Here is a 104233-nt window from a genome sequence, read left to right as displayed (position 1 = left end):
CCGTTGCCGGGCCCGCGGGAAGACCCATACCCAGGCCCTCCTCCGACTCGCTCGCCACCGCATCAGCGTCCTGTTCGCCATGCTCCGCGACGGCACCTTCTACGAGTCACGCGTCCCCGAGGCAGCCGCCGCATGACCACCTCGGGCTTGACGAAGGACATAGAGGCACCCCCCGGGCGCCGAGCGGGCCGTCCGTTCCCCTTGCGCCGAGCGGGCCGTCCGTTGCCCGGGGCGCTCGCCGCGGGGACCATTGGACCCCGCCCAGCGGCCTGTTCGGCCCCTGCCGGGCCCGGTCCGCCGCGGTTGAATTGCCGTGTCGTACGCGCGCGAGGGCCGCGGTACGCACCGGGCTCGCCGCACACCCAGGGCCGAGGTCCGCTCGATCGCCCGGGCCCCGTGGGCGCCGGCTCGACAGGAGTGGCGAACATGAAGCACAGCAAGGTCGGAAGCCTGATGGTGGGGGAGGTCGTCTCGGTCGTGCCGTCGACCCCGTTCAAGGAAGTCGCCAAGCAACTCGCCGAGCACGACATCAGCGGTCTGCCGGTCCTCGACGAGGACGACCGGGTGGTCGGCGTCGTCTCGGAGACCGATCTCCTGGCGCGCCAGGCCGCCGCCGGTCCCGGTGCCGGACCTGCCGTCCACGCGTCGTGGTACGGCGCCGGCGGCTCCCCCGGCGACGATCGGGACGCGCCCACCGCCGGACGGCTGATGTCCGCGCCCGCGGTGACCGTCCACGCCGAGGACACGATCGCCGAGGCGGCCCGCACCATGCTGCGGCGCGGTGTCGAGCGGATGCCCGTCGTCGACGAGGAGGACCGCCTGGTCGGCATCGTCACACGGCGCGACCTCCTCCAGGTGTTTCTCCGGCCCGATCCGGAGATCCGTCTCCAGGTGGTCGAGGAAGTGCTGGTGGGCGCGCTGGGGCTGGCGCCCGACGCGATCGACGTCCATGTCGTCGACGGAAGGGTCACCCTGGAAGGGCGACTCGAGGCGGCCGGGCAGATCCCCCTCCTGGTGAAGCTGACGGAGCAGATGGACGGGGTGGTCGCGGTGAGCCAGCACCTGGCCGCATCCTCCGACGGGGCCGGCCCACGGCATGGTCGTCGGGAGGGCTGACCCGCGCCCGGGAACGGGGTGACGCTTAGGGGCGGGACGGAAGGGGGCCGGATCCCCCGGCAGGGGCGCGGCCGGTGCGCCCCGCGACCGACCCGCAGTCCTGGTCCCCCGCGAGGGGGACGTGGACCGGCGCGTTGCCGGAGTTGCCGCTGCCGTCGACGACGGTCAGCGGATCCCCGTGCCCGCCCGACCTCGTTCGCCGCCCCCGCGGAGGGAGCCGCCCGGACGGCGTGGACGCGTGCGTGCGGGCCGGGACCGCGGGGCAGAGTCGACGTATGAGCGGCGAAGCCGACGACCGGGACCCGGGCCTGTTCGGCCCCGCGTCGGTCACCTGGCAGATGCACGGCGACCCCATGATGTGGATCGCCGGGGTCCGCGCGCTCTACCTCCAGGCCCTGCACCCCCGCGCCGTACGCGGAGTCATGGCCAACAGCGACTTCCGCAAGGACGCCTGGGGCCGGCTGCTGCGCACCGCGGACTTCGTCGGCACCATCTCCTACGGCACCACCGAGGCGGCCGAGCGGGCCGGTGCCCGCGTCCGCAGGATCCACCGACTCCTCGGCGTGGACGATCCCGGCCTGCTGCTCTGGGTGCACTGCGCCGAGGTGGACTCGTACCTGGACGTCCTGCGGCGTTCCGGGTTCCCCCTCACCGACGCCCAGGCGGACCGGTACGTCGACGAGCACCGGACGAGCGCCCGCCTCGTCGGGCTCGACCCGGCCGCCGTCCCGGCCACCACGGCGGCGCTCGCCAAGTACTTCGCCGCCGTACGGCCCGCGCTGGAAGCCGGTGCGGACGCCCGCGTCGTCGACGACTTCCTGCGCCGCCCGCCCGTCCACACCCTGCTCGTCCCGGCGCGTGGACTGATCTGGCGGCGCGTCGCGGCGCTCGCCTACGACGCGCTGCCCCCGTACGCCCACGACCTCTACGGCCGGCCCGCGCCCCCGCCCGGACGCGTCACCCGGCGGCTCTCCGCAACCGGAGCGGCCCTGCGCTGCGTCCCCTCGCGCGTGCGCTGGCAGCTGCCGCCAGGTCACATCTTGAAGGCGATGGCGCGACTCGGGCCCGGGAGCAGGCCCGCACCGTACAAACTGCGCAGACAGGCGGCCATACTGGACGGGCCGGGGAGGGCGTAGCGAAGCGACGGGGGCGACGGCACGGGATGGCGGACACCAGGCTGATCCAGGGCCGGTACCGGCTGCTTGAACTGATCGGTCGGGGCGGCATGGGCGAGGTGTGGCAGGCCCGCGACGAGTCATTGGGCAGGCGGGTCGCGGTCAAGTGCCTCAAACCGCTCGGGCCGCAGCACGACCGGACGTTCATACGGGTCCTGCGGGAGCGCTTCCGCAGGGAGGCCAGGGTCGCCGCCGCCCTGCAGCACCGCGGCGTGACCGTCGTCCATGACTTCGGCGAGCACGAGGGCGTGCTCTACCTGGTGATGGAACTGCTCGAGGGCCGCAACCTCAGCCAGCTGATGGAGGACAACGAGCAGCATCCGCTGCCGGTGTCCGACGTCGTCGACATCGCGGACCAGGTCGCCGACGCCCTCGCCTACACCCATGAACAGAACATCGTCCACCGGGACCTGAAGCCGGCCAACATCATGCGGCTCACCGACGGCACGGTGAAGATCTGCGACTTCGGCATCGCCCGGCTCGGCCACGACATCGGGTTCACGTCCCGGCTCACCGGCACGGGCATCGCCATGGGCACCCCCCACTACATGTCGCCCGAGCAGATCGGCGGGGGCCACGTCGACCACCGCAGCGACCTGTACTCCCTGGGGTGCGTGCTGTACGAGATCGCCACCGGCGCGCCGCCCTTCGACCTCGGCGACTCCTGGTCCATCCTCGTCGGCCACCGCGACACCGCGCCCCGGCCGCTGCGCAGCCACCGGCCGGAACTCCCCGGCTTCATCGAGGAGATCGTCCTCGAACTGCTCGCCAAGACGCCCGAGGAGCGACCCGCCGACGCCAAGGACCTGCGGCGCAGGATCGGCGCCGGGCGCGTGACGGCCACGCCCGCCGCCGGAACCGCGCCGCCGCCCCCGCGTCGGCACGGCGGCGGAGAACCGGGGCTGCCGTCCTGGACGCGCGGAATGACGACCGGTCACAAGGCGATCACGGTCTCGGCGCTGCGGGCCCTGCCGCCCGACTTCACGGCGGGCCTGACCGGCGAATGGACCACCGGCGTGGATCTGCGCGGTCCCGCACCCGTGCGGCTGCCCCGGCCGGAGCGGCCCACCCCGTCGCCGGAACTGCTGGCCGTCCTCACCGGCCGGCACAACGCCGGGCTCAGCCTCGGCAGGCTCGGCCGCTGGGAGGAGGCGGGCGAGGTGCACCGGGCGGTCGCCACCGAGCGCGAGCACGCGCTCGGTCCCGACCACCCGGACACCCTCGCCAGCCGGTACGAGGTCGGCTTCACGCTCAGCAGGACCGGCCGGGCGGCCGACGCGCTCCGCGAGTTCGGCCGCGTCGCCGAGGGCCGCGAGCGAGCCCTGGGCCCCGACCACCCGGAGACCCTGGCCGCCCGCCAGGAGATGGCGTACGTCCTCGGGCGGCTCGGCCGGCACTTCGAGGCGCACCAGGTGTACACGTCGGTGCTCGCCTCCCGGGAACGGACCGTCGGGCCGGAGCACCCCGACACCCTGCGCTGCCGTCACAACCTCGCCTTCAACCTGAGCCGTCTCGGCCGGCTCGAGGACTCGTACCGCATGGCGGAGGAGGTGGCCGCGGCGCGCACCAGGGTGCTGGGCGCCGGGCATCCGGACACGCTCGTCACCCGGTACGAGGTCGCGTACGCCCTCGGTCAGCTGGGCCGCTGGACCGAAGCCCTGCAGAACTACCGGGACGTGGCGGGGGCCCGCGCGCAGGCGCTCGGTCCCGACCACCCGGACACCCTCGCCGCACGCTACGAGATCGGGATCAGCCTCGGCCGTCTGGGACGGAGCGCCGAGGCGCTGGAGCAGTACCGGGCACTGGTGGCCGACCGCACCCGGGTCCACGGCGCAGCCGACCCGGAGACCCTGCGGGCCCGCCACGGGCTCGGCGTCAACCTGGGTCGGCTCGCCCGCTGGGAGGAGGCGCTGGCCGAGGCCCGTGACGTCTGCGCGGTCCGTGAGCGGGTTCTCGGTCCCGACCACCCGGACACCCTCGTCAGTCGCCGTGAAGTCGCGGTCGGCCTGGGCTGGCTGGGCCGCTGGAGCGATGCGCTGGCCGTCTACCAGCAGGTGGCCGAGTCCCGCGAACGCGTCCTCGGCGCCGGCCACCCCGACGCCCTGGCCAGCCGCAACGACCAGGCCCACTGCCTGGAGCAACTCGGCCGCGGCGGCGAGGCGGTCGAGCTCTACCGCCGCGTCGCGGCGCTCCGGCGACAGGGCGGGGCCGGCTGACCGCCCTGCCCCCCGGGGGACTGCGGGCGGGGCCGATCCTCGCCGGTGCGACGCCCGCGCGGGCCCTCGGCAGGCGAGCCCTCCGTGACCGGTGCGCCCGCCGGGAACGCCGCCCCGCGTCGCGGCGTTCCCGCCGCGACCGCACACTGTGACCATGACGGACCTGGCCGAGGAGAGGGAACGCGGCCGCGCCGTGCGCAAGGAGGTGCCGCGGTCCTCCCACGGGCGCTGGATCCCGGCCGCCGACCGGCCGGATCCGCTCGCGGTGCTGGAGGACCAGGCGAAGACCCGTGAGCCGGACCTGGTGCCCGTGCGGTACGGAAGGATGGCCGTCTCGCCGTTCACCTATCTGCGGGGCGCTCCGGCCGTCATGGCCGCAGATCTCGCCGTCCAGCGGAACACCGGTCTCCGGGTCCAGCTCTGCGGCGACGCCCATCTGCTGAACTTCGGGGTCTTCGCCTCGCCCGAACGCACCTTGCTGTTCGACCTCAACGACTTCGACGAGACGCTGCCGGGCCCCTTCGAGTGGGACGTGAAACGCCTCGTCGCCAGCGTCGCCGTCGCCGCACGCGACAACGGTCAGCCGGACGCCGGGGCCCGCCGGGCCGCGCGGGCGGCGTCCGAGTCGTACCGGCTGTCCATGCGGCACCTCGCCGGGCTCGGTGAGCTCGACGTCTGGTACGAGCGCATCGCCGCCGAGGATCTGGTGCCCCTCGTGCGCGACCTGGAGCGGGCGCGCCTCGAGGCCCGGCTGGCCAAGGCGCGGCGCCGGACGAGTCTGCAGGCGCTGGAGAAGCTGACCGAGGTCGTCGGCGGGCGGCGCCGGATCGTGCAGGATCCGCCGCTGCTCGAGGCCGTGGCCGGGCTCGACGCCGCGTCCGTGCGCAAGATCCTCAGCGACTACCGCAGCACTCTGCCCGAGGACCGCAGGGTCCTGCTGGACCGGTACCGGTTCGTCGAGGCGGCCCGCAAGGTCGTCGGTGTCGGCAGTGTCGGGACGCGCTGCTTCGTCGCGCTGATGACCGGACGCGACACGGAGGACCCGCTCTTCCTGCAGATCAAGGAGGCCCAGCGGTCCGTGTTGGAGCCCCATCTGCCGAAGTCCGCCTACCGCCACCAGGGCCAGCGCGTCGTCGCCGGCCAGCGGCTGCTGCAGGCGGCGAGCGACATCTTCCTCGGCTGGGTCAGCGGTCCGGGCGGCCGGCACTTCTACTGGCGCCAGCTACGGGACATGAAGGGCTCGGCGGACGTCGCGACGATGTCACCGACGCTGCTGCGCGACTACGCGGCGCTCTGCGGCAGGGCGCTGGCCCGGGCCCACGCCCGGTCCGGGGAGCGCATCGCGATCGCCGCGTACCTCGGCGCGTCCGACACCTTCGACCGGGCCATGGGCGACTTCGCGGTGGCGTACGCGGACCGGACCGTCGAGGACCACCAGGCCCTCCTCTCGGCCATCGGGTCCGGGTCGGTCGAGGCCGCCCCGGGTGTCTGAGGCCGCCTTCCGAGCCCGGCGCCGCCTCCCGGGTGCGCGGCGCGTCACGCATGCCGGCCTTCCGCCCGGCCCCGAGCCGCCTTCCCGGTCCGGGGCCCCTCCCCGCGCCGCTGGGCACCGGCAGCGTCCGCATCCGGGGCAGCCCCGCGGCGCGGTACCGCCTCCCGTCTCCGGGGAACCTCCGCGGTCCGGGACGGCAAACGCGACGCCGCCCTCTGGCCCGTGCGATCATCGCGTGTTACGAAGAGGCATGTCTGCAGCCTCCGAATCGTTCAGCCGGTCCGTGTACGACGCCGTCATCGTGGGCGGCGGCCACAACGGACTGGTCGCCGCCGCCTACCTGGCCCGTGCGGGACGTACCGTCCTGGTCCTCGAGCGCCTCGGGAACACCGGGGGTGCGGCGGTCTCCACCCGCCCGTTCGCCGGTGTCGACGCGCGGCTGTCCCGCTACTCGTACCTGGTGTCCCTGCTGCCCGGCAGTATCGTCCGCGACCTCGGGCTGGCGTTCTCGGTCCGCAAGCGCACCGTCTCCTCGTACACCCCGGTCGTGCGCGAGGGCCGGGCCACCGGACTGCTCGTCGGCGGCGACCGTACGCGCGAGTCGTTCGCGGCCCTCACCGGTTCCGACCGCGAATACACCGCCTGGGAGGCGTTCTACGACCGGACGAGGCAGGTCGCCGAGAGGGTCTTCCCCACGTTGACCCAGCCGCTGCCGACCCGCCGGGAGCTGCGGGAGCGGGTCGGGGACGAGACGGCTTGGCGGACGCTGTTCGAGGAGCCCATCGGTGCCGCGATCGAGGAGAACTTCACCGACGACCTGGTGCGCGGCGTCGTCCTGACCGATGCCCTCATCGGTACGTTCGCGGACGCCCACGACCCGTCGCTGGTCCAGAACCGCTGCTTCCTCTACCACGTCATCGGCAACGGCACCGGCGACTGGGACGTGCCCGTCGGCGGGATGGGCGCACTGACCGACGCGCTCGCCGGGGCCGCCCGGGCCGCCGGCGCCGAGATCGTCACCGGCCACGAGGCGATCCGGATCGAGACCGACGGGACGGCCGCCGAGGTCGTCTTCCGCACGGACGACCGCGAGGGCACGGTCGCCGCCCGCAAGGTGCTGGTCAACGCCTCCCCGCAGGCCCTGTCCGCCCTTCTCGGCGAGCCCGCCCCGCCCCCGGCGGAGGGCGCCCAGCTCAAGGTCAACATGCTGCTGCGCCGGCTGCCCCGGCTGCGGGACCGCTCGGTCGACCCGCGGGAGGCCTTCTCCGGAACCTTCCACATCTCCGAGGGATACGGCCAGCTGGGGGCGGCGTACGCCCAGGCCGCGGCCGGACGCCTGCCCGAGGCGCCGCCGTCGGAGATCTACTGCCACTCGCTGACCGACCCGTCCATCCTCGGCCCCGGACTGGCCGCCCAGGGCTACCAGACCCTGACCCTGTTCGGGCTCCACACGCCGGCCCGGCTGTTCACCGAGGCACCGGACGCGACCCGTGACGCGCTGCTCAAGGCGACCCTCGCCGAGCTCGACACCCATCTGGACGAGCCGATCACCGACTGCCTGGCGCTCGACGAGGCGGGGCGTCCCTGCATCGAGGCGAAGACCCCGCTGGATCTGGAGCACGATCTGAGGCTCCCCGGCGGGCACATCTTCCACCGCGATCTCGCCTTTCCCTGGGCGGACGGCTCGACCGGCCGATGGGGAGTGGAGACCAGCCATGCCAATGTGCTGCTCTGCGGCGCGGGAGCCGTGCGCGGCGGGGGTGTGAGCGGCATCCCGGGCCACAACGCGGCGATGGCGGCACTGGGCCGCTGACAGTCCGCCGCCGGAGGCGGGCGGCCGGGATCCGGACGCCCGCCTGCCGCCCCGCGATGATCAGAGCCCGGTGGTGGCCCGGCCGGCGGCGGCCGCGGCGTGGTCCGGGATGCCGGCGGCGGGGGAGACGCCGACGAGTTCGCGCATGTGCTGCCGCAGCGAGTCGACGCTGCCGAAGCCGGCGCGGTCGGCCACCAGGCCGATCGACGGGTCGCTGGTCTCCAGCAGTGGCTCGGCCACCTCGACCCGCTGGGCGGTGATCCACTGGCCGGGGGTGACTCCCGCCTCGTCGCGGAACCGCCGGGTGAACGTCCGCACGCTCATCCGCGCGTGCGCGGCCGGCTCGCCCAGCGTCAGCGGGCGGTCCAGCCGCTCCAGGGCCCAGGCCAGGGTGGGGGCGGTGGTGGCCGTCGTGGGCCCGGGCACCCGATTCGGGAATCCCCGTGGATCGGGAACGCGGCCGGGGCCCTGGCCGCGCCCCGGTCCCTCCGCCGACCGCCGTAACCCCCGGGAAGTCCGGCCCGCCCACCGCGCTCGAGCCCGTCCACGGGCCCTCAGTCGGCGGACGGGCTCCAGCCGGCCGCCTCGATCCGCGCCGCGTCGCCTGTCCGGGACTCGTCGAAGAGGGTCCTGCCGCCGTCGTCGATCCGCAGGCCGTCCACGTATGCGCCGCGTCCGACGTACGACCGGTCCGTCGTGTACCGCCAGCGCAGCCGGAGCGGCCGTCCGTGCCAGGCGGACAGTTCCGCCTCGACGCCGTGCCAGACCCGGCCCGACCAGCCGGTGACCCAGCCCTCGGGGCGGGGCACCGCGTGCTCCCCCCGGCGCCGGGTCTCGAACGGCAGCGCCTGCCAGGTCGTCCCGCCGTCGGCGGACGCCTCCAGGAACACCCTGTCGGAGCCCGGTTCGGTGTCCCACCACAGGGAGCACCGCAGCCGGGCGCGCCCGGTGGAGGGCGTGACCTCGGGCAGCGCCAGCGTCGCGGTGGTGGCCGAGGCCATCCCGGAGAACCAGGCGGTGCGCCCGTGTGCGGGACGTACCGGGACGGCGCGGGCGAGGTCGTTCGCGGCGGCGACGCGCGGCGCGCTGCCGGATCGCCATGTGCGCACCGGATGGACGGAGTTGCCGAGGACGATCAGGAAGGAGTCCGTCGACGGGTCGAGTACGAGACTGGTCCCGGTGAAACCCGTGTGCCCGGCGGTGCGTGGCGTGGCCATCGCGCCCATGTACCAGTGCTGGTACAGCTCGAAACCGAGCCCGTGCCCGTCGCCCGGGAACGCGGTGTTGAAGTCGGTGAACAGCAGTTCCACCGACTTCGGGGCGAGAACGCGGGCCCGCCCGTACGCGCCCCCGTTGAGCAGGGTGCGGGCGAGGACCGCCAGGTCCCAGGCACGGGAGAACACCCCGGCGTGCCCGGCGACCCCGCCGAACGCGTGGGCGTTCTCGTCGTGCACCTCGCCCCACACCAGCCCGCGGTCCAGGCCGGACCACGGCAGCCGGGCGTCCTCGGTTGCCGCGATTCCCGGACGCCAGGAGGCGGGCGGGTTGAACCGGGTGCGTTCCATGCCGAGCGGCTCCGTGATGTCCGCCCGCAGCAGGGCGTCCAGGCCCCGGCCGGTGATCTCCTCCAGGATCAGCTGAAGCGTGATCAGATTCAGGTCGGAGTAGAGGTACGCGGTGCCCGGCGTACTGGCGGGTGCCTCGTTCCACAGCAGCCGGAGCCGGCCCGCGTGCGTCGGCTCCCTGAAGAGGGGGATCCACGCCCGGAACCCCGAGGTGTGGGTGAGCAGTTGGCGTACGGTGACGTCCTGCTTGCCCGCCGCCCCGAACTCCGGCAGGTACGACGCGACCTTCGCCTCAGGCTCCAGCGCGCCCCGTTCGATCTGCTGCACGGCGAGGATCGAGGTGAACAGCTTGGACACCGACGCCAGATCGAACACGGTGTCCGCGGCCATGGGGATCTGCCGCTCCGGCGGGAACTCCACGCCGGTGTCCGTCTTCTCGTCGTAGGCCGAGTAGCGCACGGCCCTGCCGATCGGGTGGTGCAGCGCCACCGTGCCGCCGCGGCCGGCGAGCAGGACGGCCCCGGCGTACCAGGGGCGCCGGGGCGAGGGGGACAGGAAAGCCTCCGCGTCCGCGACCAGCCGGTCCAGATGGCCGGCGACGAGCCCGGCCCGCTCGGGCGTACCGTGCCGCAGTGTCGTCCGCCGGCCGCCCGCGGCCGGCACCCCCGCGGCGGCACCCGGGACCGGTCCGATCACCTGGGGTACCTCCCGTGCGCGGTTCTGGGGGGAGACTGCTCCCGGTACCGGCGGCGGCTGATCCCGCTGCCTGCCGAGGCCTCCGTCATACCGCACCCTTCCTGAAAGAATCCTTCGGGTGGCCCTGCAACACGTGGAACTTTCTTACCGGGGTGAGCGGGCGTCAAGACCACCCAAGAATCTGACACTGCATCAGAAATTCTCTTCCCTCGGTCGTTCCGCTGCGGCATCCTGCGCCCATGGAGACGGAGCTGAGCAAGAGACTGGGAATCGAGCACGCCATCTTCGGCTTCACCCCCTTCCCCGCGGTCGCCGCCGCCATCAGCCGGGCCGGGGGCCTCGGCGTCCTGGGCGCGGTCCGCTACACCGCGCCCGGCGACCTCGCCCGGGACCTCGACTGGATGCAGGAGCACACCGGCGGCAGACCGTACGGACTCGATGTCGTGATGCCGGCCAGGAAGGTCGAGGGCGTCACCGAGGCCGACGTCGAGGCAATGATCCCCGAGGGGCACCGCCGCTTCGTCGAGGAACTCCTCACCAAGCACGGTGTACCCCCGCTGCCTGCCGGTGAGGCCTCCGGCTGGCGGATCACCGGCTGGATGGAACACGTCGCCCGCAGCCAGCTCGACGTCGCCTTCGACTATCCCATCAAGCTCCTCGCCAACGCCCTCGGCTCCCCACCGCCCGACGTCGTCGGCCGGGCCCACGACCGCGGAGTGCTCGTCGCGGCCCTCGCCGGCAGCGCCGCACACGCCCGCCGTCATGCCGAGGCGGGCATCGACATCGTCGTCGCCCAGGGTTACGAGGCGGGCGGTCACACCGGCGAGATCGCCTCGATGGTCCTCACCCCCGAAGTCGTCGACGCCGTCGGCCCGCTGCCGGTGCTCGCCGCCGGAGGCATCGGCAGCGGAGAGCAGATCGCCGCCGGACTGGCCCTGGGCGCCCAGGGCGTCTGGCTCGGCTCGGTCTGGCTCACCACCACCGAGGCCGACCTCCACTCCCGCACGCTCACCGCGAAACTGCTCGCCGCGGGATCCGGCGACACCGTCCGCTCCCGCGCCCTCACCGGCAAGCCCGCCCGCCAGCTGCGCACCGAGTGGACCGACGCCTGGGACGACCCGGACGGGCCCGGCACCCTGCCCATGCCCCTGCAGGGCCTCCTCGTCGCCGAAGCCGTCTCCCGCATCCAGAAGTACGGGACCGAACCGCTCCTCGGCACCCCCGTCGGGCAGATCGTCGGCCGGATGAACTCGGAGCGGAGCGTCCGGCAGGTGTTCGACGAGCTCACGCGCGGATTCGAACGCGCCGTGGACCGCATCCAGCGCATCGCCGGAAGGAGCGCATCATGAGTGAGCGGCCGTCGGGAGCACCGCTGACGGAGACCCCGGGAGGCTTCTGGGCCCAGGCCGGTGCCGATCCGGAACGCACCGTGCTGATCGCCCCCGGCGGCGAGGAGTGGACCGCGGGACGGCTGCACGAGGACGTCAACCGCCTCGTGCACGGGCTGCGCGCGGCGGGGATGGAACGGGGCGACGCCTTCGCCGTCGTACTGCCCAACGGCGTCGAGTTCCTCACCGCCTATCTCGCCGCCTCCCAGGCGGGCTTCTACCTCGTCCCCGTCAACCACCATCTCGTCGCCCCGGAGATCGCCTGGATCGTCGCCGACTCCGGCGCCAAGGTCCTCATCGCGCACGCGCGCTTCGGCGCCGCAGCGACCGCCGCCGCGGACGAGGCGGGGCTGCCCGCGGACCGGCGCTACGCAGTCGGCGACGTGGGCGGCTTCCGCCCGTACGCCGAGCTTGTGGACGGACAGCCGGTGACCCCGCCCGGGGACCGCACGCTCGGCTGGGTCATGAACTACACCTCCGGCACCACAGGCAGGCCCCGTGGCATCCGCCGCCCGCTGCCCGGCAGGCCGCCGGAGGAGACGCACCTCGGCGGGTTCCTCGGCATCTTCGGCATCAGGCCCTTCGACGACAACGTCCACCTCGTGTGCTCGCCGCTCTACCACACGGCCGTGCTCCAGTTCGCGGGAGCGTCGCTGCACATCGGCCACCGGCTGGTGCTGATGGACAAGTGGACGCCCGAGGAGATGCTGCGGCTCATCGAGACCCATGCCTGCACCCACACCCACATGGTCCCGACCCAGTTCCACCGGCTGCTCGCGCTGCCCGAGGAGGTCCGTGCCCGGTACGACGTCAGTTCCATGCGGCACGCCATCCACGGCGCCGCGCCCTGCCCCGACCACGTGAAGCGGGCGATGATCGACTGGTGGGGACAGTGCGTCGAGGAGTACTACGCGGCGAGCGAGGGCGGGGGCGCCTTCGCCACCGCCGAGGACTGGCTGAAGAAGCCCGGTACGGTCGGCCGGGCCTGGCCCATCAGCGAACTCGCCGTCTTCGACGACGAAGGAAACCGGCTGCCACCCGGTGAACTCGGCACCGTCTACATGAAGATGTCCACCGGAGGCTTCAGTTACCACAAGGACGAGGCCAAGACCCGGGGGAACCGCATCGGCGACTTCTTCACGGTCGGCGACCTCGGTCTCCTCGACGAGGACGGCTACCTCTTCCTGCGCGACCGCAAGATCGACATGATCATCTCGGGCGGCGTCAACATCTACCCCGCCGAGATCGAGTCCGTGCTCCTCGGCCACCCGGCCGTCGCCGACGCCGCAGCCTTCGGCATCCCGCACGCCGACTGGGGCGAGGAGGTCAAGGCCGTCGTCGAGCCGGCCGAGGGCCACACCCCGGGCCCCGGCCTCGCCGCCGCGCTCCTCGCCCACTGCGAGGAACGCCTCGCGGGCTACAAACGGCCCAGGAGCGTGGACTTCATCGCCGCCATGCCCCGCGACCCCAACGGCAAGCTCTACAAGCGCCGGCTGCGCGAACCGTACTGGGAGGGGCACGAGCGTCCGGTGTGACGGTCTGTGGGATCCCGTTGCCCGGCCCGGTTCCGGACGCAGCTCCGTCCTCCGGGCGGGAGCCGCGTCCCGTACGGGAATGCCGCCCGTGGCGCGCCCGACCGTGTGCGGACCGGGGCCGTCCGGAGCCGCCCCGGACCCCCGTGGTCCCGTTGGCCCACCAGGCCGCGCGAGCCGCCCGGCCTCCTGGCAGCGTGGCGCGCATGAGGACCGGCACGAACGCGCTGAGCGCGCAGTGGACCACCTGGGTGCCGGTGGCCGCCGCGTTGGCGCTCGTCGTCGGCTGGGGCAGACACCTGCCGGGCTTCGCCGTGACCGTCGTGGGACTGTGCCTCGTCGGCGCCGTGCTGGCCGCGGTGCACCACGCCGAGGTCGTCGCGCACCGGGTCGGCGAGCCGTTCGGCTCGATCGTCCTCGCCGTCGCGGTGACCGTCATCGAGGTCGGGCTCATCGTCACCCTGATGGCGGGCGGCGGGGGCAAGGCCTCCACCTACGCCAGGGACACCGTCTTCGCGGCCGTGATGATCACCTGCAACGGGATCGTCGGACTGTCCCTGCTCGTCACCGCCCTGCGCAAGCGGATCGCCGTCTTCCACGCCGAGGGCTCGGGCGGGGCGCTGGCCACCGTGTGCACCCTCGCGACCATGACGCTGGTGCTGCCGGGTTTCACCACGGGCCGCCCGGGCGGCGAGTTCACCACGGCCCAGTTGGCCTTCGCCGCGATCGCCTCGCTCTGCCTCTACGCCATCTTCATCGCCGTACAGACCGTCCGGCACCGTGTCCCCGGCCGGGCCACCCTGCTCCAGGGCTTCGTCCACCTCGTGCTGTTCGCCGCCTTCGTCCTGCTGTCGTTCAGTCCCTGACGACGGGCGGGCGGTCGCTGTCGCCGGCCGGACCGGAGCGGCCGCGTCGCCGGGGTCCCGCGTTCCCCCGGTCGGTGCGTCCGCCGGGAACCACGCCGCCCCCTCTGCCGTTTCCTGACCGTCGGCTGTGACGAGGGAGAGAGGCCGGTTGTGGCGATGTGGGCCGCGTCGTTCCCGGCGTTCGCGTGCCTACTGGTCTTGTTCGCCCTGGTGGAGAGCGCGTGGAGATGGCTCACGGGCCTGGGCATGATCCCATGGCTGCGCAGGCGCACGGGGCGGTCGTTGTCGAACACGGCCTTCGACGAGTTCACGGCGGTCGTGAACGGAAACAAGACGGTGGAGCTGGAGCAGCGGCGAGTGGAACTGCTGCGGCGGGACGACGAGAGCGACGGTGCGCCGCCCCGCTCCTGCATCGACCTGACCAAGGGCACCGCGTACATCGTGCTGCCACGGAAAGCGGACGGCTCGCGCGCTGACAGGCACGACGCCCGTGAGGGCCGACGGTGAAACGCGAACCGGAGGGAACGGGCGCGGAACCGTCCGCGTTGTGGGGGCGCATCGGGTGCTGGTGGTCGGTCGCGTTCGCCGGGCTGCACTTCTACTGGGCAGTCGGCGGTGGTGTGGGGCTGAGCGTCTCCGCCGGTCCGCTGGCCACCGAGCGCCCGCTGTGGTTCGTCGTAGCCGGTTTGTGGGGTGTGGGTGTGCTCTGCCTCCTCGGCGCCCTGCTGGCATGGCTGCTCGCGCGTTCCAGGCTCCGGGGCGTTCCCGCCCTGCTGGCAAGGTGGCTGGGGTGGGGCGTCAGCGCCCTGCTGCTGGCCCGCGGCATCGGTGTCGAGGTGTTGCTGCTGACCGGCACCACACGTCTGGACGCCTCCGTGAGCGAGGGGCAGCGGGCCTGGACGCTCGCCCTCTGGAACCCCTGGTTCGTCGCCGGAGGGCTGGCCTTCGGCCTCGCCGCCCTTGGTTCCCGCAGGCATACCGAAGCCGGGCGGACCCCCGCGTCCGGACGCTGAGCGACGCCGAGCCGGCCCCGGACCGCCGTCGGCACCGGCGAGTCGGCCGACGCAGGACACCGGGGGTGGTGAGTCGGGCGATGGATGCTCAGTCGTGAGTGACCGCTGGGGCGTTGAACGAGATCCAGACGTCAGGAGGCAAGTCGGGCCGACCGGGTGTCGGTCTGCGTTCCTCGGTCCATGCATCGTCGGCGATCGCCGTGGCGGCGCGACGCCAGAAGTGCACCGCCGCTCTGCCGGCATCCTGAACGCGACCTCCCACGAGCCGGGGTGCATGGTCGCGATCTTCCGAACAGCGTGCAGCCCGACCCCTGTCCGCCGTGCCCCGCGCACCACGAAGAAGCTGTTCAGCACGCGCGTCGGGGTGGTCAAACCGCGGACGAACGCGAACCCGGAAGGCTGCCACCGCTGGTGAGGAGGTATGGCGCCCAGTCCGGCTCGGAGAAGGCCATATGGAGCCGGTCGCTGCGGAAGGTTCCCTCAGCGTTGGGCAGCAGGCCGTCGAACTCCGACAGGTCATGGCGGAACAGCAGCCACAACCGCTCCACTGCGGCACGGTCGGCGATGCCTGCGCGGCGAATGGATACGTCTGGCACGAGACTCCTTTGCAGAGGTGGTCAACCGGTGCGCTGCACATGCCCGGACCGGCGACACCGAGGCTCGGGGCTGACGCCCGTTCGATCATCGCTGGTCCCCGGGCAGGCGGCCCAGGGCATGAAAACAGCCTCCCCAGGCGGATGTTGTATCCGGGCCGGGAAGGCCGTGCTGCGGCGGCCGGGGCGGTTGATGCATCGTCCGGCGGTACACCGACACCCGGTCTGGAACTTCCAGGCGATCGCATCGATCACCTCACGGCGGTCTCGTCGCCGCCACCCCGCTTCGGCGTCCGGTCCGGGAGCGACAGCTCTGTCCGCGTCCGCGGCGCGTCAGTCAACGGCATACCCGACCCGACGGTCAGGTGATCCGAACGAGACGGCCTAACTGCCGGGCGGGAACGGCTGAGCCTGCTGTGGGGGCGTACCGGACGGAACCACACCCGACCGGAGCACCTGCTCCAGACCGCGCAGGGTCTGCTCGGCCTCCCGGCGCACCTGAGCGGGCACATCACCGCGTTCGGTGACGAGCCGGTCGTAGATCGGCGCCTCTTGCCACACAGCCAACCAGCCCTCTCCCCAGACAAGTTCCACCCCCGGTTCCGGAGGCGGCTGCCGAGCTTAGCCGGTCCCCGGCACGGTGCCGAAACCGGCCCGTGGAACCGCCGGTCCGACCGTCCGCCGAACCGGCCCGCCCTGCGCGCCGGGGCCGGCGCGGGCACCGGGTCAGCGGTGCCGGACCGCGAACGCCGCGGTCGAGGTGTCGTCCAGGTCCACGCAGCACCCGTAGCCCCAGTAGACGTAGTAGTGCGGCGTGGCGAGCCGCCGGCGGCACTCGACGCACTGCACCTGCTGGTGCGGGTTGGCGCGGATCACGGCGGTGTCCTTGAGTGCGAACACCGCCCGGGTGGCGTCGAGGCCGTGTTCCTCGATGCCCTGCTTGACGAACTCGAACGCCCCGTAGACGTGGCCAGAAGGGCACTTGATCCGGTTGGAGTAGGCGGACCCGCACGCCTCGGCCCCGAGTTCCGCCGTGATCCGCGCCATCTCCTCGTCGGACACCGGCTCCAGACCGAGCTGCTTCATCCGGTTGGGGGTCCAGTACCAGGCGTTCACGGCGTCGAACTGGGGCCGGGTCAGATAGAAGGTCGCCGTACGGCCGCTGCGCACGGTCTCCTTCACCGCGTCCACGACAGCGGTGTCGTCGGCCGCCATCACGGCTCTGCCGCCCTTGACGACCGACTCGATCCCGGCCAGTGAGGATGTGTCCACGGTGCATCCCTCCGCGGGACGGACAGGCCCGGGTGGCCTGTGGCAGGAGGCTTCCGCAGTGATGGTCCGTCCGGCGCGGCTGGACCGCAAAGCGTGGCGGGCGTTCGGGTGGACCGGCGAGGACGGCGGGACGCGGCGCGCGCGGTGCACATGGCGCGGGCGGTGGGGCGCTGGCGACAGCCGGGCGCGCCCTGCCTCGGGGCCGGGTCAGGTCGACCGCAGGTCGACGATCCGCTTGATCTTGCCGACGGATCGCTCCAGCGTCTCCGGATCGACCACCTCGACCGCGACGGACACTCCGACCCCCTCCTTGACCGCCGCCGCGATCCCCAGGGCCGCGGCCTCGCGCTGCTCCGGCGACACGCCCCCGCGCGCCTCGGCCCGGACGGTGAGCGCGTCCATCCGGCCGTCCCGTGTCAGGCGCAGCTGGAAGTGCGGGGCGACACCGGGTGTGCGGAGCACGATCTCCTCGATCTGGGTCGGGAAGAGGTTCACCCCACGCAGGATGATCATGTCGTCGCTGCGCCCGGTGACCTTCTCCATCCGCCGGAACACCCGTGCCGTTCCCGGCAGCAGCCGCGTCAGGTCCCGTGTCCGGTAGCGGATCACGGGCATGGCCTCCTTGGTGAGCGAGGTGAAGACCAGCTCGCCCTCCTCGCCGTCCGGAAGCACCTCGCCCGTGGAGGGGTCCACGACCTCCGGATAGAAGTGGTCCTCCCAGACGTGCAGACCGTCCTTGGTCTCCACGCACTCCTGGGCCACGCCCGGCCCCATCACCTCCGACAGCCCGTAGATGTCGACCGCGTCGATCGCGAACCGCTCCTCGATCTCCCGCCGCATCTCCTCGGTCCACGGCTCCGCGCCGAATATCCCCACCTTCAGCGAGGTTGAGCGCGGATCGACGCCCTGCCGCTCGAACTCGTCCAGCAGCGTCAGCATGTACGACGGGGTCACCATGATGATCTCGGGCCGGAAGTCCTGGATCAGCTGAACCTGCCGGGCCGTCATCCCGCCCGAGGCCGGGACGACCGTACAGCCGAGACGCTCCGCGCCGTAGTGCGCGCCGAGGCCGCCCGTGAACAGGCCGTAGCCGTACGCCACATGGACCTTGTGCCCCGGCCTGCCGCCGGCCGCGCGGATGGAGCGGGCCACCACGTCCGCCCAGGTGTCCAGGTCCCGGTCCGTGTAGCCGACCACCGTGGGCCGCCCGGTCGTGCCGCTGGAGGCGTGGATGCGGCGCACCCGTGACTCCTCCACGGCGAACATCCCGAACGGGTAGCTGTCGCGCAGATCCGCCTTGGTGGTGAAGGGGAAGCGGGCCAGGTCCGCCAGGGAGCGGCAGTCCTCGGGCCGCAGTCCGGCCTTGTCGAACGACTCCCGGTAGAAGCCGACGTTGTCGTACGCGTGGCGCAGGGTCGTCCCCAGCCGCTCGAGCTGCAGGGCCCGCAGCTCCCCGCGGCCGAGGCGCTCACCGGCGTCCAGCAGGTCCGCAGGCTCCGTCGGTTCCGTCCGATCCGTCATACGGATGACTCCCGTGTCACTCGCAAACCGGGCGACCGATCATTCGGTCGAGCTGTCCCGGATCAGTAATCCAGTCACCCGGGCCGGGCGTCAAGACGTCGGTGAGGCCCGGTCGGGTCCGCGGCCGGGCGGCGCACCGTGGGCCGCCCGATCCGTTGGCGGGATCGCCGCCGCCCGGAGAAGATCACCGTATGCCGACCTTCAGCGCCTACGACGGCACGGCGCTCGCCTACCACGCCGACGGCGAGGGCGAGCCGCTGGTCTGCCTGCCCGGCGGCCCGATGCGCGCCTCGGCGTACCTCGGTGACCTCGGCGGCCTGACGGCCCACCGCGGGCTCGTACGCCTCGATCTGCGCGGCACGGGCGACTCCGCGGTCCCCGGCGACGACGCGACGTACCGCTGCGACCGGCTCGTCGACGACGTCGATGCGCTCCGCGAGCACCTCGGACTCGACCGCGCCGATGTCCTCGCCCACTCGGCGGGCGGCAACCTCGCCCTGCTGTACGCGGCGGCGCACCCCGGACGGGTGCGCTCCCTGACCCTCGTCACCCCCGGCACGCGCGCCCTCGGCATCGAGGCCACCGCGGAGGACTGGCGCGGCGCGGTCGCGCTGCGCCGGGGCGAACCGTGGTTCGAGGCCGGCCGCTCGGCCTGGGAGGCGTTCCTCGGCGGGGCGGAGCTCGACGACCTCTGGCCGGACATCGTGCCCTTCATGTACGGCCGCTGGGACGCCGCCGCCCGGGAGCACGCCGCGGACGACGCGCACCAGACGAACCCGCACGCGCGCGGCTGCTACTACGCCCGAGGCGCGTTCGACCCGGGCGCCACACGGCAGGCGATGGCCGCACTGGAGGCGCCCGTCCTGGTACTCGCCGGCGAGTACGACGGCGGTCCCACACCTGCCAGGGCACGCGAGATCGCCGCGGTGTTCCCGCACGGCACGGCGGCCGTGCAGTCCGGCGCCGGCCACTATCCGTGGCTCGACGACCCCCGCGCCTTCCGCCGTACCGTCGCGGCCTTCCTGGAGGCGGACGGACGCCCGCCGTGAAGTTCTGCTGTCGGCCCGCTTAAGAAGATCTCGATGGACTGAACGCCCCGGGCTCGGCAGATTGGTGCGCATCACCGTCGGCCGGGTCGTCATGCCTGGTCAACCCCTCGCCACGCCTGGAGCCGCACCCATGAAGGCACTCGTCAAGCAGCACGCCGAGCCCGGGCTGTGGCTCATGGACGTTCCCGAGCCCGAGTACGGTCCCGGCGACGTGCTGATCAAGGTCCTGCGCACCGGCATCTGCGGAACCGACCTCCACATCCGCTCCTGGGACGGCTGGGCGCAGCAGACGATCTCCACGCCGCTCGTGGCCGGCCACGAGTTCGTCGGGGAGGTCGCCGCCGTCGGCACCGACGTCGAGGACGTGGCCGTCGGCGACCTGGTCAGCGGTGAGGGCCATCTGGTCTGTGGGAAGTGCCGCAACTGCCTCGCCGGCCGCCGCCACCTGTGCCGCAGCACGGTCGGGCTCGGCGTCGGCCGCGACGGCGCGTTCGCCGAGTACGTTTCCCTCCCCGCTTCGAACGTCTGGGTCCACCGCACCCGGGTCGACCTCGACGTCGCCGCGATCTTCGACCCGTTCGGCAACGCGGTGCACACCGCGCTGTCGTTCCCGCTCGTCGGCGAGGACGTCCTCATCACCGGCGCGGGCCCGATCGGCGTCATGGCGGCGGCCGTCGCCCGCCACGCAGGCGCCCGCAACGTCGTGATCACCGATGTCAGCGAGCCCCGCCTCGACCTGGCCCGCAAGGTGGGCGCCACGCTGGCGGTCAACGTCGCCGAGACCGGCATCGCCGAGGCGCAGCGCTCGCTGGGTCTGAAGGAGGGCTTCGACGTCGGTCTGGAGATGTCCGGCCGTCCCGAGGCCGTCCGCGACATGATCGACAACATGACGCACGGCGGCCGGATCGCGATGCTGGGCCTGCCCGCGCAGGAGTTCGCCGTCGACTGGTCGAAGATCGTCACCTCGATGATCACGATCAAGGGCATCTACGGCCGTGAGATGTTCGAGACCTGGTACGCGATGACGGTCCTGCTGGAGGGCGGGCTCGACCTCAGTCCCGTGATCACCGGCAGCTACGGCTACCAGGAGTTCGAGGCCGCCTTCGACGAGGCCGCCACCGCCCGCAGCGGCAAGATCATCCTCGACTGGACCGCCTGATCCCCGCCCCGGCGCCCGCGCCGGGCCGCAGGGCGTCCTCCGCCACTCGCCCGCAGCCACATCCCAAGGGAGCACCCGCATGTACGCCTCCGTGCGCGACGACCTCCGCGCCACCCTCGACGAGATCCGCGCCGCCGGCCTCCACAAGCCCGAGCGGGTCATCGGCACCCCCCAGTCGGCCTCGGTGGCCGTCACCGCCGGTGGTGCCCCCGGCGAGGTGCTGAACTTCTGCGCCAACAACTACCTCGGACTCGCCGACCACCCCGAGATCGTCGCCGCCGGCAAGGAGGCCCTCGACCGCTGGGGCTACGGCATGGCCTCCGTCCGCTTCATCTGCGGCACCCAGGAGGTCCACAAGGAGCTCGAGCGGCGCCTGTCCGCGTTCCTCGGCCAAGAGGACACGATCCTCTACTCCTCCTGCTTCGACGCGAACGGCGGTGTCTTCGAGACCCTCCTCGGCCCGGAGGACGCCGTCATCTCCGACGCCCTCAACCACGCCAGCATCATCGACGGGATCCGCCTGTCGAAGGCCGCCCGCTTCCGCTACGCCAACCGCGACATGGCCGAGCTGGAGGCCCGTCTCAAGGAGGCGGCCGACGGCGGCGCCCGTCGCAAGCTGATCGTCACCGACGGCGTGTTCTCCATGGACGGCTATGTGGCGCCGCTGAACGAGATCTGCGACCTGGCCGACCGGTACGACGCGATGGTCATGGTCGACGACTCGCACGCCGTCGGCTTCGTCGGCCCCGGTGGCCGCGGCACCCCCGAACTGCACGGGGTGATGGACCGTGTCGACATCGTCACCGGCACCCTCGGCAAGGCCCTCGGCGGTGCCTCCGGCGGTTACGTGGCGGCCCGCGCCGAGATCGTCGAACTGCTGCGCCAGCGCTCCCGCCCGTACCTGTTCTCCAACTCCCTCGCCCCGGTCATCGCCGCCGCGTCACTCAAGGTCCTGGACCTGCTGGAGTCCGCCGGCGACCTGCGCGGGAAGCTCGCCGCCAACACCGCGCTCTTCCGCCGCCGGATGACCGAGGAGGGCTTCGAGATCCTGCCCGGCGACCACGCGATCGCCCCCGTCATGATCGGTGACGCGGCCGAGGCCGGGCGCATGGCCGAGCTGCTGCTGGAGCGCGGCGTCTACGTGATCGGCTTCTCGTACCCGGTGGTCCCCATGGGCCAGGCCCGTATCCGGGTGCAGCTCTCCGCCGCGCACTCGACCGAGGACGTGGAGCGGGCGGTGGGGGCGTTCGTCGACGCCCGGGCGACAATGGCGGGGTGATCGACCCTCGCAGGCTGCGCATTCTGCGCGCCGTGGCGGACCACCGTACGGTGACCGCCGCGGCCGCGGCGCTGTATCTGACCCCGTCGGCCGTCTCCCAGCAGCTCGCCGCGCTGGAGCAGGAGACCGGCCACACCCTGCTCATCCGCAGCGGCCGGGGCGTGACGCTGACGGCGGCCGGCGAGATCCTGCTCGGCCACGCCCACGCCGTGCTCTCCCAGCTGGAGCGGGCGGAGGCGGAGCTCGCGGCGTACGCGGGCGGCGCGGCCGGCGAGGTGACCGTCGCCTCCTTCGCCACCGGGATCGCCGAGGTCCTCGCCCCGGCCATCGGACGGCTCGCCCAGGACCACCCCGGGATCCGGGTGCGCGTCCGTGACGCCGAGGGCGACGAGAGCCTGCCCATGGTCCTGGACGGGGAGGCCGACCTCGCCCTGGCCGTGGAGTACCGGGGTGCCCCGCGCGAGGACGACCGCCGCCTCGCGCGGGTTCCGCTCTACGCGGAGCCCTTCGACGCCGTGCTGCACTGCGGCCACCCGCTCGCGGACCGCGGCCGGGTGGAGCTCGCCGCCCTCGCGGACAGCGACTGGATCGGCCAGTACCCCGGCAACCCCTGCCATGACGTGATGCTCCTGGCCTGCGAACTCGCCGGATTCCAGCCGCGCCTCACCCACTCGTCGGACGACTTCCGGGCCGTGGTGGCCCTGGCCGGCGTGGGCGCCGGAGTGGCCCTCGTACCCCGCTCGGCCCTGCGCGGCATGGAGCTGAAGGACACCGTGGTCCTTCCCGTCGCCGGCCCGGCCGCCACCCGGCGCGTCTTCGCGGCGGTCCGGCGCGGCGCCGAGAGCCATCCGCTGCTCAGCCCGGTCCTGGAAGCCCTGGCGCGCGCGGCGGGGGGTCTCTCCACCGGCTGACCACCCGCCGGGCTTCCGCCGGGGCGGCGTCACCCCTGCCGGGCCGGCCCCTGCGGCCGGTACAGGAACGGCGTCGTCGTGCCCAGCGCGGTGAATCCCAGCCGCTCCAGGATCGGCCGGCTCGACGGCAGCGCGTCCACCTGGAGGAAGCGGTGGCCCCGTTCGGCCGCGAGGCGTGCGCGGAAGGCCACCGAGGCGCGGTACAGACCGCGGCCGCGCCACTGAGGCACCGTGCCTCCGCTCCACAGGCCGGCGAAGTCCCGGCCCGGGGCCAGCTCCAGCCGCGAGGTGCCCACCGGCTCCCCGTCCGCGGTCGCCACCACGGCCACCGTCGTCCGCCGCGCGGACGACAGCTGCGCCGGCAGGTGCTCCCGCAGCCAGGAGCCGTCCGCGCCGAACGCCCGCCCGTAACCGCGCACCGCGAGTTCGACCCCGGCCGCGTCCGTCACCTCGCGGAGCGCCACCCCCGCGGGGAGCGCCACCTCGAGACCCCGGAGGGCGCCGACCGGGGCGGCCATCAGCGTCTCGGCGGGCTCCCGCACGAACCCGGCGGCGAGCAGCCGGTCCGCCAGGTCGGCCGGCCGGTCGTGTCCGTACAGCTTCCACTCGAAGTCCCGCCCGAGGGAGCCGAAGTGGTGCACCTGCTCCGCGACGGCTCCGTCCGCCGTCGCTCCGTCCAGGTCCGACCAGAGGACCCCGTTCCAGCCGCCGTCGTCCCCGGCGGTCTGCCGGACGACCCCGCCCACGTGCTCGACCCGTGCACCGGGCCCGTCCGCCACCGCGCCCCGCCGCATCTGCCGGTCGTAGAGCGCGAGTACCGCCTCAGGCTGATCCATCCGGACAGTCGAGCACCGGGGTGCCGCGGCGGCAACGGAGTTTCACCGGGGCGCGGTGACCGTGCGGGCCGGGTTCAGGCGCCCTGCACCAGCCGGTCCACCGCGGCCGTGCCGGAGGCGTACGGCATCGCGTGCGCCGGGGAGGGGTGGGCGGCGTGCGTGGGCATCGGGCCGGGGTGCCGTGCGGCGGGCACCAGGTCCTGGCCCGGCACCAGGTCCTGGCCCGGCACCAGGTCGTGGCCCGGCACCAGGTCCTGGCCGGGCAGCGGGGCCGGGCCGGACGTGTGGGGCGTCCCGTACAGCGTCCGTTCCAGCCCCGCCACCAGCCGCTGGACGTCCGGCTGCGGCCGTACCACGAGCCGCAGGTACCTGCTGGAGCTGCCGATCTTGTTGCCGCACTCCCGCACCAGCACGCCGTGCTCCTCCAGCAGGCGGTCCCGCAGCAGCGCGCCGTCCGCCCCCTCCGGGAGCCGCACGTACACGAAGTTGCCCTGCGACGGGTACACCGTGAGTCCGGGCAGCCGGCTCAGCTGCCAGATCATCTCCTGGCGGTCGCGCTGCACCAGCCGCAGACTGTGCGTGTACTCCAGCCGGTACTCCTTCAGCATGAACACCACGGTCTCCGCGAAGGAGTTGAGGTTCCACTTGGGCAGGGCCGCCCGTACCCGGCCGGCGAGCCCCGGGTTGGCGACGAGATAGCCGAAGCGCACCCCGTGGAGCCCGAAGTTCTTGCCCAGGCTCCTCAGCACGATCGTGTTGGGCCGCAGCACCGCGTCGCCGACGACACTGGCGTCCGCCTCGGCGTCGGCGAACTCCAGGAACGACTCGTCCACGACGACCAGGTCCAGGTCCTGGAGCTGGTCGAGCAGAGCGAGGACGGCGTGCCGCGGCAGCAGACCGCCGTCCGGATTGTTCGGATTGCAGATGACGGCGGTACGGGAGCCGCGCGAGCGTACGAAGTCGACGAACGTCGCCGGATCGAGCACGAAACCGTGGGACTCGGGCAGCGGGAACATGTCCACGCGCTTGCCCGTCTCCATGGGCTGGTCCGTCCAGCGGCCGAACGTCGGCACCGGCACCGCCAGCGACTCGCGCACCAGCAGATGGTCGATCCAGGTGATCAGTTCGGTGGAGCCGTTGCCCATGGCCACGGTCTGCGGATTGAGTCCCAGCACGGAGCACAGCTCCGCGGTGATGGTGTCCGCTCCGCTTGGGTAGTAGGTGAGGATCTCCCGCAACCGGTCACCCAATTCCTCGAACATCTCGGGTGTCGGGAAGTACGGGTTGCAGGGGATGCAGAAGTCGGTGATCGGCTGCTGGTCACGGGTCGCCCGGCTCAGCGCGGCGTACGACGGGCTGTGCGCCGTGGACGTGCGGAAGAGCTCGGTGACGTTGCTGCCGGCTTCGGCCATGGGGGTCCTCCGGAGGTGGCTCGCTGCTCCCTGCCGGGGGAATACGTACGGGCGCGCGAACGTGCTCAACGCGAGTGGCCGATGCTGTTCCCGGGGCGGGCGGACGGGCGCCGCCGCCTCGGGCCGCCGGCGAGCACTCCCGCCCCGGCCACCTGGGCGGCGGGGCCCCTTGACCGTGGGCGGTTCGCCTCGCCGGGCCCGGCGGGGGTGTCCGGGCGGGGGCTCACTCGGTCCCGGTGCCGCCGGCCGCCGCGGCGACCGCCCGTGCCCAGCGGTAGTCCGCCTTGCCGCTCGGAGAGCGCTGGATGGCCGGGGCGAGGACCAGTTGCCGCGGGATCTTGTACCCCGCCAGCATGCTGCGGCAGTGCGCCTGCACGGACCCCAGGTCCAGCGCGGGCGCCCCCTCCCGCAGTTGTACGACCGCGGCCACGTGACTGCCCCACTTCGCGTCGGGAACCCCGGCCACCAGTGCGTCGTAGACGTCCGGATGGGCCTTCAGCGCCTGCTCGACCTCCTCCGGATAGACCTTCTCCCCACCGGTGTTGATGCACTGGGAGCCCCGCCCCAGCACGGTGACCACGCCCTGCTCGTCCACCGTTGCCATGTCGCCGAGCAGCACCCAGCGCTCGCCGCCCCGGCGGAAGAAGGTCTCGGCGGTCTTGGCCGGGTCGTTGTAGTAGCCGAGCGGCACATGGCCGCGCTGGGCGATCCGGCCCGGTTCGCCCACCGCGACCGGCTCGCAGGTCACCGGATCGACCACCTGCGTACGGTGGTTGACCCGCAGCCGGAACCCGTTCCCCGGACCCGAGTCCTCCGTGGCCGTCCCGTTGAAGCCGGACTCCGACGAGCCGAAGTTGTCCAGGAGCATCACATGCGGTGCCAGCGCCTTGAACTGCTTCCGGACCGTCTCGGACATGATCGCGCCGGAGGACGACACGCTGAACAGCGACGAGAGGTCCGTGCCCTGCAACGGGCCGTTCAGCGCGTCGACCAGTGGTCGCAGCATCGCGTCGCCCACCAGCGACACCGACGTCACCCGCTCCCGCTCGATCGTGCGCAGCACCTCCTCCGGCACGTACTTGCGGTGCAGCACCACCCGCTGGCCGAAGCCGAAGCCGATGAACGAGGTGAGCGTCGACGTGCCGTGCATCAGCGGGGGAGTGGGGAAGAAGGTGATGCCGGCGCCGCCCGCCGCGACGCGCTCCGCCAGTTCCTCCGGCCGCGTCACCGGGTCACCGGTCGGCGCCCCACCGCCGAGCCCGGCGAAGAAGAGGTCCTCCTGGCGCCACATCACCCCCTTGGGCATCCCGGTCGTGCCGCCCGTGTAGATGATGAACTGGTCGTCCGCCGAGCGCGCCCCGAAGCCGCGCTCCGGCGAGCCGGACGCCTCGGCGTCCGTGAACACGGCGCAGTCCAGGGCCGGCGCGTCAGGCTCCGGGGCGCCGACGCGCACGAGGTGCCGCAGCTTCTCCGTCCGCGGCAGGGCGGCCGCCACCCGCCCGGTGAACTCGGCGTCGAAGACGAGGGCCGCGAGATCGGCGTCGCGGTAGAGGTAGACGAGTTCCTCCTCGACATAGCGGTAGTTCACGTTGACGGGGACGACGCGCGCCTTGAGGCAGCCGAGGACCGTCTGCAGGTACTCGACGCCGTTGTAGAGGTGCAGGCCGAGGTGCTCCCCGGGCTTCAGTCCCGCGTCGGCGAGGTGGTGGGCGATCCGGTTGGCCGCCGCGTCGAGCTGCGCGTAGGTGAGTCGACGCTCGGCCCCCGTTCCCGGGTGGTCGAGGTAGAGGAGCGCCTCGCGGTCCGGCACCACGTCGACGACCGACTCGAACAGGTCGGCAAGGTTGTACTCCACCGTTCCTCCTGACCCCGGCCCGTACGGCGCAACCGCCTCGGAGCGGTCATTAGAGCGCCGCCGTCCACAACTGGGAAGGGCTACCGCAGAAGAAATCTGACTGACTGTCAGAAAACTATTGAACTGCTCCCCGGGCTCCTGCAACCTGTTCTAGGTCTTGAGACGGGAGGACGGCCATGACGGGTACGGAACACCTCACCGTGCTGCGCGAAGGCGCCACTCTGGTGCTCACGCTGAACAGACCGGAGGCCAGGAACGCACTGTCGCTGCCCATGCTGGTCGGGCTGTACGACGCCTGGCTGGAGGCCGACGCGGACGACGGCGTCCGCTCGGTCGTCCTGACCGGCGCGGGCGGCTCGTTCTGCGCCGGAATGGATCTCAAGGCCCTGGCCGGGAAGGGCATGGAGGGCGAGGAGTACCGCGACCGGCTCAGGGCCGACCCCGACCTCCACTGGAAGGCCATGCTCCGCCACCACCGCCCCCGCAAGCCGGTCGTCGCCGCGGTCGAGGGGCCCTGCGTCGCCGGGGGCACCGAGATCCTCCAGGGCACGGACATCCGGGTTGCCGCGCAGAGCGCCGTGTTCGGGCTGTTCGAAGTCCGTAGAGGACTCTTCCCCATCGGAGGCTCGACCGTGCGGCTCCAGCGTCAGATCCCGCGCACCCACGCCCTCGAGATGCTGCTCACCGGCCGCCCCTACAGCGCCGCCGAGGCGGAGCGCATCGGCCTCGTCGGCAGCGTCGTCCCCGACGGCACGGCGCTGGAGCGGGCCCTCGAGATCGCCGGGAGGATCAACGCCTGCGGTCCGCTCGCCGTGGAGGCGGTGAAGGCGTCCGTCTACGAGACGGCCGAGATGACGGAGGCCGAAGGGCTCGCGGCCGAACTGAGGCGCGGCTGGCCGGTCTTCGACACCGCCGACGCGAAGGAGGGCGCCCGCGCCTTCGCCGAGAAGCGCGACCCCGTGTACCGCCGGGCCTGACCGCCTGACCGCCTGACCGCCTGATTGCCCGTGCGCCTCGCCGCCCGCCCGACGGACCGTTCGGCGGCCCGAGCGCCGGATCCCGCCGCCTCGCGCCCGGGCAGCCGGACTCCGGGGCGGTCCGCACGGGAGCACCACGGCAACCCGGGGACCCGCAGGGCCCTCCGCACGCAACCGGCAGAAGGAGTCCCATGACCGCCACCCCCGCACCCCGGGTGCCCCCCGCACCGGAGGTGCTGCGCGCCCCGCTCACCGTCGAGTTTCCCTTCACCCGCTCCCTCGGCCCCGTGCAGTCCGCGTTCCTCACCGGACTGCGCGAGCGCACCGTGCTCGGTGTCAGGACCACCGGCGGCCGGATCCTCGTCCCGCCGGTGGAGTACGACCCCGAGAACGCCGAGGAGATACGCGAACTCGTCGAGGTCGGCACCGCCGGCACCGTCACCACCTGGGCCTGGAACCCGGAACCGCGCCGGGGTCAGCCCCTCGCCACCCCCTTCGCCTGGGTGCTGGTGAGGCTCGACGGCGCCGACACGGCCCTCCTCCACGCCCTCGACGCCCCCGGCCCCGACGCCGTGCGCACCGGAATGCGGGTCCGCGTCCGCTGGGCCGCCGAGCGTGCGGGAGCCATCACGGACATCGCCTGCTTCGAGCCGTGCGAGGACCGCGGCCAGGGGGTGCCGACCCCGGCGACGCCCGGGACCGAGGGGCGCGCCGCGACCCGACCCCGTCTCCACAGCGGGGAGTTCGACGACCCCGTCACCGGCATCGTCGTCCCGGCCCGGCTCGACTACACCTACACGCCCGGGCGTGCCCAGACCCGCTTCATCAACGCCCTCGCGGAGCGCCGCACCACCGGCGAGCGCTGCCCATCCTGCCGCAAGGTCTACGTACCGCCGAGGGGCGCCTGCCCGACGTGCGGCATCGCGACCTCCGAACAGGTCGAGGTCGGTCCCCGCGGCACCGTCACCACGTTCTGCATCGTCAACATCAAGGCGAAGAACCTCGACATCGACGTCCCGTACGTGTACGCGCACATCGCCCTCGACGGTGCCGGCCTCGCGCTCCACGGCCGCATCGGGGGCATTCCCTACGACCAGGTGCGCATGGGCCTGCGCGTCGAACCGGTGTGGACCGAGGACGGCCGGCACCCCGACCACTACCGGCCCACCGGCGAACCCGACGCGGACTACGACGCCTACAAGGAGCTGCTGTAGCCATGCGAGACGTCGCGATCGTCGCCTTCTCCCAGACCGACCACGTACGCGGCAGCGAGGAGCTCTCCGAGGTCGAGATGCTCATGCCCGTGCTCCACGACGTCCTCGGACGCACCGGGCTGCGCACCGGTGACATCGGCTTCACCTGCTCCGGTTCCTCCGACTACCTCGCCGGCCGGGCGTTCTCCTTCACGATGGCGCTCGACGGCGTGGGCGCCTGGCCGCCCATCGCCGAGTCGCACGTGGAGACGGACGGTGCCTGGGCGCTGTACGAGGCCTGGGTCGAACTCCTCACCGGCGAGGCGGACACGGCCCTCGTCTACTCCTGGGGCAAGTCCTCGCCCGGCTCCGTCCGCGACGTCCTCACCCGTCAGCTCGACCCCTACTACCTCGCCCCGCTCTGGCCCGACTCGGTGGCCCTCGCCGCCCTGCAGGCCCAGGCGCTCGTCGACGCGGGGGAGACGGACGAGCCGGCCCTGGCCGCGATCGCGGCACGCAGCAGGACAGACGCCGCGGACAATCCGCACGCCCAGCTCCGCGGGGCCCGCGGGCAGGGGGACTACGTCGTCCGGCCCCTGCGCACCGGCGACTGCCCACCCGTCGGCGACGGCGCGGCCGCGGTGGTCCTCGCCGCCGGGGACAGGGCACGGGAACTGTGTGACCGCCCCGCCTGGATCCGGGGCATGGACCACCGCATCGAACCGCACTCCCTCGGGGTGCGCGACCTCACCGACTCGCCCTCGACGCGGCTCGCAGCCGAAGGGGCCGGAGCCTTCGAGCGGCCCGTGGACACCGCCGAACTCCACGCCCCGTTCACCTCCCAGGAGGTCGTGCTGCGCAAGGCGCTGCGTCTCGGCGGCTCCGTGCGGATCAACGCCTCGGGCGGCGCCCTCGCGGCCAATCCCGTCATGGCAGCGGGCCTGATCCGCATCGGCGAGGCCGCCGCCGCCGTCCACCGGGGCGCCTCCGACCGCGCCCTCGCCCACGCCACCTCCGGCCCCTGCCTGCAGCAGAACCTGGTCGCCGTCCTCGAAGGAGAGCCGCATGCCCGCTGAGGAACCCGTGGCCGTCGTCGGCGTCGGCCAGACCAAGCACGTCGCGGCCCGCCGCGACGTGTCGATAGCCGGGCTCGTCCGTGAGGCCGCGCGGCGGGCGCTCGACGACGCAGGACTCGGCTGGGCCGACGTCGACGCCGTCGTCATCGGCAAGGCCCCCGACTTCTTCGAGGGCGTGATGATGCCGGAGCTGTACCTGGCCGACGCCCTCGGCGCCGTCGGCAAGCCGATGCTGCGCGTGCACACGGCGGGCTCGGTCGGCGGATCGACGGCGCTGGTCGCCGCCAACCTCGTGGCGGCCCGTGTCCACCGGACGGTCCTCACCCTCGCCTTCGAAAAACAGTCCGAATCGAACGCGATGTGGGGCCTGTCGCTGCCCGTCCCGTTCCAGCAGCCGCTCCTCGCCGGCGCGGGCGGGTTCTTCGCCCCGCACGTACGTGCGTACATGCGCCGCAGCGGCGCACCCCGGACCGTGGGCTCCCTGGTCGCGTACAAGGACCGCCGCAACGCGCTGAAGAACCCGTACGCCCACCTCCACGAGCACGGCATCACTCTGGAGAAGGTGCAGTCCTCGCCGATGCTCTGGGACCCGATCCGGTACTCGGAGACCTGCCCGTCCTCCGACGGCGCCTGTGCGATGGTCCTCACCGACCGGGCCGGAGCCGCCCGTTCGCCGCACCGCCCGGCCTGGGTGCACGGCGGTGCCATGCGCAGCGAACCGACGCTGTTCGCGGGAAAGGACTTCGTGTCCCCGCAGGCCGGCAAGGACTGCGCCGTCGACGTCTACCGGCAGGCGGGCATCACCGACCCTCGCCGCGAGATCGACGCCGTCGAGATGTACGTGCCCTTCTCCTGGTACGAGCCGATGTGGCTGGAGAACCTGGGCTTCGCGGCGGAGGGCGAGGGCTGGAAGCTCACCGAGTCCGGCGTCACGGAACTGGACGGCGACCTGCCGGTGAACCCGTCCGGCGGGGTGCTGTCCGCCAACCCCATCGGTGCTTCCGGGATGATCCGCTTCGCCGAGGCGGCCCTCCAGGTACGGGGCCGGGCGGGTGCGCACCAGGTGGAGGGTGCGCGGAAGGCCCTCGGCCACGCCTACGGCGGGGGCTCGCAGTTCTTCTCCATGTGGCTGGTGGGCGCCGAGCCTCCGGCGACCTGAAGTCCGTGCCCCGGTGGGTCCGGTCGCCCACCGGGGCACGACGACGGGCGGCAACTGCGCACACCGGGGCGGTGGGGCACACGGAGGCGGGCCCTGAGAGCGGCCCCGGCCGGCATTCCGGACGCAGCCGCGAGTCCTCCTGTGGCGGCCTGTCCGCGCCCGGCCCCGATCGCTACGCTGACCCCGGACGACGAACCGGGAGGAGTAGGGACGTGGCCGAGAGCATCACCACGGAGCAGCCGCTTTCGGGTTGGGACAAGCCGGAGCTCGACCTCAGTCGGGCGGACTGGCAGTCGGGGAGCCAGGGGGCGGGAGACGTCCAGATCGCCTTCGTCGAGGGCTTCATCGCGATGAGGAACGGCGGCCGTCCCGGCAGCCCGTCACTGATCTTCAGCCCGGCCGAGTGGCGCGCCTTCGTCATGAACGCCCGGCACGGGGAGTTCGACCTCACCTGACATGCCTCCGGCGGCGGCCCGTGTGCGAGGCGCGCCGGGCCGCCACCCTGGACGCCGACCTTCGAATGAAAGGCAAATGCTTCGAGAACCCTTGGATTCAAGCGCTCGGTTTGCGCTGGTGACGGTCGCATCGACGAGGAAGAGGAGAACCCGCCCGCACGGCCTAGGCTGACGATCATGAGCCCAGAACGTGACCTCGGCCGTCTGCTGACCGGCATGCGTCCCGAACCGAACCCCGGCCGCTATGTCTTCACCACCGTCACCGGTGCGCCGCCGCCCGGCCTCGCCCCCGTGGTCACCGTCGCCGAGGACGAGGGCCTGACCCTCGTCCTGCGCGAGGAGGAGGCCGACGCCGCAGGGCTGGCCCACGACTACGTCGCCGGCTGGATCACCCTGCGCGTGCACTCCGCGCTCGACGCCGTCGGGCTCACCGCCGCCGTCGCCACCGCCCTGGCCGACGCGGGCATCAGCTGCAACGTCGTCGCCGGCCACCACCACGACCACCTGTTCGTGCCGCACGAACGCGTGGACGAGTCGGTCACCCTCCTGCAGGAGCTGGCGGCACGCGCCGGCTGAGCCCGCGGGCCCCGGTGCGACCGGCCGTCCGCCCCGTTCCGGCGTGTCGCGCACGGGAGCGCCCGCTCGGCGGCACGGCCCGCGGGACACGTACCATGTCGGCATGTCCTTCCTCCGCCGCCGCAGCGCCTCCACTCCCGCGGGCCCGGACTTCGACGTCCTGGCCATGGACCCGGGGGACTGGCCCGGCAACCTCGGCGCCGGGCTGCTGCCCGCGCCCGACGGCAGCTGCCAGGGCGTCTTCCTGCGCTACGACCTGTTCGGAGGCCGGGGCCCCGCGATGATCATCGGCAATCTGCCGGAGGGCTCGCCCGCCCGCGAGGTCGCCGAAGGACAGGCCCCCTTCGAGGTCGCCCAGCTTCTCGCGGCACTGGAGAACGACGAGGACGTCACGGTCGTCGGCACCGAGGACGTCCCCGTGATGCAGGGTGACAACCTGCTGATCGTGCGCAGGATCAAGCTCTCCGACGGCCGGATCTCCTGCGTGCAGTTCGACCGCAGTGACAACGTCCTCGTCACCATCGCCAGCTGGGACCGGCCGATCACCGACGATCTGTACGCCCTCCTCAAGCCGCTGCCCGCGGAACTCTTCCAGCAGGGCTGATCCTCCGGGCACCGCCGCCGCGACCCGCGGCGGGGGCGGAGCCCGCCGGCGCCGGTGACGGTCTGGATCAGGTCATGCCCGCGCGCCCTCGTCCCCGCGGCCCACTCCTCCGCGCCGCCCGGCCCCCGTACGGTCCCACGCCCCCTGCCGCGGGACCGTACGACAGCCCGTCCACCCCGGTCCGTGCCGCCGCGCGGGACGTTCCCGAGCGGACACCAGCCTCCCGTCCACCCGGGTCAGAGCCGCACGGCACCCGCCGTCGAGCCGGGGTGCGATCCCGTGCCGGTGCCCACCGACGCCCCCGACCCCGCACCCGCCCGGAGCAGGTCGACGACTCTCGCCGCCGACATCCCCAGTGCCAGGGGACCGTCGAGGCACAACGCCGAGCCCGCGCCCGACCGCACGTCCTCCGCCCCGTAACGGCGCGCCTTCCGGTGCCAGTTCAGGATGCCCGCGAGCCAGTCCTCCAGTTCCCGCACATAGGCATCCAGCGCCGCCCTGCCCCGGGAGTCCAGCGCGAACCGCTCATGCAGCAGCGGGAGTTCGTTCTCCTTGATGTGCAGGAACTGGCTCAGCCGCGACCGCATCAGATCGTCCACGATCGCGACGGCGGCCCGATAGTCGCAGCCGAAGAAGTTCTGCACCACCAGGACGCCGTTGTGCAGCTCGCCCTCGACCTCGATCTCCTTCTGGTACGAGAAGAGGTCGTTGAGCAGGCAGGCGTAGTCCGACGCCGCGTTCTCCAGGCTCCGCATCGTCCCCGTGCCGTGGATCTCCGGCGGCAGCTCCCCCTCGTGCCGCAGCCGGCACAGCATCATCGTGAGGTCCGACCCGAAGGTGCTGCGCCGCATCTCCATGTAGTCCACGGGGTCGGGCACCCGGTGCTGCGCCTGGTTGTGCAGCTCCCACAGCCAGCTCTCCAGCATCACGTCCATCGCACGCCGCAGCCCAGCCCGCGCCTCGGGGCCCATCGGCCCCGCCGTCCGCGCCCAGAGGTCCGCGAGTGACCGCTCCATCGGGCTCTCCGCCACCGCCGCGCCCGACCCCGGGTCGTCAAGCGGCATACAGGCCGTCAGCCGGTCCGTGCACGCCTTCGCGCCGAGGAGATTGCGGGGGCGGCCGAACACCAGCGGGTAGTAGTCGTCCCCGTACGTGCCCCATGTCAGCCACTCCGTGCTGAGCTCCAGCTCCTCCGGTGTGGCGTCCGGGTCGAGGCCGGCCGCGCAGAGGGCGAAGTCGAAGCCGGTGAGCATCTCCTCGTCCCAGACGTCCCCGAGCAGCCCCATCCGCTTCGCCCAGGCGACCGACCTGGTCAGCGCCTCCTCATGGTGCGGGCTGAGCGTCAGGGGGAACGGGCAGTCGAACTCGGGCAGCAGCGACGGCCCCGTCGGCCGGTGCGGTACGTGCGTCAGTCCGCGCAGCCTGGACACCGCCGGCCGGCCGAACAGCGTCCTCACGTCCAGGGCCGACGTCCCGAGCACCCCGTCGAACAGCGAAGGCCCCGCCACCGCGCCCTTGTTCATGTAGCGGCTGGAACGCAGATGCCACTCGTGCCCGCCGGACTGCCAGTCCTGCAGGCCCTTGGTGTACGCGGCGACCGCCGCGCACTCCGCCGGGTCCAGCCCGGTCTCCACGCAGAGCGCCGGGACCTCGGTGAGCGCGGTGTTCTCGAACTGCTGCAGCCGTGACGTCAGCAGGTCGTTGACCGCATCGGCCGCCTCCTGCGTCGAGCAGCCGAGGAACGTCTCCAGCACCAGTACGCCGTTGCTGTTCTCGCCCTCGTCGCCGACCTCCCGCTCGTACGAGAACAGGTCGTTGCGCAGATGAACCGCGTCGGAGAACGCGTCCCTCAGCACCCGCATCGGCCGCGAGCCGGCGACCCGCTCGGGGACCTCGGCGCCCGCCGCGAACTCGACGAGCCCCGCCGACCACGGCGCACCGCCGACCTTGCGCCGCATCTCGACGTACTCGACCGGGTTGGCGATCCGGCCCTGGTTGATGTTGTGCAGCTCCCACAGCGACTCGTTGAGCAGGTGCTCCGTCGCCTCGGCGAACCGGGCCCGCCATGCCGCGGACATGCTCGGCACAGTCCGTGCCCACAGGTCGGCGAGTCCCGCCTCCACCTGGTTGGTCGGCTCCGGGACGCCCTGCTCCGGGTCCAGCGGCATGAACGCGGGGAGCCGGTCCAGATAGTCCTTGCCGCCCGCCGTGTCGCCCGTGCGCTTGTAGACCTCCAGGAAGTGGTCGTCGAAGAAGAACACCCACACGTACCAGTCGGTGACCAGCGAGAGCGCCTCCGCCGAGCAGTCCGGATGGGTGTAGGCGCACAACAGGGCGTAGTCGTGCGCCTCCAGGTCCTCGAGCTCCCAGACCCCCGACCCCTCCAGCATCCCCATGCGGTGCGCCCACTCACGGGTGTGCCGGCGTGCCGCGTCGACGTGCGGGTTGAGTCGGGCCGGATACGGTACGTAGAAATCCGGCAGTTCGAAGGGCTGTGCCATACGTGCCCGGCCTTTCGGTGAGCGTCCGCGCGCGGGCCGCGCGGACCGGTCGGCGTACGGGCGAGCCCTACCCGTCCCCTCTCCGGAGCACGCGGCCCCGATGATCACCCGTCCGGATGAACCGCTCGCGCGCCGCCCCGCCTACCGGCGCACGACCCGCACGTCGGAGGCCTTCACGAAGGCGACCCGATGCCCGAACTGGATCTCGTGGTACCGCTCGTCGCCGCGCACCACGGTGTGGTTCGACGTGTCGAACGTCGTCGCCCGGTAGTACTCGCCCGGAGTGCTGCCACCGGTCACGTACCTCTGTCCCGCGAGCAGTTTGTACGGCAGCGGCGTCACCGCCTGCACCGGTACGCCCGCCGGGTACGCCGACGCCTCCGGATAGGCGCGGCCGTAGACCGGTACCTCCGCCAGGCCCTCGCGTGGGGTGACGAGCACGGCTCGCGCGCCCACCGCGGTCGGCCGGGTACGCGGGTTGTGGAACCAGGCCTTCTGGCCCAGGTACCAGATGCCAGTCCAGTCACCGCGGCGCTCCGCGACCGCGTACTGCTGCCCCGTCGTGGCCCGCGCGCCGGTGTCGTTGACACCCGTCGTCGACTCGCCGCCGCCCGGCCGCAGTCCGATGTCCCTGACCAGCGGCGCCGAGGCGTCCGGCGCGGTGTGCAGCCGGACCGCACCCGAACCGTGCGGAGCGCAGGTGTCGCCCGCCTTCACACAGCCCGTGTACACCGGCTGGTTCCGGTCGTAGTCGGGGCGGATGGTCACCGCGGACGCGCCCGGACCGGCGGTCGGTACGAACGGCCGTCCCAGCAGCGTGAAGTAGTGCGCCCAGTCCCAGAACGGCCCCGGGTCGGTGTGCATGCCCGGGATGGTCGAGGGCAGCGTGCCCGGCACGTTGTCGTGCCCGATGATGTGCTGCCGGTCCAGCGGGATGCCGTACTTCTTGGCGAGATGGCGCACCAGCCGGGCGGAGCTGCGGTACATCGCCTCCGTGTACCAGGCGTCGGGACTGATGAGGAAGCCCTCGTGCTCCAGCCCGACCGACTTGGCGTTGACGTACCAGTTGCCGGCGTGCCAGCCGACGTCCTCCAGCCGCAGATGCTGGGCGACATGACCGTCCGACGACCGCAGCGAGTACTGCCAGGACACGTACTCCGGGTCCTGGACCAGCCGGAGGGTGGTGTCCCAGGTCGCCTCGGTGTCATGGATGACGATGTACTCGACCGACTGCGACGCGGGCCGGTCCGCCTTGTCGTGGTTGCCGTAGTCGCCCTCGCCGAACTGCTCGTAGGGAGCGGGGATCCACTCGCACGCCACGGTCACCGGACACTCGGTGAGCGTCCGGTCCGCGGTGCGCAGCCCCAGGCGGGCCAGGCCCGACCTGTCGGGACGCAGCCCCTCGTCGGCCGGCAGGGACACCCGCTGGCCGCTGTCCGTGGTCCGCCGCAGGCCCGTGCGGATGACGTCGAACACGTCGTCGGCGTACGTCCTCGCGGTGGCCGTGTCGTCGGCGCCCGAGAACCGGGCGACCGCCGCGTACCAGTCCGCCGCACCGCCGCCGGGCGCCCGGCCCAGCCTCCGCTGGGCGTCGGCGAGCAGCGCCGCTCCGCCCCGGACGTTCGCGGCCGTGTTCGTGCGCAGCTGCTCGGCGGGGACACCGGTGAGGTCCGCGGCCCGCTCCAGGGTCCGCAGCCGGGCCGGCAGCGCTGCGCGCTCCGCGAGCGTGGCGCCGTCGCCCGTGCGGGGAGCGCGGGCCGCGTCGCCACGGGCGTCCTCCACGCCGTGCCCATGGTGGGGGGCCTCGGCCAGGGCCGTCGCGGCGTCGGTGAGGTGCATCGGCCCGTAACCGCCCGTGACGCTCGGGGCGCCGCCGTGCCCGTCCCAGCGCGACTGGAGGTAGGAGACGCCGAGCAGCACGCTCTGCGGCACCCGGTACTCGGCGGCGGCGTCGGCGAAGGCCCGCTGGAGTGCGTCGGACGGCGCGGCCGGCTCCGCGACGGCGGACGGAGCGGCCGAGGCCAGGGTCAGCAGCAGCGCCGCGACCACCGCCCCCCGTCTGCGAGCATGTCTCGGTCGTGCCGGGGCGGATGCCTGCAATGCAGCCTCCAGTGACGGATGGTGCGCGAGGGACCCGTACAGGGGTAGCGGCTCCCGGACGATCCGTCAATGAGGCTCAGCGGCGCGGAAGTCCATGTCGCGGACGGGCCGGGCGCGGCCTGCGGCGCGTCAGCGGAGTGGACCAATGATCGCCGGTGAGGGGCCGTCAGGGCACGGGCGACCGGATCGCGGGGCCTGGGCGCGGACCGTCGCAGGGTTCGGGGCACGGCCGGCCGGCCGGTGCGATGCGGAGCCGACGCGGCCGGCCGGTCCGGGGCATCCGGAGCGAGTCGTCAGGCGCGGACCGTCGCAGGTCGCGGAACACGGCCGCGTGGCGTGACAGCATGCCCAACGGCCGCCGCCGGTCCCGGGAACCGGCCTGGCGAACGCCCGCCGCGAACGGGCTGTCCGGTCACCGTGCACGACGCCGGGTCAGCTCGGCGGTACGACCGCCACGGGGCAGGGCGCGTGGTGCAGCGCGGCATGGGCGACCGAACCGACCCGCGCACCGACGGGTGAACGGCGCGCGTGCCGGCCGACGACCAGCAGCAGCGCACGCCCTGTGGCGGACAGCAGCACCTGTCCCGCGCTGCCCATCTCGACGTGCTCCGTCACCGGCACCCCGGGGTACCGCTCCCGCCAGGGCTTCAGCGCGTCCGCCAGCGCCTTCTTCTCGAACGGCTCCAGGCCGCCGGCCTCGTCGGCCAGCCGCATCGAACCCGGGCTGTAGGTGTAGAGGGTCGGCAGGCTCCAGGCCCGCACCGCCCGCACCCCCACGCCATGTGCGGCGGCGGTCTCGAAGGCGAAGCCGAGGACGGCGCCGCAGTCCTCCGGCGTGCCGTGCTGTCCCACCACCACCTCGGCGCCCTCGTGGGGCGCGGGAACCGCCGCCTGGTCCTGCTCCTTCCCGGCCGGCGCACGCACGGCGACGACGGGACAGGCGGCGGAGGCGATCACCTGCTGGCCGTACGAGCCGACGATGAAGCCGACGATCGCGCCATGACCCCGGGATCCGAGCACCAGCATCGACGTGCGCTCCGACTCGTCGAGCAGCGCCGCCACCGCCGTGTCCGCCACCACCTCGGCGGAGACCGCCACATCCGGGTAGCGCCCGGTGATCTCCGACTCCGCCTCACGTACCAGACTCTCCACCGAACGCGCCTGCGCCTCGCGGTCCTGCGCGATCGGCACGTCGAGAGGCTGCCACAGCCATGCGTGCACCATACGGAGCGGAAGCCCGCGGAGCGCCGCTTCGCGGGCCGCCCAGTGCACCGCGGCCCGGCTCTCCGGTGATCCGTCCACTCCGGCTGTGATGCGTCGGGCCATGGGAGCGTGCCTCCGTCCGGGGTCGGGGCTCGACCAAGCGGTCCGCCCTGTGGTGTCAGTATCGCGCGGCGGCCGACACGCGCACGGGGCGAGTGGTCTGTTCTCGGTCACGCACCCGTGTCCCCGTGCCGCCCGGACCGGCCGGGAACCGGCTGCGACCGGTGACGAATTCCCCCGAGCCGGACTCTCTACACCTCCCGCCGCGAGCCGTCCTCCCATGGCGTGGGCCGGTCCGCCGGGCGGCCGTCCTCCGCTCGGCCGTTGGGGGCCTGGCAGCCGGGCTTCGGCATCCCGCGCGGTGCGGTCCGGACACACGCATCATCCCTGGCGCCGTGTCACCTCGACACACGACAGAGCGCTGTGCGTCCAGTGTGTCGGCACTGGACGCACAGCGCTCTTCCCCCTCGTCGCGGTCAGCGGGTGCCGACCGCCGCGCGCACGGCCCGCCGTGCCAGCGCGCAGTCATCGTGCAGCCGCCGCAGCAGCAGCCGCTGCTCCTCTCCGGAGGAGACTCCGACCTGCGCTGACGGGACGGTGCCGGCCGGCGGGGCCTCCCGCATCGTCCGCTGCACGGCCGTCTCGTAGGTCCTGATCTCCCGGGTCAGCACCAGCATCAGGTTCACCAGGAAGGCGTCGCGGGCTGCGGGGCCCGACTGTTGCGCCAGCTGGCTGATCTGGCGCCGGGCCACCGGAGCGTCGCCCAGCACCGTCCAGAGCGTCGCCAGGTCGTACCCCGGCAGGTACCAGCCGGCGTGCTCCCAGTCCACGAGCACCGGGCCCGTCGGCGCGAGGAGGATGTTCGACAGCAGGGCGTCGCCGTGACAGAACTGGCCCAGGCCGCCCTGCCGTCCGCCGGCGTGGGCGAGACCGTGCAGCAGCTTCTGCAGATCGCCCAGGTCGCGGTCGGTGAAGAGCCCCAGCTCGTGGTAGCGGGCGATCCGCGACGCGTACTCCAGCGGTGCGTCGAACATCCCGGCCGGCGGTCGCCATGAGTTCAGCCGGGCGATGGCCCCGAGCGCGGCACGGACGTCCGCGCGCGGCGGCGCCTCGGAGGGGTGCCGGGCGAGGGCGGCCGGACGTCCGGGCATCCGCTCGACGACGAGCGTGCAGTTGTCCGGGTCCGCGGCGATGAGCCGGGGCGCACGCACCGGAGGCCGGTGCCGGACGAACGCACGGTAGACCCCTATCTCGTGCCGGAACCGCTCCGCCCACGCCGGCGACTGGTCCAGTAAGCATTTGGCGACGGCCGTGGTCCGCCCCGTCGTGCCGACGAGCAGCACCGAGCGACCGCTCCTGCGCAGCACCTGCACCGGATTGAACTCCGGGCAGATGCGGTGCACCGAGGCGATCGCCATGCGCAGCTGCGCGCCCTGGGGGCCGGACAAGTCGATTCTCCCGCTGAGCGGTTGGCCGACAGCTCCCGGCCAGCGCCGGGTCCTGCCGGTCGTGGAGGGCTCGAACAACGGCCCGCCGCCTGCCTGCAGGGTGCGGGGGCGGGGCGGGGCGGACACGGAGGACGATGCTGTGTACATGGGCGATACAGATCCCTTCGTGTGCCGACAAGTCGCGTGCGCGGCCCCGCCCCGGAAGCCTTCGGCACCCTGGGGAATGCGTCTCGCTCCCGGGGCGGGGTGGCGCTTTCCTACCTGACACCCGGCCGCGGGTGGCACACCATCTGGCGGACCCTGGCGAACCCTGGCGAATAGTCGCGGTGCATCTGACAGGGGGTTACTGTCAACTCAGCCGAGAACCTGGGGGCTTGACGTGACCGGAGAACCCAACACCCGTCTCGCGGACCTGTTCGGCCTCGCCGGCTGGTCCAAGGGCGAGCTCGCGCGGCTCGTGAACCGGCAGGCGGCGGCCATGGGCCATCCGCAGCTGGCGACCGACACCTCGCGGGTCCGGCGCTGGATCGACACGGGGGAGTCCCCCCGCGATCCGGTGCCGAAGGTGCTGGCAGCTCTGTTCACCGAGCGACTCGGCCGTGTCGTGACCATCGAGGACCTCGGGTTCGTACGGCACGGGCGCACGCGCAAGCGAAGGGAGGCCGGCGGCGCCGGCCATCCCGACGGCCTGCCCTGGGCACCCGAACGTACGGCGGCGGTCCTCACCGAATTCACGGGAATGGACCTCATGCTCAACCGACGCGGCTTGGTGGGCGCGGGCGCCGCGCTCGCCGCAGGCTCCGCACTCAGCAGCGCCATGCACGACTGGCTGCACACCGACCCCGCTCTCGCCACCGACGTTCCACGTCTCCACGATCCCCTGCACGCCGCCGACCCCGCTGGGTTCGACCGCTACGAAGCCGCCCCCATCGGGTCGCAGGAGATCGACGCCCTGGAGCGCTCCGTCGAGGTGTTCCGCGCCTGGGACGCCTCCCGGGGCGGCGGACTGCAGCGCAAGGCGGTGGTCGGCCAGCTCAACGAGGTGGGCGGCATGCTCTCCTACCGCCACCCCGACCACCTCCAGCGCCGCCTGTGGGGCGTCGCGGCCAACCTCGCCGTGCTCGCCGGCTGGATGTCCCACGACGTCGGTCTCGAGCCCACCGCCCAGAAGTACTTCGTCATCGCGGCCCATGCGGCACGCGAAGGGGGCGACCGTCCACGCGCGGGTGAGGCGCTCTCCCGGGCCGCACGCCAGATGGTGCACCTGGGCCGGCCTGACGACGCCCTCGATCTGATGAAGCTCGCCAAGTCCGGTTCCGGGGAGGAGACCCTGCCCCGTACCCGGGCGATGCTGCACACCATCGAGGCATGGGCACAGGCATCCATGGGCAGGGCCCAGGCCATGCGCCGGACCCTGGGCGAGGCCGAGGAACTGTTCGTCTCCGACAAGGGCGACGTTCCGCCGCCGAGTTGGATGCAGATGTTCGACGAGGCGGACATGCACGGCATGCAGGCTCTCGCCTACCGCACCCTCGCCGAGCACGACCCCGCCGCCGCCGGCATCGCCCAGCGCCATGCCAAGCAGGCGCTGGAGCTGAGGGAGGGCGGCCGTCAGCGGTCCAAGATCTTCGACTACCTCTCCATGGCGTCGGCGTGCTTCATCGCCGACGACCCGGAACAGGCCGACAGGTACGCCCGGTTGGCGCTGGTGTCGATGGGGGAGACCTCGTCGCACCGCACCTGGGACCGGCTCCGGGAGATGTACCGGCTCACCGGGCAGTTCGCCGGCTACGCGAAGATCGAGGACCTCCGTGAGGAGATCCAGCACGCGCTGCCCGGCAGCCCGTCCAAGAGCTTGCGGAACGCCCGGATCTGAGCGATGTCGGTACCGGCCACCGTCACCACCCGGAGGTGACCGCAGGCGCAGCCGGCGGTGGTGGACCGAGCGGTGGGCGGAAGGTTCGGAGGCAGCGACGTCACCGATGCCGTTCTTGTGCAGGAGTCCACCGGTCGTGCCCGACGGCCCGCTGCCGGCCCGCCCCACCCCCGCTACGCTATCGACTGACCCTGGCCACCATCACACAGGCGTCGCCCTGACGCTCGACCTCACCGAACTCCTCGACGATCAAACGGGTGCACTCCTGTGCGCTCCGGGCGACGGAGAGCGCGGGGGCGAGGGCCAGCAGACGTTCCCGACCGGAACTGTCGTGGCCGGCACCCGGCCCCCTCGTCAGCCCGTCCGTGTGCAGCACCAGCACATCGCCGGGCAGCAGGCTGACCTCGGCCTGCTCGTACGCCCCTCCGGCCGTCGCGCCGAGCAGCACGCCGTCCGGCTGGGGCAGGGCACGTCCCGTACCGCGACGGAACAGCAACGGGGCGGGATGCCCGGCCTGTGCCCAGGACAGCAGCCGGGCCTCCGGGTCGTAGTGGCAGCACACCGTGCTGCCGAGCGCGGGCTGTGCCGAGGAGTCCAGGAGACCGTTGAGCTGGACCATCAGCGGGCCGGGCCGGATGCCCGCCGCGGCGAGAGCCCGCAGGGCGCCCAGCAGCATCGCCGTGGTCGAGGTCGTGCCGACCCCGTGACCGGTGAGATCGCCCACGCTCAACAGCGCTCGTCCACCCGGCAGTTCGAGGGCGTCGAACCACTGTCCGCCGATGAGCCCGCCGTCCGCCGAGGGGAGGTGATGGCCCGCCAGCTCCAGCGCCTCCGGACCGTGCCGGGGAAGGCTGAGCGGGCCGCGCCAGGGAGGGAGGACCGCTTCGTGCATCTCCCTCGCGACCCGGCGCTCGGTCCGGTCGACGTGCTGCCGCCGGGCGAGCGTGTCCCGGGACTCGCGCACCGCGCGCTGGGACCGCCGCAGTTCGCTGACGTCCCGGAGCACGGCCCACATCGAGGCCGTGCAGCCGTCGGCATCGAGGACCGGCTCTCCCATCATGTGGAGCGTACGGACACGTCCGTCGGCGCGGACGATGCGGAACTCGCCGTCGATCGGCTTGCCGTCGACCAGACAGTCCGTCACCATTTCCGTAAGCAACCCCTGGTCCTCGGCGAAGATCAGGGAAGGCAGCTCGTCCAGCGTCATCGGGTCGCTGCCGGCGGGCAGTCCGAAGATCTGGTGCAGTTCCTCGGACCAGTCGACCTCGTCCGTCAGCAGGTTCCACTCGGCGCTGCCGACCCGGCTCAGCAGGGAACCCGGGTGCGGCGCGAGGTCCTCGTACGGGGCGGGCTCCTCCGGGCCGAGTATGTCCTCGGGCTCCGGCGGGACGGGCAGCCCCTCCTTGAGCTGGCCCAAGTGCGATCCGAGATCGTCGAGCTGATGGACGGCAAGGTCGCACAGAGCCCGCTGCCAGCGTCCCTGGGGGTCGTCCTCGTCCACCACTGCGTCGCGCCGGACCGCGTCCACGTCTCCGCGCAGCCGTCGGGTCTGCGAGATCAGCTCCTCCACCGAGCCGCGCCGAGGTGGCTGGGGGGCGGGGCGGTCCGCGAACAGATGGGACGGCATGTCGTACTCCGATTCAGGCGCGGCATGACCAGGTCTCGGTAAAGAGACCGTTACGACTGTTGCACAGGTAACGAGGGCGCGTAAGGGATTTGGCAACACTCGATACGGTGGTGCACCTGGCATATGTCAATGGCTCGCAGTGCTCCCGACCAGCCATGACCCCGCTCCGTGTTACTCCTGAGTGCTCGTGAGGCGCGGCCCGGAAATGTCCTGTTCGACGTCCCGCAGCCGCGCCGGCATCGGCGAACCGGGCTGAAGCGTCAGTCCCGTACGGGGCGCCACCTCCGCGGGACCGAGATCGACGTGGAACCGTTGGGCCAGGGTCGCCAGTACGAGCACCGCCTCCACCATCGCGAACCGCGCGCCCAGGCAGGCCCGTGCGCCGCCCCCGAAAGGGAACCAGGCGTGGTCCGGGACCGCAGGCTCCGCGCCCGCCTCCCACCGCTCCGGCCGGAAGACCCCGGGCTCCGGGAACCAGCGGGGATCCCGGTGCGCGCTCCACTGGCTGGACCAGACCACCGTTCCCTCGGGCAGCGGCAGTCCGCCCAGCGCCGAGCCCTCCTTCGCGACGCCCGTCATCAGCCACACCGGCGGGTACAGCCGCAAGGTCTCCTTCACCACCTGCTCGGTGTACGGCAGCAGGCGCAGATCGTCGAAGCCGGGTGTTCGGCCGCCCAGGACCTCCGCCAGCTCCCGGCCCATCCGGGCCCGTGCCCCGGGATTGCGCGAGAGCAGGTACCAGGCCCAGGCCAGCGTCGTCCCGGTCGTCTCGTGCCCGCCGATGTAGAGCGTCACCGCCTCGTCGCGCACCTCCTTGTCCGACAGCGGACGGCCCTTCTCGTCACGTGCCGCCAGCAGCCGGCTCAGGAGGTCGTCCCGCTCCACACCGCCGCGCCGCCGCTCCTCGGTCACCCGGCCCACCTCGGCGTCGATCACCTCGACGGCCCGGCGCAGAGCACGGCGGCCGGGCGTCGGGACCCAGGCGGGCAGGAACAGCGTGAGCCCCCGGAACTCGGCGCCGATCGCCCGCTGGGCCACGTCCATGGCCGAGCCGATCACTCCCTCACGGCCTGCGGTCTCCGCGCCGAAGAGCGTGCGCACGGCGATGCGCTGAGTGAGCGCCAGCATCTCGCGGCGTACGTCGACACGCTGCCCCGGACGCCAGGCGTCCGCCAGCCCTTCGGCGCAGTCGGCCATCGTCCGGGCGTACGACCGCACCTGACGGGGACGGACCGCGGGCTGTACCAGCGCCCGTTTCCGGCGCCACTCCGGTCCCTCGGACGTCACCACGCCGTCCCCGAGGAGCAACGTGAACGCCCAGCCGAGCTCCGGGTGGCGGAAGACCGTCTCGACGCCCTTCAGCAGCTCGCCGATGTGCTCGGGACGCGAGACGAACAGTGCCCGCTGCGGACCGAGCCGCCATTCCACCAGGTCTCCGCGGTCGCGCAGCCGTACGAAGAAGCCGAGCGGATCGCGGGCGAACGCCGGCAGATTGCCGAGGCCCGGCAGCCGTCGTGGTCCGGGCACGACCGGACCCGGTCCGGGCAGTGCGCTTTCCGCCGTCATCGCAGACACCTTCCCCGAGCGCTGAACCGCCGGGCACCCGGGGCGTCTCCGACTGCACGACGTGTGCACGACGTGTGCACGACCACACTGCCAGGACCGTCCCGCCCGTGGGCAGGGCGATCCGGCCGGAACGTCCGCGCACGTGGCCGGAACGCACTGCCGGCGGCGCGGCGGAAGAAGAGGGTGCGCCGCGGCGTCCGGACGGTGCGCCGTCGTCAGGCTCCCCCTTGGCCGGTTTCCGGGCCGGGGCCGGAGCCGGGGTTCCGGTCCACGCAGGCGGCGCCACCGGGTCCCTCCGCGGCGGCGGGGTCCAGGATGCGGTTGAGGAAGTTGCGCGTCCGCTCCTGGCGTGGGGAGCCCACCACCTGTTCCGCCGGGCCGTGTTCCACGATCGCCCCGTCGTCCATGAACACGACTCGGTCGGCGACCTCCCGGGCGAAGCTCATCTCGTGGGTGACCACCATCATGGTCATGCCCTCCGCCGCGAGCATCCGCATGACCGCCAGGACTTCGCCGACGAGCTCGGGGTCCAGCGCCGACGTCGGCTCGTCGAAGAGCATCACCTCCGGGCTCATGGCCAGGGCCCGCGCGATCGCCACACGCTGCTGCTGCCCACCGGACAGCTGCGCCGGATACGCGTCCGCCTTGTCCGCGAGACCCACCCGCTCCAGGTTCTCCACGGCCACCGAGGCGGCCCGCGCCTTGTCGCGTTTCAGTACCCGCCGCTGCGGGAGGGTGAGGTTCTCCGCCACGGTCACGTGCGGGAAGAGGTTGAACTGCTGGAACACCATGCCGATCCGGCGCCGTACCGCGTCGATGTCGACGTCGAGGTCAGTGACCTCCGTGCCGCCCACGAACACCTTGCCCGCGCTCGGCTCCTCCAGCAGGTTCACACACCGCAGCAGCGTCGACTTGCCCGAGCCCGACGGGCCGATGACGCACACCACTTCACCGCGGGCCACGTCCAAGTCGATGCCGCGCAGCACCTCGTCGCCCCCGAACGACTTGCGCAGTCCGCGGATCTCGATCTCGTTCTCCGCCATACCGGTCGTCACCTGGCCTTCTCGGTTCGGGCTTCCAGCCGGCGCACGACCAGACTCAGCGGAATGGTGACCAGCAGATAGCACAGCCCGGCGACCAGGATCGGCGTGGAGTTGGCGGTCTGGCTGGCCAGGTCCCGGCCGAACTTGGTCAGTTCCCGCTCGCTCAGCGTCACACCGAGGAACAGCACCAGCGACGAGTCCTTGAACAGCAGCACCAACTCGTTGGTCAACGGCGGGATCACGATCCGGAAGGCCTGCGGGACGATCACCGACACCATGGCCCGCGCATGGGAGAACCCGAGCGAACGCGCCGCCTCCATCTGCCCCCTGGGTACGGCCTGGATCCCGGCCCTGATCGTCTCGGCCATGTACGCGGCCGCCACCAGCCCGAGACCGAGTGCGACCTTGCCGTACACCCCGCCGGGGATCTCCGTCCCGGGGAAGGCCAGAGGCACCGCGACACCCACGAAGATGAAGATCAGCAGAGCGGGCAGCCCGCGGAACAGCTCGATGTAGACGCTCGCCACCCAGCGGTACGGCGCCACCGACGACAACCGCATCAGCGCCACGACCATGCCCAGCACCAGACCGAAGGCGAAGCCCGACAGCGTGTACACGATCGTGTTGCGCAGTGCGACGGTGATGATGTCGGGGAACAGCTCGCTCGCGAGGTCCTTCTGCGCGAACTGGTTCCGCAGCCGGTCCCAGTCGGCCAGCACGGCGACCAGGACCACCGCGGCGACGAACACCGCGTACTGGATTCCCTGCGACACTCGGCGGCGTTGACGCCTGGTCAGCCGCGAGGTCACGACCGGCCCTCCGGCAGCGGCCCGATCCACTGCCGGTAGAGCTTGTCGTACGTGCCGTCGGCCTTGGCGTCCGTGATCGCCTCGTCGATGGCGGCGCGGAGCGCGTCGTTGCCCTTCTTCACCGAGAAGCCGTACTGCTCGCCGGTCTCGATGTCCTGCCCGAGCACGAAGGCGTCCGCGTTGTCCTTGTCCTTGAGCCAGCCCTGCACCACCGGGTAGTCGATCACCACGGCGTCGACCTGGCCGGTGCGCAGCCCGTTGAGCACGGCGTCGGAGCTCTCGAACGCCACCGGGTCGAAGCCCTGCGACTTCGCATGGCTCTCGCCGGTCGTCCCGGCCTGCGCGCCCAGTTTCGCGCCCTTGGCCTCGACGTCGGCCAGCGTGGTGACGCCGCTCTTCCTGGTGGCGAGCAGTGCCTGGGTGGCGTCGAAGTACGGGACGGAGAAGTCGACGTTCTTCTTGCGCTCGTCGGTGATCGTCATACCGGCGGCGGCGAGGTCGCACTCGCCGGAGTTCAGGAACGCGCCCGTCTTGAAGTTCTCGAAGGGCGTGTCGAGGATCTTCTGTTCGACCTCGAGGTCCTCTGCCACCAGGTCGACGAGGGCCACGTCGAAGCCCACGACCTCGCCGCCCTGCTCGAACTGGAACGGAGGATAGGGCAGGTGCGTACAGGTGGTCAGTTTCCCCTTCTCCACCACCGGCACTCCACCCGCCGCCTCGCCGGGCCCCTCCCCGGAGGAGCAGCCGGCGGTGAGCGACAGGCCCGTCGCCGCGGCGCAGAGCAGGGCGAGAACGCGGATCGGGTGGGTACGGCCGCCGGCAGTCCTGGACATGGTGACCTCCATGGGCGCAGGGATCGGTGGATGGCACCGCCACACATGAGCGTAGGCCCTCGGTACCGCCCTGTCCCGGAAGATCGTGGACCTTACCGGCTGGGGCGGTCTGTCCGCAGGTGGGGGACGTGGATACGGTGGGGCGATGACCATGAGGCATGCCCCCGTGCACCTTTCGGCCTCGACCTGGCGGCAACCGCGCCCGGCTCCCGCGTCCCCGGAGCGGGAGGCCCTCGTGGCACTGATCGCGGATCGGGTCCTCGCGCTCGGCGGCGGCCGGTTGCTCGTCGGCATCGACGGGCTCACGGCCTCCGGCAAGACGAGCTTCGGCCATGAGCTCGGTGCCCGGATCGGCGCGGCGGGCCGCCCGGTGCTCCGCGCCACCCTGGACGACTTCAAGCGGCCCTGGAAGGACCGGCACCTCTACGACCGGAAGTCCGGCGAGGGCTACTACCGCAACGCGTACGACTACGAGGCCGCCCGCCGGCTGCTGCTCGACCCGTGCCGTACCGAAGGCGCCGCGTCCTGTGCGCTGTGCAGCATCGACCCGCTGACGCAGCAGGACCACTCGGCGACCAGGACGCCGCTGACCGAGGACAGCGTGCTGATCGTGGACGGAGTCTTCGCCCTCCGCCCCGCGATCGACGCGTACTGGGACTTCCGTATCTGGCTCGACGTCGACGCCGAGGTCTCCGTACGCCGCGGCGCCGCCCGGGACGGGGACTGGGCCGGCTCCGCGGCCGAGGCCATCCACCGCGACCGCTACCTCGCCGCCATGCGTGTCCACGTCGAGGAGGCCGAACCACTGACGCGGACGGACGCGATCATCGACAACACGGACTTCGCCCGGCCACGTCTGCTCTGACCGCCCGCCCTTCGCGGGGGCGGCCATCGGTGACGCGGGCGTCTCCCGGTCCGCGACGGCGCGGGCGAAGTCCGTGCGGTTCTCCCGCTCGAAGGGCCGTCAGAGCCGGGGCGCGGTCCGCCCGGAGCCGCTCGCCACGGCGCACCCCCCGGACATCACACCTGGGGAAATCCGGGGGCCACTCCGAGGGTTCGCGCCACGGCCCCCCAGATCGCCGTCTGGGCCGCGTCCAGGTCGACCCGCGGATCCGACAGCATCAGGCGGATCCCGTAGCCGTCGCAGAGCGCGAGCAGGAGGGTGCTGGTGGCGTCGATGTCGCAGGGGGCGAACTCCCCGGAGTCGACGCCCCGTTTCAGCGCGCCGCCGACCCATTCGTGGAGCTGGTCGTACAGGTCGACGGCGAGACGTTGGGCCGTGTCGTCGCGCAGCGCGCGTACCCACAGCTCCTGCCAGAGCCGCCAGTCCTGCCTCAGCTCGGGGTCGGTGGGGAGCAGGGTGCGCAGGATCCGGGCGAGGATCACCGCGGCGGGCACCGAGCCGGCGTCCTTCTCCAGCTCCGTCCCGGTCTGGGCGAAGGAGTGCGTCATCGCCTCGGCGAAGAGCTTCTCGCGGGTGTCGAAGTGGTAGTGCAGCAGCGCCGTCGACACCCCGGCGCGCTCGGCCACCATCCGCATGCGGATCTTCTCGAAGCCGACCTCGGCGATCACTTCGCACGCGGCGGAGAGGATCCGCTCACGGGTCTCGCGAGTGCGCTCGGCCTTGGTCACGTGTGTGCTCCCCGGTTCGGTGCTGTCGGTGCGGGTCAGTTCTCTGTGCGGGCTGTCGGTGCCGGCCCGGCCCGCCGTCGTCCATCTTGGCGCATCCACGCCGTCCGCGGGTCCCGGCCGCCGGCCGCCGGCGGTCCGGAAGTGCGGAGGACGGCTGGTGGCTGGTGGCCGGTCGTCGGCAGGAGCCGGTCACCGGTCATCGGTAGGAGTGGAAGCCGCGTCCCGACTTCCGCCCCAGCAGCCCGGCGTCCACCATCCGCGCCAGCAGCGGCGGAGGCGCGTACAGCGGTTCCCGGAACTCCTCGTACAGCGACTCGGCGATGGCCCGGGTGGTGTCCAGACCGATCAGGTCCGTGAGCGCGAGCGGCCCGAGCGGATGCGCGCAGCCGAGGACCATCCCCCGGTCGACGTCCTCGACGGAGGCGGCGCCGGACTCGACCATCCGCACGGCCGCCAGCAGATACGGCACCAGCAGCGCGTTCACCACGAATCCTGCCCGGTCGCGAGCGCGGACCACCTCCTTGCCGAGGACCCCGGAAGCGAACGCCTCCGCCCGCCGCGCGGTGCTCTCACCGGTCAGCAGCGACGGCACCAGCTCGACCAGCGGCAGTACCGGCACGGGGTTGAAGAAGTGCAGCCCCACCACCTGCTCGGGGCGCGCGGTCGCCGTCGCGAGCCGGATGACCGGGATGGACGAGGTGTTCGTCGCCAGGACCGCGTCCTCGCGGCCCACGGTCCGGTCGAGATGGGCGAACACCCGGACCTTGGCCTCCTCACGCTCGGCCACGGCCTCCACCACGAGGTCCCGGTCCGCCAGTGCCTCCATGTCAGCCGTGACCACGATCCGCGCCAGGGCGGCGTCACGGTCCTGGCCCGCGAGCCTGCCCGCGGCCACGGCCCGGTCCAGCGACGCCGTGATCCGGCCGCGGCCCTCCTTCACCGCCGCCGCACCGGTCTCGACCACGACGACGTCCCGGCCGGCCCGCGCACACACCTCGGCGATCCCGGAGCCCATCAGACCGCAGCCCACGACCCCGATCAGCGAGCACTCCCGCTCTCCGCCAGCCATCACTTCCTCCGGTTCAGCATGCTCGTCCATCCGGCAACAGTCGTCACGGCACCGAGGGCCCGGGTCCCGGCGCGACCTTGCCGGGACCCGGGCCGCGGGCCTCAGTCCGCGGACGGCATCCGCAGAACGCCCGTCCCCCGCTTGACCAGTTCACCGGCGACGATCAGCCGCTGGATCTCGGAGGTGCCCTCCCAGATGCGGTCCACGCGCAGTTCCCGGTACATGCGTTCGACGGGGTAGGAGCGGTCGTAGCCGCGTCCGCCGAAGATCTGTACGCAGCGGTCGACGACCCGCCCGGCCGCCTCGCTGGCCGACAGCTTGGCGATCGCCGCCTTGGCGTGCAGGGTCTTGCGGTCGGACAGGCCGGCGTCCACCTCCCAGGCGACCTGGTGGGTGTACGCGCGGTTGACGGCGATGTCGACGGCGCAGTCGGCGAGCANTCTCGGAGGTGCCCTCCCAGATGCGGTCCACGCGCAGTTCCCGGTACATGCGTTCGACGGGGTAGGAGCGGTCGTAGCCGCGTCCGCCGAAGATCTGTACGCAGCGGTCGACGACCCGCCCGGCCGCCTCGCTGGCCGCCAGTTTCGCCGTCGACGCCTTGGCGTGCAGCGCCTTGCGGTCGGTGCCCGGCTGATCGGCCTCCCAGGCGACCTGGTGGGTGTACGCGCGGTTGACGGCGATGTCGACGGCGCAGTCGGCGAGCATGCCCTGGACGAGCTGGAAGTCGGCGATGGGGGAGCCGAACTGGCGGCGTTCGACGGCCCAGTCGCGGGCCAGTTCGAGGGCGCGCTCGGCGGCCCCGGTCGTACGGGCCGCGATCATCAACCGCTCGTCCGTGAACCACTCCTTCGTCAGCTCGTATCCGTTGCCGACCCCGCCGAGCACGTCATCGTCGGAGACGAAGACGTCGGTGAACGTGAACTCGGGATGACCGTTCACGGCGGAGTGCATGAAACGCGGCACCCGGGTCATCTCCACCCCCGCCGCCTGCTTGTCGACGAAGAACAGGGTCGGCGCGCGTTCCTCGCCGGCGTCGGCCTGGACGAGCAGGAAGTCGGCGATGTCACCGCAGGTGACGAACCACTTCTCGCCGTTCAGCACCCAGCCGCCGTCCGTGCGGGTCGCGGTGCTCGTCCCCGACGAGGGGTCCGAGCCCGCGCCCGGCTCGGTCACCGCGAAGGCGTCGAACTTCTCGCCCCGGACGACCGGCAGCAGGTACTTCTCCCGCTGTGCCTCCGTGCCGTACGCCAGGACGTTCGCGGGCCGCCACGGAATGTCCCACAGACAGTTGGTGACCTTGCCGAACTCCTCCTCCACGATCACCTGGTCCAGCAGGGACAGCCCGGCGCCACCCCACTCGGCGGGCATGTTGATGGCGTACACGCCGGCCTCGATCGCGGCCCGGGTGAGTTCGCGGACCGTGTCGGCCGGCAGCGGACCGCCCGCCTCCTCGGACCGGTCCTCGTACTCCATGAGCAGGCGGGAGTAGGCGGCGGCCCGGGCCTTGAGGTCCGCCTGTTCGGGGGTGTAGCGGAAGTCCATGGGATGTTCCTCCGGAGATGCGTCAAGGGGAGGGGGATCGGGAGGGGATCCGGCGCGTCGCGCCGGGGGGAGACACGGAAGCGGGGTGCCGGTACGGGCCGGGGCCGGCGAGCGGGAGTGCCGGGGCCCGGTTGCGGGGAGGGGTCAGGCCAGTACCGCCCGGGCGTCGAGGGCCAGGGCGCCGTCCGGCCTCACCAGCAGGGGATTGACCTCCAGTTCGGCGATCTCGGGATGCGCGGCCGCTACGGCGGTGATGCGTTCGACCACCTCCGCCGCGGCGTCGACGTCCACCGCCGGCCGGCCGCGTACACCGGCCAGCAGGGCCGCGGTGCGCAGCCCTCGCAGCAGCCTCGCGGCACGCTCCGCCGGTACCGGTGCCAGCGAGAAGGCGACGTCGTGCAGTGTTTCCGTGAGGACGCCCCCGAGCCCGACCATGGCGACCGGACCGAAGCGCGGATCCCGGTGGACCCCCACGATCAGCTCGACCCCGTCCGAGAGGTCCGCCATCGCCTCGACCGAGTACGAGGAGGATCCGAGCCGGGCGTGCATCTCCCGGTACGCGGCGAGTAGGGCGTCACGGCCGGGCAGCCCCAGCGCCACCCCGCCCGCGTCCGACTTGTGCAGCACGTGCAGTGCCTTGAGGACGTACGGACCCGGGAACTCCTCGGCCGCCGCGAGTAGTTCGGCCTCACCGGTGACCTCCCGGGCGCCGGGGAACGGCACTCCGGCCGCGGCCAGCAGCCCGCGGACCGCGTGGTACCCGGAGTCGCTCAGCGCCGGGGCGGGCGGCGGCAGCGAGGACACCCCGGACCGTTCGTCCGGGTGGGCCGAGGCCATCGCGGCCAGGGCGCGTGAGGCGTCCTCCGTGGACGAGAACACCGGTATGCCCGCGTCGACCAGGGTCCGGCAGCTCGGCGACGCCGGATACATCGACTGGACCACCAGCGGCTTCGGTCGCCTCCGCCAGTGGCCGACGATCTCACCGGCCGCACGGCCCTCGCCCTCCGCGAGCGTCGCGCCACCGCCGCCCAGCCCGCCGCCCGCGGCCGCGTAGCCGCCGAAGTAGCCGGTCACCAGGACAGCGTCGACCTCGTCGGCGGCGAGCAGGGCCCCGACCGTCGCGGAGTACGAGAGGGGGTCCTGCTCCCCCATGCCGGCCAGGTCCACCGGGTTGCCGACCGCGGACTGCTCCCACAGCACCGACCGCAGCTTCTGCCGCGTGGGCTCGCCGAGTTCGGGCACGTCGAGCCCGGCGGCCTCGGCCGCGTCGGCCGCGATGACGCCGTGCCCGCCGCCGTCGGTGAACACCGCCGTACGGCGGCCGCCGGACCGGGCCCGGGCATTCAGCGCCGCGAGGACCACCGTCATCTCCCGCGGTGTGGCGACGAGTTCCACCCCGGCGTCCCGGCACGCGGCCGCGACCACATCGGCCGAGGTGGTCAGCGCCCCGGTGTGGGACTGGGCGCTGCGGGCGGACGCGGTGCCACGGCCCGCGGTGAGGAGGACCACCGGCTTGCCGGCCGCGGCGGCCGCCCGCGCGAAGGCGCGGCCGTCGCCGAAATCCTCCGCGTACACGGCGACGGCCGACGTCGCGGCGTGCCGTGCGCAGTCCTCGACGAGGTCGACGAGAGTGACGTCGGCCTGGTTGCCGAGCGAGACGAACCGCGAGAAGCCCAGCCCGTGCGGAGCCAGCCGCAACTGCAGTTCCAGGGCGAGGTTGCCGCTCTGGCTCAGCAGGGCGATCCCGCCGGGTGCGAAGGTGTCCGAGGCGAGATACAGCTCGGTCGTGTTGTCGGCGACGCCCAGGCAGTTGGGGCCCACCAGCACGGCTCCCGCCTCCCTCACCCGCGCCGCGACGGCCCGCTGCCGCGCGAGCCCGGCGGGGCCCGTCTCGGCGAAGCCGGCGGTGATGCCGACGATCGCGCGGGCACCGCACGCCAGGGCGGAGTCGACGGCCTCCTCGAAACCCTTACCCGGGACGGAGACCACCACGAGCTCCACCGGCTCGCCGATCTCGGCGAGGGTCCTGGCGGCGGGGCGCCCGAGGACCGTGCCACCGCGGCGGTTCACCAGATGCACCGGCCTGCGGTGCGGAGCGCGGAGCGCCTGCGCGGCCACGGCGTGGCCGTACTTCGCGGGGTCGTCACTGGCGCCGACGACGGCGACGGACTTCGGGTCGAACAACGCGCTCAGATCACGGGGCATGTCACTTCTCCAGGCGCAGCGCGGTGTTGGGGCAGCTGTCGACGCACGCGCGTGCCGCGTCCTCCGAACCGGGCGGCACATCGGTGGTCAGCACCGACGCGTAGCCCCATTCGTCGAGGTCGATCAGCCCGGGGGCGTGCTCCTGGCAGAGCCCGTAGCCCTGGCAGCGGGTGGAGTCCAGGAAGAGTTTCACGCGGCGTTCCTTTCGGCGAGGGCGGGACGGAGAGGGTGGGGCGAGGGGCCGGGACCGGGTCAGCGGACGGGGGTGGGGTCCGGGCGGAGGCCGGCGACCTCCGGAACGGGCACGACCAGCCGTTGACCTCCGGTGGCCGGACAGCCGGCACACACCGGGCACGCCGTGCCCAGGTGGTCGCGCACGGTGTCGGGGAACGCGCGCAGCAGACTCCCCGCCGTGCCCGCGGCGGCGTCGAGCAGCCCGCAGGCGCCGCGCCCCGGCAGACCCCGGGCCCAGCGTTCGAGCCGCGCGGCGGCGTCCGGCCCGGCCCCGCCGGTGGCCAGCTGCCGTAGCGTGTCGCGGATCGCGGCCGTGCCCGACACGCACACACCGCACTGCCGAGCGCTCTCGGCGGCGAGATGGTCCACGGCGTCGTGGGCGACGGCGACGGGGCATCCGCCCGGTGCGAGGAAGCGGATCGCCCCGCAGCCGAGGGACGTGCCGGCGTCGGCCAGCACACCGGGGTCCAGCCGCAGCGCCAGCGCACCTGAGCCGACGAGGCCGCCGAACAGCCCGCCCATCAGCACGCCGTAGGCGTCGCCGGAGCCCTGGCCTCCGGCGAGGTCGTGCAGGCGCACACCGTAGGGCGCCTCGACGAGCAGGGGAGCGTCGCGCCGGGACGACAGGGTGAGCAGGGTGGTGCGGGCGATCGTCTCGCTCAGCTCCGGGTGCGCGGCGATCAGCGCCATCCGGGCGAGCGTCTCGACGTTGGCGACCAGCGTCGGCCGGCCGGCGACCCCGCGCTCGTAGGGCCGGGGAGGTTTGGCGGCCGGCAGCGCGGGGCCGCCGTTGATGCGCCGCACCACCGAGGTCTCCTCGCCCGCGACGTAGCCGTGCGCGGTCTCGACCACCTCCACCGGGACCTCGGGCGGGTGCTCCTCGAGGGCCCGGCGGACCTCCGCCGCTGCGCAGGGGTCGGACAGGTACACATAGCCCTGCGTGGCGCCGGTGATCTCCGCGGCGCGGGAGATCCCGTCCAGCACGAGGTGCGGCCTGGCCCGCAGCAGCCAGCGGTCCTTCACGGACCCGGGCTCGCCCTCCTCGCCGTTGGCCACCACGACCGGTACTCCGCCCCCTTCGCGCACGGAGCGCAGCTTCACGGCGGCCGGGAAACCGGCGCCACCGCGGCCGCGGAGGCCGGCGCGGTCGACGGCCTCCAGCAGCCGGGCCGGGGAGGCGGTCTCCCCGTACCCGCCCGAGCGGGTGTACGTCTCGGCGCTCTCGGTCTCGCCCGGCTCCGTGCCGAGTACCGAGACCGCAGGATCGTCCAGGAGCGAGCGCACGGCGGTCGTGCCGGTCATGTCCGGTCTCCGTTCGGAGTGGGGGTGTCTGCCGAGGGGACCTCGGCGGCGGCGCGGACGCGTTGGCGGGCCGGGGTCGCCCTTGGGGGGAGGCCGATGCGCTGTTCGGCCCCGGTCGCCGTCGCGGCGGAGCCGGTGGTGGGGCCTTCCCCCGGTGACCCCGGTGACCCCGGTGCTGCGGCGGCCGCGGAGGAGGCGGTGCCGGGCGTTCCCGCCATGGCGGCCCGCAGGGTGCGGACCGCGGTCTCCAGGGCGGAGCGGTCCCGTGCCGTGCGGTCGTAGCCGGAGCCCGGCAGGCCGATGAGCATGCGGTGGTGGTCCAGGACGACCTCGCCCGCGACGAGCGCGGCCCCCCGGTCGCCGGACGCGGTCCCGTCCGCCACGGAGGTCACGAGTTCGGTGACCTCGGCGAGATAACGCAGCCAGCTGCGTTCGGAGCCGTGCAGGATCAGCCTCTCCACCCGGCGGCGCTCGGCGGCGGCCGGTCCCCGGGCCTCGGCGCCGGCGTCCGGTGCGCCGGTGCGCAGCGCGGCCACGGCGGGGGGCAGTTCCCGCTCGGGTTCGGGCGTGAGCCCGAGCCAGACGAGACTCCGACGACCGCTCATGCGTGCCTCCGGGAGAGGAGAGGGGGACTTCGGGGAGCTGGAGCAGCAGAGGAGGAGCTTGGGGTGGTGAACGGAGCCGGGGGTCTCGCGGTGTATCCGGGGCGGGGCCGGGTGCGGGCGAGCACGAATGGTCGGGCCCGGGACGGCGGCTGACGGACGCCTCGGGCGCATGGTTCGGGTGCGCGGGACCTGATCGGACGCGCCGGGTCCCGACTGCGGGCTCTCGGCCTCCGACCAGGGCCGGGGGCTCTGGAGTACGGATCGCCGGGAGCTGCGATGCCCACTACGCTAACTAATCAGTTAGTCAGTTCACAAGTCTTGACACCACCGGACCATGTCAGCAGTCTGACTGACCAATTAGTCAGCTCGGTTCCGGCCCCTTCGCCGGACCCGGCCGACCGTCCCTGGGCCGCCTCAACACCGATCGCCGCCTCCGGTGGCATGGAGGAGTCAGCCGATGCAGCCCGAAGCCCCCGCAGAAACACCGAGCAAGGCCGGTGCCGCCGGGCGTGGCGGGAGTCCTCCCTCCGCCTCCGAGGGCAGAGCCGGGAACCCACCCGACCCCGCGACCGTTGCCGCGCCCGCGGGATCCCCCCAGGACCACCCCGCAAACCGCCCCGCCGCTCCCGAAGCCCCGGCATCCCCCGCCTCCGAGGACGGTGCCGGCTTCCGGGCCCCCGCTGCCGGACCGGTCGCGGAAGCAGCCGCACCCGCCCGGCCCCCCGCCGGGAACCCCGCCGCCCCGGCCGCCCCCGGCGCTGCGCTCGCCGCCCGCTACTACACCGATCCCGCCGTCGCCGAGGCCGAGACCTCGCACATCTTCGCCAGGGCGTGGCAACTCGTCTGTCACGAGTCCGACCTCCCGGGTCCGGGAGCCCGCCTCGCCGCCGCGATCGCCGGTCAGGAGGTCATCGTCGTACGCACCGAGGACGGCGGCCTCGCCGGCCACCTCAACGTCTGCCGCCATCGCGGCACCCGGCTGGTCACCCGGCCCGAGCCGGCCGGCAAGGCGATCCGCTGCCCGTACCACGGCTGGACGTACAAGCTGGACGGGCGGCTGGTCGGGGCGCCCGAGGCCCGGCAGATCCCCTGCCTGGACAAGCCCCGTCTCGGGCTGTTCCCCGTCCGGGTCGAGTCCTTCCTCGGCTTCGTGTTCGCCAACCTCGACCCGGACGCCACCCCGCTCGCCGAGCAGTGCGCGGGTCTGGCGGAGGCCGTCGGCCACTACGCCGGAGCCGATCTCGTGCCCGTCGGCCGAAGCCGCATCCACGACCTCGGGTCCGCCGAGGTGCAGCACGCCAACTGGAAGGTCGCCGTCGACAACTACCTCGAGGGATACCACGTACCCGTCGCCCACCCGGGCCTGATGCGCCTGCTCGACTACCAGCGCTACAGCTGCGAGGTCGACGAGGCGTACGCCCTCTTCGCCTCTCCGCTGCGCGACAAACCGTCGTCGAACTGGGCCGAGCGCCTCTACCAGCGCCTCGCCGCCCCCATGCCGGGACTGACCGAGGCGGACCGCCGTGTCTGGCGGTACGCCGTGATCTACCCCAACACACTCATCGACTTCTATCCCGACCATGTGCTTGCCTGGACCGCGATCCCAACGGCGGTGGACCGTGTGGCCGTGCCAGGAGCGTTCTACACCCGCCGCGGCACCGGGCTGCGCACCCGGATCGCCCGGCGGCTGAACATCCACATCGGCTGGATCACCAACGACGAGGATGCCGAACTGGTGGCCCGTGTGCAGAAAGGACTGATGACCCCGGGCTTCGAGCCGGGCCCGCTGTCCCGGCGCGAGGAGGCGGTCGGCTGGTTCGCCGAGCGCGTCCGCGCCGACCTCGACGGCGTGGAGCACTGAGCCGCCCGGGCCCCACGGGCGCCGAGCCGTGCCCCTGCCGCCCCACGGCACGGGCGAGTGATCCACGCAAACCCACGGCGACGCGGATCGACGAGCCGCATCCGCCCGCCACGTACCCTGTCGAGCCATACCCGGCGGTGCACCCCAACACCGCGCAGGCTCCCCGGTCCGTGCACGGAGGCCACAGCTCCGTGCACCCACGACCGCTCCCGCAGCAGTGCCCGTCACCGTACGGCCCCATGGAGAGGACCCCGATGTCCCCCGAGGCACCCTCGTCCCCGCCCCAGCTCACCGTCCCCACCGCCCTGTCCCGACGCTCCCTCCTGCGCACCGGCGCCGCCACGGCCGCCGGTCTCGGCCTCGGCCTGACCTCGGCGGGATGCGGATTCCTGTCGTCCGGCCCCACCGCCGACAGCGACGACCAGAAGCCGATCGACGTCAAGGTCGATGGCGACCTGGTCTACTTCAACTGGGCCGACTTCGTCGATCCCGCCGTCCTCGCCGGATTCGAGGGGGAGTACGGCGTCAAGGTCATCCAGTCGAACTTCGACTCGATGGAAGGCATGGTCGCCAAGCTCAACGCCGGCAACCGCTACGACATCATCTTCCCCACGGCCAAATGGGCCCAGCGGCTGGCCACCGGTAACCGGCTGCACCGGATCGACCACGGCAAGCTCAAGAACGCCGAGTCGATCCTCGGGCAGTACGCCTACTTCGCGGACCCCTGGTACGACTCCGGTTCCCGGCACACCCTGCCGTTCACCATGTACAAGACCGGGATCGGCTGGCGGAAGGACAAGATCGGCGACGATCTCGGCGGCTCCTGGGACGACCTGTGGTACGCCCGCGCCAAGGGGCGGGTCTTCGTACTCGACGACCGGGACGAGGTCCTCGGCTTCGCCGCACTCAAGCTCGGCCTCGACGTCTCCACCACGGACGTGGACGAGCTCGGGCGCATCACCGAGACCCTCCTCTCCCTCCGCCCCCATCTGCGCGGCTTCTCCAGTGACAGTTACAACAACCTCCTCAACGGCAACGCGGCCATGACCCAGGCCTGGAGCGGGGACATGGCCGCCATGCTGAGCCAGGCCAAGGACCCCTCGGTCTTCGGCTTCGAGATCGCGAAGGAAGGCGCCCCGGTCAACTCGGACTGCTACGCCATCCCCTCCAACGCCCGCCACCCCGGTACCGCGATGCTCTTCATCGACTACATGCTCCGACCGGAGAACGTGAAGAAGAACATCGAGTACCTCGGCTACCCGATGCCGGTCGCCGGTAGCGAGGACACCTACGCCGCACTCGTGGAGCCCTTCCCCGAGTGCCTGGTCTCCGCGGAGGACCTCAAGGACGACCTCTACTTCCGCAACGGGACCACGAAGGGCGAACAGGCACGCGACAGCGCCTGGACCCGCGTGAAGGCGGGATGAGATGGCACCGCACACCCCCGGCCTGAGAACCCGGACCTCCGGGAGACCGGGCCCCTCCGCGAGGAGCAACCGGCTGTGGGCCTGGCTGATGGTCCCCGGCACCCTCTGGATGGCCACGTTCCTCGTCGCCTCGCTCCTGCTGGTCGCCACCCTCGCGCTCGGCACCACCGATCCGCTCGGCAATCCGCAGTTCGGCCTCAACTTCGAGAACTTCGCGGCCCTGGCCGATCCCGCCTACCGCTCCGTGCTGATCCGCTCGCTCGGCTACGCCCTGCTGACCTGTCTGATCTGCCTGGTCGTGGCCTACCCGGTGGCCTATGTCATCGCCCTGCACGGCGGACGGTTCAAGAACCTCCTGATCGCCGCCATCGTCGTGCCGTTCTTCGCGAACTACCTGGTCCGGATGTACGGCTGGTCCGTCGTCCTCTCCGACGACGGGCCCCTGCTGAAGGCGCTGCGGGGCATCGGGATCGCGGACGGCGGCACCAGGATCCTCCAGACCGGCGCGGGCGTCGTCGCGGGACTCGTCTACGGCTTCATCGTGTTCATGATCATCCCGCTGTACGCGGCGCTCGAACGGATGGACATCTCGCTGATCGAAGCCGGGCGCGATCTCTACGGCGGACCGCTGCGGACCTTCTTCCACGTCACCCTGCCGGCCACCCGGCAGGGCGCGGCGGCCGGCTGCGTCCTCGTCTTCCTGCCCGCCATGGGCGACTTCGTCAGTGCCCAGCTGATGGGAGGTCCCGACCAGATCATGATCGGCAACCTGATCCAGGACAAGTTCTTCCAGGGCCAGAACTGGCCGCTGGGCTCAGCGCTCACCATGCTGATGATGGCCGTGCTGTTCATCGGGATGCTCGGCTATCTGCGGCGGGCCCGCAAGGACGAGATGGACGCGGAGGCAGGCCGATGACACTCCGCCCGGCCCTCAAGCCGAAGCCCCGTCCCGCGGACGAGACGGTGCGTACGCCCGGCCCCCGCAAGCGCGGCACCCGCCCGGGAACCGGCGAGCGTTCCCGCCCGGCCCCGCGCCGGGGCCGCCGCGGCACCGAACGCAGGCCGCGCTTCGCCATCGCCGTGACCGCCGCCTTCTTCGCGCTGCTCTACCTGCCGATCGGCGTCGTCGCCCTCTTCTCCTTCAACTCCCAGAAGTCCCTCACGGTGTTCAAGGACTTCAGCCTCCGGTGGTACGGGGCCTTCCTCCGCGACGACGGTCTGCTCGAGTCCCTCGACATGAGCCTGCGGGTCTCGCTGGTGGCCATGGCCGGCTCGCTGCTGCTGGGGGTGACACTGGCCCTCGGACTGGTGCGCTGCCGAAGCCGGCTCGGCTCCCTCGCCGGACTGATCATGCTCGTCCCCCTGATCACTCCGGAGATCGTCACCGGGGTCGCGGCCATGCTGCTCTTCAAGGGCATGGGCATCACCCTGTCCACCACGACGGTGATGCTCGCCGAGATCACGTTCTCCATCTCCTATGTGACGGTCGTCCTGCGCTCCCGGATCGCCGCACTCAACCCGGAGACCGAGGAAGCGGCGATGGACCTGGGCGCCACCCGCTGGCAGGCCCTGCGGCTGGTCACCCTGCCCGCGCTGCTGCCCAGCATCCTGGCGTCGGGGGTCCTGATCTTCGCCCTGGTCTTCGACGACTTCGTCCTCGCCTACTTCACCACCGGCGTCGACCCGCAGCCGCTGTCCGTGCGGATCTACTCGGCGATCCGCTTCGGGGTCCAGCCCACGATCAACGCGGTGGGCACCCTGATGCTCGTCGGCTCGATCCTCCTCATCGTCCTCGCCCTCTTCATCCCGCGCCTGTTCGGTCGTCGCGGCGGCCTCGATCTGCTCTCCGGGAAGTGACACCGTGACGCCCACCGCCTCCTCGAAGCCCACCACCCCCACCACCCCCACCTCCACCACCGCGCCGACGGGGGACCCCGCACCCGCCGTCCGGCTCGAGGGGATCAGCAAGAGCTACGGCGACTCCTACGCCGTGCACGAGCTCTCCCTGGACATCGCCCCCGGCGAGTTCTTCTCGCTCCTCGGCCCCTCCGGCTGCGGCAAGACCACGACGCTCCGGATGATCGGCGGCTTCACCGACCCCACCGACGGCACCGTCCTGCTCGGCGGAGAGGACGTCACCGCCCTTCCGCCGAACAAGCGCGACGTCAACACCGTCTTCCAGAGCTACGCCCTGTTCGACCATCTCTCGGTCGCGGACAACGTGGCCTTCGGCCTCAAGCGCAAGGGCGTCGCACGCGCCGAGATCCGGGAGCGGGTCGGCACCATGCTGGAGCGGGTCCAGCTCGGCGGTCTCGGCGACCGCAAACCCCGGACGCTCTCCGGCGGCCAGCGCCAGCGCGTCGCACTCGCCCGAGCCCTGGTCAACCGACCGCAGGTGCTGCTCCTCGACGAGCCCCTCGCGGCCCTCGACCTCAAGCTCCGCCGCCGGATGCAGGTCGAACTCAAACAGATCCAGCGCGAGGTCGGCATCACCTTCGTCTTCGTCACCCATGACCAGGACGAGGCGCTGACCATGTCCGACCGGGTCGCGGTGATGAACGAGGGACACGTCGAACAGTGCGGAACCCCCGAGGACGTCTACGAGCGCCCGGCCGGCAGCTTCGTCGCGTCCTTCATGGGCACCTCCAACCTGGTCCCGGGCACCTATCGCGCCGGCGAGATCGTCGTCGACGACGGACCCGCGCTGCCCGTCGGAACCCGGGCCGGCATCGCCGACGGCAGCCGCGTCAACCTCTCCATCCGCCCCGAGAAGATCTGGCTGTCCGACTTCGAACCGGGCATGGCCCTGGCCTCCGGCGTCATCCGCGAGACCGTCTACTCGGGCGCCACCACCACCTACCTCATCGAGCTCGTCCCCGGCATCACGCTCTCCGTACTGGAGCAGAACACCGCCCGCTCCCGCATGGAGGACCGCTGGACCGGCGGAGAACGCGTCGAGTTCGGCTGGAAGCCCGAACACTGCCTCGTCCTGGACTGACCCCAGCCGCCCCTGCCGCGCCCTCCGGCAGCGGCCGGCGCCCCATCCAGCGAAGGAACCAACGCCCATGAACCACGACGTCATCGTGCTCGGCGCCGGACTCGCCGGCCTCGCCGCCGCACGGGACCTGGCGGCCGGCGGCGCCGACGTGCTCGTCCTTGAGGCCCGGGACCGCGTCGGCGGACGCGTCGAGCAGACCACGCTCCCCGACGGCCGGATCGTCCAGCTGGGCGGAGAGGTCGTCGGCCGCGCGCACACCGCCTACCGCGAACTCGCCGCGGAACTCGGACTGACCCTGGTCCCCAGCTATGTCGCCGAACCCGGCCGCATGGCCAGGGCCACCCCGGAGGGCGTCTCCGCGGGAGACCCACCCCACTGGTTCGGGGCCGGCGACGACGCCTGCCACCGGCGGGTCACCGCCGCCTTCACCGCCCTCGCCGAGGGCGTCGATCCGGACGACCCCTGGTCCCACCCCGAGGCCGGCGCCCTCGACGCGCTGTCGGTCGCCGACTGGCTCCGTTCCGAAGGGGCGGGTCCGGCCGTCGTCCGGCTGTGGGAGATCGGGCAACTCGCCCTCGCGAGCGGCTCGTACGAACGGACCTCGCTGCTGTCGGCCCTGCGCAAGCACGCCGCCGTCCCGGGCGGCGACGCAGGCGAACACTACGACTACGAGGACTGGGAAGGACTGCGGATCGCGGAGGGCTCCGCCACCGTCGCCCTCCGCATGGCGCGGGACCTCGGCCCCCGTGTCCGTACCGGGGCCCCCGTGGACCAGCTCGCCGTACGCCCCGGCGGCTGCTCCGTACGGCTCGCCGGCGGCGAGACGCTCACCGCGGGCGCCGTCGTCAGCGCCCTCCCCGTGGGCCCGCTGCGCGCGGTCGCCGTCAGCGGCGTCTCCGACGAACGACTCGCCTCACTGCACCGGCAGCGCCAGGCCGTCGCCGCCAAGTTCATCGCCGCCTACGACAAGCCCTTCTGGCGCGACGGCGACCTCAACGGGCTCTCCGAGTGCGAAGGCGTACTCGGCTCCACCTGGCCGCAGAACGAGGGCGTCCTCTCCGCCCTCGTACCCCCCGAACGGTACGGCGTGCTCCTCGGCATACCCGGCGCCCTGCGCACCCGGGAACTGCTCGCCGACATCGCCCGCCTCTACGGCGAGGAGGCCCACGCCCCGCTGAGCACCCACGTGCGGATGTGGGGCACCGATCCCTGGACCCGGGGATACGTCACCCAGTGGGTCCCCGGTGACGTGATGGCCGTCGGCCCCCGGCACGGCACCCACGAACCGCCCTTCTACGTCTGCGGATCCGACCAGTGGGTCGCCGGCTACATGGAAGGCGCGGTGCGCACCGGCCGCGCAGCGGCGAAGGAGGCACTGCGCCGTGGCTGACGAACCCGTGACCGTCCTCAACCACATCGGGGGAGCGGACGTCCCCGCCGCCTGCGGTGCGACGACGCAACTGGTCGACCCGACCAGCGGTCTGGCCAGGGGCACCGCACCGCTGTCCGGCGCGGCCGACACCGACGCCGCCTGCGCCGCCGCGGCGGCCGCGTTCGACCGCTGGTCCCTGACCACCCCGGCCGAACGGCAGCGCGCCCTGCTGCGCATCGCCGACGCCATGGAGGAACACACGGACGCACTCGTGGCCGCCGAGACCGCGGACACCGGCAAACCCGCGGCCCTCTTCCGAGCCGATGAACTGCCCGCCGCCGTCGACACCGTGCGCTACTTCGCGGGCGCCGCCCGGAACCTGCCGGGAGCCGCCGCCGGCGAGTACACCGAGGGGCGGACCTCCCTGCTCCGGCGCGAACCGGTCGGCGTCTGCGCCCAGATCACACCGTGGAACTACCCGCTGATGATGGCCGTGTGGAAGATCGCCCCCGCGATCGCCGCCGGGAACACCACGGTCCTCAAACCCGCCGACACCACCCCTTCGTCGTCCGCCCTCCTCGCCCGGCTCGCCGCCGAACACCTGCCGCCCGGAGTCCTCAACGTCGTCTGCGGCGACCGCGACACCGGCCGCGCGCTCGTCCAGCAGTCCGCCGTCCGACTGGTCGCCGTCACCGGCAGCGTCCGCGCCGGGCGGGAGATCGCCGCCGTCGCGGCGGCCGACCTCAAACGCGTCCATCTGGAACTCGGCGGCAACGCCCCCGTCATCGTCCACGACGACGCCGACATCGAGACCACCGCCGCCGAACTCGCCGCCGTCGCCTACTACAACGCGGGCCAGGACTGCACGGCCCCCACCCGCGTCCTGGTGCACACCGCCGTCCACGACGCCTTCCTCGCCGCGTTCGCGGCGCAGGCGGAGAAGCAGCGCCCGGCGGCCGACTTCGGCCCCCTCAACAGCGCCGCCCAACTCGCCTCGGTCGAAGGGCTGCTGGAGCGTCTCCCGGCCCGTGCGGAGATCGTCACCGGCGGCTCACGCGCCCTGCGGCCCGGCTACTACCACGAGGCCACCGTCGTCACCGGTGTCCACCAGGACGACGAGATCGTCCAGGAGGAGGTGTTCGGTCCGGTCGTCACGGTGCAGCGCTTCACCGACGAGGCCGAGGCGTTCCGGCTCGCCAACGGTGTGCGGCTGGGGCTCGCCGCCGGTGTCTGGACCACGGACCACGACCGGGCCATGCGCGCGACCCGCGCGCTCCACACCGGGATCGTCTGGGTCAACACCCACGGGACCACCGTGTCGGAGATGCCGCACGGCGGCGTCAAGCACTCGGGCTACGGCAGCGATCTGTCCCTGGCCGGTCTGCTCGACTACACGCAGGTCAAGCACGTGATGCTGTGACCCGTGGGACGGCGCGTGGGCCGGCTGGCCCCGTACGCGGCGCCCCTCGGCCGGACGGCGGGGACGGCCGGGAGGACGCCTCCGGGCACGCGACACGGCCGCCCCCGAGCCGTCCCCCCGCACGACGTGCAGGCCCCCCTCCATGACCGCGACCGACACCACGGCTCTCGCCGTCCTGCCGTGACGCGCCCCGGGCACGGCGGTGTCGCCCGCCGCGACGCGCACGACGATGGCCGCTACGGCGAGGAGGTCGTCCCTCCCGGGGAGACGGGTGAGGACGACCGGATCGACCAGGGCGCCCTCGCGTACGGCGAGACGACCCCGGCCCGTCTGACGGCCAGCGACGCAGGGCCGGACCGGCACTGCCTCGACAGCGGGGCCGGTACGGGAACCGCGGTGCGCGGTCGCCGCACCGGTCGGGAGCGCGGCCGGTACTCGCCGTGGGCCGGGCGTCCGCTTCCTCGCGGCCCGGCCGACCCCGGGGCTCACCGCGCTGGAGGCCGACGTCACCGGCCCGGCGGTCGGCCCCGGCCGGTTCGGCCTCGTCCAGGCGCGGTTCGTCCTGATGCATCGGCGGGAGCACGAGGAGCTCATCGCCGGGCTGAGCGCCTGCGCACCCCCCGGCGGCGCCCTCCGTCCTCGTGCGCCACTCCTGCGGCCCGGGGCCGGATGCCGTCCCCGCACCGACGCGGAACAGTGGTCCGGGTGGGCACCCTCAGGGAACTGACGCCGCAGCAGCGCGCCGCGATGATCGCCACCGTCACCGCGAGCGTGCTGCTGTTCTCCAGCCTGACGAGCGTCATCGTCGCCCTGCCCCGGATCCAGCGGGACTTCGGGCTGGACGGTTCCACCCTGCACTGGGTCGTCGTCGCCGCCCTGCTCCCGCTGTGCGCCGTAGCCCTGATCAGCGGGCGGCTCGGCGATGTGCTGGGGCGGCGCCGAGTGTTCCTGCTGGGCATGGTCTGCTTCGGGATCGGCTCGGCGCTGTGCGCGGCCGCGCCCGGCGGGCTCGTGCTGGTGGCGGCACGCGGTGTGCAGGGACTCGGTGTCGCCCTGGCCGTGCCGCTCGCGCTCGCCAATCTGACCGCCGCGCTGCCCGAGCGGCGGCACGGCTGGGCCATCGGGGTGCAGACGGCCTTCACCAGCTTCTTCGGCGTGGCCGTACCCCTGGGCATCGCGCTGCTCGTGGAGTTCGGCAGCTGGCGTTGGGCGTTCGCCGCCTGCGTCCCACTGAGCGCGATGGTCGTCGTCACGGCCAGCAGGCATCTCGTGGAGAGCCGGGGGCCGGCCGGGACGTCCATGGACGTCCCGGGCGCGGTGCTCATCGCCGCCGGTCTCACCCTCGTCGTCCTCGCCTGCGAGCGTTCCTCCGATCTGGGCTTCGCCGCGCCGGGCACCCTGCTGCCGCTCGTCACGGGCGCCGTGCTGCTCGCCCTCTTCGTGGCGGTGGAGCTGCGGACCGCCGAACCGCTGCTGGACCTGCGCCCGCTGCGTTCGCCGACGGTTTCCGTCCCGATGGCCTCCCTGGCCCTGGTGCAGTGCACCTCGCTCGCCGTCGCCGTCTATGTGACGCTCTATCTGCAGCACGTGCTGGATCTCGGCGCCCTGCGCACGGGTCTGCTCCTCGCGGCGTCCAGCGTCGGCACGGTCGTGCTGTCTCCGCTCGTCGGACGGCTCACCGACCAGGGGTACGGTCGACGGCTCATCCTCACGGGTCTGGCGGTGCTCGGCTGCTGCCTGCTGTGGCTGACCTACGGGGTGGCGAAACGCCACGGCGTCCTGCTCGTCCCGGCCCTGCTGGTGTTCGGTCTCGCGCCGCCGCTGGTCTACCCGGCGGCGACCGCCCTGATCATGGCATCCGTGCCCGGCTCGGCGCGAGGCGTGGCCGCGAGCCTGTCCGTGCAGAGCCGTCAGATCGGCGCGGCTGTCGGACTGGCCCTGGTGAACGCGCTGTTCACCACGGCCGAGTGGGACGAGCGCAACGGCCTGCTGGCCTCAGCCGCCGGTGACGGAGACGACTTCACCCCGCGGGAGCAGCGCGCCCTGGACACCGTCCTCTCGCGCGAGGAGGAGCGGCAGGAACTGCTCGCCCGGCTTCCCGGCGCCGCGCACGAGCGGGTCGGGGCGGCCGCCGACAGGGCGTTCGTGACCGCGCTCGAGGTCAGCCTGCTGACGCTGGGAGGTCTGATTCTGGTCAGCGCAGTCCTGCTCGCCCTGGTGGGCGGCCTCGGCCGAAGCACCGCGCCTCCGGACGGGCCGGCGCCGGCCACTCGCTCCTCCGGGCGAGCGGGCCTCTCCAGCCGTAGCGCAGGGCCGGCAGCCGGAGAACGAAGGCGGCGGGCACGGCGGCGGCGCTGCTGATCGGTCCGAGCAGGCCGAACTGCAGCAGGACGGCCGTCGTCCCTGCGCCGAGCACGGAGGGCAGTGCCCACATCCCGGGGTCGCGGCGCAGCAGCGAGGGGACCTCCACGGCGGGCAGGTCCCTCGGCGCACGCCTCCGCCCGCGGCCGTCGCGACCCCGATGTCGGCGGCGTGGAACGGCTCGATGCCCCACACCGCGGCCTCGACCGTGCCGGAGACGCCGAACGGCCCGAGCCCGGCGGCGTCCGCGACCCGGACCGCTCCGCCGATGCGGTTGACCGGTGGGGCACCGGGCCGTACGCCCCGTCCGTCAGGCGCCGCTCGCGCGGAGCATCCCCTCGCGGTCGACGATCTTCACCCGCTCGCGGCCCTGGGGCTCGCCCAGCGCGCGCTCGGCCTCGTCCAGCCGGTACCAGCCGTCCCACGTGGTGTACCGGACGTTCCGGTCCTCGAGGAAGGCGACGACCGCCTCGGGGTCCGGCGCCGACGGCGTGTGCAGACGGTCGTTGGCGTGGTCGTCGAGGAGGCTCGCGACCGTCTCGTTGGCGTCGCCCTTGGTGTGGCCGATGAGGCCGACGGGCCCGCGCTTGATCCAGCCGGTGACGTACGTCGACCGCCGGTGCTTCCCGGCCTCGACGACCCGGCCCGCCTCGTGCGGCACCGTGCCGCTGCCCAGGTCGAAGGGCAGCTTGGCGACCTCCTCGGAGAGGTAGCCGACCGCGCGGTACACCGCCTGGACGTCCCAGTCGTGGAACTCGCCCGTGCCGGTGACGTTCCCGCTGCCGTCGAGCGCCGTCCGCTCGGTGCGCAGCCCCGTCACCCTGCCGTCCTCGCCCACGACCTCGACCGGGGACTCGAAGAAGTGGAGGAACAGCTTGTGCGGCCGGTCGCCGACGTCCCGGATCGCCCAGTTCTCCAGCGTCTTCGCGACCATGTCCGCCTGCTTGTTGGCGCGGCGCGTGGCGATGGAGCCCTCGTCGTAGTCGATGTCCTCGGGGTTGACGATGACCTCGATGCTGGGGGAGTGGTCGAGTTCGCGCAGTTCCATGGGGCTGAACTTCGCCTGCGCGGGGCCGCGGCGCCCGAACACGTGCACTTCGCGGGCCCTGTTCCCGGCCAACCCGTCGTACACGTTCGGCGGGATCTCCGTGGGCAGCAGTTCGTCGGCGGTCTTGGCGAGGACGCGTGCCACGTCGAGCGCGACGTTGCCGACGCCGAGCACCGCCACCTTCTCCGCCTCCAGCGGCCAGCTGCGCGCCACGTCCGGGTGGCCGTCGTACCAGGACACGAAGTCGGCCGCGCCGTAGGAGCCCTCGAGGCCGATGCCGGGTATGTCGAGCGCCCGGTCGGCGTTGGCACCCGTGGAGAAGACGACCGCGTCGTAGAAGGCGCGGAGGTCGTCGAGGCCGATGTCACCCGGGTAGTCGACGTTGCCGAACACCCGGATCTGCGGCTTGTCGAGCACCTGGTGGAGGGCGGTGATGATGCCCTTGATCCGCGGGTGGTCGGGTGCCACGCCATACCTGATCAGCCCGAAGGGGGCCGGCAGCCGCTCGAAGAGGTCGATGGACACACCGGGGTCCGTGGCGGCCTCGGACTTCAGCAGGGCGTCGGCGGCGTAGATCCCCGCGGGTCCGGCTCCGACGACAGCGACCCGCAGGGGGCGAGGCATGACGGTTTCCCTTCGAACGGCAACGACGGTCTCGCCGATCACTCTCTCACCCGGACGACCAGGTCAGGTAAGGGGGCCCTAATTTATGACCCCATAAGTCGGGCTTATGAGATCCCAAAGTCGATGTTGATGAGTGCGCGCCCTTCCCGGCAGGGATCGCCCGGCCGGTGTCCCGTGCCGTCCCGGCGTTTTGACTGGTCACAGTCACAATGGCCTGGTGACTTCCGACACCGCCCCCACCACGTCACCGGCCGCTCCCCCGCATTCACCCACCGCTGCCCCCGCGCCGCGCCCCGCCCCCACGACATCCCCCGCCTCCTCCCCGGAGCCCGCCCCGCACCGCACCCGTGTCGTCGTCGTGGGGGCGGGCCCCGCCGGGCTCACCGTCGCGAACATCCTTCGAGCCGCCTCCGTCGACTGCCTCGTGCTGGAGACCGAGAGCCGCGCGTTCATCGAGCGACGGCCCCGGGCCGGATTCCTGGAGGAGTGGGCGGTGCGGGCCCTGGAGCGGCGCGGCCTCGCCGACGGCCTGCTGGAACGGGCTCAGGCGCACGGCGAGTTCGAGTTCCGGTTCGCCGGCGAACGCCATCGCTTTCCGTACGGCCGACTGGCGGGAAGCCGTCACTTCGTGTACCCCCAGCAGCTGCTGGTGGCCGACCTCGTGCGCAGATACGCGGACGACACGGGCGGCGACATCCGGTTCGCCGTCCGCGACGTGCAGCTGCACGGTCTCGACACCGACCGGCCCTCCGTGACGTACACCGATCCGGACACCGGCCGGCGGCGGCGCGTCGACTGCGACGCCGTGGCCGGGTGCGACGGTGCGCGAGGGGTGTGCCGCGGAAGCGTGCCGCCGGAGCGCTCGACCGTGGCCAGGCACGACTACGGCATCGGCTGGCTCGCCCTCCTCGCCGAAGCCCCGCCCTCCAGCGACTGCGTCGTCTTCGGCGTCCACCCCGACGGCTTTGCCGCTCACATGGCCCGCAGCCCCCGGATCACCCGCTACTACCTCGAGTGCCCGCCGGGCGACGACCCCGCAAACTGGCCGCACGAACGTGTGTGGTCCGAACTGCGCCGCCGGCTCGCGGCCGCCGGTGCGCCGCCGCTCACCGAGGGCCGGCTCATCGAGAAGCGCGTGCTCGACATGCACAACTACGTCGTGGAACCCATGTCGTACGGTCGGCTCCATCTCGCCGGGGACGCCGCGCATCTCGCCGCGCCGATCGCCGCGAAGGGGTTGAACCTGGCCCTGTACGACGCGCTGCTGCTCGGTGACGCGCTCGTCGCGTACTGCGCCGAGGGGGACACGCGCGGGTTGCGCGCGTACTCGGCGGAGTGCCTGCCGCGGGTGTGGCAGTACCAGGAGTTCTCGCAGTGGCTCTCGGAGGTCCTGCACGGCGCATCCTCGGGCGATCCGTTCCGCGCGGGCACCGCGACCGCCCGCCTCAGGCGCCTCTTCGACTCGCCCGCCGCCGCGGCCGCGTTCGCCGAGCTGTACATCGGCAAGGAGATCGACTGCTGACCGGCCGCCCGGGGCCGGTGCCGACGCCCCTGGGGGACCGGCCGCGTCCGGTCCACGGGCGCCCCGGGCCCGGCCCGACGGCCCCTCCGGCCCGGGTGCCGCTGCTCAGGCGACCAGGGGGCGGTCCCACGGTGCGATCGGCGACGGCAGCACCGTGGAGCCGGTGAGATAGCGGTCCGCCGCCGCCGCGGCCGCCCGTCCCTCCGCGATGGCCCAGACCACCAGTGACTGCCCGCGTCCCGCGTCGCCGGCGATGAACACCCCCTCCGTCCGCGGGCGCCCTCCCGCTCGCCCGGCCCGTCCGGACGAGGCGTCCGCACCGGTCGGGGAGTCCTGTCCACCAGCGGTGTCCCGGTCCGACGGACGTGCCGGCAGGGCGCCGAAGTCACCGCCCCTTGCGAAGTTGCCCCGGCCGTCCACGGTCAGTCCCAGCTGCTCCATCAGGCCCGAGCCCTGCTCGGGCCCGGAGAAGCCCAGGGCGATCAGCACCAGCTCCGCCGGCAGGACCCGTTCGGTCCCCGGCAGCGGACTCCTCGCCGCCGGCTCCACCTCCGTAAGGCACAGCCGGCGCACATGCCCCGCCGTATCGCCTTCGAAGTGAAGGGTCGCCGAGGAGAACAGTCGGGGGTCGATCCCCTCGCGGCCGCGTGCCTCCGCATGGGCATGGGATATCCGGTACACCTTCGGATGCGTCACGGGCCACGGCTGCGCGTGCGGCCTGGACTCCCCGGGCTCCGGATTGATGTCCAACTGAACCGCGGAGAGCGCGCCCTGGCGCAGGACGGTGCCGAGGCAGTCGGAGCCGGTGTCCCCGCCCCCGATGATCACGGCATGCTTGCCCTCGGCGGTCACCGGGGGAGCGGCGTAGTCCCCCTCCTGGACGCGGTTCGCGTACGTCAGATAGTCCATGGCCTGGTGGATGCCGTACAGCTCGCGACCCGGCACGGGCAGCTCGCGCCGCTCCGTGGCGCCCACCGCGACGATCAGTGCGTCATGGCGCCGTCTGAGCTCGGCGGCGTCCAGCTCACCGCCGACGTCCACGCCCGTCCGGAACTTGGTCCCCTCCTCACGCATCTGGTCGATGCGGCGGTCGAGATGGCTCTTCTCCATCTTGAACTCGGGAATGCCGTAGCGGAGCAGGCCGCCCAGCCGGTCGTCGCGCTCGTAGACGACCACGGTGTGGCCCGTGCGGGTCAGCTGCTGCGCCGCCGCCAGTCCCGCCGGACCGGACCCGACGACGGCGACGGTCCGGCCGCTCAGCCGCTGCGGCGGCTGCGGCGGCGCGTACCCGCGCTCCCACGCCTCGTCGGCGATGGTCTGCTCGACGTTCTTGATCGTCACCGGGTCGGCGTTGATCGCGAGGACGCACGCGTCCTCGCACGGCGCCGGGCACAGCCTTCCGGTGAACTCGGGGAAGTTGTTCGTCGCGTGCAGCCGTTCCGCCGCGGCCTGCCAGTCGCCGCGCGAGGCGTACGCGTTCCACTCCGGGATGAGATTGCCCAGCGGGCAGCCGCTGTGGCAGAACGGGATGCCGCAGTCCATGCAGCGAAGGGCCTGCTCGGACACGAGCGGGAGGAGCGCCTGCCCCGCGTAGACCTCCCGCCAGTCGTCCAGACGCTCCTCGACGGGGCGCGGCGGGACGGGCCGCCGGGGGATCCTGAGGAAGCCGCGTGGGTCGGTCATGCGCCGCCTCCGTCGTCCACTCGCACTGCACCGCGACGTTCCGACCAGCCTACGCCTGGTTCGTCCCTGCTTGTCATGGCTTGAGTGGCGCCCGGCGCGGCATGGCGCTGCGCCCCACCGTCCCCACGCGTACCGCACCTCCACGCCGCTCCGCTCGGGCGCCGGCGGTGCTGCCGCTCCCCTTGGAAGTGACCCGCCGGTAGCGCTGCGAGGCGGAAACGGGCCCCGGGGTTCCCCTCACGCCGCGTGCCGTCCTTCACAGTGCCGCCAGGCAACGCCGGGGCCGCGCACACCGTATTGCTCGGAGAGACCGCGTGCCGCGGGGGCGTGCGCGCGGGGCCCGACCGAGGAGCAGCCGCAGATGAGCGAAGAAGCCCAGCAGTCCCGCTCGCGCCTCCGGCGGAGCGTGCCGAGCCGCCGCCGGATCGACTACCCGCGCCGCGGCAGACGGGGTTTCCGGCGCTGGATCCCCTCCTGGAGACTGCTTCTGGGCGCCTTCTCGACCGTGGTCGTCGGGCTGCTGGCGCTCTTCGCCGCCGTCTACGCCTACGTCGACATTCCGAGCGAGAACGCGGCGGCGCGCCAGGAGGCCAACGTCTACTACTGGTCCGACGGCACCCAGATGGTGAGCGTCGGCGCGGTGAACCGGCAGAACCTGCCGCTGTCGCGGATCCCCGTCTCCGTCCGCAACGCCGCCATCGCGGCCGAGAACGCCCGCTTCTACGAGGACTCCGGCGTCTCGGTCTCCGGTCTCGCCCGAGCCGTCGCGAACATGGCACGGGGCCAGGAGACCCAGGGCGGCTCCACCATCACCCAGCAGTACGTGAAGAACACCTACCTCTCGCAGGAGCAGACCCTCTCCCGCAAGGTGCAGGAGTTCTGCATCGCCCTGAAGCTCGACAGCCGCAAGACCAAGGACGACATCCTCCAGGGGTACCTGAACACCAGCTGGTTCGGCCGCGGCGCCTACGGGATCCAGGCCGCCTCCAACGCGTACTACGGCATCAGCGCCGAAAAACTGAATCCAAGTCAGGGAGCTTTCCTCGCCGCCCTGTTGAAAGGCGGCAACGACTACGACCCGGCGCTGGGCGCGAGCCGGCACAAGCGCGCCGTGGAGCGCTGGTCCTGGATCCTGGACCGCCAGGTCGAACTGGGCATGATGAGCGCGGGGGAGCGGGCGCGGTACAAGGTGTTCCCGGCGCCCCGCCCCCAGTCCAAGTCGACCAATCTGAGCGGACAGACCGGCTATCTCGTCGACATCGCCAAGCGCTACGTCAAGAAGCGGACGAACCTCACCGACGCCGACCTGGACCGCGGTGGCTACCGGATCCACACCACGTTCGACCGGGCGGCCGTCAAGCAGCTCGAACGCTCCGTCCAGGGCGTACTCAAGCGGAACATCGACCCGAAGGCCCGTGCGGAGGACCGCCATGTGCAGGTCGGCGCCGCCTCGGTGCGGCCCGACGACGGCGCGATCATTGCCCTCTACGGTGGCCCCGACGCCACCTCGCACTTCACCAACAACGCCGACACCTCCGGGGTGCCCGCGGGCTCGGTCTTCAAGCCGTTCGTCCTCGCCGCCGCGCTCCAGCACGGGGCCGTGGCCGGCGACGGCTCCGTGCAGGCCGTTACCACCGAGAGCGCCTTCGACGAGTCCGGCCGGCTGACCGCGGGTCTCTCGCCGGTACCGCAGGACCGCGCGTTCGTGTCCCCACTGGACGGCTCCCGCGGCCTCCTGACCCTGCGCAAGGCGATGGCTGCCGGCATCAACACCACCTTCGAACGCCTCGGTTCGGCCATCGGACTGGCACGGGTCGAGGACATGGCCGTGGGGGCGGGCATGCTCCGGGGCAGCATGGCGCCCCGCTCCCGCGAGTTCCCGCTCGGCACCTCCTCGCCCAGTGCCATCCGGGTGGCGAGCTCGTACGCGACCTTCGCCGGCGAAGGGGTACGGCACGAGCCGTACTCCGTCACCAGGGTGCTCCGCGGGGACGACCCGGTCGCCGGCCTCGCACGGCCCGCGTCACGCCGCGTCATGAACCCCGAAGTCGCCCTCGACGTCACCTCCGTGCTGGAGGACACCGCGTTCGGCACCCCGGCGGCGCCCGCCACCAGCGTCCTCGGCCGGTTCGCCGGGGCGGCCACGGGGCGCAGCGACACCCAGCGCGCGGCATGGTTCGCCGGATACACCGGGAATCTGTCCACGGCCGTGACGATGTTCCGTTCCCAGCCGGGGAAGGCGCTTCTCACCATGGCCGGCACCGGCGGTGAGGGAACGGTGCGCGGCAGCGTCTTCCCGGCCCGGATCTGGGCGGACTACATGACCTCCGACCCCTTGCGGAAGATCGCGCCGCCCCGGCCCGCCGCCGCCCCGGAGGCGCCCCCCACGACCCCGTCGCCGGAGTAGGGGGCCGCCGTCCGGCCGGGGCCTCAGGTGCAGCGGGTGCCGTCCGCGGGAGGCAGCCCCTCGATCAGGTACCTGTCGACGGCCCGGTCGACGCAGGCGCTGCCGACGTTGTACGCGCTGTGCCCGTCGCCCTCCCGGGTCAGCAGCACGCCGGACTCCAGCTGCCGGGCCAGGGACTCCGCCCAGTCGTACGGTGTCGCCGGGTCCCGGGTGGTGCCCACGACCAGGATCGGCGGAGTGCCCGGCGCGGAGACCGTGCGCGGTGTGCCCACGGAGGCGACAGGCCAGTCCGTGCAGCCGAGCGCGGCCCAGGCGAGCCACTCGCCGAACACGGGGGATGCCCGCCGGAAGGAGGGCAGCGCGGCCTGCAACTCCTCGGCCGACGTGACGGCCGGCGGCAGGTCAAGACACGAGATCGCCTGGAAGGAGTGGCCGTACGCGTCGTCGACGGCGCCCTCGACCATCCCGGAGAACTCCGTGCCGTTGCCCGCGAGTGCCGCGGCGACGGCGGACTCCAGCACGGGCCAGGAGTCCCTGCTGTACAGCGACTGCGCCGTGATCACCACAGCAGTGTCCCGGTCGAGGAGTTCGGTGCCGCTCACCGGGAGCGGGGCACGGTCCAGCCGCGCCAGCAGATCGGTCAGGCGTTTCGCCGCCCTCGCCGGATCGGTGCCGAGGGGGCACTCCGGCCGACTCGCGCAGTCGGCGAGGAACGCGTCCAGGGCCCGCTGGAATCCGGCGGCCTGGCCGCGCAGCGACTCCAGCGCGTCCAGCCGGGGGTCCACCGCGGCGTCCAGTGCCAGCCTGCCGACCCGGTCCGGGAAGAGGTCGGCGTACAGCGTGCCCAGATACGTGCCGTAGGAGACACCCAGGAAGTTCAGCCCGGGATCGCCGAGGACGGCGCGGAGCACGTCCATGTCGCGGGCCGTCTCCACGGTGGACACATGGCCCAGGCGCGGCCCCGTTCCGGAGCGGCAGGCGGCCCCGGTCTCCCGGGTGGACCGGACGAGTCCGTCGACCTCCGCCGGGGTGTCGGGGGTGATGTCGACCGGGTCGGCGTCCCCGGCCGCCCGGACGGGAGCACAGCGCACCGGGGCGCTCTCGCCGACACCGCGCGGGTCGAAGCCCACGAGGTCGTACCTGGCGGCGAGTTCGGGGGTGGCAGGCGGCCCGGCAGTGGATTTCACGGCATCGACGCCCGACACCCCGGGCCCTCCGGGGTTGTAGAGCAGCGAGCCGAGCCGGCGGTCGGGATCGGCCGCGCGTACACGGGCGAGCGACAGCCGGATGGTGCCGGCGGCCGGGTCGGCGTAGTCCAGCGGCACCTCCAGTAGGCCGCACTGGACGTCCGGACCGCAGCTCTCCCAGTCGATCCGCTGCGCGTAGAACGGGCGGATCCCCTCCGGGACGGAGGCGGGGATGCTCGCCGCGGTGCCCTGGGAGCGGGTCGCCGAGGTCCCGTCGTCGGCTGCCGCCGAGGAGGGGAGCCCCGCTCCGGCGGCCAGCGCCAGCGGCACGACCGACAGAAGCGCCGCCGCCCGCCGGCCGCTTGCGCCCGCCGGCCGGTCGCGTCCGGAGCGGGTGAGCGGCGCGCCGGCGGCGATCACGGCCTGGTACAGCACCCCGCGCAGCCCGGCCGCCCGGCGCCGGGCGGTCGGGCGCACACGGGCGGGGACCCCGCGCCCGGGGCCGGCGTTTACGGGCCGGCCGGGGCGGTCGTGGCCGGGCACTGGGGTGTCCATGGTCTGCTCCCGTCTGCGGACGGCCGCGTCAGCGGCCCACTCCCGAGTGAAGCGGCGGAGGGCGCGCGGGAACACGTCCGGGAACACGTGGCTTGACAGTCCGGACACCATCTGGGACGCGATGTATGCGCAGGTCGGAGGCGGGATGCCGCGATCCGTCGGGTCCATCGCGCGGTGGATCGTGTGATGACGTGGTTTTGGCGGCGTACGGGTGATGTGCGGGATGTGCAGGAACCGCTGCGCCGCCCGGGAGCGCCCTCAGTGGTGTCAGTGACGCAACCACTGGAGGCTTCCATGACCGCTGAGCCCCTTCTTTCGCTGTCGTCGGTGCTGTCGGGGACGGGTGCCGACCCGTACCGGGTCCCCGGTGCGCGTGACATCGACGCGCTGTACCCCGCGATGGCGGGTGACGGGGACGAACTCCTGCCGCCCGCCCCGCAGGAGCGGCTGCCCATCCCGCTCGCGGCGCACGACCGGCGGCGACTGGACCTGCACTCGGCCCTGACCGCCAACGGCGTCGCGCCGCTGCCGGGCGACCTGGACGCGATCAACATCCTCAGCGCGCTCGACGACCGGACGGTGGAGACCATCCTGCACTGGATCACCGTCCCCGGCCCGAGGCCGGCTCGCGCCAGTTGACCGCTCGGCGCGACCGGCCGCTCCCGAGTGCCGCGAAGGGCCGGGAACCCGTGCCGGAGCACCGTGGGCGTACGCCCACGACCGCCACGGCGGCCGTGGGCGTACGTCCGTCCCGGGCCACTCGCTGCCCGGGTCCCGGGGCGGTCCGGGCGGCCCGGCGGCGGGAGGGCCGTGTGGTAACTTGCCAAAGGAAAGATTGGGGGCCCTCCGATGGCGCGTCAGTCCTATCACCACGGTGACCTGCGCAGGGCCTTCCTGGACGCGGCGGTCGAGGTGATCGGCGAGTCCGGTCCGGGTGCGATGAGCCTGCGGGAGCTGGCGCGCCGGGCGGGGGTCTCGCACGCCGCGTCGCAGCACCACTTCGGGGACAAGGCCGGCTTGCTGACCGCGGTCGCCTGCCAGGGGTACGAGCTCCTGGCCGACAAGCTGAGCGGGGCCGGGGACGGACTCCTGGACGTGGGCGTGGCCTACGTCCACTTCGCCGCGACCCATCGGGCGCACTTCGAGGTGATGTTCCAGCCGAGCCTCTACCACGCGGACACGCCCGAGGTGAGTGCCGCGCGCGAGCGAGCGGGCGCGGCGCTGGCGGTAGGACTGCGACGGATGCCGGGGCGGCGGGGAGCCGCGTCCGAGCACGCGTCCGTGGCCGCGTGGTCGATCGTGCACGGCTTCGCCTCGCTGTGGCTGGCCGGAGTGCTGCCCGATGGTCTGGGGGACGACCCGGAGGCGGCGGCACGGCCGGTGATCAAGCTCCTCCTCGACCAGGGCGGGTAGTTCGGGTCCGGAACCGGTCGCGCCCAGCCCGGCGGCCGTCGGGGCCGGTGCGGGCAGTGCGTCGGACCCGAGAGCGGTCGGTGGCGACGCCACCGCGGGACGCCTCACCCGGGGCGGGCCGACCCTTCCCGCTCCGGCAGGCTCCCGCCCCTGGTCAGTACCAGATGGCGATCGGGCGGTCCCGGTCACCGAGCTGCGGAGGATCCGGCAGACTGCGGGCCCGACCCCGGGCTATCCGGTCGGCGCTCCATGCGGCGGCGGCCGCGTCGAGCACGTCGTCCGGAGGCACGGATCCCGCGCCGCCGAGCTCGTCGGGGAGTACGACGCCCGCCTCCCGCAGGAGCCCGCGGCGGACCATCTGCCCCGCCCAGCTCTTCTTCCGGTACGACAGCGGACGTCCGCCGGCCAGCGCCCGGAACGACACCTCCGGATGCACCTCGCGGAGACGCTCGCCCCCGGCCTCGGCCAGACAGGCGTTCGCCTCCCGCAGTTTGGCGGCGAGACCCCAGCTCTGCCGGCTCAGTCCGGCTCCGGTCAGCTCCCGGCAGCGGTGGTTCGCGGCCTCGTACCGTTCCTCCTGCCACACCGCACGCGGCGGTACCCGGAACACGCTGCCGCGCCGCCTCCCCAGCAGCGCGGCGGCGGCCGCGTCCGCGCGCCGCCACCCCGTCTCCAGGAGCCCCAGCGGGATGTCCACGGCCACGACCCCCGCCTCGCCGCCGTCCTCCGTCCCACCCTGCGGAGCCCGAGCGCCCAGCAGCGAGCGCAAGTCCGCGGCGAAGCGCGCACCGTCGAACCGCCCGTCCCTCAGCGCGACCGAGACCCATCCGCCCGGGCAGGCGTCGACCCCGAGGACCCTCACAACGTCACCCATGCCGAACGACTTCCCCCCGACGGCGCAGCGCACCCGCGATCCGTCCGGAACGCGGAACGGGCGGCACACGGCGACCGCCGGCCGGGTTCACGAACAGGTACTCCCGTCTACGGTCTCCGCGCCGGGGCGGAGGCGGCCGGCGAGGCCCCGGCCGAGGCGTCCCCGGAACGTCCGCCGGCCTTCCGGGGGCAGCAGAGAGCACGGATGACCGCGCCGTGCGGAGGGCGGCCCCGACCGCGTGCCGGTGCCGCCGTCCGGGTATCCGACGAGGGAGCACGTCCAGGGGAGCGGCCGGCCACGGACCGGGCCGGTCGCGGCGCCCCGGCAACGGACGGCGCGTCCCGCACGGCGCCGACGGTGCGGCGCCGTCCCGCGAACCGCGCGGGTGACGGAACACCCGGCCTCGTCACCTCCGGCCGGCCTGCGGCGACGCCCGCACGTCGTGGCGGGCGGCCCTGACGAGCCTTCGCTCGTAGGGTGCCGGGATGGTCGATCGCACGGGCGGAGCAGGCGGGGCGGACCACGGCGGATTCCGCCGGAGAAGGCGACCGGGATATCCGGCGGCTGCCGCCGTGTTCGCGATCGGCATGGCCGGGACGACCCTTCCCACGCCGCTGTACGGGCTCTACCAGGAACAGATCGGCTTCTCCGAGCTGATGGTGACGGTCGTCTTCGCCGTGTACGCCGTCGCCGTCATCACCGCCCTGCTCGTGGCGGGCAACTACTCCGACGTCGTCGGGCGCCGCCCCGTACTGCTGGCCGCCATGGGCTTCTCGGCGGCCAGCGCCTGCTGCTTCCTGCTCGAGACCGGTCTGCCGCTGCTGTTCGCGGGACGGCTGCTGTCGGGCTTCGCGGCCGGGCTGCTCAGCGGTGCCGCGACGGCCGCCGTCATCGAACTCGCCGCGCCGGGGAAGAAGGCCCGCGCCGCCTTCGCGGCCACCGCCGCGAACATGGGCGGCCTGGGCTGCGGGCCACTGCTGTCCGGGCTGCTCGCGGAGTACGCGCCGTGGCCGCTGAAGCTGGTCTTCTTGGTTCACCTCGGACTGATCGCGGCGGCCTGCGTGTTGACCTGGCTGCTGCCGGAGACGGTCGAGGACCCGCGGCGATGGCCCCGGCTGAGCCCGCAGGGGATCTCCGTGCCGCCCGGGGTGAAGGGCGTCTTCGTGCCCGCGTCCGTCGCGGCGTTCGCCGGCTTCGCCCTGCTCGGACTCTTCACGGCCGTGGCGCCCAGCTTCGTCGCGCGGACCCTGGGCGTGCACAACCTGGCCGTGATGGGTGCCGTCGTGTTCTCCGTGTTCCTGGCCTCGACCTTCGGCCAGTCGATGACACCGAAGGTCGGTGCCGCGCGGGCGCTCCCCGTCGGCTGCGGGGTGCTGGTCGTCGGGCTGCTGTTCGTGGCCTCGTCACTGGTCGTCCGGTCCCTGCCCCTGCTGGTCCTCGGCGCACTCTTCGGCGGCACCGGCCAGGGCCTCGCCTTCCGCGCCGCCCTCACCCTGGTCAGCGGCGCGGCACCGGCGCACCACCGTGGCGGGACCATCTCGGCGTTCTTCGTCGTCGCGTACGCCGGAATCTCCTTGCCCGTGGTCGGCGTCGGTGCCCTGGCCATGGGGCTGGGTCTGCGCACCGCGGGACTCGTCTTCGCCGGCTGTGTCACGGTGGTCGCCGCCTGCGCGGGCGCGTACGCGGCACTCCACCCGCCGGCGCGGGACTGACGGTCCCGCGTCGCGCAGGCCCCGCCTCGTCGGCGTGCGGCGGAGCACCCCACTTCGCGGTGGCGCTCCGCCGCACCGGCCGCCCGCGTTCCCGGCAACGTGCGCGTCGGGTTCGCACACCGCCCGGACGTGCCGCCCCCGTGGCCGTGCGACACCCCGCCGCGCTGTCGCCGCACGGCCGGCCGCCCACCGTGCCCCGCGCGGAGTCGGTCTCCTCGGTCACGCATGCTCCGGTCGGCCCGCCTGCAGTCCGTCCGCATGCCGGGGGCACGTGGCCGCCTGCCGGTGAGACAAGCCGTCCGACTGGGGCTCAAAACAGGCGGAATGGCCGTCAACCACTTTTCCCTCGGCGCCAGTTGGGCGACGGAACGCCTTCCCTTGCGGCGTCGCTGTCTGAGATCTTGCGTCCATTCCGTTCATCACATGCCCGGTGTGCGCCCCGGCGCGGCCGGGCTTTCGGAGGATGCATTGCCTACCCCCCTCATATCCAGCCGACTGAGACGTCCGCTCGTGGCGGCCGCCGTCATCGGCGCGGCCCTGGTCACCGCGGTCCCCGCGAGTGCGGCGCAGGCCGCGCCCGCAGCGGCGAGCGGTTCCACCGCGTCCGCGGCATCCACCGCGCCGCAGGCATCCTGGGCCGCCGGGACCCGCGCGTACCTGGTGATCACCGCTCCCGGTGACACGTCCGCGGTGCGCGGCGCCGTCACTGCCAACGGCGGCACCGTCTTCGCGTCCCACGACGCGATCGGTGTGATCGTGGCGCACTCCACGTCCCCGGCGTTCGCCGGCACCATGCGCGGTGTCGCCGGGGTGCAGCAGGTCGGCGCGACCCGTACCTCGGACGTTCCCGCGGACGCGTACGACCCCGCGCTGCCCGCGGCTCCGTCGCAGTCGCCGACCACCCTCACCGAGTCCAACCGCTGGGACATGACCCAGATCAAGGCGGACAAGGCGTGGGCGGTCAGCACCGGTTCCTCCGCGGTCAAGGTCGGTGTCCTCGACACCGGCGTCGACGACCTGCACCAGGACATCGCGCCGAACTTCAACGCGGCGGACTCGGTCTCCTGCGCCTACGGCCGGCCCGACACCCGTGCCGGTGCCTGGCGCGACATCGGCGACCACGGCACGCATGTCGCCGGCACCATCGCCGCGGCCCGGAACGGCAAGGGCGTCGTCGGTGTCGCCCCCGGGGTGCGGATCTCCTCCGTCCGCATAGCCGAACCCACGACCAGCATGTTCTTCGCCGAGAACACCATCTGCGGATTCATGTGGGCCGGTGACCACGGCTTCAAGGTCACCAACAACAGCTACTACACCGATCCGTGGATGTTCAACTGCCCGGACAACGTCGACCAGGCAGCGATCATCGAGGGCGTGAAGCGCGCCCAGCAGTACGCGGAGGGCAAGGGTTCGCTCCAGGTCGCCGCCGCCGGCAACTCCAACTACGACCTGGCGAACAAGCGGACCGACAGGTCCAGCCCCAACGACTCGACGCCGGTGAACCGCACCATCACCAACGCGTGCATCGACATCCCGACCGAGCTGCCGGGTGTCGTCACGGTCGCGGCCATGGGCAACGGCAACGCGAAGGCGTCGTACTCCAACTTCGGCCGCAACATCATCGACGTCGCCGCACCGGGCGGTGACGGTGCGTCAGGGGTGTACTCCACGCTCCCGGGCGGCAAGTACGGCAACATGAGCGGCACGTCGATGGCCTCCCCGCACGTGGCGGGCGTCGCCGCACTGCTGGCGAGCACCGACCCGGGCGCGACACCGGCGGATCTGCGTGCCCGCCTCGCCGCCCAGGCCAACGACACCGCCTGCCCGTCCGACAGTCGCTGCACGGGCACGACCGCCAACAACGCCTTCTTCGGCGAGGGGCAGGTCGACGCGCTGAAGGCGGTCGCCGGCACGCCGCCCCCGGCCCGCTACTTCGAGAACACCGCCGACGTGGCCGTCAACGACAACGCCACCGCCGAGTCGCCCATCGCCGTGACCGGGGCGGCGGGCAACGCCCCGGCCGCACTCACGGTCGGTGTGGACATCAAGCACACCTACCGCGGTGACCTGGTGCTGTCCCTCGTAGCCCCGGACGGCACGGTGTACCTGCTCGAGGACATCCCGGACGGCGACGGTGCCGACAACGTCGTGAAGACGTACACGGTGAACGCCTCGTCGGAGGTCGCCGCCGGCGTCTGGAAGCTGCGCGTACGGGACACCGCAGCCCAGGACACGGGCCGTATCGACGCCTGGAACCTCACCTTCTAGCGGATCGGGCCGCACACAACACGGGCCCCGAGGAGCGCGTCCGCGCGTTCTCCGGGGCCCGTCCGTTTGCCCCGGTCCGGAAGGGGCGGTGCCCGCGAACGCCGTGAGCCGGGTGGTCGGGAAGGCGTGTCGAACGGCCGGACGGTCTGTGGCTGCACGGGTTCTGCAGCACCGCCGTCCGAATGGTGCGGACTTCGCTCCGCCGCATCGGCACCATTCGTCCAGAAGTGGGCCACCACCTCGGGTTCGCGGTCGCCGGCGTCGGTATGGCGTCGCCTGGACGCTGGTGCGCGTCAGGAGGGGCCCGGAGCTCACCCGGGCGGAACAGCGGCGGATGACCGCCTACGCCTGGCTGTTCGTCGGGGCGGCGGTGTTCCGGATGGCCTGCGACCGGGGCGGCTCGACACTCAACGTCTTCGCCGAGAGGAAGACCGACACCGTCATCGCGGGCATCGACCTCCGGCACAACTGGTTCCAGTCGCCGAAGCCGCTCTTCGTCATGGCCCTGGCTCTGCGCGGACAGATCGGCCGACGATCCTTGCCGTTGCCGTTGCCGTTGCCGTTGCCGTTGCCGTTGCCGACGGCCGACGGCCGACGGCCGACGGGGGCGGGGACACGGACCGGGGGCCCGGCCGCTCGATGCGGCCGAGCCCCGGGTGTGCGGTGCCGCGTCAGCGGCGGTGTCCGAACCGTCCCCAGGACTTGGTGTCGAGGACGCGCCCGCGGTCGTTCCGGAGGGTCGCCGTGTCGCGGTTGTCCCAGACGTAGTTGCGGCGGTCCTGGTAGACGTCGGTGCGGGTGTCGCGGCCGATGCCGGTGTGCACCCGGACACTGGAGCGTCCGCCCAGACGCAGGTTGTCGAAGCGGTACCGGTTGCCGTCCCGGTCGCTGAGGGTGTAACCGCGGAGGTTGACCGCGTGCCGGCCGGTGTTCCTCACCTCGACCCATTCGGCGTTGAGGCTGCGGTTGGAGCGGTCGTCCCTGCCGGGGCTGTCGTACTGGACCTGCCCGATGACGACCGTCGACCGGAAGGAGTGGTGACGGTCGTGGCCGGCCGCCGTCGCCGGCAGCGCGGCGGCCGCGACCAGAGCGCCGGAGGCGAGTGCGGTGGCGACGACGCGGCGGGTGATGCGAGAAGCAGACATGGAATGCCCCTTCGAGGACGTGCCCGACAAGACCCTGCTCAGGGCCTCTGTGTGGCGGTTCTGGTTCCCGGCTTGCTGCCGAGGGCCCTCACTCTGGCCTGGTCGCGGGCCCTAAGAGACGCAAACCGGACGCTATGACGAAATGCGGACATCTCCGTAACTCTCGCTTGCATGGATCACTCTTCCCGTCCCCGCCTCGATCGGAGATGGTTGCAACTTGCATCGATCGGTTGACTGATCAACAACAAGCGGTTTCCGGTGCCCCGTGCACTCCCTGCGCCCACTCGGGTGTGCCGTCGAGAGTGGGGTCCGATTCGTGTAACGGCGCCCGTGCCGTCCGGGGCGAACGAGTGCCCCTGAACCCTTCATTCGTGCGATTTCTGGCGGCTTGGCGGGGTCGGTGACTCGGCGACCCGGCCGGTCGTGCTCGCGGCGCGACGTGGTTCCCTCTCCCGGATCGGCATGAGGGCGGGCGAGCTGAAGGGGTCGGGGGAGTGGCGTGGTGGCCCGCGTCGGGTGAGTCGTGTCTCATCCGTTCGTGGCGCCTTGTCTATGCAACGAGTTGCATAGAAGGATCGGGGGCATGTCGCTCGAACACGCGATCCTCGTCTCCCTGCTGGAGAAACCCGGCTCCGGCTATGAGCTCGCCCGCCGGTTCGAGCGGTCCATCGGGTACTTCTGGACCGCCACCCACCAGCAGATCTACCGCGTCCTCAAGCGCATGGAGGGCGACGGCCTGCTGGCGGCCCGCGAAGTGTCCCAGCAGGGCCGTCCGGACAAGAGGGAGTACTCCGTCGCCGGCCCCGGCCGCACCGCTCTCTCCCGGTGGCTGCACGAGCCGGTCGAACCGGAGAGCATCCGGCACGAACTCGCCGTGAAGATCCGGGGCGCCGCCTTCGACGACCCGGCGGCGCTGATCTCCGAGGTCGAACGGCACCGCAAGGCCCATGGCGACCGGCTCGCGCACTACCTCTCGGGGGAGCGGCGGGACTTCACCGGCCCGGAGGCGCCCGTTCCGCTCGACGCCGGCCAGGAGCTCCAGCACGTCGTGCTGCGCGGCGGCATCGCCTACGAGCGGATGACGATCGCCTGGCTCGACGACGTCCTCGCCACCCTTCACCGGCTCGGGGCCGCGCGCCGGCGCGCCTGAACCGCGCCGACCGCGCGACGGTGCGCCGATCGCGTCGGCGCACCGTGGCCGCCCAGCCGTACCCGTTCCGCACCGAACCGCACCGTCGACGTACCGCCCGACCCTCGACCCCGGAAGGCGTACCCCATGGCCGACCAGCTCCTGTTCAACCCGCGCACCTACGACCCGGCGCACTTCGACCCCGAGACCCGCAGGCTGCTGCGCGCCACGGTGGACTGGTTCGAGGCCCGCGGCAAGCGCAGGCTGATCGAGGACTACCGTTCCCGCGTCTGGCTGGAGGACTTCCTCGCCTTCGCCGCCAAGGAGGGCCTGTTCGCCACCTTCCTCACACCGGCCCCCGACGCCGGACGGCCGGACCAGCGCTGGGACACGGCGCGTATCGCCGCGCTCAACGAGATCTTCGGGTTCTACGGCCTCGACTACTGGTACGCCTGGCAGGTCACCATCCTCGGCCTCGGGCCGGTGTGGCAGAGCGACAACTCCGCCGCCCGTGCGCGCGCGGCCGAACTGCTCTCCCAGGGCGAGGTGTTCGCGTTCGGACTGTCCGAGAAGAGCCACGGCGCCGACATCTACTCCACCGACATGCTGCTGGAGCCCGACGGCGACGGCGGCTTCCTGGCGACCGGTTCGAAGTACTACATCGGCAACGGCAACGCCGCCGGGCTCGTCTCCGTGTTCGGCCGCCGCACCGACGTCGAGGGCCCGGACGGCTACGTCTTCTTCGCGGCCGACAGCCGCCACCCGGCGTACCGCCTGGTGAAGAACGTCGTCGACTCCTCCAAGTACGTCAGCGAGTTCCGCCTCGAGGACTACCCGGTGGCGGCCGAGGACGTCCTCCACACCGGTCGCGCTGCTTTCGACGCAGCCCTCAACACCGTCAACGTCGGCAAGTTCAACCTCTGCACGGCCTCGATCGGCATCTGCGAGCACGCGATGTACGAGGCCGTCACCCACGCCCACAACCGCATCCTGTACGGCCGCCCCGTCACCGCCTTCCCACACGTGCGGCGCGAACTGGCCGATGCGTACGTACGCCTCGTGGGCATGAAGCTGTTCAGCGACCGCGCCGTCGACTACTTCCGCTCCGCCGGCCCGGACGACCGCCGCTACCTGCTCTTCAACCCGATGACCAAGATGAAGGTCACCACGGAGGGCGAGAAGGTCATCGACCTGATGTGGGACGTCATCGCGGCCAAGGGCTTCGAGAAGGACAACTACTTCGCCCAGGCCGCGGTCGAGATCCGGGGCCTGCCGAAGCTCGAGGGCACGGTCCACGTCAACCTCGCGCTGATCCTGAAGTTCATGCGCAACCACCTGCTGGACCCGGTCGCCTACCCGGAGGTGCCGACCCGGCTCGACGCCGCCGACGACGACTTCCTCTTCCGGCAGGGCCCTGCCAGGGGCCTCGGCTCCATCCGCTTCCACGACTGGCGCACCGCCTTCGACGCCTACGCCGGAGTGCCCAACGTCGCTCGCTTCCGCGAACAGGCCGACGCGCTGTGCGAGTTCGTCACCACCGCGGCCCCCGACGAGGCGCAGAGCCGCGACCTGGACCTCCTGCTTGCCGTCGGCCAGCTGTTCGCCCTGGTGGTGCACGGCCAGCTGATCCTCGAGCAGGCCGGGCTGACGGGTCTGGACGAGGACGTGCTCGACGAGCTCTTCTCGGTCCTCGTCCGTGACTTCTCCGGCTACGCCGTGGAGCTCCACGGCAAGGACTCCGCCGACGAGCGGCAGCAGGGCTGGGCACTGGGCGCCATCCGCCGGCCGGTGGTCGACGAAGCCCGTTCCGCGCGCGTCTGGGAGCGCGTCGAGGCACTCTCGGGGGCCTACGAGATGGCTCCGTAAAACCACGGGAGGCCGGCGTCCGCGTGTGTGCGACGGCGGACGCCGGGGCCGGACGCCGCCCCCGGCGCCGGGCCTCGCCGTCCGGTCGGCGGTTCCTGCGGCCGCGGAACCGCCGACCCGTGGAAGACCGCCGTTCCGCGGAACTCCTGTGCATCCGATGGGGAATCGGGGGCAGAAGGAGACGCCAGAGCCCCTGTCCCACACGTCGGCGGGACAGGGGCTCGTCGTTCGGGTGAGTCGGGCGGGCCGCGGGGGAGGGCGGCTCAGCCGAGGACGTGGCGCAGATAGGACCGCGGATCGGCGAGATAGCGGCGCCAGTGGTCCACGAGGGCGAGTTGGTCCCATGCGGCTCGGCGCATGCCGTGCTCGCCGACCTCCACGATGTCGGCGCCCGGGAGTGCGGTCAGCAGCGGGGAGTGGGTGGCGCAGACCACCTGTCCCCCGCTCCTCGCCAACTCGTTGACGTGGCCGAGCAGTTCCAGGCACGAGCTGAACGAGAGGGCGGCTTCCGGCTCGTCCATGACGTAGAGGCCGGGCCGCAGGAACTTGTGCCGGAAGGCCGCCAGGAACCCTTCGCCGTGACTGATGGTGTCCGGTGCGAATCCCTCCCGGTCCAGTGCGTCCAGTGCCGTCTCGGCACGCAGGAAGAACCCCTTGCGCGCCGACCAACTGCCCATCATGCGCCGTCCCCGGGGCGCTGCGTCGAAACGGATCCGCTCGCCCAGGGCGGACTTGGGCCGGTGGCTGGCGTAGCGCCAGTCGTGCGAGCCGCCCCAGGAGTCGAGCCCGAATCCCTCGGCGAGCGCTTCGACGAGGGTCGACTTGCCCGAGCCGTTCTCCCCGACCAGGAACGTCACTGGTGCCGTGAAGCGCAGTCCGTCCGCCAGCAGGGCACGTACGCACGGTACGTCCCACGGCCATGCGTCCTCTCGGTGCGGACCCACGGCTGCGTACACGCGTTCGATGATCACCGCCCGAGTTTCTCATGGCATGTGCCCCCGGGCGCCTCTCGCGTTCCCTAGTGCTGTGACCGGAAGGGTTCACCGGCTCGCGACGCCCGGCACGGTACCTCGCGGCGTTGTCGGAGTCGCCCGAGTACGCCCAGTACGAGGGCGATCCTCCGCCTTGCGATGCACCGCACCGTACGCCGCGAGCCTCCCGGCAAACCCTTCCGGCCACAGCACTAGCTGGCGGAATGACCGGTTCAGTCCCATGGTGACCGGAGGCGGTTGTTTTCGGTCAGGATTTGAACAGTCACGCTATGTGGTGGATCGTCGGGTGGGAAGTTCGGGGGCGACCCGCCCCGTCCCGAGTCTCCGGGTTCGGCGCGGGCGGGGCGGGGGAGGCGTTCATGCGGATGTACCTCGGGTATGGCGAGATTTTTCCTGAAGAGTCCCCAAGATGGCGCAAGAATCGTCCGAAAGTGACTGTGGGTCTTTGACTACTGATCGGCCGTTCAGTGACTGTCGTTCACATGTCCGTCACATCCCGAGTCGCGGCCGGCGGCGGCCCGATGCGCATACGTGACTTCCGGCTGCTGCTCGCGGGAGCGGCCACCGGACAGCTCGGTGCCCACGTCACACTGGTGGCCCTGCCGCTCGTGGCCGTCCTCGAACTCGACGCCTCCGCCTTCCAGGTGGGCCTCCTCACCGCCGCGGAGACAGCGGCCTTCCTGCTCATCGGGCTGCCCGCCGGCGCCCTCGCCGACCGGATGCGCAAGCGGCCCTTGATGATCCGGGCGGACATGGTGCGCGCCGCGGCCATGGCGAGCATTCCCGCGGCCGCCGTGGCCGGCATCCTGACGATGGTTCAGCTCTACGCCGTCGCGCTCGTCGTCGGCGTGGCGACCGTGTTCTTCGACGTCGCCCACCAGAGCTACCTCCCCCAGCTCCTGCCCCGCGAACAGCTCGTCGCGGGCAACGGCGCGCTCGAGACGGTCCGTTCCACCGCCCAGGTGACCGGTCCCGGCATCGGCGGCGGACTCGTCCAGCTCGCCGGAGCCCACCTCGCGGTCATCGCCGACGCCGTCGGCTACGCGCTCTCCGCCCTGTTCCTCCTCGGCATCAAGCGCCCCGAGGAACGGCCCGAGCCCGCCCCCGGCGGTTCCCTGCGCAAGGACATCGGCGAGGGCGTCCGCTTCGTCACCCGTCACCCACTGCTGCGCGTCATCGCCGTCACCACGGGTCTCGCCAACCTCTGCACCGCCGTCCTCATGGCGACGCAGACCGTCCATCTCGTCCGCACCGTGGGGCTGCAGCCGGGGGCCATCGGACTGGTCCTGTCCGCGTCGGCCGTCGGAGGGCTCCTCGGCGCCCTGTGCGCCGCGCGCCTGGCCGCGCGGCTGGGCCAGGCACGGCTCATCCGCCTCTCCGCCCTGGCGACCGGACCGTTCGCCGTGCTGTGGCCCCTGTCCGGCCCCGGCGTTCCCGGCGCGGTCCTCTTCGCCACCGGATCCGCCGCCGTCTCCTTCGGTGCCGTCGTCTACAACGTCGCCCAGGTCAGCTTCCGCCAGGCGCTCTGCCCGCCCCGGCTGCTCGGCCGGATGAACGCCACCCTGCGCTTCCTGATGTGGGGAACCCTGCCGCTCGGCGCCCTCCTCGGCGGCGCCCTGGCCGAGTCCTTCGGTGCGCGCACTGCGCTCGCGTGCTGCGCCCTCGGCTTCCTCGCCGTACCCGTGCCGCTGCTGCTCTCCCCGCTGCGCCGGATGCGCGACCTGCCCGGGCCCGACGGACTCCCCGACGGCGCGCCGCAGGAGCCGGCGGACGGCCCGCCGAACGCCGCCCCGCACGGGACACCGCACGACGGCGGACCCGGGTGCGGGAGACCGGGGGACAGCCGGAGCACGCACGGCGAGGGGCCCGTTCCCGCGTCCGCACGCTGACCCGCCGTCAGTACTCCCCGGCCGCGACACCCCGGCCCGGACCCCGCTCCCGGACCGTGCCCCACCGCCGCACCGTTCCGGACCCGCGCCGGTGCCCGCCCGCATCGCGCGCCCCATCGCCCTCCCGCGGAACCGCGGCGACGACAGAGAGGATCACGTGCTCAGCATCACGAGCCAGTACCTGGCCCGCTACCGGCACCTCACCGCCGGCGACCGGACCGACGCACTGCTGCCCGTCACCGGAGCACAGCGCCGCTTCGTACTGGTGCGTTCGCTGGACCCGACGGGACGCCCCGACGTGGTGCCGATGTTCTTCGCCTTCCCGTCCGGCACCGTCGACGTCGAACGCCTCCGGTCAGCGGCCCGCCGCCTGGCCGCACGGCACACGGCCCTGCGCTCGCGCCCCGCCGTGGTCCGCGGAACGCCCGTGCTCGTCGCCGGCGATCCGGAGGTCCCCGTGACCCGGCCCGCCGCCGTTCCCGGCGAGCTGCCCGCCGACACGCTCCGCCGCGCGCTGGCCAGCTGGGACCCGCACGGGTCACCGCTGAGGCTGTTCCTCGTACGCGACGCCGGCGGCAGGGCGGACGACGTCCTCGCCGTCGTCCTCGACCACGCCGTGTGCGACGGCCGCTCGCTGGCCCGGATCGTCGAGGAACTCGGCGTCGCGTACACCGAGAGCGCCGCCGCCGACCGCCCCGCCCCCGAGGAGTCGGAGGCCGAACTCTCCGCCTACCGTGAGGCCGTCCTGCTGCAACTCGCCGCGGAGGAGCGGGCGGACACGCCCGAAGCCGCCGCGTACTGGGCGGACCGGCTCCGCGCGGTACGCGAACAGGCCCCGCCGCCGCGCCCGGAGCGCGTACCCGACGGCAGGCTCCCGAGTGGCTCGGCCGAGGTCGGGCTGCCGGCCCACGACGACACCGTGCCCTTCCCCGAACTGCTCGACGCCTGCCGCGCCGCCGCACGTGCGCTGTACGGCCCGGGCGGCGTCGTGCCGCTCGGCTACCCCTGGGGCGGCCGTCCCACCGGCGCCGAGCCGGTCGTCGGCTGCTTCCTCAACACCGTCGTCTTCCCGGCCGCCACCGGCCACGGACCGGCACCGGAGGTGACCGCCGACGCCTGGTGGGACGACCTCGACCGCGCCGACGCGCCCTTCGACGCGGTCGTGAGTGCGGCACGGTCCGCCGGCTCCGGCTGGACCGGACGCCTCGACGGACTGCTGACCGTGGACGACGACCGCCGCCGACCGCCGCTGCGGCTGGGCGGTGTCGAAGGGCGGGAGATACACGTCGACGGCAGGGCGGTCCGGGCTCCCTTCGCCGTGTCCGTCACCCAGGGGGCCGAACTCCGCGTGCGGATGGTCTGGGACCGCGCGGTCCTGGACGACCACACGGCGAACGAGGCGTTCGAGGCCCTCACCGGCACGCTGCGCCCACCGGGGTGGGCCATGGACTGACGTTCCCCGCACGGCGTGGCGGCGCGGCCCGGACGAAGGGCCCGGCATGACCAAGCCGGTGCCCCGCGATCCGCCCCGGCGTCCGGACTCCCGCGCACCACCACGTCCCGCGCACCACCACGTCCCGCGCACCACCACGTCCCGCGCACCACCACGTCCCGCGCACCACCACGTCCCGCGCACCACCACGTCCCGCGCACACCACGGCACCGTACGGCGGCACGAGCCAACCCGACCTGCCACCGACGTTCGACTTACCACCCCGCCGCACCACCGACGTACGACGCAACCCCGACGTACCTCCGTCCGAAGCGCCACCGCGCGACCCGCGGAGCGCTCGTACGACCGCCGCCGGCCACGACCGTGACCGGCGCAGGACAACCGACCCGACGACCTCAGGGATCGCCCATGCTTCCGCTCTCCTCCTCGCAGGAGATCGTCTGGCTGCACGAGCAGATGCAGCCGGGCAGCCGTGCCTACAACTTCACCGCCGCACTCGACCTCTGGGGCACGCTCGACACCGAGGCGCTGCGCCGCGGGCTCGCCGCCACCCTGGAGCGCCACCCCGGCCTGCGGCTCGAACTCGTCGCCTCCACCGGTTCCGTACCGGGGCAGCGGGTCGCGCAGGAGTGCCGGCCGAGACTCAGCACGGTCGACATCAGCGGGGAGGAGGACCCCGAGGCGGCGTTCGCGGAGCTGCTGCGGGCCGAGGCCGAGTCACCGCTCGACACCTTCGAGGCCCCGCTGCTCCGCTGGACACTCGTCCGTCTCGCGGAGCGCCACCACCGCCTGGTCCACGTCGAGCACCACCTGATCCACGACGGTCACTCCTTCGCGATCCTGCTCGACGACGTGTTCGGCGTCTACCGCGCGCACGTGCTCGGCGAGCCCGCGGAGCTCCCGCCCGCCGCGTCGTACGCGGACCACGTCCTCACCCGAGCCGAGGCCGCGTTCGCCCCCGAGAGCCTCGACTTCTGGCGGACGGCACTCCGCGACCAGCCCCACGACCTGCCGCTGCCCGGCCTCGCCCGCCCCGGCGCCGGGCGCAGGCACCACGGCGCGCAGCTGCGGCAGTCGATCGGGGCCGACCTCGCCGTTCGGCTGCACGAGCACACCCGCTCCCGCGGCCTCACCCCGTTCGCCACGCTCCTCGGACTCTTCGCCGAACTGCTGCGCCGACACAGCGGACGCTCCCGGATGGTCGTCGGCACGGCCGTCGGCAACCGGCCCCGGGGCTACGAGAACTCCGTCGGCATGTTCGTGAACACCATCCCGCTGCCGCTCGCCCTGGACGCCGGCGCGCCCGCGCAGGACACCATGGACGAGGTCACCGACACCCTCATCCGCGCCCTGCCGCACCAGGACGTGCCCGTCCAGGAGCTGACGCGCGCGCTCGGCATGCACTCCTCGGGCGCCGACAACCCGCTGTTCTCCGTCATGTTCAGCGCCCACGACGCCCCGCTCCCCGAGATCGATGTACCCGGCCTGGACATCACGCTCTTCGAGGGGTTCAACACCGGCACCACCCGGTTCGACCTCGACGTCGTACTGCTGCCGGACGACCGGCGCGGTGTCACCCCGCGCCACGGCGCTGCTGGTATGACGCTGGTCTGGGACTACGACGCCGACCTCTTCGGCGAGGACGTGGCACGCATGCTCGCCGGCCGCTTCCTGGACCTGCTCCGGGCCTACCTCGACGCCCCGGAGACCGCGCTGGCCGACCTGGCGCCCGCGGCCGTGGCGCCGGCCGCCGAAGCCGTCCCCGTGCCGGAGGACCGCGACCCGCTCGATCCCACGGCCGGCCACGACCCGTCCCTGCCCGCCCTGCTGTCCGGCGCACGGCGCCTCACCTACGGCGAACTCGACGCGCGCGTCGACTCGCTCGCGCAGCGGCTGCGTGCCGCGGGGGTGACCCCCGGACAGCCGGTGGCCGTCGTCCTGCCCAGGGGGGCCGACTCCGTCGTCGCGCTGCTGGCCTGCCTGCGCACCGGCGCGGTCCACTGCCCGCTGTCCCCCTCCGACCCGCCCGCCCGGCTCGCACTGCTCCTGGAACGGCTGGGCCCGGCACTCGTGCTCACCGGTGAGGGCGGCCCGGCCGTACCGGACGGACTGCCCGCCGCCCGGGTCGACGCACCCGTGCTTCCCCGCGCACGCGAGGCCGCGGTGCTCCCCGGCACCACGTACGTCATCCACACCTCCGGATCCACCGGGACGCCGAAGCCCGTCGCCGTCGGGCGCGCGGCGCTGGAACACCATGTGACGGCGGTCGCGGGCCGGTTCGGCCTCGCCGCCGGGGACCGGGTCCTGATGTTCGCGCAGCCGTCCTTCGACGTGGCGCTGGAGGAGGTGCTGCCGACCCTGTACGCCGGGGCGTGCCTGGTCGTCCCCGACCACGAGGTGCCCACCGGTGCGGAGCTCGCCGACCTGCTCGCGTCCGCGCACGTCACCGTCGCCAATCTGCCCACCAGCTACTTCCTCGCCACCCGTGACGACCTGCGTCCCGCACTGCGCGACGGGAGCTGGGCACCGCGGCTGCTCGTCCTCGGCGGCGAGCGCCTTCCCGCGGACGCCCTCCGCGACGTCCTCGCCGAGACCGGGGCGACCGTCCTCAACGCGTACGGCGTCACCGAGGCGGCCATCAGCTCCACCGTTCACGAGATCTCCCGCGACGCCCTCGCCGACGGTGCCGAGATCCCCCTCGGCACCGAACTCCCGGGCGAACGCGTCCACGTCCTCGACGCCCACCGCCGCCCGCTGCCGCCCGGCGCCGTCGGTGAACTCGCGATCGCCGGGCCCGGTCTCGCCGAGGGGTACGCGGGGAACCCGGAGGCGACGGCCGCACGCTTCGTCACCGTCGACGCGCTCGGCGGGGAGCGCGTCTATCTGACGGGAGACCTCGGCTACCGCGGACTGGACGGCCTCCTGTACTTCCTGGGCCGGCGGGACAACCAGATCAAGCTCCGAGGGCACCGCATCGAGCTGGAGGAGATCGAGGCTGCGGCGTCCGCCGCACTCGGCGGCCGCTCCTGCGCCGTCGTCCTGGACCGCGAGACCGCCGGAGGCCCCCGGCTCGTCGGTTTCCTCGAGGACGGCGGCGGCCGCACGGCGTTCGACGAGAAGACGCTGCACGCCGAGCTCAGCCGCCGGCTGCCCGGTCCCCTCGTCCCCGCACGCTGGGCCCTGCTCGACACCATGCCGACCCTCGCCGGAGGCAAGCCCGACCGGACGGTGCTCGCCCGTCGAGCGGCGGCACTGGAACCCGTGGCACCCGCCGCGGCCGCGTCCTCGCCCGCCCTCGCGCCGGACGATCCGATGACGGCCCTGCTCGCGGAGGGCTGGCGCGAGGTCCTCGGCCACAGCCGGTTCGACGCGCGCTCCCACTTCTTCCGCATCGGCGGCCACTCGCTGCTCGCCGCCGAGCTCGCGGCCTGGCTGGAGCCCCGGCTGGGCACCCGCCCACCGCTCAGGGCGCTCTTCCGCAACCCCGTGCTCGCCGACCAGGCCGACGCCCTCGCGGCCACCTCCACCCTCTCCACGGAGTCGTGATGACCCAGCCCCTGACCACCCCTGACCCCACGACCGGCGCCGGCGCCCGCGGTGCCGAGGCCGCCGGCACCGGGCCCGCCGTTGCCACCGCCGCCGTCCCCCGCGACCCCGACGGCACCCCGCTGAGCGTCGCCCACGGCCCCGCGGCCCGACCGACCGGCGTGCTCGCCCGCTTCGAGGACTGGGCCCGACGCACCCCGCAGGCCCCCGCCGTGATCGACGGCGACCGCACCTGGACGTACCGGGAACTCGCCACCGCCGCCGCGCGCGTCACCACCGCCCTGCGCGACCGCGTGGGACCGGGGGACCTGGTCGGCGTCTGCCTCGACCGCTCGGCGGCCCTCGTCGTGACCGCCGTCGCGCTCGCTCGCCTCGGTGCCGTCTACCTGCCGCTCGGCCCCCGCCCCGGCGAGCGACGCACCGAGGCCGTGACCGAGGACCTCGACGTCGCCTGCCTCGTCGGCGACCCCGGAGTCCTGCCCGCCCGCCACCGTGCCGGGGACCTGACCGCCCTGCCGCTGCCCGTCGAGGGCAGCAACGCGCCCACCGCCCCCGTGGCCGCCTTCGCCGCCCCGGCGGCCGGCGCGCGACGAGCGCCCGAGGGCGCCCTGTACGCCGTCCTCACCTCCGGTTCCACCGGCCGCCCCAAGGCGGTCGCGGTGGCTGGGCCCGCCCTGTCCGTTGCCCTCGACTGGTACCGGACCGAGACCGGTCTCGCACCCGGCGACCGCCAGTCCCTGCTCATCGGTGTCGCGTTCGACCCCCACCTGCTGGAGCTGTGGGCCGGGCTCACCTCCGGAGCCGCCCTCGTCCCCGCACCCGACGACGTCCGCTGGGACTCGCGCGTCCTCACCGACTGGTGGCGCGACGCCGCCGTGACCGTGTCCGTGGCGGCCACCCCGATGGTGGAACCGCTGCTGGACCGGCCGTGGCCCCAGGACCTGAGCCTGCGTCACCTCGTCGTCGGCGGCGACCGGATGCGCCGCCGGCCCGGTCGCGACGTCAACGCCACCGTCCACAACGCCTACGGACCCGCGGAAGCCACCGTCGTCACCACCACGTACGCCATGCGCGGCACCGACGCGCAGGCGGGCAGTGCGACCCCGCCGCCCATCGGCACCCCCCTGCCCGGCGTCACGGTCGTCGTCACGGGGGAGGACGGCCGGCCCGTCGCCCGCGGGCAGGACGGGGAACTCCGCATCGGCGGCTACTGTCTGGCGCTCGGCTACCTCGACCCCGAGCTGACCGCACGGCGATTCGCCGCCCCGCCGCAGGACCCGCCGCTGCCCGGCGTCGACCGTCTCTACCGCACCGGCGACCGGGTGCGGATGACCGCCGACGGGAGCCTCGAGTTCCTGGGGCGCCTCGACGACCAGGTCAAGATCAGCGGCGTGCGGATCGAACCGGCCGAGGTGGAGGCCGCGTTCGAGCGGGACCCGGACGTCCGAAGCGCCGTCGTGACCGTGCTGCGCGACGAGTCCGGCCACGCACGCCTCGTCGCCCACGTACGACCCGCCGCCGGCACCCGGCCCGCGACCGGTGACCTGCTGGCGGCGGTCCGCGCCTGGCTCCCCGAACAGGCCGTGCCCACCGCCGTGCGCATCGTCGAGGGCTACCCCCTGGACGCCAACGGCAAGGTGGACCGGGCCGCGCTGGCGGCGGAGACATCCGCCCCCGGCGGCTCCGCGGCCCCCTCCGGCGACGCCGGTGGGGCGACACCCGCCGAACGGCTGGTCCTCGCGACCGTACGGGACCTCCTCGGCCGGCCCGGGACCTCCCTCGGCGACAACTTCACCGACGCGGGCGGCACCTCCGTCGTCGCCGCCCGGCTGCTGGAGGCGGTCGAGCGCCGGACGGGCGTCCGCCTGCGCGCACCCGAACTGCTGCGCAGCCCGGACCTGCGCGCTTTCGCCGCCCTCCTCGACGAGCGCCGGACCGCACGGCCGGCAGGAGCCTGAGATGTCACATCGCACCCCGCAGCCCCTCGACACCACGACGGACGTGACCGCGCCGCCGCCCGCCGCCCCGGGCGACCCCGGAGCCCGGCCGTCGGCACCACGGACCGGCCTGCCGGCGCTCGTCGCCCGGCACGCCGAACTCGACCCGAACGCCCTGGCCGTGGTCGACGGCGACACCACCCTCACCTACGGCCTGCTGGTCGCGGCCGGTCGTGCGCTCGCCGCACGCCTGCGCGACCACGGGGTGACCCGCGGCGACCGGGTCGCGTTGCTCACCACCCGCTCCGCCCGTACGGTCGTGGCGCAGCTCGCGCTGTGGTGGGCCGGAGCCGTGTGCGTGCCGCTGGACCCCGCCCAGCCCCGGTCGCGCACCGAGGCGATGACCGCCGACGCGGAGGTGACGCTCACCGTCGGCGACGCCAAGCTGCTGGACGCGTCCGCGTTCGCCGGCCCCGTGCTCGCACTGCCCGAGGAACCGCTGAACGGCACGGGTCTCCAGGAGGAAGCCGACCCGGACAGCCCGGCGTTCATCATGTTCACCTCCGGCTCCACCGGACGTCCCAAGGGCGTCGCCGTTCCGCACGGCGCCATCGCCGAACTGGTCACCGCACCGGAGTACGTCACCGTCACCGCGCGGGACCGGGTCCTCTTCCACTCGCCGATGACCTTCGACGCCTCGACCTTCGAGGTGTGGGCCGCGCTGGCCAACGGCGCCGCGGTCGTCGTGTGCACCGTGGAGCGCCCTTCCCTGGAGGACCTGTCCCGGCACGTCGAACGCCACGGTGTGACGGTGGCGTTCTTCACCACCGCCCTCTTCCACCAGCTCGCCGCCCGCCGCTCCCGCGTCTTCGACCAGTTGCGGTCGGTCGTCGTGGGCGGCGAGGCGCTGGCCGCCGCCCAGGCCCGCGAGGTGCTGGCCGCCTTCCCGTGGCTGGAGCTGGTCAACGGCTACGGACCGACCGAGACGACCACCTTCGCCACCGCCCACCGGGTCACCCGGGCCGACTGCGACGGCCCGATACCGATCGGCCGGCCCATCGCCGGCGCGACCGTGCACGTCCTGGGCGCGGACGGCCACCCGGTCGCGGACGGGGACCGGGGAGAACTGTGGATCGGCGGCAGCAGGCTGGCCCACGGTTACACCGGCCTGCCCGCGCTCACCGCCGAGCGGTTCGTCGACCATCCCGGTGCCGGGCGGCTCTACCGCACCGGCGACATCGTCTCCCGCCGTCCCGACGGCACGCTCGACTTCCACGGGCGCAACGACGACCAGGTCAAGGTCCGCGGATTCCGCATCGAACCCGGCGAGGTCGAACACGCCCTGCGCGAGCGGCCCGACGTCGACGACGCCGCCGTCACCGTCGACCGGGCGGGCACCCCTGAGGCACGCCTCGTCGCCTTCGTCGTACCCGCGCCCGGCCCGGTGCCCCGCCCCGCGGCGCTCCGCGACCGGCTCAGCGACGTCCTGCCCGCCCATCTGGTGCCCGACGCGGTCACCGTGGTGGAGCAGCTGCCGCTCACGCCGTCCGGCAAGGTCGACCGGCGCGCGCTCGGCGGACTCAATGGCACCGGCGAGGGCGGTGCGTCCGGTACGCCCGTGTCGCCGATGACACCGCTGGAGCAGGCGGTCGCCGAGGTGTGGAGCCGGGCACTCGGCAGCGAGGTCACCCGAGCCGACGCCGAATTCCTCGCCCTCGGCGGCCATTCGCTGCTCGCCCTCGCCGTCACCGACGACCTGCGTGAGGAACTCGGTGTGGAGATCGCCCTTGCCGACTTCTTCGCCGCCCCGACCGTCGCCGGCCAGGCCGTTCTGGTCGAGCGTGCCCTGCTGGCCGCGCACGGCGACCTCCACCCCGAGACCCCGGAGCACAGCGATGCCCACTGACGCCGACCCCGTGCCGCCGGCCCGACGGCGGGAACTCCAGCAGGAGTTGCTGCGCCGCGCCCGCGCCGCCCGACGCACCCCGGCCGCACCCGCCCCGTCCGCTCCGGAGACGTCCGGCCGAGGTGCCGTCGCCCCGGGAGCGGCCGGCGACGCGCGGCAGGACGTCGCCGCCCGCACCGACGACACGCGGCCCGACCCGACGCGGCCCGGCTCCGCGTCGCAGGCCGGGGACGGCGGCCGGGCCCCGCTCTCCCGCGCCCAGCGCCGGATGTGGCTGATGGAACGGCTCGGCGGCTCGGGCGACTCCTACCACGTGCCGTTCGCCACCCGGGTGCGCGGTCCGTTCGACCCGGCCGCGCTCGGCACCGCACTGACCGGGCTGGTGCGCCGGCACGGGATCCTGCGCACCCGCTACTCCCAGCACGGCGGTGAGCCGTACCAGGAGGTGCTCCCGGCCCCGCGGGCCGTGCCCGTGCCCGTGGTCGGCAGCACCGAGGCGGACGCCCGGCAGGCTCTGGAGCGGGAGGTCGCGCGCCCGTTCGACCTCGCGGCCGGGGAGGCGGTACGAGCGCTGGTCCTGCGTCACGGGGAGCAGGACCACACCGTCCTGCTGACGTTCCACCACATCGCCCTCGACGGCGGGGCACTGGAGACGGTCGCGGCGGAGCTCGCCGCCCTCTACACCGCGGCCGTCGACGGAACCGGCGGGCACGGTCTCGCCGCACCACCGCAGTATGTCGACCACGCGCGCCGCGAACAGGCCGCGGCCCCGGGCCTCGAGGACGGGCTGCGCCGCTGGAGCAGCCTGCTGGCCGAGGCCGCGCCGCCCCGGCTTCCCCGCCCGGCGGCCGCTCGGGACGGCGCCGCGCGGCGGGCGGCCGTCCGCACCGTGCCGCTCGCCCCACGACTGCCCGGCGCCCTGCGCGCACTGGGTGCCGAGCGGCGCGCCACGCTCTTCGCGGTGGCGCTCACCGCGGCCTTCGCCGCCCTGCACCGACTCACCGGCGACGACGACCTCGTCATCGGAGTGGCCGGCACCCACCGTCGCGGAACCGCCATGCGCGGCCTCGTCGGATTGTGCGTCAACACCCTGCCCGTACGGGTCGACGCCTCCGGCGACCCGTCGTTCGCCGAACTGCTGGACCGGGTGCGCGACGCGCTCCTGGAGGCCCAGCGCCACCTGCACATCCCGTTCGACCTGGTCCTCGAACGCCTCGGCGCCGGCGCGCGCGGCGTCGACGGCACCGCGCTCGTCCGTGTCACCTCGGACGTTCTCGGTGAGCCCACCGTGCTGCGGCTGCCCGGTACGTCGGCGCAGTACGTCGACCTGCCGGCCACCGGGGCGAAGTTCGACCTGTCCTTCGGGCTGGGGCTGGGGCTGGGCGACCCGGCGGAGCCAGCGGCGCTCGTCCAGTACGACAGGACCGCGCTGGACGACGCCGTGGCCGAGGCGACCGCCCGGCACTACGCGGCGCTGCTCGACACGGCGGCCTCCGACCCGGGACTTCCGCTCAGCGGGCTTCCGGCTCCCGGCGCGGCGTTCGGCTCCGGCACCGGGCCGGGAGCCGGCCCGGACACGCCCGGCGACGTACCCTCCGCCGCCGACCCCACGGACGGGCCGTCGACCGACGTGAGCGGGCGGAAGGGGCCGGCCACCGTGAGCTCGCGGGACGGGGCGTCAGCCCACGAGGCCGGTACGGCCGCAGCCGGGACCGGCCCGGACGACCCCGGTGAGCACCCGGCCGCACGGATCCTGCGCGCCCACCCACGAGTCGCCGAAGCCACGGTGGTCCACCCCGCCGAAGGACCGCCACTGGCCTTCGCCGTACTGCGCGACGGCCTCGGCCCCGCGCGCGACGAGCTCCTGGGCCTGCTCCGGCGGACGCTCGCCCCCGAGTCCGTGCCCGCCGCCGTCACCCTGCTCGACGTGCTGCCGCGTGCGGCCGACGGCACGGTCGACCGGACCCGGCTGCCCGGTCTCACCGTGCCGGGTGCCCCGACGGGACCGCGTGCCCTGGCGGTCACCGAGGGTTTCACCGCGCTCCTGGGTCTCGTCCCGTCGCCGGACGACGACTTCTTCGCCCTCGGCGGCCACTCGCTGGTCGCGGTGCAGCTCGCCGAGCGGCTGCGCACCGCCCTCAGGCTGCCGCTGACGGGACTCGACGTGCTCCAGGCACGGACACCCCGGGTGCTCACCGCTCTGCTCGACGGCCGGGCGGCCGAGCAGACCGCCGCCGGCGCCGCGAGGACCGCGAAAGCCACGTCCGGGCACGCCCGGCCGCGCGGCACCCGTGCCGGCACGGTGCTGGTGACCGGGGCGACCGGTGGCGTGGGCGCGTTCGTCCTACGTGAACTGGTCGCCCGGGGACGGCCCGTGCTGGCCCTGGCCCGGCCCGAGTCGGCCCATCTGGCCGCCGCGGAGGGCGTCGACGTCGTGGAGGGCGACCTCGGCGATCCGGAGGGGTTGCGGGACTCCGTCGCGGGCGCGGACGCGGTCGTCCACGCGGCCTGCACCTTCACCCGGCCCGAGGTGGACCTGGCGGCCATGGAGGCCATGACGGCGGCCTGGCGGCGCGGTCCGTTCGTCTTCGTCAGCAGCGTCGACGCCTACGGCCACCCCGAGGGAGACCGGGTCGCCGAGGAGTCGCCGTCGTACGAGCCCCTGAGCCCGTACGGGAGGGCCAAGCTCGACTGCGAGGCCATGCTGCTGAGGGCGGCCGGGACCGAGGGACGCGGGGGAGCCAGCGCCGTGCGCTCACCGATCGTCTGGGGCGCGCACGACAGGCTCCGTGAACAGCTCCGCTGGGGCGCCACCGGCCGCCTCTACCAGGCCGCCCGTGAAGGGGGACCGATCGAGCTGCCCCGCCCCGGCACCGGCGGGCACCCCTGGTACGGGATCGCCTGGGTGCACGCCGCCGCACTGGCCAGGGCGGTGGCCGACTGCCTCGACCGGCCCGTGCACGGCGTCGCCAACGCCTGCAGCGGTCACGTCTCCTGGCGGGACCTGGCCGGAGATCTCACCGAACTGCTGGGAACCCGCGGTGAGTTCCGCGAGACCGACACGACACCCCGTGATCTCGACCACCACTGGCGCTACGACAGCGCCCGCCTGGCCGCACCTCTCCGGGCCCGCCCGGGGGAGGAGCGCAGGACGGTGCTGGCGGAGATGATCGGCGGTGTGTCCGACGGCGGCGTCTGAGACGGCGGTGCCCGGGGGCCTTGGGGGCCGCCGGGCACCGCCGTCGCGTGCCCGTCCCGGGACGATCCGCCGACACCGGACGGGCCGGGAGCCACGGCCGGTGGGGAGGCGTGGCGGCCCGCGGACCACCCGCACGTCATCCGCAGGTCGTGCGGAAGCGCATGAGCAGCAGGGCGATGTCGTCGACGGGGTCGGGCACGCGCTGGACGAGTGTGTCCGCCAGGGTGTCCGGGTCGGCCGGATCGGCGCTCCGGAGCAGGTCGCCGAGCGAGTCGAGCGCGTCGTCCGGATCCACCCCCGGGTCGTCGACGAGGCCGTCGGTGCCGGGAGTCGCACGCTCGGCGTCTCCCGGCACGGCGCGCCGGTGCACCTCCCGGCGGTGCGCTGCTCCGCGCTGCCGGCGGCCGTGCGCGGCGGTTCCACCGGGCATCGCCCACATGCGGACCATGAGCCCGGCCGCTGCCGAGGACACCCGGGCGGTCCACGCGACCCCGGGGCGGGCCTGCGGCCGTACGCACGGGGTCACGGCAGGACGGCACGCCGTGTCCACGACCGGGTACCGGACGGCCGGGCGGGCCGTCCGCCGGACCGCACCTCCGGCCCGGCGGCCCCGGCCCGGCCCGGCTGTGCACCGGTCCGCGCGCCGTCTTCCCGCTCCCTGGAAGAATGGACCACGCGCTTGGCGCCCTGCCCCGGTCCGTGCCCGGACGCCTGGCGCGGGCGCGCCACGCCCCCGACTCGCGCACCCGACCCCAGGAGCGGTTGTGAAATCCGGAGTCTCGACCTTCGTCACCGACCGGGGAATCCGCACGACACGGCTGGGAACGGCACTCGAGGACCGCGCGTTCGAGTCGTTCGGGTTCCGCTGAGGCGGGACGCGATGCCTGCCCTGACGAGCGCCGAGGCGCGGGAGCGGTTCGCGGCGGCCCGGGTGGCCCGGCTCGCCACCGTCGGCACTGCGGGCCGCCCTCGTCTGGTCCCCGTCGTGTTCGCCCTGGACGGCGACACGGTGCTGACGGCCGTGGACCACAAGCCGAAGGCCACGACGCGGCTCAGGCGCCTGGCCGACATCGAGGCCGCCCCGGCCGTCAGCCTGCTCGCCGACCACTACGAGGAGGACTGGGACCGGTTGTGGTGGGTCCGTGCGGACGGGGAGGCACGTGTGCTCCCTGGGGCGGGCCGGTCCCCCGAGGCCGCACGCTGCGCCGCGCTGCTGACGGCGAAGTACGCGCAGTACGCCGCCCGGCCTCCCGCCGGCCCCGTAGTTCTGGTCGACATCGTGTGCTGGAGCGGCTGGCGTGCCTCGTGAGGGCGGCCGGGACCGCCCGCCGGTGCGGTCCCGGCGTCCCCATGGCCGGGTGTCCGGGGCCGGGGCCCGTGCCCCTGTTCGGGGCCCTTCTCGTCGGCGGGGAGTTGACCGGCCAGGCGTCGTGCGCAGGCGGGTGCGGCCGACCGGCAGGGGCCGGCATCGGAGGCCGCGGCCGAGGTGTCGGCGACCACGCCCGTCGGCCCCGGCCCGGTGCCGGTACGGCCGGTAATGCCGTCGACGCCCGGCCGCCGTGGAAACTAGGTTGGGTCGCCATGACCACCCTGGAGAAGATCCACGACGTCCCGGTACTGCTCTGCGCGGCGGCGGGGAAGCCCATCGGCAGCGAAGCCGATGCCCTGGACCTCATCGGTGACGCGATGTACCAGGGTGCTCGTTGGGTCGCCGTGCCCGCCGAGAGGTTCGACGAGTCGTTCTTCAGGCTCCGCACGCGCGTCGCAGGCGACATCGTGCAGAAGTTCGTCAACTACCGGCTGGGCCTGGCGGTCGTGGGCGACATCTCCGCCCACACGGAAACCGCGCCCGCCCTCCGGGACTTCGTCCGTGAGTGCAACCGCGGCCGTCAGACGTGGTTCGTCGCCGACGGTGAGGAGCTACGGGAGCGCCTGAAGGGCTAGGCACCGCCCGCCCGCGCACCGCCCGCCCGCGCACCGCCCGC

General features: G+C 73.1%; 77 protein-coding genes and 6 pseudogenes. 48 read left to right on the top strand and 35 right to left on the bottom strand.

Annotation, left to right across the window (positions count from 1 at the left end; genetic code table 11):
* The 6 genes and pseudogenes from QMZ92_RS19530 to QMZ92_RS19505 form a co-directional block, all read left to right on the top strand.
* Window positions 1–136: pseudogene (locus tag QMZ92_RS19530) on the top strand (IS110 family transposase); the annotation flags it as partial.
* A gap of 290 nt (window positions 137–426) precedes the next feature.
* Entirely contained in the window at window positions 427–1116 is a 690-nt protein-coding gene (locus QMZ92_RS19525) for a CBS domain-containing protein (RefSeq protein ID WP_283298653.1), read from the top strand.
* A 275-nt stretch (window positions 1117–1391) separates the two neighbouring features.
* Window positions 1392–2252 (top strand): oxygenase MpaB family protein, encoded by an 861-nt coding sequence (locus QMZ92_RS19520; protein WP_283298652.1) that lies wholly within the window; start codon window positions 1392–1394, stop codon window positions 2250–2252.
* A gap of 26 nt (window positions 2253–2278) precedes the next feature.
* The gene (locus tag QMZ92_RS19515; protein ID WP_283298651.1) at window positions 2279–4507 is read left to right on the top strand and encodes a serine/threonine-protein kinase; all 2229 of its coding nucleotides are present in this window, start codon (window positions 2279–2281) and stop codon (window positions 4505–4507) included.
* A 154-nt stretch (window positions 4508–4661) separates the two neighbouring features.
* A complete protein-coding gene (locus tag QMZ92_RS19510; RefSeq protein WP_283298650.1) occupies window positions 4662–5999 on the top strand; it encodes a DUF2252 domain-containing protein in 1338 nt (445 codons plus the stop codon).
* A gap of 250 nt (window positions 6000–6249) precedes the next feature.
* Window positions 6250–7812: a phytoene desaturase family protein gene (locus tag QMZ92_RS19505; protein ID WP_283298649.1), complete on the top strand. Its 1563-nt coding sequence runs from the start codon at window positions 6250–6252 to the stop codon at window positions 7810–7812.
* A gap of 60 nt (window positions 7813–7872) precedes the next feature.
* Here QMZ92_RS19505 and QMZ92_RS19500 read toward each other — a convergent pair.
* Window positions 7873–8238: pseudogene (locus tag QMZ92_RS19500) on the bottom strand (helix-turn-helix domain-containing protein); the annotation flags it as partial.
* Window positions 8239–8366: 128 nt separating this feature from the next.
* Window positions 8367–10073 (bottom strand): serine hydrolase domain-containing protein, encoded by a 1707-nt coding sequence (locus tag QMZ92_RS19495; RefSeq protein WP_502962092.1) that lies wholly within the window; start codon window positions 10071–10073, stop codon window positions 8367–8369.
* 239 nt (window positions 10074–10312) lie between these two features.
* Here QMZ92_RS19495 and QMZ92_RS19490 point away from each other — a divergent pair, with 239 nt between their 5' ends.
* The 5 genes and pseudogenes from QMZ92_RS19490 (at window position 10313) to QMZ92_RS19470 (ending at window position 14872) form a co-directional block, all read left to right on the top strand.
* Window positions 10313–11422: an NAD(P)H-dependent flavin oxidoreductase gene (locus QMZ92_RS19490; protein ID WP_283298648.1), complete on the top strand. Its 1110-nt coding sequence runs from the start codon at window positions 10313–10315 to the stop codon at window positions 11420–11422.
* Window positions 11419–12996: an acyl-CoA synthetase gene (locus QMZ92_RS19485; protein WP_283298647.1), complete on the top strand. Its 1578-nt coding sequence runs from the start codon at window positions 11419–11421 to the stop codon at window positions 12994–12996. The genes QMZ92_RS19490 and QMZ92_RS19485 overlap by 4 nt, the downstream gene beginning before the upstream one ends.
* 254 nt (window positions 12997–13250) lie before the next feature.
* Window positions 13251–13775 (top strand): annotated as a pseudogene (locus tag QMZ92_RS19480) (calcium:cation antiporter family protein); the annotation flags it as partial.
* A gap of 240 nt (window positions 13776–14015) precedes the next feature.
* The gene (locus QMZ92_RS19475) at window positions 14016–14366 is read left to right on the top strand and encodes a DUF6191 domain-containing protein (protein WP_283298658.1); all 351 of its coding nucleotides are present in this window, start codon (window positions 14016–14018) and stop codon (window positions 14364–14366) included.
* On the top strand, window positions 14363–14872 hold the full coding sequence (locus QMZ92_RS19470; protein WP_283298645.1) for a DUF3995 domain-containing protein: 510 nt from the start codon (window positions 14363–14365) through the stop codon (window positions 14870–14872). The genes QMZ92_RS19475 and QMZ92_RS19470 overlap by 4 nt, the downstream gene beginning before the upstream one ends.
* Window positions 14873–14960: 88 nt before the next feature.
* On the opposite strand, the pseudogene QMZ92_RS19465 reads toward QMZ92_RS19470, so the two are convergent.
* From QMZ92_RS19465 to paaK, 4 genes and pseudogenes are all read right to left on the bottom strand, one after another.
* A pseudogene (locus QMZ92_RS19465) lies at window positions 14961–15468 on the bottom strand (GNAT family N-acetyltransferase).
* Between the two features lie 381 nt (window positions 15469–15849).
* Window positions 15850–16032 (bottom strand): hypothetical protein, encoded by a 183-nt coding sequence (locus QMZ92_RS19460; protein ID WP_283298660.1) that lies wholly within the window; start codon window positions 16030–16032, stop codon window positions 15850–15852.
* Between the two features lie 159 nt (window positions 16033–16191).
* Window positions 16192–16737, bottom strand: a complete 546-nt coding sequence (locus tag QMZ92_RS19455; protein ID WP_283298644.1) for a hypothetical protein — start codon at window positions 16735–16737, stop codon at window positions 16192–16194.
* A gap of 207 nt (window positions 16738–16944) precedes the next feature.
* Window positions 16945–18258, bottom strand: a complete 1314-nt coding sequence (gene paaK / locus QMZ92_RS19450) for a phenylacetate--CoA ligase PaaK (protein ID WP_283298643.1) — start codon at window positions 18256–18258, stop codon at window positions 16945–16947.
* Window positions 18259–18449: 191 nt separating this feature from the next.
* Here paaK and QMZ92_RS19445 point away from each other — a divergent pair, with 191 nt between their 5' ends.
* The 4 genes from QMZ92_RS19445 to QMZ92_RS19430 all read left to right on the top strand — a co-directional run bounded on the left by QMZ92_RS19445 (window position 18450) and on the right by QMZ92_RS19430 (window position 22656).
* Window positions 18450–19307 (top strand): alpha/beta fold hydrolase, encoded by an 858-nt coding sequence (locus QMZ92_RS19445; RefSeq protein ID WP_283298642.1) that lies wholly within the window; start codon window positions 18450–18452, stop codon window positions 19305–19307.
* A 130-nt stretch (window positions 19308–19437) separates the two neighbouring features.
* Window positions 19438–20466, top strand: a complete 1029-nt coding sequence (gene tdh, locus QMZ92_RS19440; RefSeq protein WP_283298641.1) for an L-threonine 3-dehydrogenase — start codon at window positions 19438–19440, stop codon at window positions 20464–20466.
* A gap of 79 nt (window positions 20467–20545) precedes the next feature.
* A complete protein-coding gene (locus QMZ92_RS19435) occupies window positions 20546–21745 on the top strand; it encodes a glycine C-acetyltransferase (RefSeq protein WP_283298640.1) in 1200 nt (399 codons plus the stop codon).
* Window positions 21742–22656 carry a LysR family transcriptional regulator gene (locus tag QMZ92_RS19430; protein WP_283298639.1) on the top strand — a complete coding sequence of 305 codons (915 nt, stop codon included), beginning with the start codon at window positions 21742–21744 and terminating at the stop codon, window positions 22654–22656. The genes QMZ92_RS19435 and QMZ92_RS19430 overlap by 4 nt, the downstream gene beginning before the upstream one ends.
* A 29-nt stretch (window positions 22657–22685) precedes the next feature.
* On the opposite strand, the gene QMZ92_RS19425 is transcribed toward QMZ92_RS19430, so the two are convergent.
* The 3 genes from QMZ92_RS19425 to QMZ92_RS19415 all read right to left on the bottom strand — a co-directional run bounded on the left by QMZ92_RS19425 (window position 22686) and on the right by QMZ92_RS19415 (window position 26759).
* Window positions 22686–23492, bottom strand: a complete 807-nt coding sequence (locus QMZ92_RS19425; RefSeq protein ID WP_283298638.1) for a GNAT family N-acetyltransferase — start codon at window positions 23490–23492, stop codon at window positions 22686–22688.
* A gap of 74 nt (window positions 23493–23566) precedes the next feature.
* Window positions 23567–24904: a pyridoxal phosphate-dependent aminotransferase gene (locus tag QMZ92_RS19420; protein WP_283298637.1), complete on the bottom strand. Its 1338-nt coding sequence runs from the start codon at window positions 24902–24904 to the stop codon at window positions 23567–23569.
* Between the two features lie 223 nt (window positions 24905–25127).
* Window positions 25128–26759, bottom strand: coding sequence for an acyl-CoA synthetase (locus tag QMZ92_RS19415; protein ID WP_283298636.1), 1632 nt, complete (start codon window positions 26757–26759; stop codon window positions 25128–25130).
* A 176-nt stretch (window positions 26760–26935) separates the two neighbouring features.
* On the opposite strand from QMZ92_RS19415, the gene QMZ92_RS19410 reads away from it, so the two are divergent.
* The 7 genes from QMZ92_RS19410 (at window position 26936) to QMZ92_RS19380 (ending at window position 32799) form a co-directional block, all read left to right on the top strand.
* A complete protein-coding gene (locus QMZ92_RS19410; RefSeq protein ID WP_283298635.1) occupies window positions 26936–27736 on the top strand; it encodes a crotonase/enoyl-CoA hydratase family protein in 801 nt (266 codons plus the stop codon).
* A gap of 191 nt (window positions 27737–27927) precedes the next feature.
* Entirely contained in the window at window positions 27928–28950 is a 1023-nt protein-coding gene (locus QMZ92_RS19405; protein ID WP_283298634.1) for a Zn-ribbon domain-containing OB-fold protein, read from the top strand.
* Window positions 28951–28952: 2 nt separating this feature from the next.
* Window positions 28953–30005 (top strand): thiolase family protein, encoded by a 1053-nt coding sequence (locus tag QMZ92_RS19400; protein ID WP_283298633.1) that lies wholly within the window; start codon window positions 28953–28955, stop codon window positions 30003–30005.
* Window positions 29995–31164 (top strand): thiolase family protein, encoded by a 1170-nt coding sequence (locus QMZ92_RS19395; protein ID WP_283298632.1) that lies wholly within the window; start codon window positions 29995–29997, stop codon window positions 31162–31164. Before QMZ92_RS19400 ends, QMZ92_RS19395 begins: the two co-directional genes overlap by 11 nt.
* Window positions 31165–31376: 212 nt before the next feature.
* Entirely contained in the window at window positions 31377–31619 is a 243-nt protein-coding gene (locus QMZ92_RS19390) for a DUF397 domain-containing protein (RefSeq protein ID WP_283298631.1), read from the top strand.
* Window positions 31620–31796: 177 nt separating this feature from the next.
* Entirely contained in the window at window positions 31797–32195 is a 399-nt protein-coding gene (locus QMZ92_RS19385; protein ID WP_283298630.1) for an ACT domain-containing protein, read from the top strand.
* 103 nt (window positions 32196–32298) lie between these two features.
* Window positions 32299–32799 (top strand): hypothetical protein, encoded by a 501-nt coding sequence (locus QMZ92_RS19380; RefSeq protein WP_283298629.1) that lies wholly within the window; start codon window positions 32299–32301, stop codon window positions 32797–32799.
* Window positions 32800–33035: 236 nt separating this feature from the next.
* Here the strand turns inward: QMZ92_RS19380 and QMZ92_RS19375 are convergent, their stop codons facing one another.
* From QMZ92_RS19375 to QMZ92_RS19360, 4 genes are all read right to left on the bottom strand, one after another.
* Window positions 33036–35300 (bottom strand): terpene synthase family protein, encoded by a 2265-nt coding sequence (locus tag QMZ92_RS19375; protein ID WP_283298628.1) that lies wholly within the window; start codon window positions 35298–35300, stop codon window positions 33036–33038.
* A 141-nt stretch (window positions 35301–35441) separates the two neighbouring features.
* Window positions 35442–37349 (bottom strand): N-acetylmuramoyl-L-alanine amidase, encoded by a 1908-nt coding sequence (locus QMZ92_RS19370; RefSeq protein ID WP_283298627.1) that lies wholly within the window; start codon window positions 37347–37349, stop codon window positions 35442–35444.
* A 483-nt stretch (window positions 37350–37832) separates the two neighbouring features.
* On the bottom strand, window positions 37833–38726 hold the full coding sequence (locus tag QMZ92_RS19365) for a universal stress protein (RefSeq protein WP_283298626.1): 894 nt from the start codon (window positions 38724–38726) through the stop codon (window positions 37833–37835).
* 413 nt (window positions 38727–39139) lie between these two features.
* Window positions 39140–40258 (bottom strand): aminoglycoside phosphotransferase family protein, encoded by a 1119-nt coding sequence (locus QMZ92_RS19360; protein WP_283298625.1) that lies wholly within the window; start codon window positions 40256–40258, stop codon window positions 39140–39142.
* Window positions 40259–40490: 232 nt separating this feature from the next.
* Between QMZ92_RS19360 and QMZ92_RS19355 the strand changes: the two genes are divergently transcribed.
* The gene (locus QMZ92_RS19355; protein ID WP_283298624.1) at window positions 40491–41987 is read left to right on the top strand and encodes a DNA-binding protein NsdB; all 1497 of its coding nucleotides are present in this window, start codon (window positions 40491–40493) and stop codon (window positions 41985–41987) included.
* A gap of 178 nt (window positions 41988–42165) precedes the next feature.
* On the opposite strand, the gene QMZ92_RS19350 is transcribed toward QMZ92_RS19355, so the two are convergent.
* The 5 genes from QMZ92_RS19350 to QMZ92_RS19330 form a co-directional block, all read right to left on the bottom strand.
* Window positions 42166–43614, bottom strand: a complete 1449-nt coding sequence (locus QMZ92_RS19350) for a PP2C family protein-serine/threonine phosphatase (protein ID WP_283298623.1) — start codon at window positions 43612–43614, stop codon at window positions 42166–42168.
* Between the two features lie 171 nt (window positions 43615–43785).
* Complete coding sequence (locus tag QMZ92_RS19345; RefSeq protein ID WP_283298622.1) at window positions 43786–45180, bottom strand: cytochrome P450; 1395 nt, start codon at window positions 45178–45180, stop codon at window positions 43786–43788.
* Window positions 45181–45395: 215 nt separating this feature from the next.
* The gene (locus QMZ92_RS19340; RefSeq protein WP_283298621.1) at window positions 45396–46223 is read right to left on the bottom strand and encodes an amino acid ABC transporter ATP-binding protein; all 828 of its coding nucleotides are present in this window, start codon (window positions 46221–46223) and stop codon (window positions 45396–45398) included.
* 8 nt (window positions 46224–46231) lie between these two features.
* The gene (locus tag QMZ92_RS19335) at window positions 46232–47062 is read right to left on the bottom strand and encodes an amino acid ABC transporter permease (RefSeq protein WP_283298620.1); all 831 of its coding nucleotides are present in this window, start codon (window positions 47060–47062) and stop codon (window positions 46232–46234) included.
* Window positions 47029–47865: an ABC transporter substrate-binding protein gene (locus QMZ92_RS19330; RefSeq protein WP_283298619.1), complete on the bottom strand. Its 837-nt coding sequence runs from the start codon at window positions 47863–47865 to the stop codon at window positions 47029–47031. The genes QMZ92_RS19335 and QMZ92_RS19330 overlap by 34 nt, the downstream gene beginning before the upstream one ends.
* 145 nt (window positions 47866–48010) lie before the next feature.
* On the opposite strand from QMZ92_RS19330, the gene QMZ92_RS19325 reads away from it, so the two are divergent.
* A complete protein-coding gene (locus QMZ92_RS19325; RefSeq protein WP_283298618.1) occupies window positions 48011–48730 on the top strand; it encodes a nucleoside/nucleotide kinase family protein in 720 nt (239 codons plus the stop codon).
* Window positions 48731–48885: 155 nt separating this feature from the next.
* Here QMZ92_RS19325 and QMZ92_RS19320 read toward each other — a convergent pair whose 3' ends face one another.
* From QMZ92_RS19320 to QMZ92_RS19290, 8 genes and pseudogenes are all read right to left on the bottom strand, one after another.
* Complete coding sequence (locus QMZ92_RS19320) at window positions 48886–49497, bottom strand: TetR/AcrR family transcriptional regulator (RefSeq protein WP_283298617.1); 612 nt, start codon at window positions 49495–49497, stop codon at window positions 48886–48888.
* 196 nt (window positions 49498–49693) lie between these two features.
* A complete protein-coding gene (locus QMZ92_RS19315; protein ID WP_283298657.1) occupies window positions 49694–50566 on the bottom strand; it encodes a 3-hydroxybutyryl-CoA dehydrogenase in 873 nt (290 codons plus the stop codon).
* Between the two features lie 101 nt (window positions 50567–50667).
* Window positions 50668–50982 (bottom strand): acyl-CoA dehydrogenase family protein, encoded by a 315-nt coding sequence (locus tag QMZ92_RS36430; RefSeq protein WP_502962093.1) that lies wholly within the window; start codon window positions 50980–50982, stop codon window positions 50668–50670.
* Between the two features lie 43 nt (window positions 50983–51025).
* Window positions 51026–52108 (bottom strand): annotated as a pseudogene (locus tag QMZ92_RS19310) (acyl-CoA dehydrogenase family protein); the annotation flags it as partial.
* A gap of 144 nt (window positions 52109–52252) precedes the next feature.
* A complete protein-coding gene (locus QMZ92_RS19305) occupies window positions 52253–54313 on the bottom strand; it encodes an acetate--CoA ligase family protein (RefSeq protein WP_283298615.1) in 2061 nt (686 codons plus the stop codon).
* A 1-nt stretch (window position 54314) separates the two neighbouring features.
* Window positions 54315–54506: a ferredoxin gene (locus QMZ92_RS19300; RefSeq protein WP_283298614.1), complete on the bottom strand. Its 192-nt coding sequence runs from the start codon at window positions 54504–54506 to the stop codon at window positions 54315–54317.
* A gap of 59 nt (window positions 54507–54565) precedes the next feature.
* Window positions 54566–55849 carry an NADH-ubiquinone oxidoreductase-F iron-sulfur binding region domain-containing protein gene (locus tag QMZ92_RS19295; RefSeq protein WP_283298613.1) on the bottom strand — a complete coding sequence of 428 codons (1284 nt, stop codon included), beginning with the start codon at window positions 55847–55849 and terminating at the stop codon, window positions 54566–54568.
* Window positions 55846–56454: a hypothetical protein gene (locus QMZ92_RS19290; protein ID WP_283298612.1), complete on the bottom strand. Its 609-nt coding sequence runs from the start codon at window positions 56452–56454 to the stop codon at window positions 55846–55848. Before QMZ92_RS19290 ends, QMZ92_RS19295 begins: the two co-directional genes overlap by 4 nt.
* A gap of 457 nt (window positions 56455–56911) precedes the next feature.
* Here QMZ92_RS19290 and QMZ92_RS19285 point away from each other — a divergent pair, with 457 nt between their 5' ends.
* The 8 genes from QMZ92_RS19285 (at window position 56912) to QMZ92_RS19250 (ending at window position 67893) form a co-directional block, all read left to right on the top strand.
* A complete protein-coding gene (locus tag QMZ92_RS19285; protein WP_283298611.1) occupies window positions 56912–58315 on the top strand; it encodes an aromatic ring-hydroxylating oxygenase subunit alpha in 1404 nt (467 codons plus the stop codon).
* 239 nt (window positions 58316–58554) lie between these two features.
* Complete coding sequence (locus QMZ92_RS19280) at window positions 58555–59742, top strand: polyamine ABC transporter substrate-binding protein (RefSeq protein WP_283298610.1); 1188 nt, start codon at window positions 58555–58557, stop codon at window positions 59740–59742.
* 1 nt (window position 59743) lies between these two features.
* Window positions 59744–60658 (top strand): ABC transporter permease, encoded by a 915-nt coding sequence (locus QMZ92_RS19275; protein WP_283298609.1) that lies wholly within the window; start codon window positions 59744–59746, stop codon window positions 60656–60658.
* A complete protein-coding gene (locus QMZ92_RS19270; RefSeq protein WP_283298608.1) occupies window positions 60655–61599 on the top strand; it encodes an ABC transporter permease in 945 nt (314 codons plus the stop codon). Before QMZ92_RS19275 ends, QMZ92_RS19270 begins: the two co-directional genes overlap by 4 nt.
* Window positions 61600–61603: 4 nt before the next feature.
* The gene (locus QMZ92_RS19265; protein ID WP_283298607.1) at window positions 61604–62740 is read left to right on the top strand and encodes an ABC transporter ATP-binding protein; all 1137 of its coding nucleotides are present in this window, start codon (window positions 61604–61606) and stop codon (window positions 62738–62740) included.
* 67 nt (window positions 62741–62807) lie between these two features.
* The gene (locus QMZ92_RS19260; RefSeq protein WP_283298606.1) at window positions 62808–64130 is read left to right on the top strand and encodes a flavin monoamine oxidase family protein; all 1323 of its coding nucleotides are present in this window, start codon (window positions 62808–62810) and stop codon (window positions 64128–64130) included.
* Window positions 64123–65532 (top strand): aldehyde dehydrogenase family protein, encoded by a 1410-nt coding sequence (locus QMZ92_RS19255; protein ID WP_502962091.1) that lies wholly within the window; start codon window positions 64123–64125, stop codon window positions 65530–65532. The genes QMZ92_RS19260 and QMZ92_RS19255 overlap by 8 nt, the downstream gene beginning before the upstream one ends.
* Before the next feature lie 705 nt (window positions 65533–66237).
* On the top strand, window positions 66238–67893 hold the full coding sequence (locus tag QMZ92_RS19250) for an MFS transporter (RefSeq protein WP_283298605.1): 1656 nt from the start codon (window positions 66238–66240) through the stop codon (window positions 67891–67893).
* A gap of 135 nt (window positions 67894–68028) precedes the next feature.
* Here the strand turns inward: QMZ92_RS19250 and QMZ92_RS36425 are convergent.
* Together QMZ92_RS36425 and QMZ92_RS19245 are read right to left on the bottom strand one after the other, a co-directional pair.
* Window positions 68029–68163, bottom strand: a pseudogene (locus tag QMZ92_RS36425) (TRIC cation channel family protein); the annotation flags it as partial.
* A gap of 40 nt (window positions 68164–68203) precedes the next feature.
* On the bottom strand, window positions 68204–69565 hold the full coding sequence (locus QMZ92_RS19245; protein ID WP_283298604.1) for an FAD-dependent oxidoreductase: 1362 nt from the start codon (window positions 69563–69565) through the stop codon (window positions 68204–68206).
* Window positions 69566–69923: 358 nt separating this feature from the next.
* On the opposite strand from QMZ92_RS19245, the gene QMZ92_RS19240 reads away from it, so the two are divergent.
* Window positions 69924–71087, top strand: coding sequence for a 4-hydroxybenzoate 3-monooxygenase (locus tag QMZ92_RS19240; protein WP_283298655.1), 1164 nt, complete (start codon window positions 69924–69926; stop codon window positions 71085–71087).
* 105 nt (window positions 71088–71192) lie between these two features.
* On the opposite strand, the gene QMZ92_RS19235 is transcribed toward QMZ92_RS19240, so the two are convergent.
* Window positions 71193–72770 carry a glutamate synthase subunit beta gene (locus tag QMZ92_RS19235; RefSeq protein WP_283298603.1) on the bottom strand — a complete coding sequence of 526 codons (1578 nt, stop codon included), beginning with the start codon at window positions 72768–72770 and terminating at the stop codon, window positions 71193–71195.
* 361 nt (window positions 72771–73131) lie between these two features.
* On the opposite strand from QMZ92_RS19235, the gene QMZ92_RS19230 reads away from it, so the two are divergent.
* Entirely contained in the window at window positions 73132–75177 is a 2046-nt protein-coding gene (locus tag QMZ92_RS19230) for a transglycosylase domain-containing protein (RefSeq protein WP_283298602.1), read from the top strand.
* Window positions 75178–75200: 23 nt separating this feature from the next.
* Here QMZ92_RS19230 and QMZ92_RS19225 read toward each other — a convergent pair whose 3' ends face one another.
* Complete coding sequence (locus QMZ92_RS19225; RefSeq protein WP_283298601.1) at window positions 75201–76919, bottom strand: alpha/beta hydrolase; 1719 nt, start codon at window positions 76917–76919, stop codon at window positions 75201–75203.
* Between the two features lie 294 nt (window positions 76920–77213).
* Between QMZ92_RS19225 and QMZ92_RS19220 the strand changes: the two genes are divergently transcribed.
* Together QMZ92_RS19220 and QMZ92_RS19215 are read left to right on the top strand one after the other, a co-directional pair.
* A complete protein-coding gene (locus QMZ92_RS19220; protein ID WP_283298600.1) occupies window positions 77214–77558 on the top strand; it encodes a hypothetical protein in 345 nt (114 codons plus the stop codon).
* A 210-nt stretch (window positions 77559–77768) separates the two neighbouring features.
* On the top strand, window positions 77769–78332 hold the full coding sequence (locus QMZ92_RS19215) for a TetR/AcrR family transcriptional regulator (RefSeq protein ID WP_283298599.1): 564 nt from the start codon (window positions 77769–77771) through the stop codon (window positions 78330–78332).
* Between the two features lie 154 nt (window positions 78333–78486).
* Here QMZ92_RS19215 and QMZ92_RS19210 read toward each other — a convergent pair whose 3' ends face one another.
* A complete protein-coding gene (locus tag QMZ92_RS19210; protein ID WP_283298598.1) occupies window positions 78487–79206 on the bottom strand; it encodes a DUF429 domain-containing protein in 720 nt (239 codons plus the stop codon).
* Between the two features lie 485 nt (window positions 79207–79691).
* Here QMZ92_RS19210 and QMZ92_RS19205 point away from each other — a divergent pair, with 485 nt between their 5' ends.
* Together QMZ92_RS19205 and QMZ92_RS19200 are read left to right on the top strand one after the other, a co-directional pair.
* Complete coding sequence (locus QMZ92_RS19205) at window positions 79692–80918, top strand: MFS transporter (protein ID WP_283298597.1); 1227 nt, start codon at window positions 79692–79694, stop codon at window positions 80916–80918.
* A gap of 468 nt (window positions 80919–81386) precedes the next feature.
* The gene (locus tag QMZ92_RS19200) at window positions 81387–83186 is read left to right on the top strand and encodes a S8 family peptidase (RefSeq protein WP_502962090.1); all 1800 of its coding nucleotides are present in this window, start codon (window positions 81387–81389) and stop codon (window positions 83184–83186) included.
* A gap of 342 nt (window positions 83187–83528) precedes the next feature.
* Here the strand turns inward: QMZ92_RS19200 and QMZ92_RS19195 are convergent, their stop codons facing one another.
* A complete protein-coding gene (locus QMZ92_RS19195) occupies window positions 83529–83687 on the bottom strand; it encodes a hypothetical protein (protein WP_283298596.1) in 159 nt (52 codons plus the stop codon).
* Between the two features lie 170 nt (window positions 83688–83857).
* The gene (locus tag QMZ92_RS19190; protein WP_269732029.1) at window positions 83858–84331 is read right to left on the bottom strand and encodes a lamin tail domain-containing protein; all 474 of its coding nucleotides are present in this window, start codon (window positions 84329–84331) and stop codon (window positions 83858–83860) included.
* A gap of 583 nt (window positions 84332–84914) precedes the next feature.
* Between QMZ92_RS19190 and QMZ92_RS19185 the strand changes: the two genes are divergently transcribed.
* Together QMZ92_RS19185 and QMZ92_RS19180 are read left to right on the top strand one after the other, a co-directional pair.
* Window positions 84915–85481 carry a PadR family transcriptional regulator gene (locus tag QMZ92_RS19185; RefSeq protein ID WP_283298595.1) on the top strand — a complete coding sequence of 189 codons (567 nt, stop codon included), beginning with the start codon at window positions 84915–84917 and terminating at the stop codon, window positions 85479–85481.
* A 126-nt stretch (window positions 85482–85607) separates the two neighbouring features.
* Entirely contained in the window at window positions 85608–87326 is a 1719-nt protein-coding gene (locus QMZ92_RS19180) for an acyl-CoA dehydrogenase family protein (protein ID WP_283298594.1), read from the top strand.
* 263 nt (window positions 87327–87589) lie between these two features.
* On the opposite strand, the gene QMZ92_RS19175 is transcribed toward QMZ92_RS19180, so the two are convergent.
* Window positions 87590–88297, bottom strand: a complete 708-nt coding sequence (locus tag QMZ92_RS19175; RefSeq protein ID WP_283298593.1) for an AAA family ATPase — start codon at window positions 88295–88297, stop codon at window positions 87590–87592.
* A gap of 503 nt (window positions 88298–88800) precedes the next feature.
* Here QMZ92_RS19175 and QMZ92_RS19170 point away from each other — a divergent pair.
* The 6 genes from QMZ92_RS19170 to QMZ92_RS19145 all read left to right on the top strand — a co-directional run bounded on the left by QMZ92_RS19170 (window position 88801) and on the right by QMZ92_RS19145 (window position 102248).
* Window positions 88801–90207: an MFS transporter gene (locus QMZ92_RS19170; RefSeq protein ID WP_283298592.1), complete on the top strand. Its 1407-nt coding sequence runs from the start codon at window positions 88801–88803 to the stop codon at window positions 90205–90207.
* A 157-nt stretch (window positions 90208–90364) separates the two neighbouring features.
* The gene (locus tag QMZ92_RS19165; protein WP_283298591.1) at window positions 90365–91660 is read left to right on the top strand and encodes a condensation domain-containing protein; all 1296 of its coding nucleotides are present in this window, start codon (window positions 90365–90367) and stop codon (window positions 91658–91660) included.
* Between the two features lie 408 nt (window positions 91661–92068).
* Window positions 92069–95206, top strand: a complete 3138-nt coding sequence (locus QMZ92_RS19160) for a non-ribosomal peptide synthetase (RefSeq protein ID WP_283298590.1) — start codon at window positions 92069–92071, stop codon at window positions 95204–95206.
* Window positions 95206–97164 carry a non-ribosomal peptide synthetase gene (locus QMZ92_RS19155; protein ID WP_283298589.1) on the top strand — a complete coding sequence of 653 codons (1959 nt, stop codon included), beginning with the start codon at window positions 95206–95208 and terminating at the stop codon, window positions 97162–97164. Before QMZ92_RS19160 ends, QMZ92_RS19155 begins: the two co-directional genes overlap by 1 nt.
* A 1-nt stretch (window position 97165) precedes the next feature.
* The gene (locus QMZ92_RS19150; protein ID WP_283298588.1) at window positions 97166–99049 is read left to right on the top strand and encodes a non-ribosomal peptide synthetase; all 1884 of its coding nucleotides are present in this window, start codon (window positions 97166–97168) and stop codon (window positions 99047–99049) included.
* Entirely contained in the window at window positions 99039–102248 is a 3210-nt protein-coding gene (locus QMZ92_RS19145) for a condensation domain-containing protein (protein WP_283298587.1), read from the top strand. The genes QMZ92_RS19150 and QMZ92_RS19145 overlap by 11 nt, the downstream gene beginning before the upstream one ends.
* Before the next feature lie 136 nt (window positions 102249–102384).
* Here the strand turns inward: QMZ92_RS19145 and QMZ92_RS19140 are convergent, their stop codons facing one another.
* The gene (locus QMZ92_RS19140) at window positions 102385–102720 is read right to left on the bottom strand and encodes a SpoIIE family protein phosphatase (RefSeq protein WP_283298586.1); all 336 of its coding nucleotides are present in this window, start codon (window positions 102718–102720) and stop codon (window positions 102385–102387) included.
* Between the two features lie 408 nt (window positions 102721–103128).
* On the opposite strand from QMZ92_RS19140, the gene QMZ92_RS19135 reads away from it, so the two are divergent.
* Both QMZ92_RS19135 and QMZ92_RS19130 read left to right on the top strand, forming a co-directional pair.
* The gene (locus QMZ92_RS19135; protein ID WP_283298585.1) at window positions 103129–103557 is read left to right on the top strand and encodes a TIGR03668 family PPOX class F420-dependent oxidoreductase; all 429 of its coding nucleotides are present in this window, start codon (window positions 103129–103131) and stop codon (window positions 103555–103557) included.
* A gap of 272 nt (window positions 103558–103829) precedes the next feature.
* The gene (locus QMZ92_RS19130; protein ID WP_283298584.1) at window positions 103830–104192 is read left to right on the top strand and encodes a DUF4180 domain-containing protein; all 363 of its coding nucleotides are present in this window, start codon (window positions 103830–103832) and stop codon (window positions 104190–104192) included.
* Window positions 104193–104233 lie beyond the last annotated feature (41 nt).

The organism is Streptomyces sp. HNM0645, from assembly GCF_030056615.1.
In the GTDB taxonomy this organism is placed as follows: Bacteria; Actinomycetota; Actinomycetes; order Streptomycetales; family Streptomycetaceae; genus Streptomyces; species Streptomyces marianii.
Note: the sequence above shows the minus strand (reverse complement) of the source record. Positions and strands in the feature narration are given on the sequence as shown.

Excerpts from the sequence above, each read along its gene's own strand:
- QMZ92_RS19525 (WP_283298653.1), top strand. The coding sequence starts at position 427 with ATGAAGCACAGCAAGGTCGGAAGCCTGATGGTGGGGGAGGTCGTCTCG.
- QMZ92_RS19520 (WP_283298652.1), top strand. The coding sequence starts at position 1,392 with ATGAGCGGCGAAGCCGACGACCGGGACCCGGGCCTGTTCGGCCCCGCG.
- QMZ92_RS19515 (WP_283298651.1), top strand. The coding sequence starts at position 2,279 with ATGGCGGACACCAGGCTGATCCAGGGCCGGTACCGGCTGCTTGAACTG.
- QMZ92_RS19510 (WP_283298650.1), top strand. The coding sequence starts at position 4,662 with ATGACGGACCTGGCCGAGGAGAGGGAACGCGGCCGCGCCGTGCGCAAG.
- QMZ92_RS19505 (WP_283298649.1), top strand. The coding sequence starts at position 6,250 with ATGTCTGCAGCCTCCGAATCGTTCAGCCGGTCCGTGTACGACGCCGTC.
- QMZ92_RS19490 (WP_283298648.1), top strand. The coding sequence starts at position 10,313 with ATGGAGACGGAGCTGAGCAAGAGACTGGGAATCGAGCACGCCATCTTC.
- QMZ92_RS19485 (WP_283298647.1), top strand. The coding sequence starts at position 11,419 with ATGAGTGAGCGGCCGTCGGGAGCACCGCTGACGGAGACCCCGGGAGGC.
- QMZ92_RS19475 (WP_283298658.1), top strand. The coding sequence starts at position 14,016 with ATGTGGGCCGCGTCGTTCCCGGCGTTCGCGTGCCTACTGGTCTTGTTC.
- paaK (WP_283298643.1), bottom strand. The coding sequence starts at position 18,258 with ATGACGGATCGGACGGAACCGACGGAGCCTGCGGACCTGCTGGACGCC.
- QMZ92_RS19445 (WP_283298642.1), top strand. The coding sequence starts at position 18,450 with ATGCCGACCTTCAGCGCCTACGACGGCACGGCGCTCGCCTACCACGCC.
- tdh (WP_283298641.1), top strand. The coding sequence starts at position 19,438 with ATGAAGGCACTCGTCAAGCAGCACGCCGAGCCCGGGCTGTGGCTCATG.
- QMZ92_RS19435 (WP_283298640.1), top strand. The coding sequence starts at position 20,546 with ATGTACGCCTCCGTGCGCGACGACCTCCGCGCCACCCTCGACGAGATC.
- QMZ92_RS19425 (WP_283298638.1), bottom strand. The coding sequence starts at position 23,492 with ATGGATCAGCCTGAGGCGGTACTCGCGCTCTACGACCGGCAGATGCGG.
- QMZ92_RS19420 (WP_283298637.1), bottom strand. The coding sequence starts at position 24,904 with ATGGCCGAAGCCGGCAGCAACGTCACCGAGCTCTTCCGCACGTCCACG.
- QMZ92_RS19410 (WP_283298635.1), top strand. The coding sequence starts at position 26,936 with ATGACGGGTACGGAACACCTCACCGTGCTGCGCGAAGGCGCCACTCTG.
- QMZ92_RS19405 (WP_283298634.1), top strand. The coding sequence starts at position 27,928 with ATGACCGCCACCCCCGCACCCCGGGTGCCCCCCGCACCGGAGGTGCTG.
- QMZ92_RS19400 (WP_283298633.1), top strand. The coding sequence starts at position 28,953 with ATGCGAGACGTCGCGATCGTCGCCTTCTCCCAGACCGACCACGTACGC.
- QMZ92_RS19395 (WP_283298632.1), top strand. The coding sequence starts at position 29,995 with ATGCCCGCTGAGGAACCCGTGGCCGTCGTCGGCGTCGGCCAGACCAAG.
- QMZ92_RS19385 (WP_283298630.1), top strand. The coding sequence starts at position 31,797 with ATGAGCCCAGAACGTGACCTCGGCCGTCTGCTGACCGGCATGCGTCCC.
- QMZ92_RS19380 (WP_283298629.1), top strand. The coding sequence starts at position 32,299 with ATGTCCTTCCTCCGCCGCCGCAGCGCCTCCACTCCCGCGGGCCCGGAC.
- QMZ92_RS19375 (WP_283298628.1), bottom strand. The coding sequence starts at position 35,300 with ATGGCACAGCCCTTCGAACTGCCGGATTTCTACGTACCGTATCCGGCC.
- QMZ92_RS19365 (WP_283298626.1), bottom strand. The coding sequence starts at position 38,726 with ATGGCCCGACGCATCACAGCCGGAGTGGACGGATCACCGGAGAGCCGG.
- QMZ92_RS19360 (WP_283298625.1), bottom strand. The coding sequence starts at position 40,258 with ATGTACACAGCATCGTCCTCCGTGTCCGCCCCGCCCCGCCCCCGCACC.
- QMZ92_RS19350 (WP_283298623.1), bottom strand. The coding sequence starts at position 43,614 with ATGCCGTCCCATCTGTTCGCGGACCGCCCCGCCCCCCAGCCACCTCGG.
- QMZ92_RS19345 (WP_283298622.1), bottom strand. The coding sequence starts at position 45,180 with ATGACGGCGGAAAGCGCACTGCCCGGACCGGGTCCGGTCGTGCCCGGA.
- QMZ92_RS19340 (WP_283298621.1), bottom strand. The coding sequence starts at position 46,223 with ATGGCGGAGAACGAGATCGAGATCCGCGGACTGCGCAAGTCGTTCGGG.
- QMZ92_RS19330 (WP_283298619.1), bottom strand. The coding sequence starts at position 47,865 with ATGTCCAGGACTGCCGGCGGCCGTACCCACCCGATCCGCGTTCTCGCC.
- QMZ92_RS19325 (WP_283298618.1), top strand. The coding sequence starts at position 48,011 with ATGACCATGAGGCATGCCCCCGTGCACCTTTCGGCCTCGACCTGGCGG.
- QMZ92_RS19315 (WP_283298657.1), bottom strand. The coding sequence starts at position 50,566 with ATGGCTGGCGGAGAGCGGGAGTGCTCGCTGATCGGGGTCGTGGGCTGC.
- QMZ92_RS19305 (WP_283298615.1), bottom strand. The coding sequence starts at position 54,313 with ATGCCCCGTGATCTGAGCGCGTTGTTCGACCCGAAGTCCGTCGCCGTC.
- QMZ92_RS19295 (WP_283298613.1), bottom strand. The coding sequence starts at position 55,849 with ATGACCGGCACGACCGCCGTGCGCTCGCTCCTGGACGATCCTGCGGTC.
- QMZ92_RS19290 (WP_283298612.1), bottom strand. The coding sequence starts at position 56,454 with ATGAGCGGTCGTCGGAGTCTCGTCTGGCTCGGGCTCACGCCCGAACCC.
- QMZ92_RS19285 (WP_283298611.1), top strand. The coding sequence starts at position 56,912 with ATGCAGCCCGAAGCCCCCGCAGAAACACCGAGCAAGGCCGGTGCCGCC.
- QMZ92_RS19280 (WP_283298610.1), top strand. The coding sequence starts at position 58,555 with ATGGAGAGGACCCCGATGTCCCCCGAGGCACCCTCGTCCCCGCCCCAG.
- QMZ92_RS19275 (WP_283298609.1), top strand. The coding sequence starts at position 59,744 with ATGGCACCGCACACCCCCGGCCTGAGAACCCGGACCTCCGGGAGACCG.
- QMZ92_RS19270 (WP_283298608.1), top strand. The coding sequence starts at position 60,655 with ATGACACTCCGCCCGGCCCTCAAGCCGAAGCCCCGTCCCGCGGACGAG.
- QMZ92_RS19260 (WP_283298606.1), top strand. The coding sequence starts at position 62,808 with ATGAACCACGACGTCATCGTGCTCGGCGCCGGACTCGCCGGCCTCGCC.
- QMZ92_RS19245 (WP_283298604.1), bottom strand. The coding sequence starts at position 69,565 with ATGCCTCGCCCCCTGCGGGTCGCTGTCGTCGGAGCCGGACCCGCGGGG.
- QMZ92_RS19235 (WP_283298603.1), bottom strand. The coding sequence starts at position 72,770 with ATGACCGACCCACGCGGCTTCCTCAGGATCCCCCGGCGGCCCGTCCCG.
- QMZ92_RS19230 (WP_283298602.1), top strand. The coding sequence starts at position 73,132 with ATGAGCGAAGAAGCCCAGCAGTCCCGCTCGCGCCTCCGGCGGAGCGTG.
- QMZ92_RS19225 (WP_283298601.1), bottom strand. The coding sequence starts at position 76,919 with ATGGACACCCCAGTGCCCGGCCACGACCGCCCCGGCCGGCCCGTAAAC.
- QMZ92_RS19220 (WP_283298600.1), top strand. The coding sequence starts at position 77,214 with ATGACCGCTGAGCCCCTTCTTTCGCTGTCGTCGGTGCTGTCGGGGACG.
- QMZ92_RS19215 (WP_283298599.1), top strand. The coding sequence starts at position 77,769 with ATGGCGCGTCAGTCCTATCACCACGGTGACCTGCGCAGGGCCTTCCTG.
- QMZ92_RS19210 (WP_283298598.1), bottom strand. The coding sequence starts at position 79,206 with ATGGGTGACGTTGTGAGGGTCCTCGGGGTCGACGCCTGCCCGGGCGGA.
- QMZ92_RS19205 (WP_283298597.1), top strand. The coding sequence starts at position 79,692 with ATGGTCGATCGCACGGGCGGAGCAGGCGGGGCGGACCACGGCGGATTC.
- QMZ92_RS19195 (WP_283298596.1), bottom strand. The coding sequence starts at position 83,687 with ATGACGAAGAGCGGCTTCGGCGACTGGAACCAGTTGTGCCGGAGGTCG.
- QMZ92_RS19190 (WP_269732029.1), bottom strand. The coding sequence starts at position 84,331 with ATGTCTGCTTCTCGCATCACCCGCCGCGTCGTCGCCACCGCACTCGCC.
- QMZ92_RS19185 (WP_283298595.1), top strand. The coding sequence starts at position 84,915 with ATGTCGCTCGAACACGCGATCCTCGTCTCCCTGCTGGAGAAACCCGGC.
- QMZ92_RS19180 (WP_283298594.1), top strand. The coding sequence starts at position 85,608 with ATGGCCGACCAGCTCCTGTTCAACCCGCGCACCTACGACCCGGCGCAC.
- QMZ92_RS19170 (WP_283298592.1), top strand. The coding sequence starts at position 88,801 with ATGTCCGTCACATCCCGAGTCGCGGCCGGCGGCGGCCCGATGCGCATA.
- QMZ92_RS19160 (WP_283298590.1), top strand. The coding sequence starts at position 92,069 with ATGCTTCCGCTCTCCTCCTCGCAGGAGATCGTCTGGCTGCACGAGCAG.
- QMZ92_RS19155 (WP_283298589.1), top strand. The coding sequence starts at position 95,206 with ATGACCCAGCCCCTGACCACCCCTGACCCCACGACCGGCGCCGGCGCC.
- QMZ92_RS19150 (WP_283298588.1), top strand. The coding sequence starts at position 97,166 with ATGTCACATCGCACCCCGCAGCCCCTCGACACCACGACGGACGTGACC.
- QMZ92_RS19145 (WP_283298587.1), top strand. The coding sequence starts at position 99,039 with ATGCCCACTGACGCCGACCCCGTGCCGCCGGCCCGACGGCGGGAACTC.
- QMZ92_RS19135 (WP_283298585.1), top strand. The coding sequence starts at position 103,129 with ATGCCTGCCCTGACGAGCGCCGAGGCGCGGGAGCGGTTCGCGGCGGCC.
- QMZ92_RS19130 (WP_283298584.1), top strand. The coding sequence starts at position 103,830 with ATGACCACCCTGGAGAAGATCCACGACGTCCCGGTACTGCTCTGCGCG.